At 55.2% G+C, this 111,498-nt stretch carries 109 protein-coding genes, 1 tRNA gene, 3 pseudogenes and 1 riboswitch (2 of these 114 only partly in view); of the genes and pseudogenes, 62 read left to right on the top strand and 51 right to left on the bottom strand.

What is annotated here, in order from left to right:
- The 3 genes from ACZ5FM_RS02705 to ACZ5FM_RS02715 all read right to left on the bottom strand — a co-directional run.
- Positions 1-554: the 5' portion of a hypothetical protein gene (locus ACZ5FM_RS02705; RefSeq protein ID WP_464039626.1), read on the bottom strand. 241 nt of this gene lie to the left of the window's left edge; the window shows 554 of its 795 coding nt (coding positions 1-554); the start codon lies at positions 552-554; its stop codon lies beyond the left edge, outside the window.
- A gap of 374 nt (positions 555-928) precedes the next feature.
- Entirely contained in the window at positions 929-1,276 is a 348-nt protein-coding gene (locus ACZ5FM_RS02710; RefSeq protein WP_464039628.1) for a hypothetical protein, read from the bottom strand.
- Between the two features lie 70 nt (positions 1,277-1,346).
- Positions 1,347-1,589 (bottom strand): hypothetical protein, encoded by a 243-nt coding sequence (locus ACZ5FM_RS02715; RefSeq protein WP_464039629.1) that lies wholly within the window; start codon positions 1,587-1,589, stop codon positions 1,347-1,349.
- Positions 1,590-1,796: 207 nt separating this feature from the next.
- Here ACZ5FM_RS02715 and ACZ5FM_RS02720 point away from each other — a divergent pair, with 207 nt between their 5' ends.
- On the top strand, positions 1,797-2,138 hold the full coding sequence (locus ACZ5FM_RS02720) for a hypothetical protein (RefSeq protein WP_464039630.1): 342 nt from the start codon (positions 1,797-1,799) through the stop codon (positions 2,136-2,138).
- 651 nt (positions 2,139-2,789) lie between these two features.
- On the opposite strand, the gene ACZ5FM_RS02725 is transcribed toward ACZ5FM_RS02720, so the two are convergent.
- The 16 genes from ACZ5FM_RS02725 to ACZ5FM_RS02800 all read right to left on the bottom strand — a co-directional run bounded on the left by ACZ5FM_RS02725 (position 2,790) and on the right by ACZ5FM_RS02800 (position 17,076).
- A complete protein-coding gene (locus ACZ5FM_RS02725; protein ID WP_464039631.1) occupies positions 2,790-3,467 on the bottom strand; it encodes a hypothetical protein in 678 nt (225 codons plus the stop codon).
- Between the two features lie 82 nt (positions 3,468-3,549).
- The gene (locus ACZ5FM_RS02730) at positions 3,550-6,264 is read right to left on the bottom strand and encodes a M15 family metallopeptidase (protein WP_464039632.1); all 2,715 of its coding nucleotides are present in this window, start codon (positions 6,262-6,264) and stop codon (positions 3,550-3,552) included.
- Between the two features lie 11 nt (positions 6,265-6,275).
- Entirely contained in the window at positions 6,276-7,895 is a 1,620-nt protein-coding gene (locus ACZ5FM_RS02735) for a terminase large subunit (protein ID WP_464039633.1), read from the bottom strand.
- The gene (locus ACZ5FM_RS02740; RefSeq protein ID WP_464039634.1) at positions 7,895-8,287 is read right to left on the bottom strand and encodes a P27 family phage terminase small subunit; all 393 of its coding nucleotides are present in this window, start codon (positions 8,285-8,287) and stop codon (positions 7,895-7,897) included. Before ACZ5FM_RS02740 ends, ACZ5FM_RS02735 begins: the two co-directional genes overlap by 1 nt.
- Complete coding sequence (locus ACZ5FM_RS02745) at positions 8,284-8,601, bottom strand: phage head closure protein (RefSeq protein ID WP_464039635.1); 318 nt, start codon at positions 8,599-8,601, stop codon at positions 8,284-8,286. The genes ACZ5FM_RS02740 and ACZ5FM_RS02745 overlap by 4 nt, the downstream gene beginning before the upstream one ends.
- Positions 8,598-9,029, bottom strand: coding sequence for a DUF3168 domain-containing protein (locus ACZ5FM_RS02750; protein WP_464039636.1), 432 nt, complete (start codon positions 9,027-9,029; stop codon positions 8,598-8,600). The genes ACZ5FM_RS02745 and ACZ5FM_RS02750 overlap by 4 nt, the downstream gene beginning before the upstream one ends.
- On the bottom strand, positions 9,026-9,451 hold the full coding sequence (locus ACZ5FM_RS02755) for an HK97-gp10 family putative phage morphogenesis protein (RefSeq protein WP_464039637.1): 426 nt from the start codon (positions 9,449-9,451) through the stop codon (positions 9,026-9,028). The genes ACZ5FM_RS02750 and ACZ5FM_RS02755 overlap by 4 nt, the downstream gene beginning before the upstream one ends.
- Positions 9,441-9,743 (bottom strand): head-tail connector protein, encoded by a 303-nt coding sequence (locus ACZ5FM_RS02760; RefSeq protein ID WP_464039639.1) that lies wholly within the window; start codon positions 9,741-9,743, stop codon positions 9,441-9,443. The genes ACZ5FM_RS02755 and ACZ5FM_RS02760 overlap by 11 nt, the downstream gene beginning before the upstream one ends.
- On the bottom strand, positions 9,743-10,366 hold the full coding sequence (locus ACZ5FM_RS02765) for a hypothetical protein (protein ID WP_464039641.1): 624 nt from the start codon (positions 10,364-10,366) through the stop codon (positions 9,743-9,745). Before ACZ5FM_RS02765 ends, ACZ5FM_RS02760 begins: the two co-directional genes overlap by 1 nt.
- Positions 10,363-10,746, bottom strand: a complete 384-nt coding sequence (locus ACZ5FM_RS02770) for an HNH endonuclease (protein WP_464039642.1) — start codon at positions 10,744-10,746, stop codon at positions 10,363-10,365. The genes ACZ5FM_RS02765 and ACZ5FM_RS02770 overlap by 4 nt, the downstream gene beginning before the upstream one ends.
- Positions 10,743-11,360 (bottom strand): hypothetical protein, encoded by a 618-nt coding sequence (locus tag ACZ5FM_RS02775; protein ID WP_464039643.1) that lies wholly within the window; start codon positions 11,358-11,360, stop codon positions 10,743-10,745. The genes ACZ5FM_RS02770 and ACZ5FM_RS02775 overlap by 4 nt, the downstream gene beginning before the upstream one ends.
- Positions 11,361-11,363: 3 nt before the next feature.
- Complete coding sequence (locus tag ACZ5FM_RS02780) at positions 11,364-12,920, bottom strand: phage major capsid protein (protein WP_464039644.1); 1,557 nt, start codon at positions 12,918-12,920, stop codon at positions 11,364-11,366.
- Positions 12,917-13,309 (bottom strand): gene transfer agent family protein, encoded by a 393-nt coding sequence (locus tag ACZ5FM_RS02785; protein ID WP_464039645.1) that lies wholly within the window; start codon positions 13,307-13,309, stop codon positions 12,917-12,919. The genes ACZ5FM_RS02780 and ACZ5FM_RS02785 overlap by 4 nt, the downstream gene beginning before the upstream one ends.
- Complete coding sequence (locus tag ACZ5FM_RS02790; protein ID WP_464039647.1) at positions 13,306-14,442, bottom strand: phage portal protein; 1,137 nt, start codon at positions 14,440-14,442, stop codon at positions 13,306-13,308. The genes ACZ5FM_RS02785 and ACZ5FM_RS02790 overlap by 4 nt, the downstream gene beginning before the upstream one ends.
- 184 nt (positions 14,443-14,626) lie before the next feature.
- Positions 14,627-16,426 carry a DUF6538 domain-containing protein gene (locus ACZ5FM_RS02795; RefSeq protein ID WP_464039648.1) on the bottom strand — a complete coding sequence of 600 codons (1,800 nt, stop codon included), beginning with the start codon at positions 16,424-16,426 and terminating at the stop codon, positions 14,627-14,629.
- A gap of 245 nt (positions 16,427-16,671) precedes the next feature.
- A complete protein-coding gene (locus ACZ5FM_RS02800) occupies positions 16,672-17,076 on the bottom strand; it encodes a hypothetical protein (protein ID WP_192487209.1) in 405 nt (134 codons plus the stop codon).
- A gap of 265 nt (positions 17,077-17,341) precedes the next feature.
- Here ACZ5FM_RS02800 and ACZ5FM_RS02805 point away from each other — a divergent pair.
- From ACZ5FM_RS02805 to ACZ5FM_RS02815, 3 genes and pseudogenes are all read left to right on the top strand, one after another.
- Positions 17,342-17,418, top strand: a tRNA-Pro gene (locus tag ACZ5FM_RS02805).
- 314 nt (positions 17,419-17,732) lie between these two features.
- Positions 17,733-18,128, top strand: a pseudogene (locus tag ACZ5FM_RS02810) (flagellin N-terminal helical domain-containing protein); the annotation flags it as partial.
- A gap of 1,032 nt (positions 18,129-19,160) precedes the next feature.
- Positions 19,161-19,463 (top strand): annotated as a pseudogene (locus tag ACZ5FM_RS02815) (flagellin); the annotation flags it as partial.
- A 35-nt stretch (positions 19,464-19,498) separates the two neighbouring features.
- On the opposite strand, the gene ACZ5FM_RS02820 reads toward ACZ5FM_RS02815, so the two are convergent.
- A complete protein-coding gene (locus ACZ5FM_RS02820) occupies positions 19,499-20,317 on the bottom strand; it encodes an alpha/beta fold hydrolase (protein ID WP_464039650.1) in 819 nt (272 codons plus the stop codon).
- A gap of 287 nt (positions 20,318-20,604) precedes the next feature.
- Here ACZ5FM_RS02820 and ACZ5FM_RS02825 point away from each other — a divergent pair, with 287 nt between their 5' ends.
- Complete coding sequence (locus tag ACZ5FM_RS02825; protein ID WP_259145663.1) at positions 20,605-21,654, top strand: LacI family DNA-binding transcriptional regulator; 1,050 nt, start codon at positions 20,605-20,607, stop codon at positions 21,652-21,654.
- A 266-nt stretch (positions 21,655-21,920) separates the two neighbouring features.
- On the opposite strand, the gene cysN is transcribed toward ACZ5FM_RS02825, so the two are convergent.
- The 3 genes from cysN to ACZ5FM_RS02840 are packed head-to-tail and all read right to left on the bottom strand — an operon-like array spanning position 21,921 to position 25,155.
- Complete coding sequence (cysN, locus tag ACZ5FM_RS02830; RefSeq protein WP_464039652.1) at positions 21,921-23,396, bottom strand: sulfate adenylyltransferase subunit CysN; 1,476 nt, start codon at positions 23,394-23,396, stop codon at positions 21,921-21,923.
- A 1-nt stretch (position 23,397) separates the two neighbouring features.
- On the bottom strand, positions 23,398-24,348 hold the full coding sequence (gene cysD, locus ACZ5FM_RS02835) for a sulfate adenylyltransferase subunit CysD (RefSeq protein ID WP_250983140.1): 951 nt from the start codon (positions 24,346-24,348) through the stop codon (positions 23,398-23,400).
- 36 nt (positions 24,349-24,384) lie between these two features.
- Positions 24,385-25,155, bottom strand: a complete 771-nt coding sequence (locus ACZ5FM_RS02840; protein WP_409515553.1) for a phosphoadenylyl-sulfate reductase — start codon at positions 25,153-25,155, stop codon at positions 24,385-24,387.
- Positions 25,156-25,382: 227 nt separating this feature from the next.
- On the opposite strand from ACZ5FM_RS02840, the gene ACZ5FM_RS02845 reads away from it, so the two are divergent.
- From ACZ5FM_RS02845 to ACZ5FM_RS02865, 5 genes are all read left to right on the top strand, one after another.
- A complete protein-coding gene (locus ACZ5FM_RS02845) occupies positions 25,383-25,823 on the top strand; it encodes an RrF2 family transcriptional regulator (protein ID WP_250983139.1) in 441 nt (146 codons plus the stop codon).
- A 263-nt stretch (positions 25,824-26,086) separates the two neighbouring features.
- Positions 26,087-27,112: a sulfate ABC transporter substrate-binding protein gene (locus tag ACZ5FM_RS02850; RefSeq protein WP_250983138.1), complete on the top strand. Its 1,026-nt coding sequence runs from the start codon at positions 26,087-26,089 to the stop codon at positions 27,110-27,112.
- Positions 27,113-27,340: 228 nt separating this feature from the next.
- Positions 27,341-28,198 (top strand): sulfate ABC transporter permease subunit CysT, encoded by an 858-nt coding sequence (gene cysT / locus ACZ5FM_RS02855; protein ID WP_250983137.1) that lies wholly within the window; start codon positions 27,341-27,343, stop codon positions 28,196-28,198.
- Positions 28,191-29,063 (top strand): sulfate ABC transporter permease subunit CysW, encoded by an 873-nt coding sequence (gene cysW / locus ACZ5FM_RS02860; protein ID WP_250983136.1) that lies wholly within the window; start codon positions 28,191-28,193, stop codon positions 29,061-29,063. Before cysT ends, cysW begins: the two co-directional genes overlap by 8 nt.
- 11 nt (positions 29,064-29,074) lie before the next feature.
- Entirely contained in the window at positions 29,075-30,112 is a 1,038-nt protein-coding gene (locus ACZ5FM_RS02865) for a sulfate/molybdate ABC transporter ATP-binding protein (protein ID WP_312943419.1), read from the top strand.
- Between the two features lie 2 nt (positions 30,113-30,114).
- Here ACZ5FM_RS02865 and ACZ5FM_RS02870 read toward each other — a convergent pair whose 3' ends face one another.
- From ACZ5FM_RS02870 to betI, 4 genes are all read right to left on the bottom strand, one after another.
- Positions 30,115-31,479 (bottom strand): chloride channel protein, encoded by a 1,365-nt coding sequence (locus ACZ5FM_RS02870; protein WP_464039655.1) that lies wholly within the window; start codon positions 31,477-31,479, stop codon positions 30,115-30,117.
- Between the two features lie 122 nt (positions 31,480-31,601).
- Entirely contained in the window at positions 31,602-33,254 is a 1,653-nt protein-coding gene (gene betA, locus ACZ5FM_RS02875) for a choline dehydrogenase (RefSeq protein WP_464039656.1), read from the bottom strand.
- Positions 33,255-33,398: 144 nt separating this feature from the next.
- On the bottom strand, positions 33,399-34,862 hold the full coding sequence (gene betB / locus ACZ5FM_RS02880) for a betaine-aldehyde dehydrogenase (protein WP_464039657.1): 1,464 nt from the start codon (positions 34,860-34,862) through the stop codon (positions 33,399-33,401).
- 27 nt (positions 34,863-34,889) lie between these two features.
- Positions 34,890-35,495 (bottom strand): transcriptional regulator BetI, encoded by a 606-nt coding sequence (gene betI, locus ACZ5FM_RS02885; protein WP_464039658.1) that lies wholly within the window; start codon positions 35,493-35,495, stop codon positions 34,890-34,892.
- 162 nt (positions 35,496-35,657) lie between these two features.
- Here betI and ACZ5FM_RS02890 point away from each other — a divergent pair, with 162 nt between their 5' ends.
- From ACZ5FM_RS02890 to ACZ5FM_RS02905, 4 genes are all read left to right on the top strand, one after another.
- Positions 35,658-36,203 carry an HdeD family acid-resistance protein gene (locus tag ACZ5FM_RS02890; protein ID WP_464039659.1) on the top strand — a complete coding sequence of 182 codons (546 nt, stop codon included), beginning with the start codon at positions 35,658-35,660 and terminating at the stop codon, positions 36,201-36,203.
- A gap of 274 nt (positions 36,204-36,477) precedes the next feature.
- A complete protein-coding gene (locus tag ACZ5FM_RS02895) occupies positions 36,478-36,717 on the top strand; it encodes a ribbon-helix-helix domain-containing protein (RefSeq protein ID WP_250983130.1) in 240 nt (79 codons plus the stop codon).
- A 189-nt stretch (positions 36,718-36,906) separates the two neighbouring features.
- Positions 36,907-38,712, top strand: coding sequence for a bifunctional diguanylate cyclase/phosphodiesterase (locus ACZ5FM_RS02900; RefSeq protein WP_192487225.1), 1,806 nt, complete (start codon positions 36,907-36,909; stop codon positions 38,710-38,712).
- A gap of 83 nt (positions 38,713-38,795) precedes the next feature.
- Positions 38,796-39,800, top strand: coding sequence for an NAD(P)H-quinone oxidoreductase (locus ACZ5FM_RS02905; protein WP_250983128.1), 1,005 nt, complete (start codon positions 38,796-38,798; stop codon positions 39,798-39,800).
- Positions 39,801-40,055: 255 nt separating this feature from the next.
- Here the strand turns inward: ACZ5FM_RS02905 and ACZ5FM_RS02910 are convergent, their stop codons facing one another.
- Positions 40,056-40,817, bottom strand: a complete 762-nt coding sequence (locus ACZ5FM_RS02910; protein ID WP_250983127.1) for a DUF3750 domain-containing protein — start codon at positions 40,815-40,817, stop codon at positions 40,056-40,058.
- A 161-nt stretch (positions 40,818-40,978) separates the two neighbouring features.
- On the opposite strand from ACZ5FM_RS02910, the gene ACZ5FM_RS02915 reads away from it, so the two are divergent.
- Together ACZ5FM_RS02915 and ACZ5FM_RS02920 are read left to right on the top strand one after the other, a co-directional pair.
- The gene (locus tag ACZ5FM_RS02915; RefSeq protein WP_464039660.1) at positions 40,979-41,986 is read left to right on the top strand and encodes an asparaginase; all 1,008 of its coding nucleotides are present in this window, start codon (positions 40,979-40,981) and stop codon (positions 41,984-41,986) included.
- 44 nt (positions 41,987-42,030) lie between these two features.
- Positions 42,031-42,654 carry a glutathione S-transferase family protein gene (locus tag ACZ5FM_RS02920; protein ID WP_464039661.1) on the top strand — a complete coding sequence of 208 codons (624 nt, stop codon included), beginning with the start codon at positions 42,031-42,033 and terminating at the stop codon, positions 42,652-42,654.
- Between the two features lie 54 nt (positions 42,655-42,708).
- Here ACZ5FM_RS02920 and ACZ5FM_RS02925 read toward each other — a convergent pair whose 3' ends face one another.
- The gene (locus ACZ5FM_RS02925) at positions 42,709-43,368 is read right to left on the bottom strand and encodes a glutathione S-transferase family protein (RefSeq protein WP_250983124.1); all 660 of its coding nucleotides are present in this window, start codon (positions 43,366-43,368) and stop codon (positions 42,709-42,711) included.
- 429 nt (positions 43,369-43,797) lie between these two features.
- Between ACZ5FM_RS02925 and ACZ5FM_RS02930 the strand changes: the two genes are divergently transcribed.
- From ACZ5FM_RS02930 to ACZ5FM_RS02945, 4 genes are all read left to right on the top strand, one after another.
- Positions 43,798-45,237, top strand: coding sequence for a diguanylate cyclase domain-containing protein (locus tag ACZ5FM_RS02930; RefSeq protein WP_312943430.1), 1,440 nt, complete (start codon positions 43,798-43,800; stop codon positions 45,235-45,237).
- A gap of 227 nt (positions 45,238-45,464) precedes the next feature.
- A complete protein-coding gene (locus ACZ5FM_RS02935; protein ID WP_259145641.1) occupies positions 45,465-45,677 on the top strand; it encodes a hypothetical protein in 213 nt (70 codons plus the stop codon).
- A gap of 98 nt (positions 45,678-45,775) precedes the next feature.
- A complete protein-coding gene (locus tag ACZ5FM_RS02940) occupies positions 45,776-46,630 on the top strand; it encodes a L,D-transpeptidase (protein ID WP_250983121.1) in 855 nt (284 codons plus the stop codon).
- A 160-nt stretch (positions 46,631-46,790) separates the two neighbouring features.
- Positions 46,791-47,516 carry a L,D-transpeptidase gene (locus tag ACZ5FM_RS02945; RefSeq protein ID WP_405049383.1) on the top strand — a complete coding sequence of 242 codons (726 nt, stop codon included), beginning with the start codon at positions 46,791-46,793 and terminating at the stop codon, positions 47,514-47,516.
- A gap of 57 nt (positions 47,517-47,573) precedes the next feature.
- Here the strand turns inward: ACZ5FM_RS02945 and ACZ5FM_RS02950 are convergent, their stop codons facing one another.
- Positions 47,574-48,026, bottom strand: a complete 453-nt coding sequence (locus ACZ5FM_RS02950; RefSeq protein ID WP_464039662.1) for a MarR family winged helix-turn-helix transcriptional regulator — start codon at positions 48,024-48,026, stop codon at positions 47,574-47,576.
- Between the two features lie 200 nt (positions 48,027-48,226).
- Between ACZ5FM_RS02950 and ACZ5FM_RS02955 the strand changes: the two genes are divergently transcribed.
- Positions 48,227-48,649, top strand: a complete 423-nt coding sequence (locus ACZ5FM_RS02955; RefSeq protein WP_250983119.1) for an organic hydroperoxide resistance protein — start codon at positions 48,227-48,229, stop codon at positions 48,647-48,649.
- A 68-nt stretch (positions 48,650-48,717) separates the two neighbouring features.
- Here ACZ5FM_RS02955 and ACZ5FM_RS02960 read toward each other — a convergent pair whose 3' ends face one another.
- The gene (locus ACZ5FM_RS02960; protein WP_250983118.1) at positions 48,718-49,167 is read right to left on the bottom strand and encodes a MarR family winged helix-turn-helix transcriptional regulator; all 450 of its coding nucleotides are present in this window, start codon (positions 49,165-49,167) and stop codon (positions 48,718-48,720) included.
- A 63-nt stretch (positions 49,168-49,230) separates the two neighbouring features.
- Between ACZ5FM_RS02960 and ACZ5FM_RS02965 the strand changes: the two genes are divergently transcribed.
- The 3 genes from ACZ5FM_RS02965 to ACZ5FM_RS02975 all read left to right on the top strand — a co-directional run bounded on the left by ACZ5FM_RS02965 (position 49,231) and on the right by ACZ5FM_RS02975 (position 51,371).
- On the top strand, positions 49,231-49,959 hold the full coding sequence (locus ACZ5FM_RS02965) for a DUF899 domain-containing protein (protein ID WP_250983117.1): 729 nt from the start codon (positions 49,231-49,233) through the stop codon (positions 49,957-49,959).
- A 101-nt stretch (positions 49,960-50,060) separates the two neighbouring features.
- Positions 50,061-50,546 carry a DUF1579 domain-containing protein gene (locus tag ACZ5FM_RS02970; RefSeq protein ID WP_259145640.1) on the top strand — a complete coding sequence of 162 codons (486 nt, stop codon included), beginning with the start codon at positions 50,061-50,063 and terminating at the stop codon, positions 50,544-50,546.
- 48 nt (positions 50,547-50,594) lie between these two features.
- On the top strand, positions 50,595-51,371 hold the full coding sequence (locus ACZ5FM_RS02975; RefSeq protein ID WP_464039663.1) for a VOC family protein: 777 nt from the start codon (positions 50,595-50,597) through the stop codon (positions 51,369-51,371).
- A gap of 62 nt (positions 51,372-51,433) precedes the next feature.
- On the opposite strand, the gene ACZ5FM_RS02980 is transcribed toward ACZ5FM_RS02975, so the two are convergent.
- Together ACZ5FM_RS02980 and ACZ5FM_RS02985 are read right to left on the bottom strand one after the other, a co-directional pair.
- Positions 51,434-52,948, bottom strand: a complete 1,515-nt coding sequence (locus tag ACZ5FM_RS02980) for an ABC-F family ATP-binding cassette domain-containing protein (RefSeq protein ID WP_464039664.1) — start codon at positions 52,946-52,948, stop codon at positions 51,434-51,436.
- Between the two features lie 342 nt (positions 52,949-53,290).
- Positions 53,291-54,187: a LysR family transcriptional regulator gene (locus ACZ5FM_RS02985; protein ID WP_464039665.1), complete on the bottom strand. Its 897-nt coding sequence runs from the start codon at positions 54,185-54,187 to the stop codon at positions 53,291-53,293.
- Between the two features lie 123 nt (positions 54,188-54,310).
- On the opposite strand from ACZ5FM_RS02985, the gene ACZ5FM_RS02990 reads away from it, so the two are divergent.
- Together ACZ5FM_RS02990 and ACZ5FM_RS02995 are read left to right on the top strand one after the other, a co-directional pair.
- Positions 54,311-55,033: an SDR family oxidoreductase gene (locus ACZ5FM_RS02990; RefSeq protein WP_250983112.1), complete on the top strand. Its 723-nt coding sequence runs from the start codon at positions 54,311-54,313 to the stop codon at positions 55,031-55,033.
- Between the two features lie 18 nt (positions 55,034-55,051).
- Positions 55,052-55,405, top strand: coding sequence for an Atu4866 domain-containing protein (locus ACZ5FM_RS02995; protein ID WP_464039666.1), 354 nt, complete (start codon positions 55,052-55,054; stop codon positions 55,403-55,405).
- A 64-nt stretch (positions 55,406-55,469) separates the two neighbouring features.
- Here the strand turns inward: ACZ5FM_RS02995 and ACZ5FM_RS03000 are convergent, their stop codons facing one another.
- The gene (locus ACZ5FM_RS03000; RefSeq protein WP_464039667.1) at positions 55,470-57,041 is read right to left on the bottom strand and encodes a helicase HerA-like C-terminal domain-containing protein; all 1,572 of its coding nucleotides are present in this window, start codon (positions 57,039-57,041) and stop codon (positions 55,470-55,472) included.
- A 234-nt stretch (positions 57,042-57,275) separates the two neighbouring features.
- Here ACZ5FM_RS03000 and ACZ5FM_RS03005 point away from each other — a divergent pair, with 234 nt between their 5' ends.
- A complete protein-coding gene (locus ACZ5FM_RS03005) occupies positions 57,276-57,671 on the top strand; it encodes a hypothetical protein (protein ID WP_250983109.1) in 396 nt (131 codons plus the stop codon).
- A gap of 96 nt (positions 57,672-57,767) precedes the next feature.
- Here ACZ5FM_RS03005 and ACZ5FM_RS03010 read toward each other — a convergent pair whose 3' ends face one another.
- On the bottom strand, positions 57,768-58,184 hold the full coding sequence (locus tag ACZ5FM_RS03010) for a winged helix-turn-helix transcriptional regulator (protein WP_464039668.1): 417 nt from the start codon (positions 58,182-58,184) through the stop codon (positions 57,768-57,770).
- A gap of 104 nt (positions 58,185-58,288) precedes the next feature.
- Between ACZ5FM_RS03010 and ACZ5FM_RS03015 the strand changes: the two genes are divergently transcribed.
- Complete coding sequence (locus tag ACZ5FM_RS03015; protein WP_464039670.1) at positions 58,289-59,047, top strand: SDR family oxidoreductase; 759 nt, start codon at positions 58,289-58,291, stop codon at positions 59,045-59,047.
- Between the two features lie 36 nt (positions 59,048-59,083).
- Here the strand turns inward: ACZ5FM_RS03015 and ACZ5FM_RS03020 are convergent, their stop codons facing one another.
- Entirely contained in the window at positions 59,084-59,977 is an 894-nt protein-coding gene (locus tag ACZ5FM_RS03020; RefSeq protein WP_464039671.1) for a LysR family transcriptional regulator, read from the bottom strand.
- Positions 59,978-60,080: 103 nt separating this feature from the next.
- Here ACZ5FM_RS03020 and ACZ5FM_RS03025 point away from each other — a divergent pair, with 103 nt between their 5' ends.
- Both ACZ5FM_RS03025 and ACZ5FM_RS03030 read left to right on the top strand, forming a co-directional pair.
- Positions 60,081-61,283 carry an MFS transporter gene (locus ACZ5FM_RS03025; RefSeq protein WP_464039672.1) on the top strand — a complete coding sequence of 401 codons (1,203 nt, stop codon included), beginning with the start codon at positions 60,081-60,083 and terminating at the stop codon, positions 61,281-61,283.
- A 380-nt stretch (positions 61,284-61,663) separates the two neighbouring features.
- Entirely contained in the window at positions 61,664-64,141 is a 2,478-nt protein-coding gene (locus ACZ5FM_RS03030) for a membrane-bound PQQ-dependent dehydrogenase, glucose/quinate/shikimate family (protein WP_464039673.1), read from the top strand.
- 81 nt (positions 64,142-64,222) lie between these two features.
- Here the strand turns inward: ACZ5FM_RS03030 and tam are convergent, their stop codons facing one another.
- Complete coding sequence (gene tam / locus ACZ5FM_RS03035; RefSeq protein ID WP_464039674.1) at positions 64,223-64,993, bottom strand: trans-aconitate 2-methyltransferase; 771 nt, start codon at positions 64,991-64,993, stop codon at positions 64,223-64,225.
- A gap of 246 nt (positions 64,994-65,239) precedes the next feature.
- Here tam and ACZ5FM_RS03040 point away from each other — a divergent pair, with 246 nt between their 5' ends.
- Together ACZ5FM_RS03040 and ACZ5FM_RS03045 are read left to right on the top strand one after the other, a co-directional pair.
- Positions 65,240-66,121 carry a branched-chain amino acid aminotransferase gene (locus ACZ5FM_RS03040; RefSeq protein WP_250983102.1) on the top strand — a complete coding sequence of 294 codons (882 nt, stop codon included), beginning with the start codon at positions 65,240-65,242 and terminating at the stop codon, positions 66,119-66,121.
- A gap of 74 nt (positions 66,122-66,195) precedes the next feature.
- Positions 66,196-66,744, top strand: a complete 549-nt coding sequence (locus tag ACZ5FM_RS03045) for a GNAT family N-acetyltransferase (protein ID WP_275640694.1) — start codon at positions 66,196-66,198, stop codon at positions 66,742-66,744.
- A gap of 21 nt (positions 66,745-66,765) precedes the next feature.
- Here ACZ5FM_RS03045 and ACZ5FM_RS03050 read toward each other — a convergent pair whose 3' ends face one another.
- Positions 66,766-67,098: a hypothetical protein gene (locus ACZ5FM_RS03050; RefSeq protein WP_464039675.1), complete on the bottom strand. Its 333-nt coding sequence runs from the start codon at positions 67,096-67,098 to the stop codon at positions 66,766-66,768.
- A gap of 214 nt (positions 67,099-67,312) precedes the next feature.
- Here ACZ5FM_RS03050 and ACZ5FM_RS03055 point away from each other — a divergent pair, with 214 nt between their 5' ends.
- Together ACZ5FM_RS03055 and ACZ5FM_RS03060 are read left to right on the top strand one after the other, a co-directional pair.
- Positions 67,313-67,915 (top strand): superoxide dismutase, encoded by a 603-nt coding sequence (locus tag ACZ5FM_RS03055; RefSeq protein WP_192487255.1) that lies wholly within the window; start codon positions 67,313-67,315, stop codon positions 67,913-67,915.
- Positions 67,916-68,022: 107 nt separating this feature from the next.
- On the top strand, positions 68,023-68,868 hold the full coding sequence (locus ACZ5FM_RS03060; RefSeq protein ID WP_464039676.1) for a metallophosphoesterase: 846 nt from the start codon (positions 68,023-68,025) through the stop codon (positions 68,866-68,868).
- Between the two features lie 4 nt (positions 68,869-68,872).
- On the opposite strand, the gene ACZ5FM_RS03065 is transcribed toward ACZ5FM_RS03060, so the two are convergent.
- Positions 68,873-69,577, bottom strand: coding sequence for a helix-turn-helix transcriptional regulator (locus tag ACZ5FM_RS03065; RefSeq protein WP_464039677.1), 705 nt, complete (start codon positions 69,575-69,577; stop codon positions 68,873-68,875).
- A 127-nt stretch (positions 69,578-69,704) separates the two neighbouring features.
- On the opposite strand from ACZ5FM_RS03065, the pseudogene ACZ5FM_RS03070 reads away from it, so the two are divergent.
- The 3 genes and pseudogenes from ACZ5FM_RS03070 (at position 69,705) to ACZ5FM_RS03080 (ending at position 71,977) form a co-directional block, all read left to right on the top strand.
- Positions 69,705-70,343: pseudogene (locus ACZ5FM_RS03070) on the top strand (LysE family translocator).
- 131 nt (positions 70,344-70,474) lie between these two features.
- Entirely contained in the window at positions 70,475-70,909 is a 435-nt protein-coding gene (locus ACZ5FM_RS03075) for a c-type cytochrome (protein ID WP_192487259.1), read from the top strand.
- Positions 70,910-71,059: 150 nt separating this feature from the next.
- A complete protein-coding gene (locus ACZ5FM_RS03080) occupies positions 71,060-71,977 on the top strand; it encodes a c-type cytochrome (RefSeq protein WP_464039678.1) in 918 nt (305 codons plus the stop codon).
- Between the two features lie 101 nt (positions 71,978-72,078).
- Here the strand turns inward: ACZ5FM_RS03080 and ACZ5FM_RS03085 are convergent, their stop codons facing one another.
- On the bottom strand, positions 72,079-72,360 hold the full coding sequence (locus tag ACZ5FM_RS03085; protein WP_464039679.1) for a hypothetical protein: 282 nt from the start codon (positions 72,358-72,360) through the stop codon (positions 72,079-72,081).
- Between the two features lie 226 nt (positions 72,361-72,586).
- On the opposite strand from ACZ5FM_RS03085, the gene ACZ5FM_RS03090 reads away from it, so the two are divergent.
- Positions 72,587-75,379, top strand: coding sequence for a bifunctional diguanylate cyclase/phosphodiesterase (locus ACZ5FM_RS03090; RefSeq protein ID WP_464039680.1), 2,793 nt, complete (start codon positions 72,587-72,589; stop codon positions 75,377-75,379).
- Between the two features lie 114 nt (positions 75,380-75,493).
- Here ACZ5FM_RS03090 and ACZ5FM_RS03095 read toward each other — a convergent pair whose 3' ends face one another.
- The gene (locus ACZ5FM_RS03095; protein ID WP_464039681.1) at positions 75,494-77,260 is read right to left on the bottom strand and encodes a methyl-accepting chemotaxis protein; all 1,767 of its coding nucleotides are present in this window, start codon (positions 77,258-77,260) and stop codon (positions 75,494-75,496) included.
- Between the two features lie 171 nt (positions 77,261-77,431).
- Positions 77,432-77,688, top strand: a riboswitch (cobalamin riboswitch).
- Positions 77,689-77,860: 172 nt separating this feature from the next.
- Between ACZ5FM_RS03095 and ACZ5FM_RS03100 the strand changes: the two genes are divergently transcribed.
- From ACZ5FM_RS03100 to ACZ5FM_RS03110, 3 genes are read left to right on the top strand one after another with little or no spacing between them, the layout of a single operon-like run.
- A complete protein-coding gene (locus ACZ5FM_RS03100; protein ID WP_464039682.1) occupies positions 77,861-78,043 on the top strand; it encodes a CbtB domain-containing protein in 183 nt (60 codons plus the stop codon).
- 11 nt (positions 78,044-78,054) lie between these two features.
- Complete coding sequence (locus ACZ5FM_RS03105; RefSeq protein ID WP_464039683.1) at positions 78,055-78,780, top strand: CbtA family protein; 726 nt, start codon at positions 78,055-78,057, stop codon at positions 78,778-78,780.
- On the top strand, positions 78,777-79,103 hold the full coding sequence (locus tag ACZ5FM_RS03110; RefSeq protein WP_464039684.1) for a hypothetical protein: 327 nt from the start codon (positions 78,777-78,779) through the stop codon (positions 79,101-79,103). The genes ACZ5FM_RS03105 and ACZ5FM_RS03110 overlap by 4 nt, the downstream gene beginning before the upstream one ends.
- A 6-nt stretch (positions 79,104-79,109) precedes the next feature.
- Here ACZ5FM_RS03110 and ACZ5FM_RS03115 read toward each other — a convergent pair whose 3' ends face one another.
- The 4 genes from ACZ5FM_RS03115 to ACZ5FM_RS03130 form a co-directional block, all read right to left on the bottom strand.
- Positions 79,110-79,676 carry a type 1 glutamine amidotransferase family protein gene (locus ACZ5FM_RS03115; RefSeq protein WP_464039685.1) on the bottom strand — a complete coding sequence of 189 codons (567 nt, stop codon included), beginning with the start codon at positions 79,674-79,676 and terminating at the stop codon, positions 79,110-79,112.
- Positions 79,677-79,707: 31 nt separating this feature from the next.
- On the bottom strand, positions 79,708-80,196 hold the full coding sequence (locus ACZ5FM_RS03120; RefSeq protein ID WP_192487268.1) for a GNAT family N-acetyltransferase: 489 nt from the start codon (positions 80,194-80,196) through the stop codon (positions 79,708-79,710).
- A gap of 236 nt (positions 80,197-80,432) precedes the next feature.
- Complete coding sequence (locus ACZ5FM_RS03125; protein ID WP_250983089.1) at positions 80,433-80,846, bottom strand: MerR family transcriptional regulator; 414 nt, start codon at positions 80,844-80,846, stop codon at positions 80,433-80,435.
- A 61-nt stretch (positions 80,847-80,907) separates the two neighbouring features.
- The gene (locus tag ACZ5FM_RS03130; RefSeq protein ID WP_464039686.1) at positions 80,908-81,405 is read right to left on the bottom strand and encodes a hypothetical protein; all 498 of its coding nucleotides are present in this window, start codon (positions 81,403-81,405) and stop codon (positions 80,908-80,910) included.
- Between the two features lie 152 nt (positions 81,406-81,557).
- Between ACZ5FM_RS03130 and dmeR the strand changes: the two genes are divergently transcribed.
- The gene (dmeR, locus tag ACZ5FM_RS03135) at positions 81,558-81,830 is read left to right on the top strand and encodes a Ni(II)/Co(II)-sensing transcriptional repressor DmeR (protein WP_464039687.1); all 273 of its coding nucleotides are present in this window, start codon (positions 81,558-81,560) and stop codon (positions 81,828-81,830) included.
- Positions 81,831-81,846: 16 nt separating this feature from the next.
- Positions 81,847-82,845, top strand: a complete 999-nt coding sequence (gene dmeF, locus ACZ5FM_RS03140; RefSeq protein ID WP_464039689.1) for a CDF family Co(II)/Ni(II) efflux transporter DmeF — start codon at positions 81,847-81,849, stop codon at positions 82,843-82,845.
- Between the two features lie 14 nt (positions 82,846-82,859).
- Here the strand turns inward: dmeF and ACZ5FM_RS03145 are convergent, their stop codons facing one another.
- On the bottom strand, positions 82,860-83,150 hold the full coding sequence (locus ACZ5FM_RS03145) for a hypothetical protein (RefSeq protein ID WP_464039690.1): 291 nt from the start codon (positions 83,148-83,150) through the stop codon (positions 82,860-82,862).
- 373 nt (positions 83,151-83,523) lie between these two features.
- Positions 83,524-85,416 carry a DEAD/DEAH box helicase gene (locus tag ACZ5FM_RS03150; RefSeq protein WP_464039692.1) on the bottom strand — a complete coding sequence of 631 codons (1,893 nt, stop codon included), beginning with the start codon at positions 85,414-85,416 and terminating at the stop codon, positions 83,524-83,526.
- Positions 85,417-85,955: 539 nt separating this feature from the next.
- On the opposite strand from ACZ5FM_RS03150, the gene ACZ5FM_RS03155 reads away from it, so the two are divergent.
- The 10 genes from ACZ5FM_RS03155 to ACZ5FM_RS03200 all read left to right on the top strand — a co-directional run bounded on the left by ACZ5FM_RS03155 (position 85,956) and on the right by ACZ5FM_RS03200 (position 99,611).
- On the top strand, positions 85,956-87,230 hold the full coding sequence (locus ACZ5FM_RS03155; protein WP_250983083.1) for an aspartate kinase: 1,275 nt from the start codon (positions 85,956-85,958) through the stop codon (positions 87,228-87,230).
- Between the two features lie 185 nt (positions 87,231-87,415).
- On the top strand, positions 87,416-89,683 hold the full coding sequence (gene ptsP, locus ACZ5FM_RS03160) for a phosphoenolpyruvate--protein phosphotransferase (RefSeq protein WP_250983082.1): 2,268 nt from the start codon (positions 87,416-87,418) through the stop codon (positions 89,681-89,683).
- 74 nt (positions 89,684-89,757) lie between these two features.
- Positions 89,758-90,840 carry a peptide chain release factor 1 gene (prfA, locus tag ACZ5FM_RS03165; protein WP_464039693.1) on the top strand — a complete coding sequence of 361 codons (1,083 nt, stop codon included), beginning with the start codon at positions 89,758-89,760 and terminating at the stop codon, positions 90,838-90,840.
- Complete coding sequence (gene prmC / locus ACZ5FM_RS03170; RefSeq protein WP_464039694.1) at positions 90,837-91,703, top strand: peptide chain release factor N(5)-glutamine methyltransferase; 867 nt, start codon at positions 90,837-90,839, stop codon at positions 91,701-91,703. Before prfA ends, prmC begins: the two co-directional genes overlap by 4 nt.
- Before the next feature lie 331 nt (positions 91,704-92,034).
- Positions 92,035-92,727, top strand: coding sequence for a DUF4167 domain-containing protein (locus ACZ5FM_RS03175; RefSeq protein ID WP_250983080.1), 693 nt, complete (start codon positions 92,035-92,037; stop codon positions 92,725-92,727).
- 365 nt (positions 92,728-93,092) lie between these two features.
- A complete protein-coding gene (gene clpB / locus ACZ5FM_RS03180; protein ID WP_275640710.1) occupies positions 93,093-95,720 on the top strand; it encodes an ATP-dependent chaperone ClpB in 2,628 nt (875 codons plus the stop codon).
- Positions 95,721-96,047: 327 nt separating this feature from the next.
- Positions 96,048-96,959: a metal ABC transporter substrate-binding protein gene (locus tag ACZ5FM_RS03185; protein WP_464039695.1), complete on the top strand. Its 912-nt coding sequence runs from the start codon at positions 96,048-96,050 to the stop codon at positions 96,957-96,959.
- Between the two features lie 75 nt (positions 96,960-97,034).
- Positions 97,035-97,943, top strand: coding sequence for a manganese/iron ABC transporter ATP-binding protein (locus tag ACZ5FM_RS03190; RefSeq protein ID WP_464039696.1), 909 nt, complete (start codon positions 97,035-97,037; stop codon positions 97,941-97,943).
- A complete protein-coding gene (locus tag ACZ5FM_RS03195; protein WP_441296656.1) occupies positions 97,927-98,784 on the top strand; it encodes a metal ABC transporter permease in 858 nt (285 codons plus the stop codon). The genes ACZ5FM_RS03190 and ACZ5FM_RS03195 overlap by 17 nt, the downstream gene beginning before the upstream one ends.
- Positions 98,781-99,611: a metal ABC transporter permease gene (locus tag ACZ5FM_RS03200; RefSeq protein WP_464039697.1), complete on the top strand. Its 831-nt coding sequence runs from the start codon at positions 98,781-98,783 to the stop codon at positions 99,609-99,611. Before ACZ5FM_RS03195 ends, ACZ5FM_RS03200 begins: the two co-directional genes overlap by 4 nt.
- 53 nt (positions 99,612-99,664) lie before the next feature.
- Here the strand turns inward: ACZ5FM_RS03200 and ACZ5FM_RS03205 are convergent, their stop codons facing one another.
- Positions 99,665-101,758: a S9 family peptidase gene (locus tag ACZ5FM_RS03205; protein WP_464039698.1), complete on the bottom strand. Its 2,094-nt coding sequence runs from the start codon at positions 101,756-101,758 to the stop codon at positions 99,665-99,667.
- On the opposite strand from ACZ5FM_RS03205, the gene ACZ5FM_RS03210 reads away from it, so the two are divergent.
- The 3 genes from ACZ5FM_RS03210 to ACZ5FM_RS03220 all read left to right on the top strand — a co-directional run bounded on the left by ACZ5FM_RS03210 (position 101,745) and on the right by ACZ5FM_RS03220 (position 103,219).
- Positions 101,745-101,897: a hypothetical protein gene (locus ACZ5FM_RS03210; protein ID WP_192487285.1), complete on the top strand. Its 153-nt coding sequence runs from the start codon at positions 101,745-101,747 to the stop codon at positions 101,895-101,897. The two genes, ACZ5FM_RS03205 and ACZ5FM_RS03210, sit on opposite strands and share 14 nt — an antisense overlap.
- Before the next feature lie 108 nt (positions 101,898-102,005).
- Positions 102,006-102,395, top strand: coding sequence for a DUF930 domain-containing protein (locus tag ACZ5FM_RS03215; RefSeq protein WP_192487286.1), 390 nt, complete (start codon positions 102,006-102,008; stop codon positions 102,393-102,395).
- A gap of 86 nt (positions 102,396-102,481) precedes the next feature.
- Positions 102,482-103,219: a polysaccharide deacetylase family protein gene (locus tag ACZ5FM_RS03220; protein WP_464039699.1), complete on the top strand. Its 738-nt coding sequence runs from the start codon at positions 102,482-102,484 to the stop codon at positions 103,217-103,219.
- Between the two features lie 2 nt (positions 103,220-103,221).
- Here the strand turns inward: ACZ5FM_RS03220 and ACZ5FM_RS03225 are convergent, their stop codons facing one another.
- Together ACZ5FM_RS03225 and ACZ5FM_RS03230 are read right to left on the bottom strand one after the other, a co-directional pair.
- Positions 103,222-104,382 (bottom strand): AI-2E family transporter, encoded by a 1,161-nt coding sequence (locus ACZ5FM_RS03225; RefSeq protein WP_250983074.1) that lies wholly within the window; start codon positions 104,380-104,382, stop codon positions 103,222-103,224.
- Positions 104,383-104,461: 79 nt separating this feature from the next.
- Positions 104,462-105,322: a VOC family protein gene (locus ACZ5FM_RS03230; protein ID WP_464039700.1), complete on the bottom strand. Its 861-nt coding sequence runs from the start codon at positions 105,320-105,322 to the stop codon at positions 104,462-104,464.
- A gap of 341 nt (positions 105,323-105,663) precedes the next feature.
- Here ACZ5FM_RS03230 and ACZ5FM_RS03235 point away from each other — a divergent pair, with 341 nt between their 5' ends.
- The 5 genes from ACZ5FM_RS03235 (at position 105,664) to ACZ5FM_RS03255 (ending at position 108,450) form a co-directional block, all read left to right on the top strand.
- Positions 105,664-106,074: a universal stress protein gene (locus ACZ5FM_RS03235; RefSeq protein ID WP_464039701.1), complete on the top strand. Its 411-nt coding sequence runs from the start codon at positions 105,664-105,666 to the stop codon at positions 106,072-106,074.
- A gap of 90 nt (positions 106,075-106,164) precedes the next feature.
- Positions 106,165-106,500: a TraR/DksA family transcriptional regulator gene (locus ACZ5FM_RS03240; protein WP_275640718.1), complete on the top strand. Its 336-nt coding sequence runs from the start codon at positions 106,165-106,167 to the stop codon at positions 106,498-106,500.
- A gap of 148 nt (positions 106,501-106,648) precedes the next feature.
- Entirely contained in the window at positions 106,649-107,320 is a 672-nt protein-coding gene (gene trhA, locus ACZ5FM_RS03245) for a PAQR family membrane homeostasis protein TrhA (RefSeq protein WP_250983070.1), read from the top strand.
- 45 nt (positions 107,321-107,365) lie between these two features.
- Complete coding sequence (locus tag ACZ5FM_RS03250) at positions 107,366-107,878, top strand: N-acetyltransferase family protein (protein WP_464039703.1); 513 nt, start codon at positions 107,366-107,368, stop codon at positions 107,876-107,878.
- Positions 107,875-108,450, top strand: a complete 576-nt coding sequence (locus ACZ5FM_RS03255) for a histidine phosphatase family protein (RefSeq protein WP_464039704.1) — start codon at positions 107,875-107,877, stop codon at positions 108,448-108,450. Before ACZ5FM_RS03250 ends, ACZ5FM_RS03255 begins: the two co-directional genes overlap by 4 nt.
- Positions 108,451-108,561: 111 nt before the next feature.
- Here the strand turns inward: ACZ5FM_RS03255 and msrB are convergent, their stop codons facing one another.
- A complete protein-coding gene (gene msrB / locus ACZ5FM_RS03260) occupies positions 108,562-108,969 on the bottom strand; it encodes a peptide-methionine (R)-S-oxide reductase MsrB (protein WP_192487295.1) in 408 nt (135 codons plus the stop codon).
- A gap of 202 nt (positions 108,970-109,171) precedes the next feature.
- Between msrB and ACZ5FM_RS03265 the strand changes: the two genes are divergently transcribed.
- Positions 109,172-111,498, top strand: partial view of a putative monovalent cation/H+ antiporter subunit A gene (locus ACZ5FM_RS03265; protein ID WP_464039705.1) — the 5' portion only. It continues 43 nt past the right edge of the window; only the first 2,327 of its 2,370 coding nucleotides appear in the window; its start codon is at positions 109,172-109,174; its stop codon lies off the right edge, out of view.

A 111,498-nucleotide genomic window follows, 5' to 3' on the forward strand; every position in this document is an offset into this window, starting at 1 on the left:
GTAAGTTGATGCTCACTCGGTGCTATAAGGTGGGCGCCGACTTCTGTTTCCCTGACCTGCTGAACCTGAAAGTGCCTTAGTATGTTGGCGAGCCGATCCTGTGAAATGGAATCAGCATACTGAATACACTGCTTTAGCTCGGGAATAATCGACTCCGGCATCCGATGGAACGCTGTGGGTCGTGGGATTCGAAAACCGGCAGGCTCATGTCCCGGCGCAAACCTAAACATGAGATTATTTCGGGCTACGGTGGCCATTTCCGATAAAAGAGAGGGAAGGACTGCACGCGCTGCGATGAGAGAGTTTTCTCGCCGTTCGTCCTCGAGATCGTTGTTTTGAGTTATCTGGACTCGGTTTCCTCTAAGCGCCACCCATGCAGCGGCTATTGTGAAGGCGGCAACGACGAAGCTACCAAAGACGCTAATCCACGTTTCATCTTTGATCTTAAAATCAATCACCATAAATAGCAGCAGAAAGATGATTGTCGCGAAGAACGCGCCATCAACAAAACTTCTGAGTGAGGATATTTCCTTCTCTCTTTTCCTACGCATCATCTTATCCTCAAAAGCCACCGGACGAAGATGAAAGCCATCGCCGCGATATATCCGTAACGTGAAACCACTACTGTGCCTCTTCTCTCTTCAAGCAAGATGAGAAAATTGCACCAGCCATCAACGCCCTGGCATCGCTTGTTTCCCCCTTCAATCCGCATTCGGTAAAGGCAATACAATACTTCTCGTCCAGTCTACGGCGCTGGATTTGCGCTTCGGGACTCATAGGCGGCTCGGCTGTGCCTGACAGCTTAATCTTTGCTTCAAGGTGCGCGTCAAATGCAGAACGAACGCAAGCGGTTTGTGCATCATCCGCATGGACCACGCTTGAGCCGGAAAGAACCAAAAGGGTGCATATCAACACTAGATTCATATCGTCAGTCGTGCCGGGCACTGGCTTTACTTTGGCGAAGCAATGACGCTTTTTCCCTTCCAACTCCGACACGATTGCCAACAAGGCCGAGAAATACGGTCAAGATGAAGACTGCCAGCCACCAACCCGCGAAAGCGGTGCCAAAGACTGCAATTCCGAAAGGCGGCATGAGTAATGACGCAAGCGCCAGCCCGCCACCGACAAACGATGTCGTCCATTTTTGCTGTGTTGTCGTCCACGTCATGCGGATGATTTGGCGTCGCATAAAGCGCGCCGTGGCACGATAGTTGAGTTGCATTGAAAGATTCCCCTGCCTACGCACGATTGTGACTCGCTGGAAGCGCTTAAACAAGAAAAACCCGCCGGTGAAGGCGGGTTTCCATCAACTTATTGGGTTTGTTTCGTGGGTCGCTAAGTCATGATCAGGCCACTGCGAATGCAGGCACAATCCGTTTCGCCTGTCGGGCGGCATCGCTGTTTTGATCGATGATAATCTGTTGAACCATATCCACCGGCATGATTGCGCAATCTGCAAGGGCTTCTGCGATCTGGTATGGCTCGAATTTGCCGCTAACCATGCACTGCGTCAGTCCCTCGTTGAGGCGCTTGGCGAGGCCGTTTGTCAGGTTTTCGAATACGTCTATAGGAATGTAGATATTGCGCATGTGACTTCCGGGAGGTTGCTGTTGATGCACGAATCTTAGGGTGCGTCGAATCCCGTGTCTAGTAGTTATGTGAAATAATTATCAGTAATAACAATGGCTTAGCTAAGTAAACGCTTACTTATTTACGGCTTATCTCTAACTTGCAGTCAGTTTCACGGTGAGGTAGTAAATTCACTACTCTTAATAGTTGTGGGGCGGGGGTGTGATTTGAAATTTATAGGGTTATTGGTGGTTTTGTTGCTGACAATTCCGGTTTCTGCTTTTGCAGACGAAACCCGCGAAAGTGAACTTAAGGAGGTTCAAAACGCGCTGTTTAAATGCCACGATTTCACCGTGCGAAAACTGGTTCGTTCATACGGTAAAACAGCCGATCCTGCAGCCCTTGCTGACATGGCGTTTCAAGAGTGCCACGAGTTTGAAGAAATGTTGCGGCAAACAACGTTTAGAGAGAACGCAGATAAGGATCAGGCGAAAATCGCGTTTGCAGACTTTAAGATGGAGATTCATTCAATTTTGACCGAAATGATCAAAGTTCTTCAAAAGGACTAAATTGAAAAACACCATCTATCACTCTTTAAATCTAATCTCTTCTAGGAAGGTGACATAGCTTCGCCCAGCACAATGAAAAGACATGAACCTATCGGTAATCGTCTTTTCAATGCTGAGCGAAGCTATCCGATAAACCTCTTCTGAGGCCACCACATCGCACACCATATGACGGGGCGAAGGGGGAGGACAAACCAAACTAGAGAACCTTTTACAGGTAAGGCGGGGTCAGTTGTCGCCTTTTATCTCTGGCTTCTTCAATCCCTCTGAAAACGGCCACCCTTACGGCGTGGGCGGTTTCTTCAAGATCAAAAATGGCGCAAACGCATCATACCAGTTTGGCGATATTGATGCGCTTTGTGGGTTACAAGCTACCAGTAGAGCCCACTCCCGCAAAATCTGACATTATGGCGTGAAATCATCGGCGGCTATGCCAACCTATTCATGAAGCAGGATAAAGTCAGATGCTGCTTTTACCACACCATTATAGCAGTTCTGTTTTGGCGTAAGTGAAGTTTATTTGCAATTATAGGAAATATTTCTCATGAATCCCGCATGAGAATTGCTATAATAGCCAGAAGTTGCACAGCAGCGGCAACTGTCTTCATAACACCCGGCGAGGTCAGATGCGCCGGGTGTTTTCTTTTGTGCTTTTTACAAAGTAATACTTAGGGAAATTGGCGGCTCGTTACGAATATTGCGTCGCCTGCGTAGTTCCTCGAACAAGAAATCTCTGACAGGCAGTGAGCGGTCATAAGACCATCCCCTTGAACCGGATGGGTGAGGAATATGCGCTGCAACAGCGCCGTAAGTTCCGGACCAATTCACCTCATGCGCTTCGAAGCCGCGACCGGCGGCATGATATGCGTCTGGAATTGCGACGTCGAATACCTTTTTCCTCCACAAGGTCGTGCCACACACCAGAATAATTTCCGCTTCTGTCGCCTTAACTACCTTACGAAATGCTCTTGGTGCATCTTGCTCCCACATCCAGTCTTGTGGCCGCTCATTTGGTTTTTGGGCTGCAATCACCGGGATGTAATTATAGAAAATGACGGAGTTCCAGAAATCGTTCCGTTCACCAGATGACAGACCGCGTTGCAGTCTGCGACTTAGAAGTCGTTCGACGCGATTGAAGAAGGTTTCCCGACGGCGCTCTTGGAAGCCGCCTGAGAGATACCATTCTATAACATTTCGGGTGAAGCCTTCCGGGACCGGCTCACCAATCGGAATGTCATCCGAATAATGAGCTTCACCGAGAACCATCACCCGTGCACCACCTAAAAAGTTGTCTTCGTAACCGTAGTTTGAGCCTCGCCAGTGGTTATCCATTTTTTCTCCTCGAATGCGTTGCAGGCCATTAGTCAGACAGAATCCTTCGACGGCCCTAATCGACGCATACATTTGAAAATAATTATCGGCTCCTGCTGTTGGCCCAATTTCCGGGGCGGGTCTGTCGGCGCATCTCGTCAGCAATCAGTCCACGCATGGTCGCGTCCATGGCCTTAGCCATCTGGCGCGCCATATCTGCGTTTTGCTCTGGCGTGCCACCGCCCTGCGTGTTGACCGTCACAGGCGCGTTGATTGTAACTGCCTGCGATTGGTTGCTGGTGAAACCGCCGGAGAGTCCGGTGGAGAGCGATGGCGGCTCTGCCACATATCCACCAGCCTCATATCCTTTGAGCGCGCCACGGTGCATCTTGTCGAGGTTATCCACGCCAAGCCGCTCAACAGCCCGTTTGCTCATGACGTATTCGCCACGATGCACAATCCCAGCCGGTGCCTGTCGGTTGCCGTCGCCGGTATAGCCGCCACTTTCGAAACCAAAGAGCGCACCGAACAATCCGCCAAGGATGCCACCAAACCCGCCACCGGATGCACTGCCACCACCGAACAAACCGGCAAGCGGACCTTGCCCCATAAGCACGGCCTGAAGACCGACTTTAATCAAGGTCTGCAACATGGACTGCAAAGCCTGTTCTGCCGTCATGGTGCCAGACAAAAGACCGGCAAGGGCATCCGTGATCTGCGTGCCAAAGAACTGGCCTGCTTCTGCAAGCCCTTCCTGTCTCTCACGAAGACGTCCGGTCGCAAGTTCGGCCTGTGCCATCCCTTGTGCAAGCTGGGCAATTTCCGCACGCTGCTGGGGTGAAAGCTGGATGCCTGCGCGCTGTGCTTCGTTGAGCATCTGCTGTTCATAGCGAAGTGCTTGCGCCTGCATTTCGGTCATGCCAAGCGCCTGCTGTTCTGTGCGCTGTGCGGCTGTGTATTCCTTCGCGCCTGCCGTGATCTGCCCGTATGCGTCGGACTGCCGTTGCGCTGCTTGCGTCAACCGTTCGATTTCGGTGGCGGCGTCCTTTGAGCGGGCGCTGGCGTCTTCAATGTGCCAATTCTCGTTAGAGAGCGGAAAAGACAGGCCGTAGTTGCTGGCGTTTGCATGCACCCATTGGCGGGCGGCGTCAGAACCATAACCGAGGTCAGCGGCAAGCCCTTTGTTGTGGTTGGAACGTCCGGGCGGTGCCACCCATTTTCTGGTAGCTTCGGGCGTGCCGTATTTCTTCAGATTTTCCAGCCAGATTTCATTCTGGCGCTGCACCGAACGGAAACCGGAGTTGATCGTTACACTGCCCTGCAATTCCTTCGGCATGCTGGCAATCATGGTTGCAAGCCGCTTCTGGAAATCGACCTGCATGCCAGTGATGTGCGATTGCGATTTGCCGGAACCAAGGATTGCGGAAAGGTAGCTTGCCGGATCATCGGTCGCGGATTTGATGTTGAGCGATGCCAGCGCCTTGCCGCGCATTTCGTTAGCCAGGGCGATTTCACGCTGGCCTTGCGCCATGGAAATCGACTTCTGATAAACGGCTTCAATCTGGGCTTTCTTGTCGAGGTCAGCCAGCGACTTAGCCAGTTCCGGCACTTCATTCTTGAGCGCGCGGATAGCATCGGCAAAGCTTTTGATGTTGGCCGTTGCCTTTGCCGCCGCGCTGTCGGTGCCGCTCATGGCTGCATTCAGGTCAACAATAGGTGGCTTGGCGTTGCGGGATTCTTCGCCGGTCTTGTAAATGAAGTTTTCAGAATAACCGTTGCGACGGTCCAGAACGTCACGAAGGCGCATTGCTTCCTGTGTGAGTTCTTCGATCTTCTCTTTCTGGCGATCGATATTTAGATCGACCGTGGCGTCGTCTGGGAAGGCAAGCTTTTCCGTCTGGAGGTCGGCAAGCCGTTCCTTTGCTTCCTGAAGATCGTCATAGATCGCGATCAGGCCACGCTGAACGTTCTTTGTCGATTGTTCCTCAATCTTGTTCCAGCGATCAAGAAAATCGTCCATCGCAATCACAAGTCCAACAACGGCTTTCTTCGTGAATGTCGAAACGGTAGTCGCGATCTGTTCAAACCGGCGGTCCAGTTCGTCGGCACGGGCGATCACTTCATCGTCAAGAACAAGGCCGAGTTTGTGGGCTTCGTTGATAGTGGCGCGGATGCCATCGGCACCTTGCGCCATGAGCTGCACAAATTGCTCGCCACCAGTGCCGCCAAAGAGGTCTTCGAAAAGACGTTTCTGCTCGAACTGCTCAAGGCCACGCATCCGTTCAAGAATTTCGGCAAGCAACGCAGAAGGGTCGGCTAGCTTGCGCTTTAACTCTTGTGCAGAATAACCAAGGCGGCGAAATGCCTCTGCACCTGCGCCAGTTCCATCGGTGAGATACTCGTCTGACCGAATGTGAAGCTCTTTCATGCCATCTACAAGGGCGTCAATCGGGACACGGGCCTGATTCGCAACGTGCGAAAGCTCTTGAAAAGCACGATTGGACAAACCGGCGCGTCGAGCTTCATTGCCGATATTGGCAATGCCTTTTGTCAGGTCGGCAACGCGCCCAATAATGGCATCCAGCCCGCCAACAGCAAGCCCGCCAATCACGCCACCAGCAAGCCCCTTGCCGAAAGCGCCCATCGTCTTCATGGCGTTACCCATTGCCCGCTCAATCCCGGAACCAGCCTTTTCGGCGTCGGTCTGGATTTGTTTAAAGCCGCTACGGGAGCGCTGTTTCTGGCGCTCCATATCCCGTTCATATTTATCGAATCGGGCGGCGAGGGTGACAAGCAACTGTTGGCCTTCGTCTGCCATACTCAAAACTCCTATGCTGCTCCCTTGAGGAAGGCGTCAAATTCATCTTCGGGGAGGTCATAGATTGACCGGGTGTTATTGCTCTGGATAGCGCGGGAAACGGCCATGGCGGCGGCAACAGCGCCGTCAATGCGATCTGTGCGTTTGTCTTTGTGCATGCGCACAAGGCCGGTATCGCCACGGCTGGCGACCACGGAATCAAAGTGGTGGCGAAGAACCGGATGGGCGTTGTGGCGGATCGTGCGCCCGTTGACGGTGCGTTCAAGGTCGCCGATTGCCGGTCCCATGGTGAGCGGTGCTTGTCGCATTTCAACAGCCGGCAAGCCGTCATCGTGAAGGCGCTGCATGGTCTTGCGCGCAAGGTAGGGATCGAATGCTATTTCGCGCACGTCATAGGTGGCGCAAAGATCACGGATATGTTGCTCAACCGCTTCCGGTTCGATGATCGGGCCATCAACGGCAATCACATGGCCGTCTGCCTTCCACTGCTCATACGGCACGGCATCTTTAACGGCTCTGGCCTTGAGATCATCACCGGGAACGAAGAACCACGGGTGCATGAAAATGCGTCCGTCGCTGTGCTTCCAAGCGGCCACGATGGCGGTCAAGTCGCCGTTGACGGACATATCAACGCCGAGATAGGCCGGGAGGGTTTCGAGGTCAGCTAAATCAAAATTGGTGTCGTGGCCTTGGTCATAGATGCCCATATCGAACAGGGGTTCGCGGGACGCACCCTGCCAAATATTCAGGTTGTATTGCAGGAAGGCGAAGCGCTCTTGCGGCCTGTCTCTGGCATCGGTGACAAGGTTCTCAAATTCCTCAATCGACACGAAGCCGTCAGCAAGGCCGGGGTTTGCCTTGTGCCATGTCGCCGGGTCATCCCATGCGTCATCCGGCTCTGCCATAAGCAGGACAGGAAGATATGAGGGATTGAATTTCTCACCTGTCGCGATCTTGCAGGCGTTCACATACTCATCATAAAGCAGGTTTTCATTACCAGCGCCCGCCGTGCTAGCTATGATGGTGAGGGGGCGCTTTTTCACGCGGGAGCTTTTAAGCGCTTCCCAAAGTTCCCGGTTTTTCCAGACGTGCAATTCGTCGGCAAGAATGAATGTAGGGGAAAGGCCATGCGCCTTACCGCCGTCTGAAGACAGGACTTCAAGCCCGCTCTTTTTCAGGTCGCAATTGATCAGACGCTTGCCGGTTTTGCTGCCGTAAATCTTCGTTGCTGAGACAAGGCGCTTATCTTCACGGATGATGCCTGCGGCTTCATTGAAAGCGATCTTGGCTTGATCGCTGTCTTTGGCTGCGAAGATGGCTTGTCCACCGGGAACGGCTTCAGGGCCGATGGTGTGAAGCAGGGCAAGGGCGGCGGCAAGTGTGGTCTTGCGGTTGCCGCGCGGCATCAAGAGCAGGACGGTTTTCACGATCATGTGGCCGTCGGGCGTGCGTGGGCCGTAGATGCGCCGGATAATGCGCTCTTGCCAGCGTGTCAGCGTGAAGGCACGTTTGGGCGCGCTGCTGGATGGATGGCGAAGCATGCGAAGGAAGCGCACTGCGCGCTCCCCGTAACCGAACGGGTCTTCAATAGGGCTGTTATCGAAAACCCATGTCGGGTAGGTGCTTGCCATCAAACAACAGCCAAGGGGTTGTCGTTGTCATCGTCGGCGGGACCGGCGTCACCAATGCGGGAACGGCTGGCGGGCATGAGGCCATATTCGGCGGCAAGCTGGCGGGCTGTCTGCATGTATCGGATTTGCAAACCGGCGAGTTTGATATCTGGGATGGGCATGCCTGCAAGTTGCTCTGTGATTTGCGTGACAAAACCAACAGCGGTGCAATAGCTTTCGATGCCTGCGAGATCGCCGGTTGTGATAACGCCGCGCTTTACAAGAACGGGAACAACGCGCCGCCATTCGGCCTTAGCGTGAGTGGAGAGGCGCTTAGGAGCGGATGGCAGTTTCGTAAGCGCGGTGCTGTCTTTCTGGATGGCGGGTTTCACGCCGCGATTATGGGCGCTCATTTCAGAACCTCCCCACGCAACTCAAGGGCTTCGAACCTGCCGAGTTCCTTGATTTCCTTGAGGCCGTAGGCGCTGCCGTTGTAGGTCACACGGTCGGCGGTTGTGATGCCAGGGCGATATCTGACACGGAAAATGATGCTGCCGGTTTCAGCTTCGCCGTAGCCGGTGAAAAACTCGGTGGCTGTCTGCTGGATGATTTCAGCCCAAACAACGGCAACAGTTGTCCACGCCTTCACCACGTCGCCGGAGGGTTTCACGGTTTCGGTCTGGCGTTCGATGGTAATCCGGCGGTCCATGTTCCCGATGTTGATCATGAAAGCCACCGGATAAGCGCCTCAACACTCACAATCGAATGACCATATTTCGGGTCAGGGTCGCGAACGTGGCGAATGTTCGTCACTTTGAAGTGGTCGCAATATGCGCCCGAAAGTTCCATTTCGGCGGACAGGTTGTATTTTGAAAGGGCGGCTGACACGGTGCCCGCAATCTCCTTTGCGGCATCCTGTCCAGCATCCAGCGTCCACGCATGCAGGTCGAGATAAACCCATGCAGCACTTTGGGCGCGGTAGTCGTTGCCGTGCAATTCGGTGTTGCCGTCAGACAGGATGATGCATGGCGTCTTATCTGGGCGGGTGCTGCCTGCGCGAATATTGGTTTCCGGCACAAGGTCCGTCACTTCCCGTTTGCTGATCAAGCGGGACCGGATGGCGGTTTGAAGTGTCAGAACGGGTTCGATGCTCATTTGCTGGTGCTGCCTTTCCACGCATCACGGATTGCCTTTCGGCCAGCCCGGTCGATGCGTTGCTGCGCGCGCTTGCGCTGAAGTCTGAAACCCGGCCAGAAAAACGGCTGCGCGTCGGTGTCGCTGGTGCCGTATTCGACAAGGTGGGGGTAACGGGTGTCGGTGTCGCCAACCGTCACGATCACCTCGTTCTCACCAGCAACACGGCTGCCGCCGGGTTGGCTGTAGGGTGGAGTGGACTGACCGGGCAGGGTGACGGTGATCGATTCCTTGAGCGCGCCGGTATCTTCCGGGGCAAGGGCTCGCTGCGTGGAGGCAATGTCATTTGCGGACGTTGCCAGCGCCTTCAAAACGGCATTTCGCGGGGCTTTCTTTACCCTGTCGAATGCCTTCATGAGATCATCCAAGCCGTCATTCGCCATCGTGAAACCACTTCTCACGGTAGCTATCGAGCGTCTGTGTGACCGTCTGGGGCGCGATCTGGGATGACATGCCGAACGTGGCGACGTTGCGCACCTCGTAATAGAAGGCGACAAGCCGGAGGATTGCCAGTTTCAACTCTGCCGGGAACGGGTCGATTTCAGTAAGCGGCTTGCCGATGTAGTTGGCGGCATATTGTTCTGCCGCTTCGATGTAGAGCATGATCAACGCGTCTTCTTCGCCGTGATCAATGCGCATGTGCTGCTTGGCAAGCTCTGGTGTGATGCCAGTCATTAGGCTACTTCCTGTGAAAAAGTTATATTCGGGATTTCTCGCGCGGTGCTCCCCGCGCCGGTCCCCTCGAAAGGCGCAAAGTCTCTGGATACCCCCCCTTCAATGTCCCTTGCAGGCAAAGCGGCATCCCGATTAGATTGTCCGCAGAGAAAAACGACAACCGGGGATTCGGCACGATGGATCTGGCGCATGTCAATGAAGTATTGGGGCTTGCTTCTAGCGCAGTCGGCCTTACCGGTAAGGCGGCGGGAACAATTCAGACGATTAAAGCGCTGTTCGACTCCGGCAAGCCTGACCAAAGTGGCGAAGCAGGGAAGCTGATAAACGCATTGGCGGCGGAGCTGACTGCGGCCAACATCATGAACGTTCAACTGAGCGAAGGTCTTCGAGCGCTTAGCCAAGAACTTCGGCGGCTTGATGAGTTCGAAACGGAAAAGGCCCGTTACGAGATATTCCATACTCGACAGAATGATATCGTTTTCAGGCTTAAAGCTGAGGTCGCCAATGGAGAACGAGAGCATTTTATCTGCCCGGTCTGCCTTAACAGGGACAGGCTTATTAGTTTCCTGCAAGGAAACGGTGACTACAGGCGATGCCAAACGGATAGCAACCACGTATTTCAATTTGCCGATACCCCGCTGCCCAGCAGGAGTGGAGGCGGTTGGATGGCGTGATGCTCCTGCCGTTGTTTGATTGAGTTGTGGCAGAGTTGGCAAAGCGGTTGCCAATTGGCGCGCGTCCAGAACAGTCGGTTGTCGCCACGGTGCGGAATGACGTGATCGACAACGCAAGCGGCATTGCCGCACAGGCGGCATGATGGGTGCGCTTGCAGGTATTCGGCACGGGCTTTGCGCCATTCGTGATTATATCCGCGCTTGGCGGCGGTCGGGCGCTGGCGGTCGTGGCGTGCATTGCGTTCGCGTTTAAGCTTGCGCTGGCACTCACATGGAACGCCGTGGGGAACGATACTGCCGCAAACGCAAATCCGGGGCGGGCGGTTCATTGCTGCCTCCCTGCGCCTCTGAGAGCGTGAAGGCCGGAGCGGTCAAATTCAGGGTCGAGGCCATCAGACGCGATGCGTTCGGACAGGTCTTCAAAGTTGGTTTCTGATTGGTCGTCTTTGTCGGAGCCACCGTGAATAGCTTTGAGCTTTTCGAGGTGGGCACGGTATGCCCTGTCGATTTCTGTCGGGGTGGAGTTCCACGCCTGTTCCGGGGTGTATTCAAGCCAGCCGGTTGCACGATCAAACAATGCAGCGAAAACTTCTGCCCATGTAACGGGCTTGCCGGTTGTAGGCTTATTCTTTGCGTGTGGTTCGGGTGCCGGGGTCAGAGCTGATACTAATTCGGCCAGCGGTGCGCGCACGGCCAGATAGAAGGGGAGAAGCGGCTTTCCAACGAGTGAAGACAGGAAAGCCGCCGCATCCTGACGGCTCGTCGCAGACATCAGGATGATTTCAGAAATGATTGTAAGATTGAGGTCTTCAACCGCCTGATAGACGGCAGGAAGGCCAAACCGGTATTCAAGGGAGGTAGCGGCGCGCAAGGTCGGACGAAGGGTCACGGTGTTGCCACCATGGCGAACTTCGACCTGCTCGTATGCGCGCCGTTTGATCATGGATTATGCCGCGATCTTCAACTTGATCAGGGCTTCGCCCATAACCACCTTGCCACCGACACGGCGACGGCCACCGAAGACAACAATATCCTCGCCGAAGCGGGTGTTGTAGTCAGCAAACGGCTCAAAGGTGATGCGATCTGTGATCAGATAGCCGCGATTGAAATCACCGAAGATAATCGGCGTTTCGTCCGCGCTTGCGTCCGGCATGAAGTCACATTCATAGACCGGTTTGCCAAGCAGCAGACCGGGCTGGCCAGCCTGAAGACCAGACTGCCAAAGCAGATTGCCGTCGCTGTCTCGAAGGCCACGCACGGCGCGCATGGTCCTGCGGTTCATGAGCCAGGAACCATTCAACGCATACGCCGATTTCACCCCATACAGAACATCAAGCAAGCTATCTGCCGAGATAAGTGACCCGGCGGGGATACTCTCAACGTCGGTCGAGGTAAGAATACCTTCTGCCTGAGTTGTGCCATCGCCGGTGACAAACCATTCGTTTTCAAGAGTGCTGAATTCAGAGCTGATATGGTTCTGAAGGTAAGAGCCGAGATTAACTGCGTTATCTTCGAGAGCGGTTCGCGAAACAGGCGTCATAACGCCCATGGCGAAATTCTTGATATCGATCTGTTCGAACGACGGTTCGGAGGACGGCTTAGCCTGCACTTCAGTGACGCTGCCGGGTTGAACGCGGTTGACCAGTCGAGGAATCTGAAACAAGGCGCTTCCGACTGTAACGACTGTGGCAAGTTGGCGAACCGGGGAGACAGGGCGAAGCTTTTCAAGAATCGTAGTCGAGAATTCATCCCAAACTAGATTATCAGCGGTGCCGGGTGCTGCGACCGTGAGAGCTTTCTTTTCTAGAAGCGCCTGCCGGACTTCCGTTTCGAATGCCTTCACTTCGTTGCCGTTGTCGTTAACGGCCTTCGGATGGTTGTTATTCGCGCTAGATGGGCGGCGATTAAGCTTTGCCTGCATGGTGGCGATTTCGTGTTTGAGCGCCTTGATTTCTTCTGCACTCACAACCGGGTCGGCAACTGCCTCCGGCTTTTTCTGCTCTGCATTTTCCATTTCGGTGTTTTCCTGTTCAACGTTGATCGGGTGAGATTTCGTTTCAGTGATGCGCGCGTCTGGATGCACCGGGCGCTTGCAAAGGCTGATTTCATTGATGGTGAGGGCTGTGAGGACGCGCCCGCCTTCTGGGCGTGCCTTGGCTTCATGAAGGCGATATCCGATGGACAGGCCGCGCATTGTGCCGCGTTGCAGGGCAAGGCGTGCTTGCCGTGCTGGTTCGATGCCTTCCACAAACAGACGGCCTTTAACCTCAAGCCCTTTGTCCGTGACGGCATAGGTTTCCCAGACGCCAACAACGCTCTTTTGCTCATGCTCCACGATCATCGGGACACGGCCAGCAAAGCTGAATGCGGTGGGTTCAATAAGATCGCCGTAGCTGTCGGGCTGACCGAACGGCCATGCGATGCCGGTTACAGTGCCGGTGTCGTCAATCGAGACTTCAGCCTTGATTTCGAGATTGCCGGTTTCAATTGCGGTGGCTGTCATGCAGCCACCTGCTTCAAGCTTTCATTGATGGCGGCGCTCATATCGCCGGTTACTGCGGCGTGTCGGATTTCGGTCTGGGGTTCTTCATCCTTGCCGAAAAACAGGGTGGTGATAACGCCATCGGCAACGCTGAAAACTTCAGCCAATGGCCTGCCGACTACATAGACGGACACAAGGCGGTCGGCTTCCTGCGGGGCAGTGCCGCCGCCAATCAAGCCAAGCCGGAGGATTTCGGAAACGTCTGTGAAGCTGTAATTGATATCGCGGAACCGGCGAAACAGTGCGCCGATGCCGTGACCGGTTTTTGCCTCCAGTTCCATAATCAAGTCACGGGTCGGGAAGGCGAAAGCTTTCTCGCCGTCGCCAAAAAAGGCGCGGTGTTCGCTCATTCGGTGGGTTCCTTTTCAGGTGCCGGGATTGGTGTTGCGCCGGACGTGGTGTGAGGGTTGACCAACTCATTCCCACCGGGCAGGGGAGACATGTTGAGGATTGCGCGTGCTTCGTTTGGCGACATGACGCGATTGGTGACAAGTGCCGTGATATTGGCGGTGCGGCTTGCAGCGTCGGCGCGCATAAGGTCATCAGTCGTAAATTCAAACCAATGATCGTCTTGTTCGGATTCTGTCAGAAGGGCAGTTGCAAGCGCTTCCTGCCAACGGTCCAACCACGGGCGAAGGCAGAGCTGAAGGAAGCTTGCGCCCATCTTTTCGGCGTTGCTCCACGTTGCGCGGTCAAGCTGAAACAGCAGGTGCGGGGGGACGCCAAAAACACGGGCAATTTCGTTGATTTGCTCAAGCCGGTTTTCGACATACTGGCTATCTGTCGATGTGAGAGCGGGGGCGTTATACTTCCAACCACCCTCCATAATAAGTGGATCGCCGGTTGTGCCTTGCATCCACCTTCGGAAGCTCTTACGCATGTTTAAGATCGCGGCTGCGCCTGCTTCGTTACCCAGACCTTTTTCATTCGAGATCACGGCATTTGGACGCGCGCCCGAAGTGAAGAATTTCGAGCCGTGGCTTTCCAGAACGGAGGCAAGGCCAATAGCTTTGCTACCAAAATGTGTCGGTGAGCGATTGAGGAATGAAGCAATATGAAGAATTTCAGTGTGCGAATGTTCGTAAGAGCCGCCATTCTCTGAAACGCGATAGATTGGTGGGGAGGCGCCTAAACTGTCCTCAATCACCGACACAGTGTCGGGGCGGAGGCGGATAAGTTCAAACGGGCGTCCGTCTGCATATCGGACAACACGCGCAAATCCGTTGCCATAGATCAGGGCGTCAGAGGTAAGCTGCGTGCGAATTGTGCCTGCGCCGGTCCATTCGTTCGCCCGTTTGTGGACGATTTTATGAGCGGTGTGTGCCTTGGCAACTTCCTTGACGTTCGCATGCTCCCGGTAGAGCTTTACTGGAAGGGAACCAATCGTTTCTGAAATGAGGCGGATAGCTTGTAGAACTGCTGGGATTTCTAAGGCGGAGGTGCCGGTTACTTGCGTGACGTTGTGAGGATTACCCCCAAACATCTCCCGAATGTCAGGATCGGATAACGGAATAGATTTCTGTTCCGTTTCCTCTGTCCTGCTTTTAACACCACGCCACAATCGCATAAGGATAATAGTCCTAGAAAAATCTAGGAATATTATCCCACTTTAAGATTCCCATGTGAATCCCAAAAATCAGCAAAAATGATGATTTTTGAGAAAAATATCAAAATAAATGATCAATATTCAATCCGGGGTATGAGATTGCGTTGATCAGTTCGGCACGCTGTTCAAGCATACCCTGCGGCAATATCCCGTAACCCCGCGTCACCTTATTGCCGGACTGGTGGCCGAAAATGTAACCGAATTGTTCATCCAGATAACCGGCACGTCGCATGGCATCGAATGCGCCATGACGGAAACTGTAAAGGGATATACCGCGTCCAATCTTGAGGCCAATCCTTGTCAGGTAACGGCCAAACTCCCGGCTGTAGTCTGCTATCATTTGGCCGCGCTCATTGCGTTGCGCCTGCGGAAACAGGCGGGTCTGCCCCGCATTCTTCATACTGTCATGATACTTCTTGAAACCAAGGCGGATAAGTTCGCTGTGGATTGGCACAACGCGGCGGGAACCGACATTCTTCACGCTTTTGCCGGTTTCTTCGCCATCATCGGTTTCTGTGATTTCCATGATCCAATGGCCGTGTTCCTGTCGCACGTCCGAAACCAGAAGCTGCGCAATTTCCGATGGTCGTGCGCCAGAGTAGAGCATGATCAACGGCACCCAAAAACGGTGATCGCGTATCAGGACGTGACCCGGCTTGTTCCAGAAACGGGGAGCTTCGTCACTCTCGCAACCTGTGAACAGTGGCGATTGAAACAAGGTATTCATCTGTTCGATGGTGAAGGGCAATGCCTTCTTTTTCTTATCCTTTGCCAGCGACATGCCGTCTGTGGGATTTGCATCAATGTAGCCATGCGCCACTAGCCAGCTACAGAATGCGCCAAGGCTGGAAAGATATCGGTTTACGGTGCGGGAGTTGAGGACAGGTTTTCCGACTGTCTCATTGTGCTTCACGATCTGGGCAATCTTCATCCCGGCAAAGGCTTTGGTTTCTGTGGCCTTGACCGGGTATTTGATCAAAAGCGATTTCCACTCGCGGACGGCCTTCTTGTCGATACGATGCACGGGGTAGGTGCTGCCGACATAATCAACCAAGGTTCCGATATCGCGGCGTGCCTGTGCTAAGGTGTCCTGTGTGACGCTGTTGGGGTTTTCGCGCTCATATATCGCGAAGACTTCCATGATGGATTCACCGGGGGCGGCTCTCTCGCGTGTGTTGCTGGTGGCAGGCTTTAAAATAGGGTCGGATGGTGTGCCGCTATAATCGCCTTTGTCGCGCTCAAGGCTGCGTTTCAATCCTTCAATCTCTGCCCGAATCATCTGGTGAGCGGTGTCCTTCCAATCCGGACTAGGGGCGTCCATGAGAAGTTTGCTAGCGTCGGCATAAGCGTCAACCTCATGGGCGATCAGTGCTGTTTCGCCGGTCATTAGCTGCTTCTGTAGGGCATCCAGTTTTGTGCGCCGTGTATGTTCGTCAAACTGGCGGGCGTTCTTCATGACCTCAAGGTCAAGGGTGGCGTCAAAGATTGTGAGCGGGTCGGTGTTCGGGATTTCACCGGCATTGGCGCGATCAATGATCTTTGTCTTTTCTGCCTCAATGTCGGCGGGTGTCGGCATGTCGCGGCGGGCTTGGTCGTCGCGTTGCAAAACCGTTGTATAGTGCTGCCAGACAGCGACGGCTTTGTCATCCGGGGTGATGTTGCGGCGTGATCGAATATCGTCAAACTGACGATTCCATTCTTCAACTAGCGGCCACATTTTACGCTTGGCTTCCGCCTCGTCTTTTGTGCCAAGTGCCTTCACTAACTCCTTCTTGCCGACGATTTCGACAAGATCAACAGGAACGCGCACCCGTGCATAATAGCTCGCGCCACGCCGGAGAAGAAAACTCACTCTTGCCATAACTGCCCCACTTGGATGGTCCGTGTGTTACAGTCGTGTGTTACAATTTTCGCGGAAATAGATCAATAAAAACAGATAAATAAAAGAAATCAGAAGGCTGAATAATTTTGGATTAAAATCCTGGCGCCCCAGCCACATTTTTCAAGATGATTTTGCGTTTGAAGTCTGCTGATCAATCGGTCTGGCAGCGTCAATAACATCACGGCCCCGATGTTACTGCGGGGCCGTATTGGTCGTTGTATGTATTACTCAGCAGTCAGGAATTCTGCGCAGTAGCTCGGGCCGTTCACGCCTGGGCGGTCGGCAACCGGGCGGATCGAGCGGATGGTGTAATCTTCTGAAGCTGTGATCTGCACTGTACAAGACAGGTAGAGTGTGCGGGCTGGTGCAGTCTGCTTGCCGCGCTTGCCGTCCTTGGTCTGCTCAAATTGCGCAGGAACGCGTGTGTTCTTGTATCCGCCGCGCCATGTGTAAAGCGTTTCGCTGCCAGATGCCGTGTCGCTGATCGGCGGGCCGTATTTTGCAAAAAATACGCCTGCGGACTGTCCCTTCCAGCGGCTTTCGATTGGGTTCGTTGCTGGCAGTGACGTTGTTGTGCAGGCGGTGAGGGCAACAGCCAGCCCTGCCAGCATTACGCTGCGAAATCGCATGGTCGAGATCCTTTTGAATTTTGTCCGGCTGATTGCCGTGTATGTGCGTCGCCTAGCAGATTTGTTGCGTCGAATGGAGTGTTTTGCGAGTGCTAATGTGCGATTTATTGACGGAATTGCTTTTTTGTAACGTTTGCAGCCGGCTGAAAATTGCGGATGCGCAGGCCCAAACGAAATGAGCAAAGAACCATCATAAAATTTACACAAAAGCTGCGTTGTCCGCTTGTGGAACGTTTTAGGCTGGTCTATAGAGTGCCGCAGGTAACGGAGTGTAGCGCAGTCTGGTAGCGCATCTGGTTTGGGACCAGAGGGTCGGGAGTTCGAATCTCTCCACTCCGACCATTTTATCCCATAAAATCAAATATTTTGACCTGCCATGTTTGGGTTGGCGTGTTATTTTTTTCGCCTCTGCGCACAGTTTGCAAACACGCTTTTTGCTCTTCCCAGATCAATAACTCATGGCTTGATGCCAGAGTGGTGTCGGTCGGTTGCGCTCTTATTCAACCATAGTGTTTGATGCCGCCAATAGCGTAAAAATTATCACCGTTTTAACCTCTTGGCGCCTTGGTTAACGAGTTGTTAACCATGTTCGGTTGTATTGCATGCAACCTCTCATAGCTCATGACGAGCATCTCACAATTTTCCCATGAGCTATTATGACCAGCATTCTTACGAACGTTGGAGCGATGTCTGCACTCCAGACGTTGCGCGCCATCGATTCCAGTCTTCGGCAAGCACAGAACGAGACCTCTTCTGGTCTGCGTATTTCGTCTGCGTCTGACAATGCTGCCTACTGGTCGATTGCGACCACCATGCGATCGGACAACATGGCGCTGTCTGCCGTCAGCGATGCTCTGGGTCTTGGCGCTGCAAAGGTTGATACGGCCTATGCTGGAACCAGTTCGGTTGTTGATGTGCTCAAACAGTTCAAGGCCCGTCTGGTGGCTGCGAAGGAAGAGGGCTTGGACCGCTCCAAGATCCAGGAAGAGTTGACGCAGTTGAATGCGCAGGCCGAGAGCATCGTGGCGTCTTCAAGCTTCAGCGGTGCCAACTGGCTGAACACCGACGCGACAACCCATCTGATGGAAACGGACAGCCTGACATCATCAGTGGTTTCCGCTTTCGTCAGATCAAGCGACGGTTCGGTTGCGGTGAAGACGACAGAGGTCGATCTGAAAAGCATCAGCATGCTTAATGCCGGCGGCGGCGGCATTCTGCAGAAAGATCTCGGCGGCGTGAGCGACATGGGCGGTTTTGCCAATGCCAACATGAATGCCTCTGCCCATAACGGCCATGAAACCCACGAATTTACAGGGCCTGCCACGTTTGATGTCGCCGACTTCATCGAGTTTTCGGTGTTGATCGACGCCTTCGACACCGACGCCGGTGTAACGGTCAACAATTTGAGAATAGACAAGAGCGTAATTGATAACGCCCTTGGTACGACCACCGGCACCATCAACAATGCCTACGACATGACACGTGTGTTGCAGCAGGTGTTTGATGATAACAGCGTTCCCTTGTGGGCCGTAAGACCTCCGGCTTATACATCCTTCGGTAACTCTGCCACCCGCTTCGAAATCGGTTCGCTTGAAACATCAGGGCATAATGGTTCCAGCGTGGACATTGTCGGGGTAACCTCCAGTTTCGCGGTGGGACATCCAGCGGGTTTTGCGCTGGGGCTCGAGGATGCGCCGTCCAACAATCACGACAACATGTTCCCCAAGGGCACTCTTAGCTTCACCGAAGGCTTCACGGTTTCGGCAACTGCGGAAATCCGCTTTGACGTTGAGGTCAATGGCGGTGGCGTGCAGACAATGCTCATAAACAAGGCAACCGTTGATGCGGCCCTTGGCACAACAGATGGATATATTGGCGACCGCCACGAACTGGCGACTGTGCTTGCCTATGTAACGGCAGGTACCGGCGTCACGGTCATATCCAATGATCTGGAATATCCAGGCGTTGTCGTCTTCATGGCAGACCCGGCGATGTATCCCGAGGCCGGAAACCGGGCAGCAAGGTTCAACGTTTCAAACGTGCGCACCAACCTGCCATTCTCGCTGGATTTTGACCTTGCCGAGATCGATGTCACCTCCAGCCGCTTCAAGATCGACAAATACATTGAGGGTGTTGAGCACATGTTGCGCGAGGCGATTGACAGCGCCGCGACACTTGGAGCGCTTTCCATGCGTATCGACATGCAGAGCGGATTCGCCAATCGGCTTTCCCAGTCTATCAGTCAGGGCATCGGCCGGCTTGTCGATGCCGACATGAATGAGGTCTCGACGCGGTTGAAAGCGCTCCAGACACAGCAGCAATTGGCAATCCAGGCGCTGTCGATTGCCAACTCCAACTCCGAAAATATCGCGCAGCTGTTCCGCTGATCAACCGGCAAACTGAGATCGTGGATGCCAAACCGTCATGCCATTGGATGACGCTTGAGGAAGTCAGTGACAGCTTGCCGAAACAGCGGGTGGGATGTGGCGTTGCCGTGAGTGGCGCCGTCAATTTCCACATGCTCGATTTGCGGGATGCGGCTCTTGAGTTCCCGCATGGCTTCCGCCTGCCAGTCCAGTGAACCGATAATGCCGAGAACCGGTAGCGACGTCCTTTCGATACTCGCCTTCATCTCCTCAACGGTCACAATATGGTCCGGCATTGAGCGTTTGATGGCGGAAAGAGACAATGCATCCTTGCCCGCGAGCCTCTGGCGCGAAATCTCGATAACCTCCTCTGGGCCGGGTTTGGGCGAACCAGTCCACATGCGCAATATGTGCTTGGTCATTGCACCATTGGCCAGTTCATCCGCCTCGTCAGAAATCGCCTGAAGTTCTGCGGCCGTAAAATTCCAGCGTCCGACCCCGCCACCAAGTGTCAGGCTTGCCATACGCTCGGGCGCGATAGTCAGTGTTTGAGCGGCGATATGCGCACCAAGCGAATAGGCTAGAATATGCGCGCGTTCTAGCTTCAGATGATCCATCAGACGCAACACATCCAGCGCCATTTCCCGGCCGTAGTCTTCGCGGCGATGCAGGCTTTGGCTGTTGCCATGGCCGCGATTATCGAGTGCGATGACGCGAAACTGGCTCGGCAAGGAGTCTAATACGCCATCTTTGCCCCACTGGGTGGCGGTGCTGGAGGTATAGCCATGGGTCAGAATAACCGGTTCGCCTTCGCCAGCTTCACCAAAAGCAAGGCGGGCATTGCCGGAGTGGAAAAAATGATCTGTGGTAATCATATGCGTGTTCATTTCCGTAAAATTGTTTGCGAATACTCTACGATATTTTGAAGGGACGAAAACTAGTTTCCATCACTTGCGTGCAATACAGTGTTTGGTTTGGTTTATGATGATTTAATACTGTACCCCCATTTATGGGGGTGTGGCACGTAATGCGTTTTCTTTTAAATATTATGAACAGAAGCGATTCAATTTCCGGCCGATAATATTCAATCTACAACGTTGCAGTTTGAAAATGCGGTTAAAATAGGGTAATTAAACTGGGATCGTTCTCCAGAGGTGCATGATTGACATTACGCAACAAACGCACGGCGCGTGAAAAGATTACCTTGCAGCACGTCGCAGAAAAAGCTGGTGTCAGTGCAATAACCGTTTCAAGAGCATTGCGGGAGCCGGACAAGGTTTCCGAGACGTTGCGTGAGATGATTCTGCAAATTGTAGCGGAAATGGGTTACGTTCCGGATCTCGCAGCGCGGGCCCTCGCGCGTGGCAGCAGTGGTTTCATTGGCGTGCTTGTTCCATCCCTGTCACATGCTGCCGTACTGAGTGTGGTGCGTGGCATCGAGGAGCGGGTGAGGGGCAGTGATTACAGCATTCAATATGCCAATACCCATTATGATCTGGCCGAAGAAATTGCCAAGATCCGCCTGTTTGCCGCGCAGCGTCCGGCCGGTATCATTCTGGCCGGGGTAGAAGATCACGGCAGTATGGAAGCGCTCATGCGCGAGGCCGCATGCCCCATCGTGCAAACCGTTGATGTCAGTTTTCCATTATCGGAATTTGCAGTGGCGATTGACCATCGGAGTGCAGCACGAGCCGCAACACGGCATATGCTGGCACAGGGCTATCGTCGTTTCGCACTGATCGGTGGCGGCAATGATTTCCGCGTCCGACAGCGCCAGATGGGCTATTGCGAGGCGATGCGCGATGCTGGCCTATACGACGAAAAACTGGTGATCTGGGAGGATACGCCGCCAAGCCCAAGGCTGGGCTCTCGCCTTGCGCGCGCTTTCATTGAGGCCGTGCCGGATGCCGATGGCGTTTTATGTCATAGCGATGATGTGGCGTTGGGTGTTATTTTTGAGGCTCAACGTCTCGGCATCCGTATCCCCGAAGATTTCGGAATCTGTGGTTTTAACGATTTGGACTTTGCGAGCGTTACTGAACCGCCGCTGACGACGGTGCGTATTCCGCGTTTCGAGATGGGCTACCGCGCTGCCGACATGCTGCTGACGCTGGCGGCAGGAAAAAAGGTTGAGGAGAAAATCGTCAGCCTCGACTATCAGTTTGTCGAGCGGCAAACCACGCGGCGACTACGCAGCCCTGTATCAATTTGAAATAAGTCTCTGAACTGCTCTGGAACCTTTTCCATCGCCCTGTCGTTATTTATTCGAACAAGCAAGGAGGTAGAAACATGTTAAGAGCAATGCTTCTGTGGGCCATGGGCGTACCGTTTGTTGTTGTGCTTTTGATCTGGATGTTCTTCCTGCACTAGCAGGAATACTTGAAGATCTCCAAACCAAGCGCGGTATGCCGTAACAGGCAAAAATCAAAAAGCCACCTTCCGAGGAAGGTGGCTTTTGCATTGGTTGAACGCGGAACCTCAGCTCAGATCATTGATGATCCGGTTGGCTGCAGTTGCATTTGTCCGGCGAACGTCAATGTCATCACGGCGGTTCTCAAACAGCTCGCTCGACAGCAACTTTTCAGCCAGATCTGCTGGCAGTGATAGGATCACCCGTTCATTGCTGCCCAATGCGCTAACATCGCTGCGCTTGGACACGATCATGCCACCCGCAACCGTGTTGTTGGTGTCCGGGTCGATCAGGATGAACGAGCCAGTCGCACGGTTCAGTTCATAGGGATCAAAGATCGCAGTCTCATCAAAGGCCAGATGCACCTTGCCGATGGCGTTCATCGCCAGTGCGGTCGAATGTTCCTGCCATTTGCCGTTCTTGAGGTCGAGTTGTGAGACCGGCTCAACTGTTACACGCTGGCGGCGACTGCCGCTTTTCAGCCAGTAACGTTTATTGGGTTCAATGCCACCGGGTTGCAAGGCAACCAGTTGCGCATCAAAGGCAAGCCCGGCATGCGGCTGGCCGTCAATTGAGCTGATGACGTCACCACGGGAAATGTCGACCTGCCGGTCAAGCACCAGCGTAACGGCATCACCCGCCACAGCAGCGTTGCGCACCAGATCAAACGTCACGATCTGCTTGACGTTGGCAACCGTACCGGAGGGCAGAATGACGACGGAATCGCCCGGCTTGACTGAGCCACCGGCAATGGTGCCCTGATAACCGCGGAAGCTTTCGCCCGGACGCGAAACGCGCTGCACCGGCATGCGGAAACCAACGGTTTGCGAGGAGCGGACAGTTGCCAGTTCCAGTGTTTCGACCAAAGTCGGGCCATCATACCATGGCATGGCGGCATGACCGCTCAGCACTACGTTTTCGCCCTTCAGCGCAGACATAGGAATGGCGGTAATCTGCTTTACACCCAGCGACAGCGCAAATTCGCGGAAGTCATGGGCGATAAGCTCAAAGCCGGCCTTATCGTAATTGGTCAAGTCGATCTTGTTGATCGCCAACACGAACTGCTTGATACCCATCAGGGCAGCAATCGTCGCATGACGACGGGTCTGCTCAAGGATGCCGACGCGGGCGTCGATCAGCAGAATGGCAAGGTCGGCGGTCGAAGCGCCGGTTGCCATGTTGCGCGTATACTGCTCGTGGCCGGGCGTGTCTGCGACGATGAAGGCGCGTTTTTCGGTCGAGAAATAACGATAGGCGACATCGATAGTGATGCCTTGTTCGCGCTCGGCTTGAAGGCCATCCAGCAACAATGCAAAGTCCGGCAGACCAAGGTCGTTCTGCTTGCCGCTGTCACGACGTAGCGTTGCAGCCTGATCTTCCTTCACAGCCTTGGTGTCCCAAAGCAGGCGGCCGATCAGGGTCGATTTTCCGTCATCCACGCTGCCGCAGGTAATCAGGCGCAAAGGGCGCGTGTCACGCACTGCCTTGACCGGTTCTGCAAACGGCAGAATTGTTGCGGAGGTGGTTTCGTTATGGGAGGCCATATCAGAAATATCCTTCGCGTTTCTTCTTTTCCATGGAGCCGGACTGGTCACGGTCAATGGCGCGGCCTTGCCGTTCGGAAACGGTCGCAATTTCCAGCTCGTCGATAACTTCTGTCAGCGTCGTCGCTGTGGAGCGGATGGCGCCGGTCAGTGGGAAGCAGCCGAGTGTGCGGAAGCGGATCATACCTTCCTGCTTCACTTCGCCCGGCAGGAGTTCCAGACGTTCATCTTCCGCCAGGATCATCATGCCATCGCGCTCAACATAGGGGCGCTTCTTGGCGTAATAGAGTGGCACCAGCGGAATGTTTTCCGCCTGAATGTAACGCCAGATATCGACTTCCGTCCAGTTGGACAGCGGGAAGGCGCGTACGCTTTCGCCACGCTTGATCATGCCGTTATAGATGTTCCACAGTTCCGGGCGCTGGTTGCGCGGGTCCCAGCGATGATCCGGCGTGCGGAACGAGTAGATACGTTCCTTTGCGCGGCTTGCTTCTTCGTCGCGGCGTGCGCCACCGAATGCAGCATCGAATTTGCCGGCATCCAGCGCCTGCTTCAGCGCTTCGGTTTTCATGATGTCGGTGTAAAGCGAACCATGGGTAAACGGCGAAATCTTCTCTGCATCACCACGCGGGTTGGTGTGGGAAATCAGGTCCAGATCATATTCCTTGACCATGCGGTCACGGAACTCGATCATTTCCTTGAACTTCCAACCGGTGTTGACGTGCAACAACGGAAACGGCACGCGGCCAGGGAAAAAAGCCTTGCGCGCCAGATGCAGCAGGACCGACGAGTCCTTGCCGATGGAATACAGCATCACAGGATTTTCGAACTCGGCTGCAACTTCACGGAAAATGTGAATGGCTTCGTTTTCAAGGGCTTTCAGATGGGGATCAAGAGGCGGCTTGGGTGCAAGCGGGCTTTTGCTTTCCGTTTCCGGAAGGGCACTGGACATGTAAAAACTCCGGGATTTCTGAATTCTGAGAAAAGGTTACTGCTGGGATGATGAGGGGAGGAGAGAGGCTTGAGGTGCTTCCGCAACATGGAGGCCGCACTCGCGCTTTTCGTCGTTTTCCCACCACCAGCGTCCGGCGCGCTCAGGCTCACCGGGCTTGATGGCGCGTGTACACGGTTCGCAGCCGATCGAGGGATAACCACGTCCGTGCAACGGGTTCACCGGAATGCTCTCCTTCGTCACATGGGCGTGGATCGCATCAATATCCCAGTCTGCAAGGGCGTTGATTTTGATGAGGTTTCTGTCCGCGTCATATTCGGCAAAGGGCGTGGACGCCCGGTTGCCGGACTGACCACGGCGCAGGCCGGTAATCCAGAAAGAAGCACCTTCCAGCGCTCTGGCCAGCGGCTTCAGCTTTCTGACATGACAGCAGGCATGGCGGGCTTCAACGCTCTCGTAAAAGCCGTTCAGGCCGTACTTGGCGGCATAGGCGTCGATGTCGTCCTGTTCGGGATAAAAGCGACGGATGGCGATATCGTAGCGTTCTTCGGTTTCCGAAATCAGCGTAACGGTTTCGGCAAACAGACGGCCGGTTTCAAGCGTTGCCACTTCGATTGGCAGCCGGTGGGTGCCGATGGCAGCGGTGATAACCTGGTCTTCAATGCCAAGGCTGGTGGTAAACACCGCACGACCGCCAAGCCCTGCCACAAGCGATAGCCTCCCGGCTAAATCCAGTGAGGCAAGGGCTTCATCCAGCGACACAATGTCGAGAGGTTTATCGGTCTGCAAAGGCTTAGGCATCGTCATCATCGGCATCCATCTGCGATTTTGGCGATTATCGGTCTTCAGGCCGCTCTTTGTAAGAAATGTGAGTCTTTGGCCTTTGCTTTAGGGAGCAAATATCTCTCACACATGCCAATTCTTAAGCAAAACGTGCCCACGCGTAAGAAGGGCGGTCATCGGTTTGAATTCTTTCGGAAATTGCGCTAATGCGGGGGGAACATTTGTTTGCGTGGCGTGTTTTTGGTTTTGTTATGATTTCCCAGAAGGCGAAATATGCGTTGAGGGCGCTGGCCGCATTGGCACAAAGCGATGACGCATGTCCTGTGCAGATTTCCGATATAGCCAAGAAACGAGCCATTCCGAAAAAGTTTCTGGAGCAGATCCTTCTGGAGCTGAAACGCGAAGGTTACGTCGAAAGCCGACGTGGCAAGCAAGGCGGTTATCTTCTGCTGCGCCCAGCCAATGATATTACTTTTGGCGAAATCCTACGTCTGATCGATGGTCCCGTTGCGCCGCTGCCCTGTCTGTCGCAGACGGCGTACCGCCAATGTGAGGACTGTGATGGCGAAAGTCAGTGCGAAATTCGCCACGTATTTGCCCGCGTTGCCGACAGCACCCGCAACATCCTGTTCAACACCACCATCGAGGATTCGGTCAGCGGTGTGATGGTTCCGGAGTTGCTCAAGGCCTGACGCTTGACGCGATTTGGCGGGGAACAATATTCCGCCTGAATGAATTATCCTGCCTGTAGTGTCCCGTTTTTGCATAAAAACGTGAATTCGTTTTGCCTGTGTGTTTGAGTTCAAAGGGCCATATTGCGCAATTTTGCCGTTGTGCACTGTGTTTATTGCCCGCCGGAAAGCCGGGGGGAAACACTTTTGCAATCACAATTCCTGCGATTGACCAAGACGACTGAACCAGTAGAGTTAAGAGGCATCCAATAGGAGGAAAACCTATGTCAAAGCTTCTCTCCGGCTTGAGCGTTCTGGCTCTGAGCCTTTCACTGACGGTTGGCTCGTTTAGCGCCGCCTCGGCCGATACTAAACTGTTGAACGTTTCCTACGACCCGACCCGTGAGCTTTACAAGGATTTCAACGACGCCTTCGCCAAGAAGTGGAAGGCCGATACGGGTGAAGACATTACCATTCAGCAGTCGCATGGCGGCTCCGGCAAACAGGCCCGTTCGGTTATCGACGGTCTTGAAGCCGATGTAGTCACGCTGGCACTGCAAAGCGACATCGATGCCATCGTGAAGAATGGTGGCAAGATCAATGCCGACTGGCGCACACGCCTGCCGCACAATTCATCTCCTTATACATCGACAATCGTCTTCCTGGTGCGCAAGGGCAACCCGAAGGGCATCCATAACTGGGGTGACCTCGTAAAGGGCGATATCCAGATCGTAACGCCAAACCCGAAGACCTCAGGTGGCGCACGCTGGAACTATCTTGCTGCCTGGGCATGGGCCAATGAAGAGTACAAGGGCGATCAGGACAAGATCAAAGCCTATGTGGCTGAACTCTACAAACGCGCTCCGGTGCTGGACACAGGCGCCCGTGGTTCAACGGTAACCTTCGCACAGCGTCAGATTGGTGACGTGCTGCTGGCCTGGGAAAACGAAGCCTATCTGGCCGGTGAGGAATTCGGCAAGGACGCTTTCGATATCGTTGTGCCGCCGATCTCCATCCTCGCGGAGCCACCAGTCGCTGTGGTTGACAAGAACGTCGATGCCAAGGGTACCCGCAAGGTTGCAGAAGCTTACCTGCAGTATCTTTATTCTGACGAAGGTCAGAACATTGCTGCCAAGCACTTCTACCGTCCATCCAACCCGTCTGTCGTCGCACCTGACCTGTTGAAGCAGCTGCCAGATATCAAGCTGGTCACCATCGACGACCCGTTGTTTGGCGGATGGGCCAAGGCGCAGCCGGAACATTTTGGTGACGGCGGCATCTTCGACCAGATTTACAAGCCCGGCAAGTAAGCGGATGATGTGAACATTCTGGATTGGCAGCAAACCAGTCCAGACCGGATAAAATATCGACCGGCCACAAGCCGGTCGATGGCGCGTAAAGTGCCGGTGTGGATTTTGCCTGACAGCGTGTCCTGACGCCTGGTGCCTGAACAACAGCTGAGAGTGGCGGGATTAGTCCAGTTTTCCCGGCGTTCTGAAAAGGGTGGCTTTCGCCACCAGAGTTTACCCGGAGCATTGATGAGCAATACCCCATCGCCAAGCAGGTGGAAGTGGCGTCAGTCGAGTGTCCTGCCAGGATTTGGCCTGACGCTCGGCTACACGATAACTTACCTTTTTCTTATAATTCTCATTCCACTTGGCGGCTTGGTATGGTCCACCGCAAAACTCGGTCTGGCAGACTTTATTGCCATCGCCACAGATAGCAGAACACTGAACGCCCTGCGCGTTAGCTTTGGCACGGCCTTCGTAGCCGCCCTGGTCAACGCCGTGTTCGGCGTCATAATCGCATGGGTGCTGGTGCGTTATCGCTTCCCCGGCCGCCGGTTTGTTGACGCCATCGTCGACCTGCCGTTTGCTTTGCCCACCGCCGTTGCCGGTATTGCGCTCACCGCACTTTACTCTAACCGTGGTTGGGTTGGGTCGTGGTTTGAGCCCTTCGGCATCAAGATCGCCTTCACACCAACCGGTATTGTCATCGCGCTGATCTTCATCGGTCTGCCATTTGTAGTGCGCACCGTGCAGCCGGTCATGGAGGAAATTGACCGTCAGGTGGAAGAGGTTGCCGCGACTTTGGGCGCCAATCGTTTTCAGACCATCACTCGTATTCTGCTGCCGGGTCTGGTTCCGGCAATCCTCACGGGCTTTGCACTGGCCTTCGCGCGTGGCGTGGGTGAATATGGGTCGGTCATCTTTATTGCTGGCAATATTCCTTATGTCTCGGAAATCGCGCCGCTTTTGATTGTCATCCGTCTGGAGGAATTCAATTACGCAGGCGCGACAGGCATAGCGACGATCATGCTGATTATTTCTTTTGCTATGCTTTTTGTCATCAATCTCATTCAGGCTTGGAGCCGCAAGAGGTACGGATATGCCTGATAATGCGCGCACCATCCAATCCAGACCATTCCGTGATCCGGCAACTGAAGGTCCGCTTGCAAAGCTGGCGCTTTTTGCTCTGGCTTTCCTCTTTCTGGCCCTGTTTCTGGTCCTGCCGCTGGTCTCGGTGTTTTTTGAAGCTTTCCGCAAGGGCGGAGAAGCCTTCTGGGAAGCGATTGTCGAGCCAGATGCTCTGTCGGCCATTCGCCTGACATTGCTTGTCGCGGCAATCTCTGTCCCGCTAAACCTGATCTTCGGTGTCGCAGCGGCCTGGGCCATTGCGAAGTTCGAATTCAAGGGCAAGGCTTTTCTGATTACGCTGATTGACCTACCGTTCTCGATTTCACCTGTGATTTCGGGCCTTGTTTATGTCATCCTGTTTTCGTCCCACAGCGTGCTCGGTCCATGGCTGAAAAGCTACGGTATCGAAATCCTGTTTGCCGTGCCCGGCATCGTATTGGCCACGGTATTTGTGACCTTTCCGTTCGTGGCACGCGAACTGATCCCGCTGATGCAGGAGCAGGGAACGGGTGACGAAGAAGCGGCCATTTCGCTCGGGGCGTCCGGCTGGCAGACCTTCTGGTACGTCACGCTACCCAATATCAAATGGGGCCTGCTTTACGGTGTGTTGCTGTGTAATGCGCGTGCCATGGGTGAATTCGGCGCTGTGTCGGTGGTATCAGGTCACATTCGCGGTGAAACCAACACCATGCCGTTGCATGTCGAGATTCTCTATAATGAGTATAATATCGGCGCTTCATTTGCTGTCGCAACGCTGCTGGCAGGTCTGGCACTGGTTACGCTCGTTCTGAAAACTATTCTTGAAATTCGCTTTGGCGCGGGCAACGCTGCCGGCAAGCATTGAAGGGCATTTTTATGGAAGTCAAAGTTTCCGGCATTACCAAGCAGTTTGATCGTTTTCCGGCTTTGAACGATGTGTCGCTGGACATTCGTTCTGGAGAACTGATCGCGCTTCTTGGACCTTCCGGTTCGGGCAAAACCACGCTGTTGCGTTTGATCGCCGGTTTGGAGCAACCCACGCAAGGGCAGATCTTTTTCGGTGATGAGGATGCCTCGCACCGCAGTGTTCAGGAACGTAACGTTGGTTTCGTGTTTCAGCACTATGCGCTTTTCCGCCACATGACGGTGGCCGAAAATATTGCCTTTGGCTTGAAGGTACGCCCGTCGGACACACGTCCGGCCAAAAGCGAGATCAAGCGCCGCGTGTCGGAACTGCTTGATATGGTGCATCTGAGCGGCCTTGAAAAACGGTATCCGAACCAGCTGTCAGGCGGTCAGCGCCAGCGTGTTGCTTTGGCACGTGCCGTGGCAATCGAACCAAAGGTCCTGCTGCTCGACGAACCATTCGGCGCGCTTGACGCCAAGGTGCGCAAGGAACTGCGCCGCTGGCTGCGTGAATTCCATGACCGTACTGGGCACACCACCGTCTTCGTAACACATGATCAGGAAGAGGCGCTGGAACTGGCCGACCGTGTGGTGGTGATGAGCCAGGGTAAGATCGAGCAGGTTGGAACGGCCGATGACGTGTACGATCGTCCCAACTCACCTTTCGTGTTTTCCTTTATCGGTGAATCTTCCAGCCTGCCGGTGTCGATCAAGGACGGCCACGTTCTTTTCCAGGGTGAGCAGATCGGCGTTTCCGATGAAGGCAAGGGAGAGGGTGAACTGTTCTTCCGTCCGGAAGATGTCGAACTGACTATCGATCAGGGGGCGCTTTACGGCAAGGTTACCACCTGTCGTCGTCTGGCCGGAACACGCATTGCGGAAATCGACATCGCCAATAACGGCCATGATCCCTACCATCTGGAAATCGAAGTGCCGCTGCACGCGTCGATCGTGGTTGGGCAGGAACTGCGTTTCCGCCCAACACGCTGGAAGATTTTTCAGAAGTAATCTTAGGGGCTCGGTGTGCTGGCCGGGGCATCGTGACGTTGCGTCGCGCGTTTGTCACGAATGCTCTGTGCCAGGAAAACTCGCGAGAGGCCATGATAAAGTGGTTCATGCGAAATGAACCGCGACGTCAGATAGCCCAGCATGGCGGCTGCCATGATGGGTAGAACGCCTTCGTGATTGCCGGTCATTTCCAGAATGATGACGAAGGCTGTCATGGGCGCTTGAACGACACCGGCAAAATACCCCGCCATGCCGACAATCGCACCAAGGCCGATGCTGGCGCCGAGCATCGAGGCAACCGTGCTGCCAAAACCTGCTCCAACCGACAGCGATGGAGCAAAAATTCCACCGGGAATACCGGACAGCATGGCAAGCAATGTTGCGGCAAGTTTTTCGACGAAGAACAACTGACCGGTTCCATGTCCTTCAATGGCCGCACGCGCCTGTTCATAGCCGGTGCCGAATGTTGCGCCACCGGTCATGACGCCGAGCAGTGCGGAACCCAAACCGCATATCAGCGCAATGAAGAGCACTTTTCGCAGCGGTGTATAGCGGTTCCATCGACGTATACGCTGCAAAATCTTCAAGGCGAGTGCGCTGAACAAGGCACCGAAAACGCCACCGCCAACACCGCAAACCAGAACCAGTGCCCAGTCTTTTGCCGTGGTGGCCAAGACAGTGCTTGCACCGAAATAAGTGTAGCTGCCGACCAGCGCAAGCGAGGCAAGACCGGAAAGAATGACGGCCATGAGCACCAGGCCGTTGGCACGGGATTCGTACGCTCTGCTCATTTCCTCAATGGCAAAAACGATGCCGGCAAGCGGCGTGTTGAAGGCCGCCGCGATGCCCGCAGCAGAGCCAGCGAGAATGAGGCCGCGGGCTTGCGCTATACCGCCCCAGCGGGCGGCTTGCAGCATGATGGATGCACCCACTTGGACGGTCGGGCCTTCACGTCCGATTGACGCGCCGCACAGCAGACCGGTGATCGTGAGAATGATTTTTCCCGTGGCGACTTTCAGATTTAAGAGCCGTGAGCGATCTTCGACATCACGCAAATGGCGCGCAGCAATAGCCTGCGGAATGCCACTGCCCTGAGAGTTGGGAAAAATGGTTGCTGCAATCCATGCACAAAGCATGAAGCCGGCAGGTGTAATGATCAATGGCAGCAGGAAGGTGTATTCGCCTGCAGATGTCATGGCAAAAAACAGGTGCTGCGCGGCATCCGCCATTTTTGCAAAGGCAACGCTGATGACGCCGACTGCTATTGCACCCAGCCAGAAAATTCCTCTGGGTTTCCACACACGCCAAGATCCCCACATCACGCGTGAGCGACGCAGCATTTTCAGCTTCTTGTAATTCATGGGCATCGGAAACGATCTTTAGTCAGTCAACGATCAGGCTGCCCTCTTATCTGCCTCGTGTAATACCATTGCAAATAAAAATCCCCGCATATCTGGCGGGGATTTTCGATTTTGACGGTAGCACTCGTTTATCTGTCAGTGACGGCAGCGCGTGGATTGGTCCATGGCTGCTGGTTGGAGCGCGGCAACGGCTGGCGTCCAAGAATATGGTCAGAGGCCTTTTCGCCAGTCATGATCGATGGGCCGTTCAGGTTACCATAGGTGACATGCGGGAAGATCGAGCTGTCGGCGACACGCAATCCTTCCACACCAATCACCCGGCATTCCGGATCGACGACCGCCAGTGGGTCATCACGGTCGCCCATCTTGCAGGTGCCGCAAGGGTGATAGGCGCTTTCGAGATGTTCGCGAAGGAAGGCATCGATATCATCATCGGATTGTACGGCATTTCCTGGCTGAATTTCAGGGCCGCGATAATCGTCAAATGCCTTCTGGCCAAAAATCTCGCGCGTCAGGCGAACGCAGTGGCGGAACTTCTCCCAGTCTTCCTCATGGCTCATATAATTGAATTGGATAACCGGATCGGCCTTCGGGTCGGCAGAGCGCAAGGTCACGTTGCCACGCGACTTTGACAGATTGTAGCCAACGTGAACCTGGAAACCGTGGCTCTTGGCGGCAGCGCGGCCGTCATAAGAAATGGCCACCGGCAGGAAGTGGTACTGGATATCCGGTTGTTTGAGGCCCGGCTCTGAGCGCAGGAATGCACAGGCCTCGAATTGGTTGGAAGCCCCAAGGCCCCCCTTCGATAACAGCCACTGTGCGCCCGCCACACCCTGCCAGAACCATGGCAGCCAGGAATAAAGCGATACTGGCTTGGTGGATATCTGCTGGAAATAGAATTCCATATGGTCCTGCAGGTTGGCGCCGACACCCGGTCGATCTACCTTCACCTCAATGCCCATATCCTGCAAATGCTGAGCCGGGCCAATGCCAGACAACATCAGCAATTTTGGCGAGTTGAACGAGGAGGCCGACACGATCACTTCGCGGCCTGCCTTGATGACCTCGACACGGCCTTTTCGCTCGATCTCCACGCCGGTCGCACGACCGTTTTCAATGACGATCTTGCGGGCAAAACCATGCACCAGCGATACGTTGGGGCGCTTGAGCGCAGGGCGGAGATAAGCATTGGCGGCGGACCAGCGCCGACCATCATGGATGGTCTGCTCCATCAGGCCAAAACCTTCCTGCTTGGAGCCGTTATAGTCCTCGGTCATTTCAAAACCGGCCTGCTGGCCGGCCTGAATAAAGGCGTGGAACAGCGGGTTTTTGACCGGACCGCGCTGCACATGCAGCGGACCATCGGTGCCGCGCCAGCCTTCTTCCCCGCCATGGCTGTGCTCCATGCGCTTGAAGTAGGGCAGTACGTCGGCATAGGCCCAGCCTCGTGCACCAAGATCTTCCCAGCGGTTGAAGTCTTCCGCATGGCCGCGCACGTAGACAAGGCCATTGATCGAGGATGAACCGCCAATCACCTTGCCGCGGGGTGCGGTGATCCGGCGATTGTTAAGGTTGGGTTCCGGCTCGGACAGGTAACCCCAGTTGTAGCGTTTCATGCTCATCGGCCAAGCAAGGGCTGCCGGCATCTGGATGAAGGGGCCAAAATCACTGCCGCCAGCCTCGATCACGATGACGGAATATTTGCCGTCTTCCGACAAACGATAGGCCATGGCTGAACCGGCCGAACCCGAGCCGACGATAACGAAATCTGCTTGCTGCATTGGTATCAATCCCAAATATCAATCGCTCAAGGGTAAATTACGGTCCAGAGTCTTTTCCACGCAGCAGACGCTGCGTGGCTGGATTCCTGTGACAAGCACAGGAATGAGGGGGAGAAGACGTTCCTACAACGAGTAGGGATCGCTTCAGTACGGCGCGTCCACCTTGCCCATGCCGACATAGACCGTCTTCAATTCGCTGTAGTGGTCCAGTGCCGCAACCGAATTTTCACGGCCAAAACCGGACTGTTTGGAACCACCGAACGGAATTTCGACCGGGCAAAGATTGTAGGTGTTGATCCACAATGTACCGGCCTGGATCTGGTCGACAACGCGGTGGGCGCGCGACAGATCGCTGGTGAAGACGCCACCGGCAAGACCAAGCTCGGTCGCATTGGCACGTGCGATCACATCTTCTTCGCTGTCGAAATCCAGCACGCACATCACAGGCCCGAAGATTTCCTCGCGGGCAATCGTCATATCGTCTGTGACATCGGCAAATACGGTTGGCTGAACATAATATCCGGTGCCGGAGACCGTGTTGGGAATGCCACCGCCGGTCACCAGCGTTGCGCCTTCGGCCTTGCCTTTTTCAATGTAAGCCAGAACCTTTTCACGTTGAGCGAGCGAAACGAGCGGGCCAAGCTGAGTTTCTTCATTCATCGGATCGCCAACCGACATGGCCTCGGTACGCACCTTCAGCTTGGCAAGGAACGTATCCTTGATCTTGCGATGGACGAACACACGCGTACCATTGGAGCAGACCTGACCACTCGAATAGAAATTGCCAAGCATCGCGCCGCCAATGGCGCTGTCGATATCGGCATCATCGAATACGATCAGCGGCGACTTGCCGCCAAGTTCCATGGTGACGTGTTTGAGGTGGCTGGCAGCCGCAGCGGCTACCTTGCGTCCAGTCGGAACGGAGCCGGTCAGCGAGACCTTGGCAACGTCGGGGTGGTTGACAAGAAGCGGGCCGGTATCGCGGTCGCCCTGAATGACGTTGAAAACGCCCTTGGGCACACCGGCTTCTGCCAGAATTTCTGCAATCTTGAGGGCGCCAAGCGGTGTGTTTTCCGAAGGTTTAAACACCATGGTGTTACCGGCTGCAAGAGCAGGTGCACCTTTCCAGCAGGCAATCTGCTGTGGATAGTTCCAGGCGCCGATACCCACGCAGACGCCAAGCGGCACGCGCTTGGTATAGGCAAAATCGGAGCCTAGCGGAATGTAGTCGCCATTGAGCGCAGCCGGTGCAATGCCGCCGAAAAACTCGAAGGCATCGGCGCCCGATGTCGGGTCGGCAACAATGGTTTCCTGAATGGGCTTGCCGGTATCGTATGTTTCCAGTTCCGACAGTTCGCGGTTGCGCTCGCGGATAAGGTCTGCAGCGCGCTTGAGAATACGGCCACGCGCTGCCGGGCTCATCGCCGCCCATTCCGGTTGCGCACGCTTGGCCGCAGCAATCGCCTTTTCGACGATAGCAGGGGTTGCGGCGTGCAGCTTCGCAATCACGTCACCGGTCGCAGGATAAATGCTTTCGAAAGCAGTACCCTGCTGGTCTTCCACATATTCGCCGTCAATGAAATGCGAGGCAGTTGGTTGGGTTTTCATATCGAGAACTCCGGAAAAGAAATTCGTTTAGTGTTTAGGGGCAAGGGCACCGGTGAAGGGGACGAGTTTTGCGTCCAGATAATCCTCAACCAGGGCGATTGCCGATTTGATGTCAAAGCGCGCGGCGCGCAGGCTGTGACGGATGTAGAGACCATCGATCATCGCAGCGGCACCTTCGGCGATGCGCGCCGCATCATCCAGCGGGCAGAGCCGCTTGAGATCGGCCAACAAGTTTGAGCGCAGCCGGTGTGTATAGAGAGACAATAGCCGTCTGGTTTCCTCCGAACGCTGTGCCTCAACGTAAAATGCAAGCCACGCGGCAATCGTTTCGCTGGTGAACTGGTCTTGCTGAAACGAAACACGGATAATGGCAGAAAGCCGCTCGCGTGGACCACAGGCACTGTTGAGTGCCGCAATCGCATCTACGCGCAAATCCCGCAGCATGCTGCGGATGCTTTCCAGCAGAAGCTGTTGTTTGCTGCCAAAATAATGGTGTGCCAATGCCGCAGACACACCGGCTTCCCTGGCAATCTCATTCATTGTGACATTGAGCGAACCGTGATGGCCGATTGCCCGCAACGTGGCATCCACCAAAGCCTTTCGGCGCAACGGCTCCATTCCAACTTTCGGCATAATTGTCTCCTGATATCAGTCAGAATTACATTTGATTGATTGATCAATCAATAAAAATAAGTGCCGTCTTGTCGTGGGGTGGTTTCATGTTGCGCTAAATCAATTGCAGTCACCTATTAGGCGTATATGATAAACGTATACCGTGTGGATGGAGTGTCAAAAATGTCCGATTTCCAGCCTTTGAAAATGTCCGGTATTCACGCCAAATGGGGGTGGTTCGTCGCTCTCGGCACCGCTCTTCTTGTTTTTGGTATCATTGCCTTTGCGAACCTGATGGTCGCGACTGCCGCCTCAGTCTTTTATGTCGGTCTGCTGATGCTGATGGGTGGTGTCATCCACCTCATCCATGCCTTCCAAGTCAAAGGATGGGAAAACATCCTGTTCTGGACGTTAAGCGGTGTCCTTTATCTGCTCGCAGGCATCATTGCGTTTCAGAACCCGAACCTGACCGCAGCGGTGCTGACTTTGATGATGGCCGTCGCTCTTGTCATTGCCGGGGTGTCGCGCATATGGCTTGGCCTGAAACTGCGTCCATTGAAAAGCTGGGGCTGGGTAGTTGTCGCGGGCGTCGTCACGGCACTGGCGGGCTTCATTATAGCGATTGGCTGGCCAGTCAACAGCATCTGGGTGCTCGGCCTTTTCCTGTCGATTGATTTGATGATGCAAGGCTGGGCGCTGGTTGCGCTTGGCCTCGCGCTAAAATCCTGAACATCAAAATGCAGGTAAAATAACAAGGGCGGCGGAACCTGCCGCGTATCGTCTGCATTACTGCTCGGCTGAACGGGGTGCGGCTTACGTCGAACATTCATCCCGAATGAGTTTTGTAAGTTGCGGTAGTTTGTGCTAATATAATGTCTTCGGAATACCAATTTCCGGTGCCACGGTCAGGCTTAAAATAATAAGACCGCAATCAATCCAATGTTTGCCCCTTTTATCGGCGACTCAGCCAAGGGGCAGGATTTGAGGAAAAGGGAGAAACAATATGCCTATGGTCACTGTGTCAGTTTCCCCGGAGCAGGCGGCGAGAATGCGCCATGCTGTTGAATGTGGTGCATATGCATCGGGAAGCGAGGTTGTGCGTGCCGCATTACGGTTGTGGGTCGCATCGTCGCAGGCGAACGACTTGGACGTTGCTGCTAAAGGTCAGCAAAATCATGAAGATGAGCGAGTGAATGTCGCAGAGCTTTTTGCAGCTCACGCAGACAAGAAGCGGTGCGGCTGATGCTGCGTCTTGTCTGACAATATTGGCAGGCTGATATGTGACAGTTATGTCATAAAACTTTCATCCAACATTCACATACGGTCAATCTTTTATTGACCAGTTTTCAGGATGCTTCTCCGTAAAAAGCGGTGTTGTCGCCGTGCCCAAAAGGCCGCGTACACCCGTATAATTATGGTGCGGAGAATAATCATGACAACGGCTCTGGCGTTGGATCACCCTTCGATACGTCGTTTTGCCAGCGGACAGATGATGTCCATGTCTAAATTGGTTCTGGAAACGGCATTTCAGCCGATTGTGGAAACCACGACAGGAACGGTTTTCGGTTACGAAACCCTGATGCGCGGTCACGAAAAGCTAGGCTTTTCATCTCCCTTGGCGTTGCTTGATCAGGCGGAAAGTGACGGCCAACTTGTCGCGCTGGAAAACCTGCTGGCCAGCAGGGCACTGGCCAAGTTTTCGACCTTACCTGATTTCACCTCTGCCACGCTGTTTCTCAATCTTGATGTTCGATTGATACGCCATGGGGATGCCATTCTCGACAAGCTTGTCTCGCATCTCTCGGGCGCCGGTATCGCGCCGTCTTCAATCTGTTTTGAATTGTCGGAACGCTTCGACAATACCAGCGTGCCGGAATTTTCTTCGCTGATCGCCAGAATGCGCAAGGAAGGTTTCAAGATTGCCATCGACGATTTCGGTGTCGGTCATGGCGAAATGAAACTTCTTAGCGACTACCAGGTGGATTATCTCAAGATTGACCGCCACTTCATCGATGGTGTCGACAGCAATGCACGCAAACGCCATCTGGTGCGCCACATCGTCAACATTGCGCATGTTCTGGGTGTGCGGGTTATCGCTGAAGGCATTGAAACCGAAGCGGAATTCCTTGTATGCCGCGAATATGGCGTTGATCTGGTACAGGGCTGGTTCATTGCCCGGCCGACAACCTTTACCACTGAATTGCAGCCGGCCTTCCCACATCTCCAACATTTGGGCGAGAACCGTCGCAGCAGCCAGTCACTCGATGAAATCCTCATTCGCAAACAGATTGAACGTCTGCCGACCGTCTATGAGAACGACAGCATCGACAGCGTGTTTGAACTGTTTCGCAGAAACCCTGCCCAAGGCTTTTTCCCGGTACTCAATGCAAATGGCGAGCCGCGCGGTGTTATTAACGAGCACCACCTGAAAGAATATATCTATCAGCCCTTTGGTCGCGACCTGCTGAAGAACAAGGTCTATGAGCGCACCATATCGCACTTTGTCGACGCCGCGCCGATCGTCGGTCTCGACGCTGATGCAGACCAGTTGATGTCGATGTTTGCCAGCATGGACGGCAGCGCCTGCGTGATCTTGACGGAAAATCTGCGTTACGTTGGTGTTGTCTCTGCGGCCTCGCTCATCAAGGTCGTCAATGAGAAAAAGCTGAAAATGGCGCAGGACCAGAACCCGTTGACGGCACTGCCTGGCAACCGCGCCATCAGCAGCTTCATTGAAGAAGGCTGCCGCGACGACGACGATACCCGTTTCCTGTGTTACTGCGACTTTGACAACTTCAAGCCCTTTAACGACAAATACGGTTTTCACATTGGCGACCACGCCATTTCGTTATTCGCCGCACTGATGCGGCGTTACTTTTTTGCTGGCGGCTGTTTCCTCGGCCATATTGGCGGCGATGATTTCTTCATTGGCGTTCGTGGCTGGTCGCGTGAGGAAATCCTGGAGATTCTTGAAAGACTGCTCAGCGATTTTCACGGCGACGTCATCGAACTCTACTCTGAAGATGACCGGGAAGCAGGCCGTATCGTTGGTCACGACCGCTTCGGAACAGAGCGTTTCTTTGCGCTGCTGCGTTGTTCTATTGCCGTTCTGGAGCTGCCGAAAGGTCTGATGATTGGCGACAGCGAGCGTATCGGAAGTGAAATCGCTGCTATCAAGAAAGCAGCCAAGGACAGCAAGGACGGCCTGACGGTCCGGGTATTTAACGGGACAAAATGACGCCAGTGGCAAAGCGTCTTCTTTTCTTCGCCATACCATTCCTCTAAGCCTTTCCCCCTGCATTGTTTCAGGAGGATTGTTCTATGGCATTGCCGCATGAAATGAACTTTGTCGATCTGCCCTCTTTTGGCGGCGCCGAGGTTATGGTCTTGGCCAAGGGGCCTGTACCTCAACCGAAGACGGGCGAAATTCTGGTCCGGGTTGAAGCGGCAGGAATCAACAGGCCAGATGTGGCGCAGCGCCAGGGAACCTATCCGCCTCCCAAGGACGCCAATCCGATTCTGGGCCTGGAAATCGCCGGCGAAATTGTTGCGCTGGGCGAAGGCGTAAACGGTTTTTCCATCGGACAGAAGGTCTGCGCGCTCGCCAATGGTGGCGGTTATGCCGAATTTTGCGCCGTTCCGGCTAGCCAGACATTGCCGTTTCCCAAGGGATATGATGCAGAACGTGCAGCTGCATTGCCGGAAACCTTCTTCACCGTCTGGGCAAACCTGTTCCAGATGGCAGGTCTTGGCGAAGGCGAGAGCGTTCTTATTCATGGCGGAACAAGCGGCATTGGTACCACGGCCATCCAGCTTGCCAAGGCGTTTGGTGCCAAGGTCTATGTCACGGCGGGATCCGCGGAGAAATGCGAAGCCTGCCTCAAGATCGGGGCCGATGTCGCCATCAATTACAAGACAGATGATTTTGTTGCCATCATCAAGGAAACCACGGGCGGAAAGGGCGTCAACGTTGTTCTGGATATGATCGGCGCTGATTACTTCGAGCGCAATCTGGCAAGTCTTGCCAAGGATGGTTGCCTGTCTATCATCGCGTTTCTCGGAGGCGCGGTTGCCGAAAAGATCAACCTGACACCAATCATGGTCAAGCGGCTGACGGTAACCGGCTCTACCATGCGGCCGCGCACCGCGGCTGAAAAGCAGGTTATCCGGGACGAATTGTTACAACAGGTCTGGCCGCTCATCGAAAACGGAACCATTGCGCCTTGCATTCACAAGGTCATTCCGTTCAGCGATGTGGTTGAAGGACACAGGCTGATGGAAAGCAGTCAGCACATCGGCAAAATCGTACTTAAGTTGAATACGTAAGAAAGCCCTTGAAATCGCCCATGGATGGATTACCTTTCTCTCATGTTCAACGTAGCGAAAGGAAGGTGATCCAATGTCTAATGAGATTTCGATCTTTGTACTGGGCTTGGGAAAGGAGAAGGTTTTGACGGGGCAGCCCTCGGCCTGACCAACCTTCCTTCGGACTGCCATCTTGAATGACAGTTCGGGTCCTCTATCAGGATCAAACTCATGGAAGGGTCGCGTGAGCGGCCCTTTTCCTGTTTTTACGGCCTATTAAATCGCGATATTGCCAGTGCGTTGCATACCAAACCAGCCAAGGCCGGGGATCTTTATGCCGGGATTGACCACATCGATACCGGCGACAAGCCCAAGCAGATGGACTTCAAATCCGCTGCGCACGCCAGCGGCAACCCCGATCAGACCTCTCCAGGACACATGCACATCTTTCCAGTCGTCATCGACATGGAACAAGGCGGCATTCGGCACATAATCCCGCCCGACCGCATCTGGCGGCAAGGCTACACCCAGTTCCGGTACCGAGCGCAGCACATGCGCAACAAATGTATTGGAGTTGGGGCCGGGGTAGATCTGATAACCACCCTGTTTGGCGTACGGGTACGCGGCAATCGCCTTTTCGATTTTCGGGATCAGGCGCTCAGCTTCATCACCCTTGATTGCAATGACCTGGCGTGGTGGATTGGAATACCAGAAAGCGTCAGGCGGATAGTTGTTCACCCTGATAGGATTGCCCCAGCCAACCTTGTCATAGCGGTTGTAGCGCGCCGCGTTTCTTTCCTTGGTAACGATCCATGCATGGCTGGCCAGCGCGCCCTTAAAACCGCCAGTCATCGCGGAAAACACATAAACCGCAGCGTCCTTCTGGTCATCGGCTTTCGGCAATAGCCCAGATGATGACCACTTTGCCTCACGCCAGTTGGAGGGCTTGTCGCGAATGGCCCATAACCCGGCAGATGCGATGGCCGGTAAAAGGAAGATGACAAAAACCAGAACGAAGAAACGTTTGACGTATCTCATATTGCCCCGTGCGTTGTATCCACTGCCTTTCAAAGCGCAACGCCTTCTGTACACTGCGCAAGGGAAGCTGGAATGGCTGCATGATCCATGCCTTGAATCAGGTGCGATTTAAGGCGTCATGCAGTAGAAGCGTATATTATCTGGAGTTTTTTGAGGCCGTTATGAACAATCCTGTTACTGTTGAAGTTACCCGCGGAAATTTGGTCGAAAGCCGTCATCATGGAATGGCAGTGGTGGTCGATGGTGACGGCAAGATCCTGTTTTCCGCCGGCGATATTGAAAGCGGTGTTTTCCCGCGTTCGGCCTGCAAAGCCATGCAGGCTCTGCCACTGGTGGAAAGTGGTGCCGCAGACGCCTATGGCTTCGGTAACCGGGAACTAGCGCTGGCCTGCTCGTCGCACAATGGCGAAGATGCCCATGTCGAGCTGGCGGCCTCGATGCTGGCAAAAGCAGGTCGAGACGTGAATGTGCTGGAGTGCGGCGCCCATTGGTCGTCCGATCAGGCAACACTCATTCATCAGGCCCGTACCTTGGAAAAACCGACAGCCCTGCACAACAACTGCTCCGGTAAACATTCCGGTTTTGTCTGCGCCTGCTGCCACATGGACGTCGATCCGCAAGGTTACGTCGGTTACGACCACCCTTTGCAGCAGGAAATCCGTACAACCATGCAGGCGCTGACTGGCGCCGTGCTGTCCCATGAAACTTGCGGCACCGATGGCTGTTCCATTCCCACCTATGCGGTTCCGTTGAAGGGGCTTGCACATGGCTTTGCGAAAATGGCAACCGGCACCGGGCTTGAGCCTTTGCGGGCGAAATCGGCGAAACGCCTGATCGACGCCTGCATGGCTGAACCATTTTATGTCGCCGGGACAGGCAGGACCTGCACGCGCCTGATGCAGGTTTCACCCGGTCGCATCTTTGCCAAGACCGGAGCGGAAGGTGTTTTTGTCGCGGCTCTTCCGGAGAGCGGAATTGCCATGGCGGTAAAATGCGAAGATGGGACGACGCGTGCAGCAGAAGCCATGATAACCGCACTGCTGGCGCGTTACTCTGAACAGGGAAGTCAGCAACAGGCCGACCTGCTGGCCATGTCGAACCGTGGCATGAAAAATTGGAACAAGATCCACGTCGGCGACGTCAGGGTCGCTGCCAGTTTTGCGCAGTAGGGTCGCAAAACTTCGTCCTTGAGTGAAATTAAAGGAAATCGAAAATGTTTACGCTGTTTTCCATGCCGGGCACCTGCTCGCGGGCCAGCCATATCGCGCTTGAGGAATCCGGTTTACCCTACAAGGTCAAGCGGGTGGATTTCAGCAAGCAGGAGCAACTTTCGCAGGCGTTTTTGGCCGTTAATCCGAAGGGCAGGGTGCCAGCGCTGGTGACATCCAGCGGTGTTTTGACGGAAACGCCTGCCATTCTGTCGTTCATTGCGCAAATGGCACCGGCCGCCAAACTGGCGCCGCTGGATGACGCCTTTGAATTTGCGCGCATGCAATCCTTCAACGCTTATATTTCATCCACCGTGCACGTTGCGCATGCCCATGGCCGTCGTGGCAGTCGGTGGGCGGATGAGGCGTCATCGCTGGAAGACATGAAACGCAAGGTGCCGCAGGTCATGAGCGACTGTTTCGAGATTATCGAGCAAGGTTTTCACGGCGGCCCATGGGTGCTGGGCAGCCAGTATTCAGTGTCCGATCCCTATCTGTTCGTGATGTCGGGATGGCTGGAAAGCGACGGTGTCGACATCGCCCGTTTTCCAAAAGTGCATGACCATTACCAGCGCATGTTGGCGCGCGCTGCCGTCATCAGGGTGCTTGAGGCTGAAAAGCAGGCTTGAAACATCAAGCCACCCCGGTCAACATTCGGGGTGGCTTGTTTTATCATTGGCGTGTCATGCGGCTTCAGCGCCACGTGCATCCCACATCGCCTTGAAAGCCGGGCGGGACTGGCAGCGTTCCAGCCAGGCTTTAAGTGCAGGATATGTGTCGATCAGTGCCGTATGGGCCTGCGCATAACGGACCACCTCAGCAACATTGATGTCGGCAACGGTAAAACGATCACCGATCAGGTAGTCGTGTGACGAAAGATGCTGCTCGAGAACACGCAACGGCCGTTGCAGCAGGCGGGCTGCGACATCAATCACCGCCTTGCCAGCAGCCGTTTCGGCCAGATCCTCAGCAAAGGTGGTGGATATTTTCAGCGACTGCGTTTCAATTTCGGTCGCAGCGAAGAATGACCACTGCATCACTGCGCCATCTTCGGACAGGTCTTTAGGCGCAAGCGCGCCACCATATTTGCGCGCAAGGTAAAGATTGATCGCCATCGATTCGTATAGAACTATGCCGTCATCTTCGATGCAGGGTATCGTCCCCATAGGATTGATTGTCAGAAAAGACGGGGAAAGCGTGTTCAGAGGTGCTGTGTCGGCAAGAGGGTTGTCGAGACGTCGGGCTTGAATGACCGGCACATGTTTGTAGGCGATACCAAGTTCTCCAGCCAACCAGAGAGTGCGCGTGGCGCGGGAGCGGTAAACACCGTAAATAGTCAGCATGAGGGTCCCCTGTGTGCAGTCGCGTCTCGCAACTGCGAAAGAAAGCAAATTATCTCAAAACCTTAAGGCCATGTAGGCGGCACTTTTGTGCTTTACAGCGGCCAGTTTTCGCGGTGAGCCTATTGGCGCTTTTGTCTAAACGAAAGGAAATTTAGACCGTTTATCATGAATTTTTCTGAACCTGCTATCCGGATCAGATTGCTACCTTTTCCGTTAATTTGTAATATTTTCTAACAAATCGGTTGCATGTTTGGTTTTTCCGGGAATCTTTAATCAAGCATAAGCAAATATTCGCTATGTCCTATAGAATAACGACGCAGATCGAATGAATTACCTGTTTTAAACGTGCGTTTGAGAATGCGCAGAAAAATTTAAGGCAAGTTTGGATGGGTATTTCTTGAAACAGGCCGTGAAGAGATGGCGAAGTCCATGACAAAAGTTCTCGATGTGTCTTTTCTCAGGAGTAACGGCGGCTTTACCGAAGCAGATCAACTTCTTGGCTTGGTCAATCTTTTGCCTGACATGGTGTTTGTCAAGGATGCCGCAGGTCGATTTATCTTTGCCAATGCAGCACTTCGCAAGTATCTCGGGCTGAGGTCTGACGAACCGCTGAACGATTTTCACGAAAGTCATTTCCTGCCCGAAAAGTCAGTCAGCAATATTCTTAGCGCCGAAGCTCGAATTCTGGAGACAGGCGAGTCGACTACCGACGTGGAAGAGTGCTTTTCTTTTAGCGGCAGGCCTGTTTGTTGGCTTTCGACGACGAAAATTCCACTGCGAGACGAGCAGGGTCGCATCAACGGTCTGGTTGCCATTTGGCGCGACATTACCGAAAATAAAAGACAGGATACTATACGACGCGGCAGTGCAGCATTGTTCGAATTGATAGCGCGCAATCAGCCGCTGGACATGATCCTGCATGCACTGACTTTGCTGGTCGAGAGCATGGTTGAGGGCATTTGCGCGTCGGTTTTGCTATTTGATCAGGAAACCGGAAAGCTGCGTCACGGTGCTGCCCCCAGTTTGCCGGAAGCCTATTGCCGCGTGATCGATGGAATTACATTCGGCCCGAAGGTTGGTTCTTGCGGTACGGCTGCTTGGCGTAGTGAGCCGGTTATCGTCGAAGACATAGAAAATAGTCCGCTATGGGAGGACTATGTCGATATCGCAAGGCCGTTTAAGCTTCGCTCATGCTGGTCTACGCCGATCATGAACGCCAACAGGCAGGTGCTCGGCACCTTTGCGCTTTATTCCGGTGAGGTGCGCAAACCTTCCGCTCACGAAAAAGAGCTGATCGATATGGCGACCAGCATTGCCAGTATCGCGATTGATCGTTGGCATAATGAAGAGCGGGTGCGTTTCATGGCGCATCATGACCCGTTGACAGGCCTGTCCAACCGCACGCTTTTCTGGACGCAGTTCAATCGTGCGCTGCACGAGGCAAAGCGGGAAAACCGCATGGTGGCAATCACCTATCTCGATCTCGATGACTTCAAGCAGGTGAACGACCTGTTCGGCCACGCCGCCGGTGATGAGGTGCTGTGCAGGGTGGCGGACCGGCTCGTCTCCTGCATCCGTGCTGCCGATATTGCCGTACGTCTTGGCGGAGATGAGTTTGCGCTGGTGTTCAGCAATCCCAAGCATGATGAAGAGGGCGTGCGTCGACGTCTCGCGCAGATCAGGGAAAAGGTCGGCATGCCGATTGATGTTGAGAGCGCTCGACTCAAAGTCGATTGTTCGATCGGCGTTGCGTTTTACCCCGGCGATGGCCAAACGGCCGAAGACCTGCTCGCCGCAGCCGATGCCGATATGTACCGTGCCAAGAAGGCAGGTCGTAACCGATTGACGGTGGTGCAGGTCGAAGAATGATCTGCAAAAACGGACTTCAACGGTAAATCGCAGCCTGCGGCATTATGTGTCAGTCGCATGTGCAGTTTTCTCGCCATTGATTTTGTTGATGTATTTTTGATTTTGAGTCCGGGCGGAATGCTTGGACTGCGCGCGCATTTGATCTCGCTCAAATTCAGACAAAGCCGCCAGGCCTATAGTTTTCGTAAAGCATATCATTCGCTTTAGAGCTTTACGGAGATAATAAAATGTCACGCACAGATGCCGTAATCGATGCTTTCGCAGGTCCGGTTCTGGCCGGTTTCGCGATTGTTCTTCTTCTGTCTGCCCGTCATGCAGAGGCCTGGAAGCCGAGAAAAGGCTACCGCCAGATCCCGCACCACGCGCCACCGGCCGCCATTGCACAGCAGGGACCTGTCAGGCCGACAAGTCATGTGCGTTTCGCCCGTTTTGAGGGCTGACTCCCTTTGGCAAACCTGACGTAAACGCTGATCACACCAGCTTCGCGCCAGCCGAAAGGTTCATCATGAGGGCAACGATATCTGTGTGAAGCGGTTCAATGACAGACAAATTCAAGAAAACCTGCCGTCGCTCGCTGTCCGTAGCGGCCTTGATGGTTCTGCCTTTTTTGGGGGGCTGCCTGTTCGTGACGGACACCAGCCGCATGAATGCGGATGTTTTCGTGCGCGAAACGGCACCGGTGTTTCAATATAATGATGTGAACTCCAACCGACAGCCGCCACGGGAGCGTCTGCCCGGCCAATTGTCGCCACAGCCGCCAGATCTATTCCGCACACGCTTCCATCAGCAATATGGCTTACCTGTTCCGGGGCAGCCGTTGTCTTATGGCTTGCCAGTATCCAATCCGCTACACCGCGCCATGTATGGCGTGGTCAATGATGATGGCCACACGCTTCCAGCCATTCCCTACAGCCGCATCGATCAGCGTTTCCTACGGCAGGAAGTCAGTTATCAGACGAACGAACCGCCGGGCACGATCGTTGTCGATACCAACCAACATTTCCTTTATCTGGTGCAGGATGGCGGCAAGGCCGTCCGTTATGGCGTTGGGCTTGGAAAAGACGGATACGCCTGGTCTGGCCGTGGCAAAATTCAGTGGAAGGCCAAATGGCCACGTTGGACACCTCCGGATGAGATGGTGCAGCGCCAGCCTGAACTCGCTTCCGTATCTGCCCGCAACGGCGGCATGGTGCCCGGTTTGAACAACCCGCTTGGTGCGCGTGCGCTTTACATTTTCAAGGACGGCAAGGACACACTGTACCGCGTTCATGGAACGCCTGACTGGCAGTCCGTTGGCAAGGCAACGTCATCCGGATGCGTGCGGCTGCTCAATCAGGACGTGATCGATCTCTATGAACGCGTGCCGCAGGGTGCGCCAATTGTGGTTATTTGAGCACGGTAGCCATTTGATCGTATCGCCGTGACTGCGGTTTAAAGCACCGGTTGCTGGAATTTAGGGATGCCTTAACTAATGTGGGAATAAATCCTTGACTGCGAAATGAGTACCGCACGTCAGTATGTGATGTCCCGCTTATGAAAGAATTCCGGCCTTCATGATGAACCCCGACCAACCAGATTTTTCCAAAAGATCCTTCCTGTCTTTGCTTGGCCTGTCTTCCGCGGCCCTGCTCACGGGCTGTGCATCTTCCGGCAACTACAATCCTTCCGCAGTCGCCAACAATATATCCGGTGGCGTTCGCCAGTTTTTTGGCGGTCGTTTGAGTGACGAAGAACTGAATGTCATGTATGGCTCGATTGAGGATGGCGGTTATGTCATCCCAGCCGTGCCTTTCAGGCAGATCGACTCGCGTTTTTACCGCCAGCGGGTTGTCGACCCGACCGGCGAACGGCCCGGCACCGTGGTTGTGGATACGCGGTCGCGCTTCCTCTACCTTGTTGAGCAGGGTGGTTCGGCAATGCGCTACGGCGTTGGCATCGGCCGCCAGGGTTTTGCATGGCAGGGTGAGGGCGTTATCCAGTGGCGTCAGAAATGGCCAAAGTGGACCCCGCCAGATGAAATGGTTGCCCGCCAGCCAGAGCTCGCCAAATATTCTTCTAAGAATGGCGGCATGCAGCCTGGTTTGAAGAACCCACTTGGCGCGCGTGCGCTCTACATCTTCCAGAATGGGCAGGATACGCTTTACCGCCTGCACGGTTCGCCCGAGTGGAATTCCATCGGCAAGGCCGTTTCCTCAGGCTGTGTACGCCTGATGAACCAGGACATCATTGACCTCTATGAGCGCGTTCCCAACAAGGCACGTATCGTAGTCTGGCAGTAATTGTCCTGACATTAATATATGATTTCAAAACGCCGTATGCAGTTCGCATGCGGCGTTTTAGTTTTGGGTATCGTTGAGCCGTGCGCTGAGGTTCTTGAGCGTGTCGCGTATGGCTGCCAGTTCGTCAAAGCCGCAGCCGGTTGCCTGGCCAATCGCCTGCATCACGCCAACCGCATCTTTCTTCAAGTCCCGTCCACGATCGGTCAGGGTAATCAGCACCTGACGTTCATCTTCAAGGCTGCGCTTGCGACTGATCAGTCCTGCTTGCTCAAGGCGCTTGAGAAGAGGGGAGAGGGTGCCTGAATCCAGGCCCAGCATTTCGCCCAGCGCCTTGACGGTGGCGGTCTCTCTTTCCCAAAGGGCCATCATGGCAATATATTGCGGATAGGTCAGGCCAAGCGGATCCAGCAGAGGTTTATAGGCCCGCGTAAAGGCGTGGGCTGCACCGTAAAGGGCAAAGCAAATCTGATGTTCCAGTTGTAGATGCTTCTCAAGCTCATCCCTGTCCATGGCGTCTCCTGCAAATCCCTCGCCTAATGGAACAATCGGCGGGGCTGTAAGTTCCTTGGTCATGCCGCCAAAGATTATTTCTGACGTTGTTCTGCTTTTCACAGATAATATTTTTGATGGCAATGTGCAAAATTATATTGCGCACAATTAAATTGAGTGATAGGTAGTGCTTATCAAATCAACCGAAGGGAGTTAATGCCATGCCAATTCTGTACAAGACAAAAGCAAGTGCAACCGGTGGCCGCGCTGGCCGCGCCGTTTCGGAAAATGGTGTTCTGGATGTAACACTGACAGTTCCTAAAGAACTCGGCGGCGACGGTGCAACCGGGACGAACCCAGAGCAGCTTTTTGCAGCCGGTTATTCGGCCTGCTTCCTCGGCGCGCTTAAGGTTGTTGCTGGCAAGGAAAAGGTAAAGATTTCTGAAGACACCACTGTGACAGCAACCGTGGGTATTGGTCCGCGCGAAGATGGCGGTGGTTTCGGAATTGATGTTGCTCTCAGCGTCCATATTCCAGGCGTCGAGCGCGAAGTGGCTGAAAAACTGGCTGCTGCAGCACACATCGTGTGCCCATACAGCCACGCCTTGCGCACCTCGACGGAAGTGCCTGTCACTGTTGAGTAATTGCAGTAATACGAACATAAAGCCGGCGGTCATCCCGCCGGTTTTTTCATGGGTTTGTATGAAGGATGTTATCTGGAGATGTCGAGCAGGTCCTGCCGCAGACGGCTTGGGTCACCGCTGACGATACCCCGTTCAACATCCGCATGGACACTTTCCCAGATCGGAAAGGCGCTGACCAGCAGTTGCATGCCCGCTTCGGTCAAGCGCAGTCTTTTTCCCCGCTTGTCTCTGGGGTCGGGCTCAATGCTGACGAGGCCTTTTTTCTGAAGAGGTTTGAGGGCGGCCGTCAGTGTGGTCCTGTCCATGGCGAGCAGTTGCGCCACTGGTCCCATCGGCGGCGGTTCCGGTCTGTTGAGCGACATCAGCAGTGAGAACTGGCCATTGGTCATGCCCAAGGGCTTCAATGCATTGTCGAAACGCCGCGCCAGCGCACGCGCTGCCCTTTGTGCGTGAAGGCAAAGGCAACTATCGCGCACTAGAAGCGTTGTTGAAAAAGGAATCGCTGTAACATTTGACATGGCTAATATATGTTGATATCAACGTAAATAGTCAAGCAAAAGCTGATCGAAGGAGGATTGATCATGTCTCATGCTGTCGTTTCCCAAAAGGAATGGCTGGAAGCCCGTAAAAACCTTCTCGTGCTGGAGAAGGAAGCCACACGTGCGCGAGACCGGCTGAATGAAGCGCGACGAGAACTGCCATGGGAGAAGGTCAGCAAGGACTACATTTTCGACGCACCGTCTGGTCCCAAAAATCTTTCCGAATTGTTTGATGGCCGCAGCCAGCTCATCATCTATCATTTCATGCTGGCACCGGACTGGGAGGAGGGCTGTGTCGGCTGTTCTTTCTTCGCCGATCACGTCGATGGCTCTGTCATACACATGCAGCATGCCGATGCCACATTCGTTGCCGTGTCTCGTGCGCCACTGGCAAAGATTGAGGCCTACAAGACACGTATGGGCTGGAAGTTTCCTTGGGTCTCGGCCGGGGACAGCGATTTCAATTACGACTATCAGGCGTCTTTCCGGGATGAAGAACTTTCAGACGGAGGGATCACTTATAACTACCGCGAGATACCGCCCATGGGCGACCTCAAGGATTTGCATGGTATCAGCGTGTTTGCAAAAGACGAAAATGGCGAGGTTTTCCATACCTATTCCACCTATGCCCGCGGCTGCGAGCAGACCATCGGTACTTTGATGCTGCTGGATCTGGTGCCCAAGGGACGAAACGAAGACGGCGTGATGAACTGGGTGCGACGCCACGATCAGTACGAAGATGTACCGAAGGCCGCAAGCTGCTGCCATTGAAACATCATCTGGAAAGGCTGCAACACCGCCAACCGGATCATGCGTCAACAAAAGGATTCGGAGTGCTTAACACCCTTACGTAATCTCTGGAGGAAAAGATTATGGAAAGTGCCAAGCCGCAAAAACAGCATGAGTTCCTGCAACGGATCGTGGGTGACTGGGTTATGGTGTCCACGTCAGGCCATGAAAGCTATAATCCCGATGATCCCGAGCAGGTGTTTACCGAAACTGTTAAATCCATCGGCGGTCTTTGGATCGTTGGCGAAGGCAAGGGAAAGATGCCGGATGGCAGCCCGATGACTGCGCTTATTACGGTTGGCTATGACCCTGATAAGGGAGATTTTGTCGGCACCTGGGTCGGGTCTATGATGACCAACCTCTGGGTCTACAAGGGCTGGCTGGAAGCAGACGGCAAAACACTGACGCTGGAAGCCGAAGGTCCCGCCATGGATGGCACTGGCGGCACCGCCGTTTACCACGATGTCCTGACATTGCATGACGACAATAACAGAACATTTTCCGGCAGCGTCAGGCAGCCGGATGGCAGTTTCAAACAATTCATGTCTTCTGAATTTCGCCGGAAATGACAGCGGTTACGTTTGTGCCGCTTAACATGTGACCAATGGGAGAGTGCAATGTCTGATACGCATGGCAAGTTCATCTGGTATGAACTGATGACGCCCGATACCGAAGCTGCAGCACGGTTTTACGGTTTTGTTGTTGGATGGACGGCGGCGCCATTCGAAAATGCCGCCATGCCCTACACCATTTTCGAGACCAATGGCCGGGGTGTCGGCGGAATGATGGAGCTGACCGACGAGTTAGCGAGAAGTGGCATACCACCGAACTGGACCGGTTATGTCGCCGTCGACAATGTAGATGAGACTGTGCGCAAGATCGACGCCGAAGGCGGAAGCATCATGCGCCCTGCGGAAGACATTCCGGAAGTCGGCAGGTTCGCCGTGGTGAAAGATCCTGACGGGGCGGTTCTGTGCATCATGACACCTCTGCCTATGGATAACCAGCCACCGGAAGCAGCTCCGGATGCACCCGGCCACGTCGGCTGGAGCGAGCTTTTCACTGACGACGTCGAACGGGCGAGTACCTTTTATGGCAGTGTCTTTGGTTGGACGAAGGACCATGATATGGACATGGGTGAAATGGGGCCATACCGCATTTTTGCCTATAAGGGCAAAGCCATTGGCGGCATGATGAAACGCTTGCCACAGGTTCCCGTTTGTCACTGGGGTTACTACTTCAATGTCGACGCCATCGATGAGGCCGTTACACGTGTCAGCACCGGCGGCGGCCAGGTAATAAACGGTCCAATGGAAGTGCCCGGCGGCAGCTGGATCGTCAATTGCCTTGACCCACATGGGGCCTATTTCTCGCTGGTCGCACCACGCAAATAAACGTAGTGCTCGCGCGTGTCAGATATGTCCCCTTTGCCCTGACCAGGCAAAGGGGACATTTTTTATCCGAAGGACGCAAAGAAATCTTCGGGGTCATCGACCTCAATCAGTTTGCGTTTTTCGATCAGCCAGAAGCGGTTGGCAACATCCCTGATAAAGCTGCGGTCATGGGATACCAGAACGCAACTCGTGGTCTTGCCGGTCAGCTCTTCGCCAAGCGTTTCTTGGCCCTCGATGTCGAGATGGTTGGTTGGTTCATCCAGCAGGTAGAAATTGGGTGCCATCAACCGCAGCACCAGCATGCTGAGCCGTGCCTTTTGCCCGCCTGACAACAGGCTGGTGGCGCGCTGTTGCATGACGATGCTGATGCCGGCCCCTGCCAGCAGGGTATGAGCCTGCTGGTCGGAGATATCAAAACGTCTGGTTATTGCGGCAAGCGGCGTTTCCTCTGGTGACAACACATTCAGTGTCTGATCGGCGTATCCAAGCACCAGCGACGGTGTTGCGCGGATACTGCCGGTAGCCGACGGCTTTTCAATCGCGGCCTTTAACATCCGTATCAGGCAGGATTTTCCAACACCATTGCGACCCAGCAGGACAATGCGGTCGCCCTGGCGAATGTATTGTTTGCCGGTCCTGAACAACAGCGTTCCGTCCGGTGTCGTCACGTCGGCGTCCTCAACGCTAAGCAACACCTTGGCGTGTGTACTGCGGCTGGCCAATGCAATGTTGCCGCTCGACTGTTCGCGGTGCGCAGGACGCGAAGCGTCCTCCAATTTTTCTGCGCGCTCCTTCAGTTGTTTTGTTTTGACGACAAGCAGGTCGCTGCCGGAATTGATGCCGATGTTCTTCAGCTTGGCGGCCTGCTGGCGCAGTTGCTGCGCCATCTTGATGTTGCGCTGATAGAGGCGTTCTTCCGAGGCATCCACTTCATCAAGTGCAATACGTGCCTTGCTGTAGGGCAGGGCAAAGGATTGTGAACGTTCCGGCCGAAGGAACAGGGTGCTGCGTGTTGTTGCGTCCAGAAACGCCCGGTCGTGGCTGGCAATGACGATTGCCGTTTCTCGGGGCAGCCCGGCCAGCCAGTTCTCAAGGACAGCTATTCGTTCCAGATCTAGGTGATTGGTCGGTTCGTCCAGCAGCAACACGTCGGGCTCGCCTATCCAGACCCTGGCCAGAAGGGCCTGCCGTTGCCAGCCGCCACTCAATTCAGAAAGTGGCCGGTCCTTCATCTCAGCTGGTACCTCGAGCATATCCAGCAGCATGTCGACACGCCAGCTTTCCATGGTCGCCTGCTCGTCAGGCAGGCCACCGGAGATCATGTCGTGAAAAGAGAGCTTCGCCAGCGTCGGTGTTATATGCTGGGTAACATGGCCGATGGTGACGCCGCGCGCCGAGGTAAGCTGGCCTTCGGTTGTGTCGATTTCTCCTGCCAATGCCCGCAACAGGGTCGACTTACCCCGCCCATTGGCGGCAACAAGGCCAATGCGGTCACCGGCCGAAATGCTCAGGTTGAGGTGTGTAAAAAGGGGCGTGGTGAGTGTGACGCCAAGGTCACGAATATTGATCAAAGTCATTGAAATTCTCGGGTCTGCCAAGCCGGAACCCACGGGGAATTACCCATGAGAATATACTGACGGTGCCTTCGGCAACACGACAGCAAAATCCGGCGATCAACAACATGCAGACACAACGCAAAACGTCGTGCTGCGTCTAACCGCTACGGTAGGCAAACCAGAGTGATATGTGTCCGGTCAGCCCCGCAAACGCATTTGCAGGGCAGAAAGGTGCGTGATCTGGCAAAAACGCCAGAAGCATGAAATGTCCATGCGAAGCCTCCTTTCAAAACCGGTTTCAGATGCCAATTCATAACACAGGCTTTTTTCTGAAACAATCAGCCGACATCGGTCACTTGGCGGTCAACTGCGCCGTGGCAGCCGGACGTGATCAATGAAGGCCCGAAGTTTGGGCGCCAGGTTACGGCGGTTTGGATAATAGAGATAAAACCCCGCAAAGCTCGGGCAATAACCATCCAGTAACGACACCAATTGCCCACGTTCGATGTATGGGCGAAATGTCTCTTCCATACCGAAGGTAATGCCAGCACCGGCACAGGCCAGCTTGATCATCAGTTGCATATCATTGGTGGTAAATTCCGGTTCCACCGCCACGGCAAATTCACGGTCGTTTTCCGCAAACTCCCATCGATAGGGGGCAACGCCGGGACGGGCACGCCAACCGATGCATCTGTGGTCGATCAGCTCTGCAGGGTGTGAGGGTAGGCCATGGCGATCTCTGTAAGCTGGTGCGCAGACCGCAAGCTGACGCTGCTCGACCGAAACAGGCACCGCGATCATGTCTTGGGCAATCAACTCACCCAGTCGTACGCCCGCATCATATTGTTCGGCAACAATGTCGAACTCCTCATCGGTGACGACAATATCCAGCTGAACTTCTGGATAGGTTTCGGCAAAACTGGCCAGCAGCGGCCCGGACAGAAAGCGTTCGGCGATCGACGACACCGCCAGCCGCAATTGCCCGCGCACCGCACCGCTGAACGACGATGTGGTAAGGGTGGCCTGTATGAGATTGGCGATTGATGGTGACACGTCGGCATAAAGCTGTTGCCCTGCTTCGGTCAGGCTGACGCTGCGTGTCGTGCGCTGGACGAGCGCAATGCCCATCGTTTCCTCCAGCTTGCGAATGGTCTGGCTGACCGCCGAGCGCGTGACACCAAGACGGTCGGCTGCGGCGCGAAAATTACGCTCCTCGGCGACCAGGCAAAAAGCTGACAATGCATTGAGATCGATATTCATTGGTTAGAAAATCTACCTACTGAGTTCACGATTGAGGCGGTTATCACGACAATGCCTGTGAATTATCTTCCTTGCAACAGCAGCGGCCGGAAAGGTCGGGCTGGCAAACCAAGGAGATGAAACATGGCAATGAACAAAGTCGTTCTCATTACAGGCGCATCCAGTGGTATCGGTGCAGGCATTGCACGGGAACTTGCTGCCGCTGGCGCAAAGCTGGTTCTGGGTGCCCGTCGCATGGATCGCTTGGAGGCATTGGCAGACGAGTTACGTCTGGCTGGTGCCGATGTGGTCGCCCATCCGTTGAATGTGACACACCGGGAAAGCGTCGCAGACTTCGTCGAGGCTGGTCGTAAGGCTTTCGGACAGGTCGACGTTATCGTCAATAATGCGGGTATCATGCCCTTGTCGCTGATGTCGTCGCTGAAGGTTGCCGAGTGGGACCGCATGATCGACGTCAACATCAAGGGTGTGCTCTACGGTGTTGCGGCGGTCCTGCCGGAAATGATCAACCGTAAGTCCGGTCAGATTATCAATATCGCCTCGATCGGTGCACTTGCAGTGTCTCCGACGGCAGCGGTCTATTGTGCGACTAAATTTGCGGTACGCGCCATTTCCGATGGTCTGCGCCAGGAGCACAAGGATATCAGGGTGACCTGCATCCATCCCGGCGTGGTGGAAAGCGAACTGGCCGACACCATCACCGATCCTGCAGCCGCCGAACTGATGAAAACCTACCGCGCCATTGCGTTGAAGCCGGATGCCATTGGCCGCGCCGTGCGGTTTGCCATCGAACAACCTGATGGCGTTGACGTTAATGAAATCGTCGTGCGCCCGACGGCTGCGTGACGCGAGGAGGTCCAGCAAATGAAAATGGTTTCAACATCAATTGCGATGGCGCTCGCATCTGTCGCTGCAGATGCCAGCCCGTCCAGAGCGAGCTCCATGATGAAAACAGAAAACACCGAGCAGACATTGCAAGCGGTTACACATCCTTACATTGGCATGTGGGTGACGGGCGACGGTCAGATCCGCCAGGAACTGTTGGCAAACGGCCGCTATGATGAAGCGCGGGGCCAACGCAAAAGCGCCTATCAGGGGCGTTATGAAGTCACCGGCAATCATATCGATTATTGGGATGACACCGGATTTACTGCGGACGGCAAGTTTGTTGACGATGTGCTCTATCATGGCGGCATGATTTTTTACCGCGAGAAATAAGCCGTCGCCAGAACGTCAATAGATGCCACCGCCCGTGCCTTTTTGGCCGGGCGGTGGCATAATTCTATCGCTTCAGGCTTCCGAGAATGCCGCGCACAATCGCCCGACCGACCGATGTCGCGACCGAACGGGCGGCACTTTTCATTGCGGCTTCAATCACCGTCTCGCGCTGGTAACCACCGGTACGGCGTGGCGCAGAACCGCGCGAACCGGTTGTTGAAGCTTCTTTCGGTGCATCGCCAAATCCCGGCAGGGTCCAGCGTCCGGCAGCACTGTCCGGCTGGGCAGCCTGCTCTTCGGCGGCACGCTTGGCGGCTTCGGCCTCAGCCGCTTTTTGAGCGCGGGCAGTCAGAATTTCAAACGCGGATTCACGGTCGAGGTCGGTGTCGTACTGTCCGGCGACCGGGCTGACATTCATCACACTTTTGCGTTCCGCATCGGTCAAGGGACCGGCGCGACCAGAGGGGGGGCGAATGAGCGTGCGTTCCACGATTGAAGGGGCACCCTTCTCCTGCAGGGTGGAGACAAGTGCTTCACCGGTGCCGAGCGTGGTGATGACCTCGGCGGTGTTGAAGGCGGGGTTTTGGCGGAAGGTGTCGGCCGCAGTTTTGACCGCCTTCTGTTCGCGTGGGGTATAGGCGCGCAAGGCATGCTGTACACGGTTACCAAGCTGCGCCAATACTGTCTCTGGCACATCGAGCGGGTTTTGGGTCACGAAGTAGACGCCAACGCCCTTGGAGCGGATCAGGCGCACAACCTGTTCCACGCGCTCGATCAGCACCTTTGGTGCGTCGTTGAACAGCAGGTGCGCTTCGTCAAAGAAGAACACCAGTTTTGGTTTGTCCGGATCACCCACTTCAGGCAGTTCTTCAAACAGTTCCGACAGCAGCCACAACAGGAAGGTGCCGTAGAGGCGAGGGTTCATCATCAGCTTTTCAGCCGACAGAACGGAAACAGCGCCACGTCCATCATTGGTAACACGCATGATGTCGCTAATTTTCAGGGCAGGCTCACCGAAGAAATGTTCGGCACCCTGTTGCTCCAGCACCAGCAGACCACGCTGCAACGAACCGACCGATGACTTGGAAATCAAGCCAAACTGTCCGGAAAGCTCGGAGGCATTTTCCGCCATGTAGGTGAGCAGCGATTGCAGGTCTTTCAGGTCGAGAAGCGGCAGGCCACCCTTGTCTGCAATCTTGAAGGCAATGTTAAGCACGCCTTCCTGTGCCTCCGAGGCGTCCATTAATCGCGCCAGCAAAAGTGGTCCCATTTCGGCAATAGTTGCGCGCACCCGGTGGCCTTTTTCACCATAGAGATCCCAGAAAATGACCGGGAATTCCTGGAAGGCGAAATCAGAAAAACCGATCTGTTCGGCGCGTTTGCTGACCCAGTCTTTTGCCTCGCCAATGGCGGCAATGCCGGAGAGGTCGCCTTTGATATCGGCGCAGAATACCGGCACGCCGACATTAGAAAAGCTTTCTGCCAGAACCTGCAAAGTCACGGTTTTACCGGTGCCGGTCGCCCCGGTTATCAGCCCGTGCCTGTTGCCGAATTTAAGCTCCAGATATTCGCCCTTGTTGAGAGTGTCGTCCGGATTGCGGCTTGTGCCGATGTAGAGTTTTCCATCCTGCAACATGTGGGCATCTCTCCTGTTAGGCGTCTGACTGTAAACTGGTACACTCGCAAAAACACGAGGCACGCTTCGTTGTTTATCAATCTATTGCAATGTTCTTGTAAGGCTGCAAGCAATGTCCAACAACAAGTTGCCGTGTGCCATGCTAATCACTGCATAGTTTGCCACAGTGGCTTGAGTCGGCAAGATATTTGTTTTACCTTGACGTTAACGTCAAAATAATCAGGAGGTGACGATATGAACCAACTCGTAACGCAGGTGGCCGACAAGGTCGGTATCAGCCCGGAGGTGGCTGAAAAGGCCGTTGGCATGATGCTGGGTTTTCTGCAGCGCGAAGCCGATGACGGTGCAATCGCCCGCATGATCGAAGCTATTCCCGGTGCGACCGAGCTGGTTGCGCGCTTTAACGGTGAAGGCGCCGGTGGCGGCGGCGGTCTGCTGGGTGGCTTGATGAGCGCCATCGGTGGTGGCGGCATCATGGGGCTTGGCCAGCAGTTGATGAGCCAGGGCCTTGGCATGGGCGAGATTACCGCTCTTGCAAAGGAAACCATCGCAGTTGCCCGCCAGCACGCTGGTGATGAAGTTGTCGATCAGGTTATCGCCTCGGTTCCAGGACTCAGCCAGTTCACCTGATCAGAAATTGATCGCCTGAAGTTTCAAAGGGTGCATCTGCGGTTCGAACGCAGATGCACCTTTTTTTTGGAGGCTGGTCAAGGGACAGGGCAGGGCTCAGCCGGACGCTGCAGCAAAATTGCGCCGCGCCTTTTCAATTTCGGCATGATGGGTTTCCGCCCAGATCCATACTCCGCAAAATGCACCACCCAGACTGCGGCCAAGATTGGTCAGGCTATAATCGACATGCGGTGGAATAACTGGATGCACGGTGCGTTTCACCAGCCCGTCACTCTCCATCTGCCGAAGTGTCTTGGTCAGCATCTTCTGGCTGATGCTGCCCACCAACTTGCCCAGTTGTGTAAACCGCACGGTGCCGTGTTCTTCCAGAACCTCCAGAATGAGCATCGTCCATTTGTCTGCCACCTTGGCGATGATGTCCTGCACCAGCGCTTCAATCACCGGGTCAACATTATCAGGTATCTCATCATGCAGGCGTTTTTCGATGATCGGATCGACGGAATGCCTTTTCATACAGACACTCTCCTTTTGGTAAGTATAAATCTTTTGGGTGCCTTCTTTCGATTGGAGAGGATGATAGCTAATCTTTGTCCAGACAACAAGGAAAGGTCATCGCCATGAAAACCACAGATAACACCATTCTCATCACTGGCGGCGGTTCCGGCATTGGTCGTGCACTGGCCGAAGCATTTCATGCCCTCGGCAATCAGGTCATCATCAGCGGTAGACGCGCTAACGTTCTGGACGAGGTCACCAAGGCAAATCCCGGCATGGCATCCTTTGTAATGGATGCGACGGACGCAGCCGACATCAGCGCATTCGCCGACAAAGTCGTGGCTGCCTATCCCTCCCTCAACGCCGTCATCAACAATGCCGGTATCATGAAAAACGAAGCCATTCCGTCAGCGCCTGACTACCTTGCGATAGCGGAAGAAACCATCGCCACAAATCTTCTGGCGCCCATTCGCCTGACTGCGGCATTGCTTCCGCATTTCCTGGAACAGAAGAACGCGACCGTGTTGACCGTATCGTCAGGTCTTGCCTTTGTGCCGATGGTTGCAACCCCGACCTACAGCGCCACCAAGTCGGCCATCCATGCCTATTCCGTGACGCTGCGCGAGCAGCTGAAAGCAACGCCGGTCGAGGTTATCGAGATAGTTCCACCTTACGTGCAGACCACCCTGCAGGGTGAACATCAGGCAACAGACGAACGCGCCATGCCGCTGGAAGCCTTCATCACGGAAGTCATGGATATCCTGACAAACCGTCCGGATGAAAAGGAAGTGGTGGTCGAGCGCTGCAAGCCGCTGCGCTTCTCCGTTGAAAACGGTGCTTTCGACAAGGTCTTCCAGATGGTCAATGCCATCCACGCATAAACAGCCGCGATCCAGACAGACAACATCCGGCAACCATCACCCGTTGCCGGATGTGCTTTTATCCAGAACCTCCTGCAGCGCTGATATGAATACGCTGACCTTGGCTGGCAGCAGCTTGCGGGTGGGATAAACTGCCCAGATAGCGATTGTCTGAGGCGCCGCATCCTCAAGCTTGACCTCTACCAGTCGCCCGGATTGCAAGTCCTTCTCGACATTCCAGTTGGCAAGCAGGGCAATGCCGCCACCGGCAATACTGACCGCATGGCATCCCTCGATGCTGGTCGCGGAAAAGCGCGGGTTCAGCCGCATATGTCGTTCATGTCCATCGGCGATGAAGTTCCACTGCTGGATGTTGGCAATCGGCAGGCAGTCATGCTGTTGCAGTTCTTCGAGCGTGCGCGGCGTGCCGTATTTTCTAAGGTAATCGGGTGACGCCACAAGAACACGCGGATTGTCTGCCAATTTGCGCGCAATCAGATTGCTGTCCTTTAACCTGGCAATACGAATGGCCAGATCCATACCGCTGGACACCAGATCGGGCAGGGCATCGTTGAGATCAAGGGAAATGCGCAAGGAGGGGTGGGCCTCTAGCAGTTGTGGCACGAGAGGTGCCACAAATTGGATGCCAAAAGCCACAGGAACCGACACGCGCAGCAAGCCGCTGGCCTTTTGTGTGCCGGAATTAAACTGGGCGAGTGCTTCTTCGGTATTTTCCACCAGCGCCTGCGCGTAAGGTAGAAATGTCTCGCCCTCCGCTGTTAGCGAAAGCGAGCGGGTGGTACGGTGCATCAGGCGCACCCCAACCGTTGCCTCCAGTGCAGCCAGGCGACGTGTGGCCGTCATGGACGGCATACCAAGCCGTCTTGCCGCCTCGGAAAGGCTACCAGCAGCAACAGCCGTGGTGAAAACCAACACGTCTTGGATATTCATTATATCAATTTCCGTTATACGGGTTGAACTACATAGGTCACTAAATCTTATTTTGATTAAATTGTATATCTGCGCCAACTCTTCGGCCAGAAAGGCGTGAAACATGAACACGACGAAAACCAATGCACCGCAGGCTCATGCGGGCTTAAGCAAGTGGAGCTTGCTGGCAATGGCGATTGCCAGCGGCATTGCCGCCGCAAATATCTATTACAGCCAGCCGATGCTCGGCATCATGAAGGCAGGTTTCCCGCATGATGCGATCACCAGCTTTGTACCGACCGCCACACAGCTCGGATTTGCATTCGGCCTTTTGCTGCTTCTGCCGCTCGGGGACATCGTAAACCGCCGATATCTCATCATCGGGCAATTTGTGGCTCTGTCTGTCGCGCTGGCGGCAACGGCCGTCGCACCAACCGCATGGATCTTGGTCATCGCCTCATTTGCCGTCGGGGTCGGGTCCGCGGTTGCTCAGCAGATTGTGCCCTTTGCAGCCTCGCTGGCAGCGCCGGAAAAACGTGGCGCCACCATCGGTACCGTTATGGCCGGTCTCCTGTCAGGCATTCTGTTAAGCCGCACCCTGTCCGGTTTTGTCGGCCAGCATGCCGGCTGGCGGGAAATGTTCTGGATCGGCGTGCCGATGGCACTTTTTGCCGCCGCATTGATGTTCGTTGCCCTTCCAAACCACAAGCCATCGTCGCGCATGCCTTATCGTCAGGCGATGGTGTCCTTGGTGCACATTTGGAAGCGTGAACCGGATTTGCGTATCGCTGCATTGGTGCAGGCGGCGCTGTTCGGCTCCTTCTCGGCATTCTGGACCATCCTTGCGCTTTACCTGCAAGGTCCTGACTTCCATCTGGGTGCAGATGTCGCGGGTCTGTTCGGTGTGGTGGGTGCTGTCGGCATCTTCGCAGCACCGCTGGCAGGCCGTATCGCTGACAGTCGTGGACCACACTTCGTGGTATGGTCAGGCGCGGTTCTGGCTCTTGTCTCCTGGATTGTCTTCGGCGCATGGGCGTCGTTGGCAGCACTGGTTATTGGCGTCATCATCCTCGACTTCGGGGTGCAGAGTGCCCTCGTGTCCAACCAGCACATCATCTATGCGCTGGATCAGGAAGCCCGTAGCCGCATCAACACCATCTTTATGACCAGTATGTTTTTGGGAGGTGCTAGCGGTTCTGCTCTCGCAACCGCCGCCTGGGGCTATGATGGATGGACTGCCGTCAGTGTTCTGGGCGCGTTGCTTGCCATTGCTGCTCTCGGCGTTCGGGTGTTCGACCATCGAACCCGCACCGCAATCGCTCGGTAAGATAGGCCCGATAGGCAGGGAAAGGACGGCTTCGGTCGTCCTTTCCATATGCGGAAGGAACATTTCAGGCTACGCTGCGTTTGGGGCAAAGGTGCAACCTGACATGAGGTGTCCGGAGCATTCTGTTTGCGTGCATCAGAAGCTCGTTAATTAGTATTCCCTTTCAAATTGAAACATGTCAAAAACATTGTCGCAACCGGTGGCTGAAATGTCGTTCAGCAACGACACCGGATTGTGGTCTTTAAAGAATGACGCCCGGCAAGATGGGCTCATCCACTGAAGCCACCCTGAAAAAAGAGCGCGCTTCACCTCTGCTGATGCTGGTGTCGAAAAGCCTTTCCGGCACCGGTGATTTTTTCAGATCTGCGAAAGGAGAACACATGTTTGTTCTCATTATTGGGGTTGTTGCGGCCATACTGGCTTTGGCGATACTGTATCCCGGTGTGCAACTCGCAATGGCTGGCGGAAGCGTCTTCTATGTCGTTATCGGCGTTGGTCTGTTGCTGGCGTCCATCCAGCTCATTCGCCGTCGTCAATCTGGGTATTTTCTCTATGCACTGCTTCTGATCGCCACCTTCGTGTGGACCATCTGGGAAGTGGGTTTCGACAAGTGGCAATGGATACCGCGCGGTGCATTGCTGACCTTCCTCGGATTATTGCTTAGCCTGCCGCTGGTGCCCTATGGCCTTAAAACCAAAGGCAAAAGCGTTGCTTTGTTGCGCATGACCGTGTTTGTCATCGCTGTATTGGGCGTCGTGTCATGGTTTGTTGACCCGAGGCTGATCGATGGTGAACTTCAACCGCAATCCGCCCAGGCCGAGCCCGCTGCGACTGGCACGCCGGCTTACCCGGCAGATGACTGGATTGCCTATGGCGGCAACAATCTCGGCCAACGTTATTCCTCCCTCAGTGATATCAACGTCGATACTGTCAACGGGCTGACCGTTGCCTGGGAACACCATACCGGCGATTTGAAAACTGCCAATGACAGCAAGGAGTTTACCTTCGAGGTGGCACCTTTGAAGGTCAACGGACTGCTGTATCTCTGCACGCCACATAACATTGTTGAGGCATTGGTCCCGGAAACGGGGGAGGTTAAATGGAAGTTTGACCCTGAGCTGAAACCCAGCACATTCTTCCAGCACCAGACATGCCGTGGTGTGTCCTATAATGACAGCAGCGATTTTGTCGCCGCACCTGCAGCACCTGCTGCCACCTCAGTTCCTGCAGCTCCCGCTGCTCCAGCAACCGATGGCACGACACGGACACAGGCTCAAACGCGGGCTCAAACCCAAACACCGCAAGTGGTCGCGCCGGCTCCGGCTACATTGACCTGCCCACGGCGTATCATCTCCACCACGGTTGATGGTCGCCTTTATGCGTTGAATGCCGATACCGGTGCACTTTGCACCGAGTTTGGCGAAAATGGTTATGTCAATCTTCTGGCGCAAATGCCGATGTTGCATGAATCCTCTTACATGCAGACCTCAGCACCTCTGGTGACGAAAAACCTCATCATCATCGGCGGTTCGGTGTCTGACAATTATTACGAGGACAATACCTCGGGCGTGATCCGCGCCTATGATGTGCGCACGGGCAAAATCGTCTGGAAATTCGATGCCGGAAAACCGGATGAAACAGCGCCTCTCGCCGCCGGTGAAACCTATGAGGCCAACTCTCCCACCGCATGGACAACCTTCAGTGCCGATGAAGCGCTGGGTCTTGTCTATGTGCCTTTCGGCAACAAGTCTCCTGATCAGTTCGGTATGAACCGCACTGAAGAGGACACGCAATTTGTCGATGCGCTGGCAGCACTCGATATTGAAACAGGCAAGTTGCGCTGGAAATTCCAGACCTCCTATCACGATCTTTGGGACCGTGATAATCCGTCTCAGCCGACACTTCTCGACCTTCCCAAGGACGGCAAGAATGTACCGGCGGTGATCATGCCGACCAAGGGCGGCAACTTGTGGGTTCTCAACCGTCAGGACGGCACGCCTATCTTGCCGGTCAGTGAACAGAAGGTCAGCACGGAAACCGATGTGCCCAATGAAAAACCGTCACCGGTACAACCTGTCTCGTCGCTGAACTTCACACCGGCACCGCTGCGTGAAGTCGACATGTGGGGTGTCTCACCGATCGACCAGGCGATGTGCCGTCTGGCATTCAAGCAGGCACGATATGATGGAAATCCGTTTACACCTCCCGGCATCGGCAAACCTTCGCTTGTCTGGCCGGGTAATATTGGTGTGTTCAACTGGGGGTCGATCGCGGTTGATCCGGTCAACAAATGGCTGATCGGTACACCGCAATATCTGCCCTATCTCTATCAGGCCTATCCACGCAAACCGGATGATTTGAATGCCCGTCTCTTCACCAAGGAGGGCACCAACCCCGGCAATGAAAATCTTGGTGGGCCATTTGGCATAAGCATCCTTAACTTCCGGTCCGGCATCGGGCTGCCATGCAATACACCGCCATGGGGTGAAATGGTTGGCGTCGACCTGACAACGGGCAAAACCGCGTGGAAACGCCGCAACGGCACGGTGCAGGACCAGAAGATATTGGGATACTCATGGCCAATCCCGCTGCCGATGGGCATCCTCGCCCATGGCGGCACCTTGACCACGGCAGGCGGTGTGTCCTTCACCGCTGCCACGCTCGACAACTATCTGCGAGCTTACAACATGAAGTCAGGTGAAAAACTGTGGCAGGCCCGTCTGCCGGCGGGCGGGCAGGCAACGCCCGTCACCTATCGCGGAGCAGATGGCAAACAATATGTCGTCATTGCCGCCGGTGGTCATGGCTCAATCGGCACGACACTGGGTGACAGTGTTATTGCCTATCGGCTGAACTGATTGAAAAATGAAAGACCCCGCCCATGCATATGGGCGGGGTCTTTGTCTGTTTTGCTCGGGGCTACCGCTCGGCCGGCAGGATCACTTCTTGACAGCAACAACGAAAAGGCGCGGGAAGCGTAGCAGGACACGGCCGTCCGCCATCGGCGCGTAAGCCTTGGCGATGCGCGCCGTATAGTCAGCCAGAAACGCTTCCTGATGTTCAGCACCTGCGGCATTCAGATAGGGGCGCAGTCCAGTACCTTTCACCCATTCGACGATCGCGCTGGCATCCGCCATCGGGTGATTATAGATCGTGTGCCAGACATCGACCCGTGCCGATTTTGGACCAAGCCGGTCGAGATAGGCGGTTGGGGAGGGCAGTGGTTTACGCCGCAAAGATCCGTCGGCAAAGGCCGGGGCCCAAGGCCCGACAGACGCGGTTTCTCCCATCGAGACATGGGTCGGTTCAGACAGATTGTCCGGCATCTGTACCGCCAGCACGCCGCCCGGTTTCAGATGATCCATCAGCTTTTCCAGCACGCTGAGATGGTCCGGTATCCACTGGAAAACTGCATTGGCATATAAAAGGTCGGCAGGGGTATCGGGTTGCCATGTGGAAAGGTCGGCTTTGCGAAACTCGGTATTCGGCAGGCGATCTCTGGCCTTTTCCAGCATGTCGTCGTCGCTGTCCACGCCGGTGATCACATTCAAACCGTAGCGGTTTGTCAGCAGCTCTGTGGAGTTGCCGGGACCGCAGCCGAGGTCATAACCCGCCATTACCGTTTCCAGCGGAACCTGCGCCAGCAGATCGCGGGCAGGGCGTGTTCTTTCATCTTCAAACCGGAGGTATTGTGCGGCGGACCATGCCATATCTGTGAGTCTCCCATGCTGACACCTTCGGTCAGGTGTCCCGTTTCAATTACACAGTTTTTACCCGCTCCATCATTTATCGTTATGCGTCCATTTATCAAGTTGTTGGTTCGATGGAAGATTCTTGCTCAGATACCGCAGGTGGATATTGTTTTGCGTCGTTTTGTGTTTTTGCGGAAAAATTATCTTGACCTGATGCAGGTCGAGGCATTCACTCCGGCCACTTATCTATAGGAGACTTTGAGAATGGCCGTCGATACTTCACCGAAATCAAACACCTGGACCTATGTTGACGGTGAATGGCTGCCCGGCAATCCGCCGTTGATTGGCCCCACCTCACATGCCATGTGGCTGGCTTCGACAGTGTTTGATGGCGCTCGCTGGTTCGATGGTCTGGCACCGGATCTGGATCTGCACTGCCAGCGCGTCAATCGCTCGGCCACCAACATGGGCATGATCCCGACCAAAACCCCTGAGGAAATCGAGGCGCTGGCACTCGAAGGCGTCAAGAAGTTTGATGGCAAGACCGCCATCTACATCAAGCCTATGTATTGGGCTGAACATGGCTCAGTTGGCAGCGTTGTGGCGCCAGACGGAGCCTCCACCCGTTTTGCTCTTTGCCTGTTTGAAGCACCTATGGATGCGGGCAAGTCGCTGACGCTCACCGTTTCTCCGCTGCGTCGCCCTTCGCCGGAAACTGCAATGACCGACGCCAAGGCAGGCAGCCTTTATCCGAATAGCGGCCGTGCGATCATTGAGGCCCGTTCGCGTGGTTTCGACAATGCCCTGATGCGCGATATGAACGGAAATGTTGCTGAAACGGCAGCCTCCAACATCTTCATGGTCAAGGATGGCGTTGTCCTGACCCCGGTTCCAAACCGCACCTTCCTTGCCGGCATCACCCGCTCGCGCGTTATGGGTCTGCTTCGTCAGGCGGGTTTCGAGGTTCGTGAAGCAACGCTTTCGGTGGAAGACTTCAAGAACGCCGACGAGATTTTCTGCTCCGGCAACTATTCCAAGGTTTCTCCGGTCACAAAGCTGGACGAGAAGGAATTGCAGGCTGGCCCGGTCGCCCGCAAGGCGCTGGAGCTTTATCTCGAATGGGCCAAGTCAGGCACTGACGCCTGATCACACATCTACGAAACGGCCGGGTTCCCCGGCCGTTTTTTTTCTCCTGCAACACATATTCCGGATGACGGCAAATGGCCGAAAAATCTTCGCTTAACATCATTATTCGTCAGAGCCATACAGACGATATTCCAGCGATAACCGAAATTTACCGTGATGCTGTCCTGCACGGCAAGGCGAGCTTCGAAATCGATCCGCCCTCCGTTGATGAAATGCTCAAGCGTCGCGACGCTTTGGTCTCCGGCGGGTTTTCTTATCTGGTGGCTGAGGTTGAAGGCCGTATCGCTGGTTACGCCTATGCCGGTGCCTACCGTGCGCGCCCGGCCTATGGCGCAACGGTCGAGGATTCGGTCTATGTCAGCCCCGATGCCAAAGGCATGGGCATTGGCCGAAAATTGCTGGATGCGCTAATTGGCGACGCGACGGCCAAGGGCTTTCGGCAAATGGTGGCGGTGATCGGTGATTCCGCCAATGCCGCCTCGGTCGGGGTGCACCGCGCGGCAGGTTTTGAAATGGTCGGCACATTGAAGTCAATCGGCTGGAAGCATGGCCAGTGGCTTGATACTGTGCTGATGCAACGCCCGCTTGGTGAAGCAGATACGACGCCGCGCTTCCAGCCCTGATATGATTGGGGCTATCTCGCCTTATGGCTTGGCCTGATCGGGAATATCGATCTTGACGGTGTCCGTCGTCATTTCACCGCCGATTTCCACGGTCTTTGCCTGCTTGTCGTAAACGCAGATATGGCTGATCGTCGCGTCGGCCCCCTTGGCTTTACCGCTGACGATCGCAAGGCCGTAGCTTTCGCTACCAAACGGATCGACCACGATCTTGGCGTTCTCGATCATGCCTTCCGTGGCGGCGAGGCATTTCGCCTGGACGTCGGCAGTAAACTCCTGCCATGCTTCATCCGATGAGGCGGCAGCAGGGAGTGAGATCATGCTTGCCAGAATTGCAGTGCAGAGGGTTTTCCTCATCTTGTCGCTTTCCTTGTCAGTAATGCCGAACCGAAGTTCTTGAATCGGTACGCAACCATCGAATGCGATTGTGAATTTCTGATGTTGGTAGTGGAATTTTCTCTTTTGCCGGAACATTTTGATATTTCGCAGGTTGCCTCAATTGAGTTCCGCTCCTATGTTCCGCGCACAAGGTTTCAAGGAGCGGGTCACCGCTGCAACAAGGAGTACCACCATGGCCTTCGAACTTCCCGAACTTCCATACGACTACGACGCTCTCGCACCATACATGTCGCGCGAAACGCTCGAATTCCACCACGACAAGCACCACAAGGCATACGTAGACAACGGCAACAAGCTTGCTGCTGAAGCTGGCCTTGCTGACCTGTCGCTGGAAGAAGTCGTCAAGAAGTCTTTCGGCACCAATGCTGGCCTGTTCAACAACGCTGCCCAGCACTACAACCACGTTCATTTCTGGAAGTGGATGAAGAAGGACGGCGGCGGCAACAAGCTGCCTGGCAAGCTGGAAGCTGCAATCAACTCCGACCTCGGCGGTTTTGACAAGTTCAAGGCAGACTTCATCGCTGCTGGTACCACACAGTTCGGCTCCGGCTGGGCATGGCTCTCGGTCAAGAACGGCAAGCTCGAAATCTCCAAGACCCCGAACGGCGAAAACCCGCTGGTTCACGGTGCAGAGCCGATCCTCGGCGTCGACGTTTGGGAACACTCCTACTACATCGACTACCGCAACCTGCGTCCAAAGTACCTCGAAGCCTTCGTTGATAACCTCATCAACTGGGACTACGTTCTGGAGCGCTTCGAAGCCGCTTCCAAGTAAGGTTTTCAACCTTCGATTTTACGAGACACCCGGCCTTCGTGCCGGGTGTCTTGCTATGTGGCTGCGATGTCATATCGCTGTCATGTGCAGGGCATAAAGCCGCCGCCATGACACATCTTGCTGCACCGCTATTTTCCTTCGGCATCATCGCCGACCCCCAATATGCCGACATCGAACCGAAGCCTGATACGGGGCGCTATTACGCCAATACCCCACGCAAGCTCGATGCGGCGATTGAAACGATGAATGGTGAGGATCTGGCCTTCGTCGTGACGCTGGGTGATCTGGTCGATCGTGACTGGACCAGCTTCGACGCAATCCTTGCCTGTTACGACAAGCTGCGGCACCGTTCCGTTCTGTTGCCGGGCAATCACGACTTTGCCGTCGATGCTGAGAAATTGCCAGACGTCTATCAGCGACTGGGCATGCCATCGCCTTGGCATGACTTTGCCGAGCAGGGTATGCGTTTCATTGTTCTTGATGGATCTGACGTCAGTCTGTTTGCACCGGAAAGACATGACCCGAAGCGTGAAATCGCCGCCACGCGGCTGGAGACATTGCAGGCGGTTGGCGCCATCAATGCGCAGACCTGGAATGGTTCATTGAGTGATGAGCAGTTTGGCTGGCTGGAAAACACGCTGGAAGACGCAGCACGTCTCAATCAGAAGGTGGTGATCTTCTGCCACTATCCTGTGTTCCCTGATAATGCCCATAACCTGTGGGATACGCCACGCATTCTGTCGTTGTTGGCCGACCATGATTGTTTTGTGGCGTGGTTCTGCGGCCATAACCATGTCGGTAATTACGGCGAAATAGACGGCAAGCATTTTCTCAATTTCAAGGGCATGGTGGACACGCCTGACGAAAACACCTTTGCCATTGCCGATGTCTATGCTGACCGTATCGAGGTTCGCGGTTTCGGTCGTGAAGACAGCCGCACGCTAGCGCTTTGATCGCTCAAGGGTTGGTCTTCGGCGTTTGACTATATTGCCAGTTGGCCATCCATAGCTGGCGCAAAGCCTCACCTTGCTGTTTGAAGAAGTCCTGCGTTTCGATGCAGCTTTTGACACGGTCCGCACGGAAGTTGCGGATCGCCTGCCGCAACTCGCACCAGGCGACGATATTGGCGGTTTCGGAATAATAGATCACCGCGATTGGCCGTATCCGCCGTTCGGTCAGCGAACCGGCTTCGTCCTGATAGGTGATATCAAGCTTTTCCTCGTTGCGAACTGCGCGTCGGATCATCGACAGGTCCACGCCATCAGGTGCATTGGCAATAATGCCCCAGGCATGTAGCGCAGTGGTGGACAGAATGCGGGAGAGGGGTTCGGGGACCGATGAGGCAATCTTGTCGCTGACCCGCTTGGCTGCCTGGCGTAACTCCGTGTCGCCGGTTCTGCTGACAAGTGCCAGTGCAAGAACGATGGCTTCCGTTTCCTCGATCGAAAACATCAGCGGTGGCAGGTTGAAGCCGGGCCGCATGATATAACCCACGCCACGTTCGCCTTCGACCGGCACACGCATGGCCTGCAAGGCGGCAATGTCGCGGTAAACCGACCGAGGTGTCACCTCCAGCGTGTCGGCAATCTGCTGTGCGGTCACCGGCTGGCGTGCCACCCGCAATATCTGGATGATTTCGAAAAGCCGTGATGCTTTGCGCATTTCTGTCTCCGTGCGAAGGCTACTGACAGAACGCTGTCAGTAGCACGAGATTATAAACACCAGAAACGGGTTGAAAACCTTGGGATCGCGCGCAGTTTGCAGCAAATAATGCGGGGGAGATACTGACATGGCCTATAGCGAAAACCTCTGGCTGTTTTTCCTGCTTTTGTTTGGCATCATCATTGTGCCGGGCATGGACGTGCTGTTTGTGCTGGCAAGCTCTTTGACCGGCGGAAAACGTACCGGCTTTTTCGCCATTCTCGGTATCGTGGCCGGTGGTGTCGTCCACTCGCTGTATGGTGCGGCCGGTGTCGGGCTGCTGGCTGCCTCGATGCCCAGCCTGTTCACACCGCTGCTTGTGCTGGGCGCTGGTTAAATGATCTGGATCGGCATCAGCCTGATGCGCAGTTCAATTACCGTGCAGGGAGATGAGGCATCGTCCAGCAAATCGGCTTGGCGTGCCTTCCGGCGCGGCATCCTGACCTGCCTTGCCAACCCCAAGGCCTATCTGTTCATGCTGGCGGTTTATCCGCAGTTTCTGAAACCCGCCTATGGCCCGGTGTGGACACAAGGGTTGATCATGGGGGCCATGGTGGCCGCAACCCAGTTCAGCGTCTATGGCGCATTGGCGCTGACGGCGGATAAAAGTCGCAGGTTTCTGGTTTCATCACCTGCAGCAACGGTTTTTGTCGGACGTGCGGCGGGTCTGGTGCTGGTTGTTGTATCGGCGCTAACCCTGTGGGCGGAATTGACAAAAGTCTCTTAGAGGACTGTTTTAGCAGCGAAAATCACCAAACCTCACCTTATTGTGACTTCTCTCGAAACGTCAAACGGGGCATGTTCGGGCGTCCCTAAATGTTGAATCGTCCCTTTGGCCGGTATCAAGGAGAGAAGCATATGAAATTGAAGACCATTGCGGCTGCCATGTTGTTCGGCTGTCTTTGCGCCGGAGCGGTTTCCGCTGCTGGCGAAATTGAAAAGCGCGAAGGCATGATGAAGCAAATCGGCGGCGCAATGGGCGCGCTGAATGCCATCGCCAAGGGCCAGAAGCCTTACGATGCTGAAGCGGTGAAGGCTGCTGTCACGACCATCAGCACCAATGCCAAGGCATTCCCTGATCAGTTCCCGGCCGGTACGGAAACCGGAAGTGCAGCCTCTCCAGCCATCTGGCAGAATTTTGATGACTTCAAGGCCAAGTCCGAAAAGCTCGGCGCAGACGCTGATGCCGTTCTGGCGCAGCTGCCTGCCGATCAGGCTGGCGTTGCAACCGCCATGCAGTCGCTCGGCGCTGATTGTGGTGTCTGCCACCAGACCTACCGCTTGAAGCGTTAAGCTTTAAGCCTGCTGAGAATGTGCGGCTGTTCAGCATGAGCCGCACATTCTGCTGACGATATCCATGGTCTGTCATCCCGATCGCTGGGGGTACGCGCAGACCGGCATTTTTCAGACTGTTTTTCAGACTGTGCATTTCGGGAGAATGATATGGCTTCGAAGCTTGTAAAGCTTGGTGCCGCCGCGGCTCTGGCTGCTGTTGCAGGTGCAGGCATTTTCTTCGTAGTTACGGCGCCGGACAGGCAGGCGCCAAGCCATTGGGCCAATGCCGGAACTCCAGATCTCGTCAATGGCGAAAACCTGTTCTGGGCCGGTGGTTGCGCAAGCTGTCATGCCGCGCCTGATGCTACGGGGGATGCCCTGTTACAACTCTCTGGCGGCGCGCCGCTGCATAGCCCGTTCGGCACATTCTATGCGCCAAATATCTCGCCGGATCCAAAGGCCGGTATTGGTGAGTGGACCCTTGCAGAATTTGGCGATGCCATGACCCGCGGCACCGGCCGCAATGGTGAGCACCTCTATCCGTCCTTCCCGTATGCTTCCTACGCGCGGATGCCCGCCAAGGATATCAGCGATCTATTTGCCTATATGAAGACATTGCCTGCCAGCGATCAAGTCGCACCGAACCATGACTTGCCATTCCCGTTCAACATCCGGCTTGCTCTGGGTGGCTGGAAGTTCCTGTATTTTGACGAAGGTGCGGCACGCGTCGAGCTGGCAAACGCCGATGCCGCACTGGTGCGCGGCCAGTACCTGGTCGAGGGGCCGGGCCATTGTGGTGAATGTCATACACCACGCAACCTGTTGGGTGGATTCCTCAAAGACAAGTGGCTGGCCGGTGGTCCCAATCCGGAAGGCGAGGGCAGCATTCCCAATATCACCCCTGGTTCCAGTGATATGGAAAACTGGGCTGATGCAGATATCGCAAGCTATCTGGAAACCGGCTTCACGCCAGAGTTCGACAGTGTTGGTGGCTCAATGGTGAAGGTGCAGCAAAACATGGCGCGACTGACAGCCGAAGACCGTGATGCGATTGCCGCCTACCTGAAGGCCATCCCGGCACGGTAATATCCAGTCTGAAAACTGATGTGGACGAATGGTGTGGCAAAAGCACCGTCGTCAACAGTCGGTTCTAAGCGGCTGCCAACGTAGGTTGACGGCAGGTAATGTCAGCGCATCCAGACATTTCGAACAGCCATGCCGATGATGAAAAGCGGTATGGACGCGTTACTCACGATATGCAGCATTCGTATTCGCGCGGCCAATCGGTCGCCTTTCTGTGCGCGTTGTTTCAGGATAGTATTGATCTTCGAAACATTCCTCCATCCGCCGAACCATGTTGGCTTCTGGTCATCCAGCCCATCTTCTCTGGCGATCTTGCGGGCGTAGAAATATGTTGTGTAACCACACACCATGCTCACTACGAGTACGGCCACTATCCACTGGTGCATTTGTTTTCCTCAACAACTAAAAATCACAAAAAACGCTCTTAACGTGCAAACCTTTAGTGGTTGATGATGCAGCGTTGAGGATGGATCGACTTCGTTAACCAAGCCTTTGAGAACCCTGCGGAATTAATCATCTCGTAAGCTGTCGCCCTCAGTAATGCCCGGCCTAGACGGGCGCTACCATTGCTTATTTCAGGCATGTGACGTCTCTGCATATTCGGGGTATGAAATGAATTCGATACTGACGTGCTTGGTGTATGAGCACGATATGCGACTGGTAGTGCTTGCGGGAATATTGTGCCTTCTTTCCGCGACGGTAGCGATGTTGCTGCTGCGGCGCGCTGTAAAAAGCAGTGGCTTACCTCGTGTGATCTGGATTGCTGCGACCGGCGGGGCAAGCGGGTTTGGCATCTGGACCACCCATTTCGTGGCAATGCTTGCCTATGATCCCGGTTTTGTGTTCGGTTATGAAATTAATGGAACGCTGATTTCGCTGGCGGTTGCCATCGGAACGACCGTGGCGGCTGCGGCCTGTGCGACCTACGATACCGGTCGGCACGGTACTGTTGCTGCAGGTGTGTTGTTTGGCATCGGCGTCACCAGCATGCACTTCATCGGCATGACAGCAATTGAACTGCCTGGCACCATTGTCTGGGATCGTTCCCTGGTCATTGCGGCTTCCATTTTGGCCGTTGCGCTATCTGTGCCAGCATTCGCGGTACGTCGCGCTGAAAGGACCAGCGGTTCACCTGTCATTCTGCCTGCCGCACTTTTGACGCTGGCAATCGTTGGCATGCACTTCACCGCCATGGGCGCGATCACTGTTGTGCCGGATTACTCCGCGCCAGCCAGCAACGTCATCTCTGCGGGCGTGATGGTTCTCATCATCACCTGCGTGACACTGTCCTTCCTGTTTTCCGGGCTGACGGCAGCAATGTTTGCCATGCGGGCAGAAATGGCAACGGTAGCTGGTGAAACCAATTTCCGACGCCTCGTACAGGGCGTTACCGACTACGCAATCTATATGCTGGATACTGAGGGACGGGTCAGCAACTGGAACGTCGGTGCCGAGCGCGCCAAGGGTTACACGGCAGACGAAATTGTCGGTCAGCATTTTTCAAAATTCTATTCACAGGAAGACAGGGCCGCAGGACTGCCTGAAAAGGCGCTTGAGACAGCCCGGACGAAAGGCAAATTTGAATCCGAGGGCCTGCGCTATCGCAAGGACGGTTCGTCCTTCTGGGCGGCTGTGGCAATTGATGCAATCTATGCTGATGACGGCACCTTGGCCGGGTACGCAAAGATCACGCGGGATTGCACCGAGCAGAAACGTGCTGCCAACCGCATTCAGGAGGCTTCTGACAATCTGGCGCTTGCTCTGGACAACATGGCCAATGGCATCATGTTGTTCGACAAGGACGAACGGCTGGTTCTGCAGAATACACGCCTCAATGAAATCGTTGGTATTCCTGATGACGCGGATCTGGTGGGCAAGACCTTCCGGGAAATCTGCGAACTGCCCTATGGCCATGATGCCGGCAGCAAGATCGACGCCTCTGATTTTTATCACGGCCATATCGACCTGATCCGCGCGCCGGAAGGTGGCGAGACCATTCGCACGATCCAGAACGAACGCACTGTGCGTGTCATTCATCGCCCGGCGGTGCAAGGTGCATGGGTGACAACCGTCGAGGATATTACCGAACGCGTTAAATCTGAAAACCGCATTGCCCATCTTGCTCGCCATGACGTCCTAACCGGTCTGCCAAACCGCCGCCAATTTGTCGAAACGCTGGATGCCGCTATTCGAGACGCCGATACACTGACTTCAAAGGTCGCCGTTATCGCAGTCGATCTCGATAATTTCAAAGAGGTCAATGACACGCTCGGCCACGCCGCAGGTGACAGCGTTCTGGTGACATTGGCAAAGCGCCTGGGCGAACGACTGCTAACTGGCGAAACGGTTGGCCGCCTGGGTGGCGATGAATTTGTTGCCATAAAAAGCTTCAACGATCAGACAGAGCTGGATGAATTCATCCGCCGCATGAACCGCTTGCTGACCACCAAAATCGAACTCTCTCACACCGAGATTATGCCGGGTGCCAGCCTTGGCGTGGCGATTTATCCGCAGGATGCTACTGATCGGGAAAAGTTGCTCAGAAATGCCGATATGGCTATGTACCGTTCCAAGGCCAGCATCGAACAGAAGATCAGCTTCTATGAAGCCGCGATGGACGAAGCGGCCAGGGAACGGCGGGCCATGGGCCGCGATATCTGGACTGCACTTGAGCAGAAGCAGTTCTACTTGACCTATCAGGTGCAGCGTTCGGTAAAGACCGATGAGGTCACCGGCTACGAAGTGCTACTGCGCTGGCTGCATCCGGAAAGAGGTCTCGTTTCACCAGTCGATTTCATTCCGATTGCAGAAGAATGTGGTGCGATCTCGGCGATTGGCGAATGGGTGCTGCAACAAGCCTGCCGTGAGGCCGCAGATTGGGACATCCCGCATAAGATTGCGGTCAATCTGTCCCCATTGCAATTGAACAATGTCATACTGGTCGAGAAGGTCCGGGAAATCCTGCTGGACACTGGCCTGCCTGCTGCGCGTCTTGAGCTTGAAGTCACCGAAAGCGCCATCATTGGCGACAAGGCGCGCGCACTGCATATCCTGCGCCAGATCAAGGCGATGGGCGTAACCATTGCGATTGATGACTTCGGCACCGGTTATTCGTCGCTTGAAACACTGCGTTCCTTCCCGTTCGACAAGATCAAGCTCGACAAGAGCTTCGTACATGAACTGGAAAGCCGACAGTCCAAGGCTTTCGTCCGGGCGATTGTTGCACTCGGCAAAAGCCTCGATGTGGCGGTGCTGGCTGAAGGTGTCGAGACTCGCGAACAGTTGCAGGTGCTTTTGTCGGAAGGATGCGACGAAGTTCAAGGCTTCCTATTCGGTCGCCCCGCAACACGCGAACAGCTGTCTGCTTCCACGCCTCTTCTTTTTGGTATCGGCAAAGCTGTGTGAGTTGATACCAAAAACGACTGCCCGTCTCGTGAGAAACGGGCAGTCCAAAATTCCGCAATATCAATGATGTACGGACGGATGAACAAAGGCAAGGAGCAATCCTTGCCTTTGTTGTTACGACGCCTTGGCCAGTCCCTTGGTGGCGGACTTTGGCTGGTAGATGGTGTTTTTCCCGTAACCGCGATCTTCGGGTCCAAGCTTGGACGCATCCGAGCCCGGCTCACGCTGCCATTTGCGGCGGTTAAGCTTGAAGCGCTTGACGAGATGTTCAAGTTCACCTGCACCTTCGGCCAATGCTTCGGAAATGGCGCTCATGCTGCTGACCATCGCTGCATTCTGCTGGGTCATCTGATCGAGTGAGCCGATTGCCGAATTGATCTCTGACAGCTTCGTGGATTGTTCAGAGGAGCCAATCGCGATGGCCTCGACATTGCTTTCGATGCTTTGCACAAAGCCCTGAATGTTCTTGAGTGCATCACCTGTCTTGCCAACCAGTCTGACGCCTTCATTGACCTCATTGGTCGAGTTCTTGATCAGGCCGGATATTTCCTTGGCGGCGGAGGCTGAACGCTGGGCAAGCTCACGCACCTCCTGCGCGACGACCGCAAAACCTTTGCCTGCTTCACCGGCGCGGGCAGCCTCAACACCGGCGTTGAGGGCAAGCAAATTGGTCTGGAAGGCGATTTCATCGATGACGCCAATGATCTTGGAAATCTCGCGTGATGCGGTTTCAATGCGCGCCATGGCATCAACCGTTGCATCAACTACCTGCACGGAATCGACAGCTGCAATGCGCGCGTCCTGAACCAGCTTGCGGGCCTCGGCTGTGCGGCCCGTGGATTCGCGAACCGTTTCGGTAATCTGCTCAAGGGCTGCGGAAGTTTCCTCGAGAGCAGCCGCCTGCTGCTCGGAGCGGGTGGCAATGCCACTCGCACTGGCGCGCATCTCGCCGCTTTTACTGGACAGCATGGCCGTTTCGGTCAGCACCTGCTCAAGGGTTTCCTGGAACTTTGCCAGCGACTGGTTGAAGTCGTGTCGCAGGTGGTCGAATTCAGGAACGAAGGGGTCGTCGATTGTCAGACGAATATTGCATTCCGCCAGACGTTCGAGACCAGCGCCCACTTCCTGAAGTGCCCGTACGCGACCAGAGACGTCGGTGGCAAACTTCACAACCTTGATGACCTTGCCTTCATCATTGAGGATTGGGTTGTAGGTCGCCTGAATGAAGATGGCACTGCCATCCTTGGTAATGCGCTTGAACTCGTCGGCATAAAATTCACCGGCAGCCAGACGTGGCCAGAACCCGGCATATTCATTGGAGGCAACATAGTCGGCCTCACAGAACATCTTGTGGTGGCGTCCCTTGATCTCTTGGAGGCTGTAACCCAGCGCCGAGCAGAAGTTTTCATTGGCGGTCAGGATCGTGCCATCCGGCTTGAACTCGATGACGGCCTGTGCGCGCGACAGCGCGGAAATCTTGCCCTTGCTTTCCACGCTCTCCTGCTTGGCGGCAGTAATGTCGGTGGCGATCTTCACCACCTTGACTACCTTGCCGCCGCGGATAATCGGGTTATAGCTGGCCTGGATCCAGATTTCTTCACCGCTCTTCGTCAGGCGGCGGAACTGGCGTTGCTCATACTGGCCGGAAGCGAGGCCCTTCCAGAACGTCGTGTAGTCTGCTGCGGCAGCGTCTTCTGCGCGCATGAACATTCTGTGATGACGGCCTTTGATCTCATCGAGTCGGTAACCGAGCGTCGCGCAGAAATTTTCGTTGGCGTCGAGCACCATGCCGTCGGGTGTAAAAGATATGATGGCCTGCGATCGGCTGAATGCAGACAGGATAGCCGCGGCTTCCGTGCTGAAAATGCGATCAAACCCCATAACTCCACCTGTCAAACTTGGTTAATGTCTATAACTATTCACTGGCAAATTTTAGTTAAAACTTTGATTAGATTTCCGCATTTTCAGCTCTAACGGTACAATCACCTTGTCACGCAGCGACACTGATTGCCCGATTGAAACGTCGCCCATTGACTCAAACCGTGCCGCGCCGGATAACAAAGATGTGATGGTTCCTTGCCGGGTTTTCCGGCGGGATGAAAAGGGAACACGATAGGGAATTGTCCTCATTCGTGGCTGCCCCCGCAACTGTGAACGGAGAGCCTGAAAACAAAGAGCCACTGGTCTGGCGCATCGATATGAAATCATAGTGATTTTGCACTATCGATGCGAAAAAACAGACAGACCGGGAAGGTGTTTTCAGGTTACGACCCGTGAGCCAGGAGACCTGCCATCGCGAGAGTGTCCATGCCGGCGGGGTGTCCGGAATTTGCGCGGTTTTGCGGAAATGCTTCGGCGGTTTCCTCTTTCTTCGTGTGCTTCCCCGTGGTGACGGATGTCGATTGCGGATCCGCGTGTCCATTGCATACGCTGCCGGTTCCGTTTTTGAGACTGCGTATGCATTGAGCGAGAGGGTTCACCATGTCTGTCCAAAACAACGCCGCCACGCAGGCGGTATCTGTCAAATCTGCCAGCGCAGTCCAGTCGCTTCTGGCCGTGTTCTGCGGCCTGTTCATCATCGGTTTTGTCGGCTTTTCGCATATCGAGGCCGTGCATAATGCCGCGCATGATACGCGCCATGTCAACGCCTTTCCCTGCCACTGAGGGAGAGCGGCATGTCGTCTTTTCGTAATATCGTTTTTACATCCGTTTTGGTGGGGCTGATCTGCGGACTTGCCGTCAGCCTCATGCAATATGTCGGCACCACACCGTTGATCCTGCATGCCGAGACATTCGAATCGGCTGGCGGTGAGGCCGGGCATAATCATGACGCAGCACCGGCAACCGGTGAAGCGGCTGCGTCTGCTGGCCACGCTCATGACGAAGAAGCCTGGGGACCGGCGGATGGTTTTGAGCGGAATGCCTACACGGCTGCTGCCAATATTCTGACGGCAATCGGTTATGCACTGGTTCTGACCGGCCTCATCTCACTGCGGGGCAGCAATATTGGCTGGCGTGAAGGTCTGTTCTGGGGGCTTGGCGGCTTTGCGGCCGTGGCTCTGGCACCGATGGTCGGTCTGCCGCCTGAATTGCCGGGAAGCCCGGCTGGTGAACTGGCCGCGCGTCAGGCCTGGTGGATTGGCACTGCGGTAGCAACAGCAGGTGGTTTAGCGCTTTTGGCTTTCCGTCGTGAGCCATGGGCTGCGGTTCTCGCCATCGTGCTGATCGCTGCGCCGCATGTCATTGGTGCGCCGTTGCCGCCGGAAGGCGAACATGCTTTGGCACCACTGCCACTGGAGCGTCGTTTCATCATCCTTGCCACACTCACCAGCTTTGTTTTCTGGGTGTTGCTAGGTGCCTTGAGCGGCACGCTCCTCAAGCGCTTTGAAGCGGCCAAGTGAACACCGGTTCTGCCGAATGGAGCGTGGCGCTTGATGCGCTGCGCTTTTCTGTTACCGGGCATGGCGGGCCTTGCGCCGTGCACCGCCTTGCTTTCAAGGCATTGCTTGGTGCATCACCGGATAGCGAGGCCTGCCTTGCCTGTTTTGCCGAGCATCAGGCTGCGTTTGAAGCCGCCGCCCTCGACAAGATCAAGCGACAAAATCTGGCGGCGGATAAAAGCCTTCATCTGAACAGTCGGGATATTCGTCGCGCATTGGGTAACGATATCGCGTCGGGTCCACAGCGTGTTTGCCGGGTTCTCGACCGCGATGTTGCCAGCTGAGTTATCTCAGCGGTGCTCGGCAGCAAACGCCTTGATTTCTGATTCTGCTTCCGGTCCCCACAGGTCAAGCGCCTTGAGGATCTCGGTGGTAAAACTGACCGGCGCGGTTCCCGCTGCCGTGATAACGCCTTGGTCGCGCACCGCCTGGGGCTGGTCGCGATAATAATCGGCACCCGAATAGGCTGGATAGGCGCGGTGTGAGGCAAGTGAGTTGCCAGTATGGGCAACGTCATTCAAAATGCCGGTGCCGGCCAGCATGCTGGCGGCCGCGCAAATGCCGGCGACCACACGTCCCTCCCGCCGGAACCGCTGCACCATTTCCGTGAAGTCCGGCGCGCTGCCACGCTCCCAACTCAGGCCACCGGGAACAATCAGTGCATCGATCAAGGCCGGATCAAGTGCACCATAGGCCACATCGGGCATGACTTTCAGGCCACCCATTGACGTTACGGGCGAACCATCCGGTGACGCAATGATGATCTCGGCACCCAGATAGCTGCGCGCCACCGCACTGAACAGGGCGCTTTCCCAATCGGCGAACTCGGGCGTCAATGCAATTGCAATACGGGTCATTGTCTTTGTCCTTGCTGACAGCAATCCAACGTTACGCAATAGCCTGCATGTAGCGCATGCCGGTGACCGGACGCGGTGTGAAGTCCATGTTTTCGTAGAAACGATGTGCAGCAACATTACCGGTGGCGGCGCTGACGGAAAGGTAGTCGCAGCCGCAACGCTTGGCGACATCGCGTGCACGCGATACCAGATGCTGGCCAGTACCGTGACCGCGATGACCGTCACGGACGTAGAGGTGGTGCAGTTCCATGCCGCGCCGCGCTTCCTGCGCTCTGTAGAGCGGAACGAGAATGGCGTAGCCGATCAACTCGTCGCCAGCTTCGGCAACAAGTGCGGTAATCCACGGAATAGGGCTGAACAGGTCGAGTTCCAGCTTTTCCGGCGTCATCACCGATGCGTCGCCGTGATGTTTGGCAAGCAAAGCGATCATTTCGTTGAGCTGTGGCAGGTCAGCCTTGCGTGCGCCACGAATGGTTACAACGGCGGGGCGTGGAAGGGTAATGGCACTGTCTTCGGTCATTTTTCGGTCCTTCGGGTTTTTTGAGGTGCCATCAGGACGTTTGAAAAACAACAAAGCCGCCTGACGGCGGCTTGTTGACATTATGATCTGTCGAGCCGCCCTTTACAGGTAGGCCCAAAAATACGTGCAGGAGATTGGTGCGCGATTGTTGATCATGGGCGACTAGATGCTCCTGAATCACAAGATTGTCAATCGGGATTTTTGCAGATGTTTCGTTTCAGTAAGGCCGACTGAAATTAATGCTCACTTTCGCACAGCTTATGGTCCGAAAGCGCCCGAATGACATAGCAATCTTCTATGGAATGTCCGTCGCAATGCGAGACGATCCGCTCCAGTTCCTGCTCCAGTTTTTTCAGCTTGGCAATTTTCTCGCGCACGGCGACGAGATGATCAGCTGCGATCCTGTCAGCACCCTCACAGGGCTGTTGCCGATGGTGGCTGAGGCGGATCAACTCACGGATGGCATCAATGTTGAGACCGAGATCGCGTGCATGACGAATAAAGGCCAGCCGTTCCAGATCGGCCTTTTCATACCGGCGCTGATTGCCTTCGGATCGCTCTGCCGCCTCAATCAGCCCCATCTGTTCATAATAACGGATGGTCGGAACCTTGACTCCCGTTCGCTTGGAAAGATCACCGATGGAAAGCATGTCCCGCTCCTCAAACCTATAGCTCTAGAAGACCTAAGGTTTTTCGCGGGATATTTCAATGTCAAACAGCGTCCACCTCGAGCGACTGTTCAGCATCGCTGTTGCCGGATTGGGTATTATCGACATCAAGCGATTGCTTGATTGCCGCTTTGATCTTTTCCTCAATGGCCAGACGTTCGTCTGCTGGCAGAGCGGCAAATTCTTCTTCGGAAAGACCCAGTTGTTCCAGTAGTTTGGCGCGGATCATTTCGCCCGGCGTCAATTGTGACCATTCCTGCAATTCGGCCAAAAGACGATCACTGGATGATGTATCAACTGCATCGCCTGACATGGTGGTGGCTTCAGACTGGAGTTGTTCGATGTCCCAAAGGGAAGATGCGAGAGACGCGTAGCTATTGACGCTGCTTGCGGCATCCTCGCGGCCACGCGAACCGGATTTTTCCTCGTCTGGTGTGAATGTTGCTCCCGATGTAACCGGCGAGAAGCTGTCTTCGCTTTTCGCGTCCCGTATTCTCGAACGCATCGGATAATAACTTTCCATATTTGAAATGGTCGTCATTGTGATTCTTCCTTCGGGAACCGTGATGACCAACATCTACGAGCCGAAACATTCGCGAGGGCTGCGTCGGCATGGTTCTGCACTTCGAAGTGCGCCTTTTTAGTTTCACAGAGTTATAGTATACCCCCCTATATTATATCTAGGAGCACCTCATGTCTCACACCGTTCGTGACAAGGAAAAGCTGCTGGCTCGTGTTCGTCGTCTCAAGGGGCAGATGGAGGCGGTCGAGCGTGGGTTGGAGGCAGAGAAGCCCTGCGGCGAAATCTTGCAACTGTTGGCCTCAGTGCGCGGCGCACTGTCCGGACTGACGGGCGAGATCATGCACGACCATCTGCATGAACATGTTGTGCATGCGGAAAGCCATGCTGAGCGTGAAAAGGCCGCCGATGAACTGGCGCAGGTCCTCAAAACCTATATTCGATGAGCGAAAGGTAACGGCCATGGCTGTTGATGGAAACTTTGCGGACAATGCACGACATGAGCACGTGTTTCTGGGCCGCGACCACGAGCGGAACGAGCGCCGTGTGTGGATGGTAATCGCGCTGACAAGTGTAATGATGGTAGCGGAAATTGCCGCCGGTACGATTTACGGATCGATGGCGCTCACAGCCGATGGCTGGCACATGTCCACTCATGCCGGCGCAATGCTGATTTCGGCACTGGCTTACATGTTTGCCCGCAAATATGCCCGCGACCCCCGGTACTCCTTCGGCACCGGCAAGTTCGGTGATCTCGCAGGATTTGCCAGTGCGGTCATCCTGGCGCTGGTGGCGCTGCTGATTGCCTGGGAAAGTGTGGTCCGCCTGGTGGCGCCGGTCGAGATTGATTTCAACCAGGCCATTCTCGTTGCTGTGCTGGGACTTGGCGTCAATCTGGTCAGTGCCTGGTTGCTGAAGGACGATCATTCGCACCATGGTCATGACCACGGACATGATGATCATCATGATCACGCCGGTCACGACCATCACGCTCACGCGTCGCACGCGTCTCGTGGTTCTCATGGCAGTCATGGAGGGCACGACAACAATCTGCGCGCCGCCTATCTGCATGTGCTGGCGGATGCCTTGACCTCGGTTCTGGCCATCGTTGCGCTCATACTTGGTAAATGGCAGGGCTGGGTCGTGCTGGACCCATTGATGGGTGTTGTTGGTGGTCTTGTTATTGCGCGTTGGTCCTGGGGGCTAATTCGCGCCACGTCGGGTGTGTTGCTTGATGCGACACCTGCCGATAAGGGGCTGCCCAAAACAATCCGCGATATCGTCGAGAAAGACGGTGATGTGGTGACCGATCTTCATGTCTGGCAGGTTGGGCCGGGGCATTACGCAACCATTGTTGCTTTGGTGTCTCCGGCTGGAAAAAGTCCTGAGCTTTATAAAAAGGAATTAAGTAAAGTTCCGAAACTGGCGCATGTTACCGTGGAAGTCTCCGCTGCCGCGTAATGCGGCACGGTATGTCAGAACTCTTCATATTCCTGATAGGCGCCCTGAACCCATTCCATCTTGGCGGCAACTTTTTCTTCTGCCGAGATGGGCTTGGAGCCATCCTGGTCAACAGGTGCGCGCGCCCCACCGACAGCCCAAAGAACATTGGCCAACGAACTGGATAGCACCGTGCTACTAACGGTCGGCGTGCCACTTCGTCTGCTCTGCTCCTGTTCCTGCTGCACAGGCTCGGCGTTCTTCTTGTCCAAGTCATGTATGCGACCCTGATAGGGGTTGCCACTAACGCTGCTTTCAATCTGCATGGCACTTATCCTGCGTTGAAAAATATGACGATTATCTATCGTCCAGAACTTGCGTCAGGCTGTTTTTTGCCGGTTTTCCGGGCTTGACAGGGGTAAAGGTGCTGCTTCGCGGCACTAAAACCACACATTCCGAGAAGAAATAACCGGTCATTACTTGGGGTGCGCAACCAATTTGCGCGCCAATGACTGTTTCAGCCAAGAATCGCCGGGGTCTTTATTTGGTTGTTGAGTCGGGGAGAGAATCGGTTGCTACACGGCCACTGAAATGCCGGTAGCAGGTTGTCCATCAAGACAGAGATCTTCAGAAATGCGAGATCGTCAAAAGCAACTGCCCCGGCATTGCGTTTGCAGTGCCGGGGCAGGGAATGTTGTATCAGGCCTTTGGCTTACGCTTGGCGAAGGGCTTGTCCTTCTTGGCTTGCGGCTTGCCAGCATTGTCGCCGGTCTTTTCAAACTTCGGCTTGCTGTCTTTTTTCTTCCAAGGCTTGTCGCTGGTCTTGGCTGCGAAGTCAGGCTTGCCGCCAAACTTCTTCGGCCCGGAGGAGGAGGGGCGGTCATCACGACGCTCACCACGCTTCTCGTCGCGACGCTCAAAGCTGCGGTCGTCACGGCGCTCAGTCGACATATCCGGCTTGCCCTCAAGGGCCTTGACGCGGATACCCTTTTCAAGGGCCATGTCTTTGCCGATCGAAGATACGAAACGGTCAACGGCATCAGCCGCCAGTTCCACATAGGTTTCGTTCTGCTGCATGCGGATCGCGCCAATATCCTGGCGGGTAAGCTTGCCGAAGCGGCACAGCATAGGAATGAGCCAACGTGGCTCGGCACTCTGCTTGCGGCCAACCGAAAGCGAGAACCATGCGCTGTCGGAAAACTCGTTGCGATCGCGGCGTGGCGCCGTATTGTTGTCGCCCTCAGCGTTTTCACGACGTGGCTTACGGGTGTTATCAACCGAAACCTCGGTTAACTCCTCCGGAGCGGAACGGCCGGAGTGGTAGAGGCGGATAAAGGCCGCTGCCACCTGTTCTGCGCCGTGCGTTTCAAGCAGCGTCTTTACAAAGCCGCTTTCGTCGTCGCTGATTGCCTGCGAAAGCGAGGCATCGGCCAAAAGGCGCTCGGCGTCACGCTCGATGATCTCGTCGGCAGATGGGGGACGTACCCACTGTGGCTGTACGCGTGCACCCTCGAGCAGACGCTCGGCCTTGCGACGCTGGTTGACGGGCACGATTAGAGCGCTGACGCCCTTGTTGCCAGCGCGACCGGTACGGCCACTGCGGTGCAGCAATGTTTCCGAATTGGTCGGCAGGTCGGCATGGATAACCAGTTCCAGACCGGGAAGGTCGATACCGCGTGCGGCAACGTCGGTTGCGATGCAGACGCGGGCACGTCCGTCACGCATGGCCTGCAGCGCGTGTGTGCGCTCGTTCTGTGTCAGTTCGCCGGACAGGGCAACAACAGAAAAACCACGGTTGTTGAAGCGCGCTGTCAGGTGATTAACGGCTGCACGGGTCGAGCAGAACACGATGGCATTGCGTGCTTCGTAGAAACGCAGCGCATTGATAATGGCGTTCTCGCGGTCGGCAGGTGCCGTCAGCATCGCGCGGTATTCAATGTCACCGTGCTGCTTCTGTTCGGAAGCGGCTGCGATACGAATGGCATTTTTCTGGTAGCTTTCAGCCAGCTTGGCGATGCTGCGCGGCACTGTTGCCGAGAACATCAGTGTGCGGCGATCCTTAGGAGAAGATTCCAGAATGAATTCGAGGTCTTCACGGAAGCCAAGGTCGAGCATTTCGTCGGCTTCATCCAGCACGACGGCGCGCAACGACGAAAGGTCGAGCCCACCGCGATTGATGTGGTCGCAAAGGCGGCCAGGTGTGCCGACAACAATGTGCGCGCCGCGTTCAAGCACGCGACGTTCGGTGCGAACATCCATGCCGCCGACGCAGGACGCAATCGATGCGCCAGACATTTCGTAGAGCCACTCGAGCTCGCGTTTTACCTGAAGGGCAAGTTCGCGGGTTGGCGCAATTACCAGCGCCAGAGGTGCGGCCGCAGGGCCGAAGGTTTTGCGGTCTTCCAGCAGGGTGGAAGCAAGTGCAAGACCGAAGGCTACGGTCTTGCCGGAGCCGGTTTGGGCGGAAACAAGCGCATCGGCGCCTTCCAGCTCAGGTGCAAGCATGGCCTGCTGCACAGGGGTCAAATCAGTATAGCCACGTTTTTGCAACGCCTGAGCGAGCGCCGGGGCAAGGCCCTGGATTTCTGTCATCTATCGTCTTTCGGAATTGGAGAGCGTCCGCCTGCACAGGTCTTGGAAACAGTGCTGGTGGACCATTCAGCCCCGGAAATACCGGTTCATTGGCCGCGCTTCTACTTGGAATACGCGGCTTTGTACAGTCCAGCAGTCGAAAATGCCTGAATTCAACGCTTCAAGCGCACTAACATGGTGAATATTGCCGGGAAAAAGTCACAGGCCTTACCCCAATGCAGGATGGATTTACCCAAGAAATTGAGATTGCTTGATCGGCAGCTGCTGTATCTCTGCTTCGCACCTATCAAACAAAGGAGCGCTCGCGATCAAGAATGCGATTGAGTGCCGCGACCTTTTGCTATTTGCAACTGCATTTACTCCGCCGTGTGACCAATCAGGTTTTTGGCCGGGCGAACCGATCTGCGAAAAACCGGCATTGCGCGTGCTTGACCTTTTCGGTAATAGACGCGCAACTTGAGGCTCAAGGTCATATTGAGCTGGTATGAGGTGCCGTATCCGCCGTGCGGACGGCGTAACGGGTGGTACTGGTCAAGACTATGGCTCGCATTGTCATGAAATTCGGCGGAACGTCCGTCGCCAATCTCGAACGCATCCATAACGTGGCGCGCCATGTGAAACGTGAAGTAGATGCCGGTCACGAAGTGGCCGTTGTTGTGTCTGCCATGTCGGGCAAGACCAATGAACTGGTTGACTGGGTGCAGAACATGCCCAAGGTCGCCGGTGCGGATTCACCGTTTTATGACGCGCGCGAGTATGATGCCATTGTTGCATCCGGTGAGCAGGTAACGTCTGGTCTTCTTGCCATTGCCTTGCAGTCTTTGGGTGTCAATGCCCGTTCATGGCAGGGCTGGCAGATCGCCATCCGCACGGATAACGCTCACGGTGCTGCCCGTATTCAGGAAATTGATGGTTCGGACATCATCCGTCGAATGGGCGAGGGGCAGGTTGCCGTTGTCGCCGGTTTCCAGGGCATTGGTCCTGACAACCGCATTGCAACGCTTGGCCGTGGCGGCTCCGACACCTCTGCTGTTGCTATTGCCGCTGCCGTCAAGGCAGATCGCTGCGATATCTACACCGACGTCGATGGCGTTTACACCACTGACCCGCGCATCGAGCCAAAAGCGCGTCGCATGAAGAAGATCGCGTTCGAGGAAATGCTTGAAATGGCATCGCTCGGCGCCAAGGTCTTGCAGGTCCGTTCCGTTGAGCTGGCCATGGTGCACAAGGTTCGTACCTTCGTGCGTTCAAGTTTCGAGGATCCCGATGCACCGGGCATGGGTGACCTTATCAATCCGCCCGGTACGTTGATTTGTGACGAGGATGAGATCGTGGAACAGGAAGTAGTCACCGGCATCGCTTATGCCAAGGATGAGGCTCAAATCTCCCTGCGCCGTCTGGCAGACCGCCCGGGCGTATCGGCAGCCATCTTTGGCCCGCTGGCAGAAGCACATATCAACGTCGACATGATCGTGCAGAACATCTCTGAAGATGGTTCGCGCACCGACATGACCTTCACCGTGCCGGCTGGCGACATGGACAAGGCGCTCAAAATCCTGGAAGAAAACAAGGCCCATATCGGCTTTGACGTTGTCCAGAGCGAGCCTGGCCTTGCCAAGGTTTCCGTCATCGGTATCGGCATGCGCAGCCATGCAGGTGTTGCTGCCAGCGCGTTCAAGGCGCTCGCCGCCAAGAACATCAACATCAGCGCCATCACCACGTCGGAAATCAAGATTTCTATCCTGATTGACGGTGCATATGCGGAACTTGCAGTTCGCACTTTGCATTCCGCTTACGGTCTGGATAAAAGTTGATTCGATAGCGGTGGTTCGCACTGCTTCGGTTTGCCGAAGCACTGTCCTCCGTTTGGAGCGTGCTTTGTATGATGCCTTGAGGAGTGGGCGTCGTACGAAGCACGCTCCAACTTGTTTGATGTGTGCATCACTCAAAACGTGAACCGTTTTCGTGCGGATGCTGTAGCGAATGAAGGAGCATCGCGATGAGAGACCTTGCAGCCGGTCCGCGCGTCCTCCTCAAGAAGCTTCGCGAAATGATGGCGGAGCAACTTGAGCCTCAGGAGCGCTTGGACCAGATTGTGCGGCAGATTGCCGGGAACATGGTCGCGGAGGTGTGTTCCGTTTACGTGCTGCGTTCTGATGGCGTTCTCGAACTTTACGCCACAGAGGGTCTGAACAAGGGTGCTGTACACCTAGCCCAGCTTAAAATGGGGCAGGGCCTTGTCGGTACCATTGCCGCATCGGCGCAACCGCTCAACCTTTCCGATGCCCAATCGCATCCCGCTTTCCGCTACCTGCCGGAAACCGGCGAAGAAATTTATCACTCTTTCCTCGGTGTGCCGATTTTGAGATCTGGCCGCACTTTGGGCGTTCTCGTTGTGCAGAACAAGGTCAGCCGCAATTACCGCGAAGATGAGGTAGAGGCGCTGGAAACGACTGCCATGTTGATTGCCGAAATCGTTGCGAGTGGTGAACTAAAGAAAATAACCAAGCCCGGCGTGGAGCTTGACCTGACGCGCGCAGTCAGCGTCGATGGCGATGGCTATAGTGAAGGCATCGGCCTTGGCCACGTCGTGCTGCATGATCCGCGTGTCGTGGTCACCAATCTTCTAAACGAGGATGCCGATACCGAAATCCGTCGTCTGGCTGAGGCGATCGGTTCCCTGCGCCTGTCGATCGACGACATGCTGCAGCGCCGTGACGTACCGACCGAAGGTGAACACCGTGAGGTTCTGGAAACCTACCGCATGTTTGCTCATGATCAGGGCTGGGTGCGGCGCATGGAGGAAGCCATCCGCAACGGCCTGACGGCTGAGGCGGCGGTCGAAAAAGTGCAGAGCGATACCAAGGCGCGCATGATGCGCCTGACCGATCCCTATCTGCGCGAGCGCATGCATGATTTCGACGATCTTGCCAACCGCTTGCTGCGCCAGCTTACCGGCTTTAGCGGGCGTGGCCCGGGCGAGGATTTCCCGAGCGACGCCATCATTCTGGCACGTGCCATGGGCGCTGCCGAACTGCTAGACTATCCGCGGGAAAAACTGCGCGGTCTTGTGCTGGAGGACGGCGCGGTTACCAGCCACGTTGTAATCGTGGCGCGTGCCATGGGTATTCCTGTTATCGGGCAAGCCGCAGGCATCGTCGCGCTGGCCGAAAACAATGACGCCATCATCATTGATGGTGATGATGGGCAGGTGCATTTGCGTCCAATCATGGACCTGCAGCGCGCTTACGAAGAAAAAGTACGGCTGCGCGCGCGTCGTCAGGAACAGTTCCGCGCTTTGCGCTCTGTCGATCCAATCACCAAGGATGGCCAGTTCATTAATCTCAAGATGAATGCTGGCCTGCTCGTAGACCTGCCGCAACTGGCCGAATCCGGCGCTGATGGCATCGGTCTGTTCCGCACCGAACTGCAGTTCATGATTGCCTCGACGATGCCGAAAGGCGAGGAGCAGGAAGCCTTCTATCGCAGCGTTCTGCGCAATGCGAAAGGCAAGCCTGTTACCTTCCGTACGCTAGACATTGGCGGTGACAAGGTTGTGTCCTATATGCGCGGACAGGAAGAGGAAAACCCGGCGCTTGGCTGGCGTGCAATCCGCCTGTCGCTGGACCGTCCCGGTCTGTTGCGTACTCAGATGCGTGCTCTGTTGCGCGCCGCCTCCGGTGCCGAATTGAAGATGATGCTGCCGATGATTACGGAAGTGTCTGAAATTCACGCGGTGCGCGAACTGATGCAGAAGGAAATTCAGCATCTGTCCAAGTTCGGCCATGCGCTGCCGCGCAAGCTGCAATTTGGTGCGATGCTGGAAGTACCAGCCTTGTTGTGGCAGTTGGACGAACTGATGCAGGAAGTCGACTTCGTGTCTGTTGGCTCGAACGATCTTTTCCAGTTCTCCATGGCAGTAGACCGTGGCAATGCCCGCGTTTCGGACCGTTTCGACATTCTGGGCAAACCGTTTCTGCGGATCCTGCGTGATATCGTGCGGGCCGGTGAGCGTAACAACAAGCCGGTGACGTTGTGCGGTGAAATGGCCGGCAGGCCGCTTTCAGCCATGGCACTCATCGGCCTTGGCTTCCGCTCAGTCTCCATGTCGCCCACATCGATTGGTCCGGTAAAGGCCATGCTACTGGGGCTGGATGTTGGTGCGCTGTCGGTCGAGTTGAATGCGGCGCTCGATGACCATAAATCTCTGGAAAGTCCGCGCGTCCTGTTGCAAAGGTTCGCCGCGGAACATTCCATTCCAGTCTGAAGCACAAGGGATTTCCCGCGTTTTTAAGCGCAATGTGTTTCAGGTCTTTTTGAATTCAAATACCGGAGCGAAGGTTGGCAAAGCTACCCGTCGAAAAAATGCGCGAGCTTTCAAGGCGTTTCGAGGAAATCGAAGCGCGGATGTCGGCTGGCCCTGCTGCTGATGTCTATGTGAAGCTGGCGTCTGAATATTCCGAGCTTCAGCCTGTGGTGAAGAAGATCCAGGAATATGAAAAGGCATTGGCCGAACAGGCCGACCTGCAGGCGCTGCTGGCTGACAAGACGACGGACCGCGACATGCGTGATCTGGCCGAAGCTGAATTACCTGATCTTTCCGAGCGCATCGAGCAGCTCGAAAAAGAGATGCAAATTCTGCTGCTACCCAAGGATGCCGCCGACGAAAAGAGCGCTATTCTGGAAATTCGTGCTGGTACTGGTGGCTCGGAAGCCGCTCTTTTTGCAGGCGACCTTTTCCGAATGTATGAACGATTTGCCAGCACCAAGGGCTGGAAGGTCGAGGTGCTGTCATCAAGCGAAGGTGACGCAGGCGGTTTCAAGGAAATCATCGCCACCATTACCGGGCGCGGCGTGTTTTCCAAGCTGAAATTCGAATCCGGTGTCCACCGCGTTCAGCGCGTGCCGGATACCGAAGCGAGCGGCCGTATTCACACGTCGGCCGCAACCGTTGCGGTGCTTCCCGAGGCCGAAGAAATCGATATTGAAATTCGCCCGGAAGACATTCGCATCGATACGATGCGGGCCTCCGGTGCCGGTGGTCAGCACGTTAACACCACGGACTCTGCGGTGCGCATCACTCACTTGCCGACCGGTCTCATTGTGACCAGTTCAGAGAAGTCGCAGCACCAGAACCGCGCCAAGGCCATGCAGGTGTTGCGTTCGCGCCTCTACGATATCGAACGACAGAAGGTCGACAGCGAACGGTCCGCCGATCGTAAAAGCCAGGTTGGTTCGGGCGATCGTTCTGAGCGTATCCGCACCTACAATTTCCCGCAGGGTCGTGTAACCGACCACCGTATCGGCCTCACGCTCTACAAGCTCGACCGGATGATCGAGGGCGAAATTGACGAGATGGTGGATGCGCTGATTGCCGATTATCAGGCCGGACAACTCGCACAGTTGGGTGAACAGCGCGGATGACGGTCGCACCGCGCACCATTGCCGACCTGTTGGCTGAGGCCCGCAAACGTTTCGACGCAGCCGGTGTCGCTGATCCGGTCTTTGACGCGCGCCTTCTGGTGAGCGGCATTCTCGGGCTGTCTCTGACCGATATTTTGCTCAAGGGCAGCGATAGTGTTGCCGATGATGTGGCGCAAGGGGTACTGGGTGCCATCGCACGGCGAGAAACCGGCGAACCTGTTCACCGCATTCTCGGCAAGCGTGAGTTTTACGGGTTGGAATTTTTTCTCTCGTCCGGCACGCTGGAGCCACGCCCGGATACCGAAACACTTGTTGATACCATTCTACCATATCTGCGCTCCGCAGTTGCCGCCAAGGGATCTGCGCAGCTGCTGGATATGGGGACCGGGACGGGCGCAATCTGTCTTTCGTTGATTCACGAATGTCCGGGCGCAGAAGGTATCGGCAGCGATATTTCCGAGGATGCCTTGGCAACCGCTTGGCGTAATGCGGTGGCAAATGATGTTTCTGACCGCTTTAAAACAGTGAAAAGTCACTGGTTTGACAAAATCGAGGGCAGTTTCGACATAATCGTGTCAAACCCGCCTTATATACGAAGCGCTGTCATTGAAACGCTGGACCGCGATGTGCGGGAGTTCGATCCCATGGCTGCGCTGGATGGCGGGCCGGATGGTCTGGAACCCTACAGGGCAATTGCCCGTGGTGCAGGCGGATTTTTAACAGAAAATGGCATCATCGGGGTCGAGATCGGGTTTGATCAGAGACAAGATGTTGAAACGATCTTCAAGTCAGCCGGTTTTCCTTGCATCGCAGGGGTGAAAGATTACGGTGGAAACGATCGCGTTCTAGTATTTCGAAAGTAAGGGAGCCGCTGCGCTTCCCTCCTGTTTTAAGGATATTTTGCAAAGCAAAAGAAAAGACTTGGTTTTCCGCATGAAGCGGGATAGTTTGCAGCCACATGCAGGGTGACTGAGGGCGAACTAGATTCGCCCGGGTTTGGTCAGTCCCTAGGGGAGTTCCTTGAAGAGCTCTGAAAGGCTGGGCGTTTCCGGCATGTGAATCATAAACTTCATTTCGCAAGCAACCCGGTAAAGCCATGGGGGCAACCGGACGCGAAGGCGAGGTCTTGATCCGGCCTGTCCGGCAAGCCGCGTGGTTAATTCGTGAGCACAACAGAATTCAGGTGAGCAATTGATGAGGCCAGGACAGCAAAATAAGCGCGGCCGTGGGCGTGGAAATAACAACAACAATAACAACAATAATGGCGGTGGTGGTAATAACAACTTCAACCGCAAGGGCGGGAATCCGCTCACTCGGACCTATGACAGCTCCGGTCCGGATGTAAAAATCCGCGGTACTGCCCAGCATATTGCTGAAAAATATTCCGCTCTGGCCCGTGATGCGCAAAGCTCCGGCGACCGGGTTATGGCTGAAAACTACCTGCAGCACGCAGAACACTACAACCGCATCATTGCTGCCGCACAGGCGCATATGCAGGAACGTGTCCAGCGTGACGAACGTAATGCTGACTACAACAATGAACGCGATGGCGACGACGTTGACGGCAACGACAACGACAGTGATAGCGACGACACAATCGGTTCCGCTGCTCCGCAGGTGCAGCAGTCTGGTGATGACGATGAACAGCCTTCCTACGATGATGGTAGCGGTCCGCAGCCAGTAATCGAAGGCACGCCACTCGAGGTCGCCGTGGAAGAAGAAGCTCAGGCCGCTGAGGCTCCTCGTGAGCGCCAGCCGCGCCGCCGCAGCACTGGCCCGCGTCCGCGTCGTCCACGTCGCACCGCTGAAAATGCGGAAGGTGGTGAAGAGGCCGCCGGTGGTGAGGCTGCTGCTGAGCCAGCCGCACTTGAAGGCGCCGCTGAATAAGCGACATACTTCCTATAAAGATCTTTCAAAAACCCCGGCTTGCCGGGGTTTTCTGTTTTGTGCAGATGCGGTCGCAACGACGAATCGTGCCGCAGCAAATTTGAGGATTGTCATGCCCTCATGTTTTTCTGCGTTGCGTTGTCTGCAACCTCTTTAAACCGCGAAAATCGCTTACCATATCAAGCACAACGGAAGGGCCGGTTGGCTGCTTCCAAAGCATGTTTCTATCCAGGACATGCAAAATGAAGAGGCGATGGTGCGGATATGTCCGTTGGCGTCGTAGCGGGGCTTGCCGTTATCGGGAGCCTTTACCCTAACATCCGGGTCTGTGCCGCTTGAGGGCAGGCCGGTTCAAGGAGGCATATATGAATATCGAAAAATACTCCGAGCGGGTGCGCGGCTTTTTGCAATCTGCCCAAACCCATGCGCTTGCTGAGGACCATCAGCAGTTTGCGCCGGAACACGTCCTGAAAGTATTGCTGGATGACGACCAGGGCATGGCGTCTTCGCTGATTGAACGTGCTGGCGGTAATGCCAAGGAAGCACGGCTCGCCAATGATATTGCGCTTTCCAAGCTGCCTAAGGTCTCCGGTGGCAACGGCGGACTGTCGCTGACGGCACCGCTTGCCAAGGTATTTGCCACGGCCGAAGACGCCGCCAAGAAATCCGGCGACAGCTTTGTCACGGTCGAACGCCTTTTACTGGCTCTGGCCATTGAAGGTAGCGCGTCGACGTCAGCGACACTGAAAAAGGCTGGTGTTACTGCGCAAGGCCTGAACCAGGTTATCAACGACCTTCGCAAGGGTCGCACGGCAGATACTGCCAATGCAGAGCAGGGCTTTGATGCGTTGAAGAAATTTGCGCGCGACCTGACTGCAGAAGCTCGCGAAGGCAGGCTCGATCCTGTGATTGGCCGCGACGATGAAATTCGCCGCACCATGCAGGTTCTGTCGCGCCGCACGAAAAACAATCCGGTTCTGATCGGTGAACCCGGCGTGGGTAAAACAGCGATTGCCGAAGGTCTGGCATTGCGCATCATCAATGGTGACGTGCCGGAAAGCCTCAAGGACAAAAAGCTGATGGCGCTCGATATGGGCGCGTTGATTGCCGGTGCAAAATATCGCGGTGAATTTGAAGAGCGCCTGAAGGCTGTTCTGAACGAGGTCCAGTCAGAAGACGGCGGCATCATCCTGTTCATCGACGAAATGCACACGCTGGTCGGTGCGGGCAAGGCAGATGGCGCAATGGATGCGTCCAACCTGCTGAAGCCGGCTCTGGCGCGTGGTGAGTTGCACTGCGTTGGCGCGACCACGTTGGATGAGTACCGCAAGCACGTTGAAAAAGATCCGGCTCTCGCCCGTCGTTTTCAGCCAGTTTTGGTTGATGAACCGACCGTGGAAGACACGATTTCCATTCTGCGCGGCTTGAAGGAAAAATACGAGCAGCACCACAAAGTCCGTATTTCGGATTCGGCGCTGGTGGCATCGGCGACCCTGTCTAACCGCTATATCACCGACCGCTTCCTGCCGGATAAGGCGATTGACCTGATGGATGAAGCCGCATCGCGTCTTCGTATGCAGGTGGATTCCAAGCCGGAAGAACTGGACGAACTGGACCGTCGTATCATTCAGCTGAAGATTGAGCGTGAAGCCTTGAAGCAGGAGACCGATGTGTCCTCTGCCGACCGGTTGAAAAAGCTGGAAGACGAACTGGTTGATACAGAAGAGAAGGCCGATGCGCTGACGGCGCGCTGGCAGGCGGAGAAGCAGAAACTCGGCCATGCTGCGGACCTGAAAAAGCAGATCGATGATGCACGCAACGAATTGGCGATTGCCCAGCGCAGTGGCCAGTTCCAGCGGGCAGGTGAGTTGACCTACGGCATTATTCCGGGCCTTGAAAAAGCACTGGCTGCGGCGGAAGAACGCGACGCAAGTGGTGCTGGTTCAATGGTGCAGGAAGTGGTGACGGCGGACAACATCGCCCAGGTTATCTCGCGCTGGACAGGTATTCCGGTAGACCGGATGTTGGAAGGCCAGCGTGAAAAGCTGCTGCGTATGGAAGACGAACTGGCCAAATCAGTGGTCGGTCAGGGTGAAGCCGTTCAGGCGGTTTCCAAGGCGGTGCGCCGTTCGCGTGCCGGTTTGCAGGACCCCAACCGTCCAATCGGTTCGTTCATCTTCCTCGGCCCGACCGGTGTTGGTAAAACCGAGCTGACAAAGGCGCTGGCGCGCTTCCTGTTCGACGACGAAACCGCGATGGTTCGCTTGGACATGTCGGAATACATGGAGAAGCATTCCGTGGCTCGCTTGATCGGTGCGCCTCCCGGTTATGTCGGTTACGAGGAAGGTGGTGCACTGACGGAAGCCGTGCGTCGCCGCCCATATCAGGTCGTGCTGTTCGACGAGATCGAAAAGGCGCATCCGGATGTGTTCAACGTGCTGTTGCAGGTTCTTGATGATGGCCGCCTGACCGACGGTCAGGGTCGTACCGTCGATTTCAAGAACACCATCATCATCATGACCTCGAACCTCGGTTCTGAATTCATGACGCAGATGGGCGACAATGACGATGTGGAATCGGTGCGGGAACTGGTCATGGAAAGGGTGCGTAGCCACTTCCGTCCAGAGTTCCTCAACCGTATTGACGACATCATCCTGTTCCACCGCCTGCGGCGTGAAGAAATGGGCGCGATTGTCGATATCCAGTTGAAGAGACTGGTGGCCCTGTTGTCCGAGCGCAAGATCACGCTTGATCTGGATGAAGACGCCCGTGTCTGGCTTGCCAATAAGGGTTACGATCCGGCCTATGGTGCACGTCCGCTGAAACGCGTTATTCAGAAGACGGTACAGGACAAGCTGGCTGAAATGATCCTTGGTGGCGAAGTGCCTGATGGCTCTCGCGTCAAGGTGACATCCGGCACCGACCGGCTGCACTTCAAGGCAAAAGCCGGCAAGGGCAGTACGGAAACCGAAGCAGCTGCCGACGCTGCTTAAGGACTAAATCAGGGCACCCGATCGGGTGCCCGTTTTGTTTGTGCGTTCGCTCTGAGTGCCTGACGGCTTCATGCACCGCCATCCTGTCCGCTTGGCGCGACAATCTTTCCCGCTCAGTCCGTCTTTGGATGCGGCTTTCCATTCGCCAACAAGCGCGCAATCACAGCAATTCAGATGCTCAGCCCGAGGTCTGGGAACAATCTTGCCTCAAATAACGTTGACGTAGTCTGTTGCAAGTAATTCGCAATTGCATTTCAAAAATAAACATGCCACCTTGTTGCAAATGGTTCTTAATAGCGTAGTGTTGGTGTGAGCAAGGAGTGACTTATGTTTGATATTGTCAGGCGCGGGCTTTTGGGCGGAATGGCTGCCGTGGTGGCGTTGGGTGTTACCGGTGGTGTGGCGTTTGCGCAGGAAAAGTTCAAAGCCGTTACGACTTTCACGGTCATTGCTGACATCGCCAGAAATGTCGCCGGCGACGCTGCCATCGTCGAGAGCATCACCAAGCCTGGCGCTGAAATTCACAACTACCAGCCGACGCCGGGCGATATTCGCAAGGCGCAGGGCGCGCAGCTCGTGTTGTGGAACGGCCTTAACCTCGAATTGTGGTTTGAGAAGTTTTTCGTAAAACTCAGAGATGTGCCAAGCGCTGTTGTATCCGATGGTATTGAGCCGATGGGCATTTCCGAAGGTCCCTATGAAGGCAAACCCAATCCGCATGCCTGGATGTCGCCCAATGCAGCACTGATCTATGTCGACAATATCCGTGATGCTTTCGTGAAATATGATCCGGCCAATGCCGAGACCTACAAGGCCAATGCGGAAAGCTACAAACAGCAGATCAAGGACGCCATCGAACCAATTCGTCAGGAGCTGGCATCCCTACCTGAAAACAAGCGCTGGCTTGTGTCGAGCGAAGGCGCATTTTCTTATCTGGCACGCGATTTCGACCTGAAAGAACTGTACTTGTGGCCCATCAATGCCGACCAGCAGGGCACACCACAGCAGGTGCGTAAGGTTATTGATGCCGTTCGTGAAAACAAAATCGGCGTCGTCTTCTCGGAGAGCACCATTTCCGCGGCACCGGCAGAGCAGGTGGCCCGCGAGACCGGTGCAAAATACGGTGGCGTTCTTTATGTCGATTCGCTGACTGAAGCTGACGGTCCGGTGCCAACCTATATCGACCTGCTGAAGGTCACATCCGATACCATTGCCAAGGGACTTGCATCGTCCTCCTGACATGATCCGAATTTTTACGGCCTGCAGTTTTTGCAGGCCGTTTGTTTTTGTAACCGCTGAAAAGGAATGCTTTTCATGAATGCGCACACCGGCTGGCAAACGGGAACGGAGGGTTCCGGTATTTCCGTTAACAACGCCACCGTGACCTATCGCAACGGCCATACGGCCTTGAAGAATGCAAGTTTCCAGATACCAACAGGCACGATCGCGGCGCTGGTGGGGGTAAATGGCGCGGGCAAGTCGACGCTGTTCAAGGCCGTGATGGGCTTTGTGCGTATTGCCCAAGGCTCGATTTCCATATTGGGCAAAACGGTCCCGGAAGCCCTTCGGCAAAATCTGGTGGCCTATGTGCCGCAAAGCGAGGAAGTGGACTGGAACTTCCCGGTGCTGGTGGAAGATGTGGTCATGATGGGCCGCTACGGCCATATGGGTTTCATGCGCATCCCCAAGGCTGCCGACCGTGATGCCGTGACCGCAGCTCTCGCCCGCGTCAACATGAGCGAGTTTCGCGGCCGCCAGATTGGCGAGCTTTCCGGTGGTCAGAAAAAGCGCGTGTTTCTGGCGCGTGCGCTGGCGCAGGATGCCAAGGTCATTCTGCTGGACGAACCCTTTACCGGTGTTGATGTAAAAACCGAGGAGCAGATCGTCCACCTTCTCCGCGCGCTCAGGGATGAAGGCAAGGTCATGCTGGTGTCGACCCACAATCTCGGCAGCGTGCCGGAATTCTGTGACCGTACCATTCTGATCAAGGGCACGGTGCTGGCCTACGGGCCGACCGAAGAAACCTTCACCAAGGACAATCTGGAAAAGACCTTTGGTGGCGTGTTGCGCCATTTTGTTCTGAATGGTTCGGATGGCGGAAAGCCATGGCCGGTCGGTGTCATGACCGATGATGAAAGGCCACTGGTTTTGCGCGACGGACGTCCAGTCTCGGGCCAAAGCGTGACATCGGAAGGGGCAGGCAATGATGAACGCCCTCGTTGAACCATTCACCTATGACTACATGCTCAACGCCATGTGGGTGTCTGCACTGGTTGGCGGTGTCTGTGCATTCCTATCCTGCTACCTGATGCTGAAAGGCTGGTCATTGATTGGCGATGCGCTTTCGCATTCCATCGTGCCCGGTGTGGCCGGCGCCTATATGCTGGGCCTGCCATTTTCCATCGGGGCGTTTTTCTCAGGCGGCTTGGCGGCGGTGACCATGCTGTTTCTCAACCAGCGCACCAAGCTCAAGGAAGATGCAATCATCGGGCTGATCTTTTCGTCCTTCTTCGGACTTGGCCTGTTCATGATGTCGATCAACCCGACGGCTGTGAACATCCAGACCATTGTTCTTGGCAATATTCTTGCCATCACGCCTGCCGATACATTGCAGCTTGCCATTATCGGTTTTGTGTCGCTGGCCATTCTGCTGCTGAAGTGGAAGGACCTGATGGTGACGTTTTTTGACGAAAGCCATGCCCGCTCCATCGGTCTGCGACCAACGTTTCTGAAGGCCGTGTTCTTCACACTGCTGGCAGCATCGACAGTTGCAGCCATGCAGACCGTCGGCGCGTTTCTTGTCATCTGCATGGTGGTCACACCGGGCGCAACGGCCTATCTGCTGACAGACCGTTTTCCGCGTCTGTTGGGCATCGCTGTTGCCATTGGTTCTATCACCAGTTTCACCGGTGCCTATGCCAGCTATTTCCTGGATGGTGCGACCGGTGGCATCATCGTCGTGTTGCAGACGCTGATCTTCCTCATCGCCTTCTTTTTCGCCCCTAAACATGGGCTGGTGGCATCTCGCCGCCGTGCAGCGCAGGCGCAGGAGGTGGCGCTATGAACTTCCTCGAGCCCTTTGAATTTGACTTCATGGTCAACGCGCTGGTCATAGCAGCTCTGGTTGCCGTGCCAACCGCCGTTCTGTCCTGTTTCATGGTGCTGAAAGGTTGGTCGCTGATGGGCGATGCCATCAGCCATGCGGTGTTCCCAGGCGTCGTCATCGCCTACATCGTTGGCCTGCCATTTGCGGTTGGCGCATTCGTGGCCGGCATGGTCTGTGCGCTTGCCACCGGTTATCTCAAGGATAACAGCCGTATCAAACAGGATACGGTGATGGGTGTGGTGTTTTCCGGCATGTTCGGGCTGGGACTGGTGCTCTACGTCAAAATCCAGTCGGATGTGCATCTCGATCACATCCTGTTTGGCGACATGCTGGGCGTGAGCTGGCAGGACATTACCGAGACGGCGATTATTGCGGTCATCACCACTGGCATTATCAGTCTGAAATGGAAAGACTTCCTGCTGCATGCCTTTGACCCTGCTCAGGCAAAGGCGGTCGGCCTCAGGGTAAACCTGCTGCATTATGGTCTGTTGTGCCTGATTTCGCTGACCATCGTCGGCGCACTGAAAGCCGTAGGCATCATTCTCGCCATTGCCATGCTGATTGCGCCGGGCGCGATTGCATTTCTGCTGACACGCAAGTTTTCCACCATGCTGATGCTTGCAGTGGTCATTGCGCTTACTGCGTCTTTGCTCGGCGTCTACCTGTCGTTCTTTATCGACAGCGCTCCGGCACCGACCATCGTGTTGTTGCTGTCGGCGATGTTTGTTGCCGCCTTCGTGAGGGCGAGTATCGTCACAGCGAACACCGAGGCCAATAACGGCTAAACAAAACGGCCCCGCCTGGTGCGGAAAGCAGGCGGGGCCGTTCAATTCAAATTTTACATCTTGCCCGCAACCTTGATGGCAAAGGAATATTCAAAGGCGATTTCCTCCAGTCGCTGGAAGCGCCCGGATTTTCCGCCATGGCCGGCGGCCATGTTGGTCTTCAACAAGATTGGCGCGTCGCCTGTGCTGTACTCGCGCAATTTTGCCACCCACTTCGTTGGTTCCCAATAGGTCACGCGCGGATCGGTAAGTCCGGAAATCGCCAGCAATGGCGGATAAGCCTTTGCACCGACATTGTCGTAAGGGCTGTAAGCCGCAATCCAGCTATATTCCTCTTCTGAATCGATCGGGTTGCCCCATTCCGGCCATTCCGGCGGTGTCAGCGGCAGGGTGTCGTCCAGCATCGTCGTCAGCACATCGACGAACGGTACGGCTGCAATGATGCCAGCGAATTTCTCTGGTGCCATATTGGCCACAGCACCCATCAGCATGCCACCGGCCGATCCGCCTTCAGCGATGATCTTGTCGTAGGAGGTGAAACCCTCCATAACCAGATGGTCGGCCGCAGCGATGAAGTCCTTGAAGGTGTTCTGCTTATGCTGCATCTTGCCGGTTTCATACCACTCGAAACCCTTGTCCTTGCCGCCGCGAATATGGGCGATGGCATAAACAAAACCACGATCTGCCAGTGACAGATTGTTGGTGCTGAATGAGGCCGGAATGCTGATGCCGTAAGCGCCGTAGCCATAGAGAAGGCAAGGGGCCGAACCGTCCAGCTTGGTGTCCTTGTGGTAGAGCAGTGATACCGGCACCAATGCGCCATCATGCGATGTCGCCATGACGCGGCGGGTCACGTAGTCATCGATAGTGTGGCCGGATGGAACTTCCTGGGTCTTCAACAATACGCGTTCACGCGTCACCATGTTGTAATCGAACAACTGGCTTGGGGTGGTCATCGACGAATAGGAGAAACGTATGGTGTCGGTGTCATATTCGGCTGCACCCTGCAGGCCGAGAGAGTAGGCTTCCTCGGCAAAGGCAATGGCGTGTTCTTCACCGGTCGCGCGGTCACGAATGACGATGCGCGGCAGGCCATCCCGGCGCTCCAGCCACAGCAGGTGGCGGGCATGCGCAAGGTGCGACAGGATAAGGCGGCCCGGTTCATGCGGCACCACTTCCTTCCAGTTTTCCTTGCCAGGTGCCGTCACCGGCGCTTCCATGATCTTGAAGTCCTTGGCATCACCGTCATTGGTCAGGATGTAAAAAACATCACCGCCCTCGGTCATGGAATATTCCACACCTTCCTCACGCTGCGCCACGATGACGGGCTCGGCAGTCAGGTCGGTGGTGGACAGCAGGCGATATTCGCTGGTCTCATGGTCATGAATGTCGATGAAAATCCAGTCTTCAAGCAGTGAGCCGCCAACGCCCATAAAGAAGCCAGGGTCTTTTTCCTCATAAACCAGGCGGTCTGTCGATTGCGGCTGGCCGATGATGTGGTGAAAGACCTTGGACGGCCGATGGTTTTCGTCCTGCAAGGTGTAGAAAAAGCTCTTACCGTCAGGCGCCCATGCGCCGCCGCCACCAGTGTTTTCGATCACGTCATCAAGGTCTTCACTGGTCGCGAGATTACGAACCCGCAGTGTGAAATATTCAGAGCCCTTGTCGTCATAGCCCCAAATGCCATGAGTGTGGTCGGACGAGTTGTCGATGCCAGCGAGGCGGAAATAGTCCTTGCCTTCAGCTTCCTTGTCGCCATCAAGCAGAACCTGCTTGTCACCACCGTCGCGTGGGGTGCGAAAATAGTGTGGTTGCTCACCACCGGTTACAAACAACGTGCCGTAGGCGTAGGGACCATCTTTCATAGGCACGGACGAATCGTCCTGCTTGATGCGGCCCTTCATCTCTTCAAACAGCTTTTCCTGCAGTGGCTTGGTGTCGCTGAGGGCTGCTTCCATATAGGTGTTTTCCGCTTCCAGATGGCTACGGATTGCCGGATCGAGCAGGGTCGGGTCCTTGAACATTGCCTGCCAGTTGTCTGCCCGAAACCACGCATAGTCATCGGTGCGGCTGATGCCGTGACGCGTATCCGTTACCGGCTTTTTTTCTGCGACAGGAGCGGCGGGGAGGTTCTTGAATATCGACAAAACAAACTCGCTTTCATCGGAAATGAATGGCAGCGCCAGTGGCCGTTTTCAGGCCGTGGCACCAGTGGAAGAAGATGTAGAGAGGGGCGGGGGAAGGATCAAGGTTGAATATCCACAGGCATCTCTGCTGGCCCCTTGAGATTTACCCTGTTTCGGGCACAATTCGACGATACAGCCTTAGGTACGTGGAAAAGAGCGGTTGCTGTTTTTATTTTCGAGGGAATCGAAATCACCAGGTCAGGATAATATGCGTCACCTTCTCCCGGCAGTTGTTCTCGTTGTCGTGTCAGCTGTTCCATCCCTTGCACTGGATAGTTCCGTCAAAAGACAGTTGAACGCGCTCGCACCGGAAGAACGTCTTGAGCAGCGTTGTGATATCGAGGCTATGGAGCGCATCGCCGCCGAACAGAAGGGCATGAGGCCGGACAAGGTCATCGCCTACACGTTCGGTGAGCCGCAGGTCACGGAAAACTCCATCAAGGCGGCAGGCGCCGTGTTTCGCAGCAGTGGCGAATGGTACAAGCTGAAATATAAGTGCCGGACCAGCGAACAGAACCTTGCCATCCAATCCTTTGATTACCGTGTGGGCGAAAAAGTCCCGGAATCGCAATGGGGCCAGTATTACCTTTACAACTGAAGCAGCTTTGCTGTTGACCCGGCCATAATTCAGGCGTTTATCCGGCGCATCCGCTTTTGATATTCTCCCGTTGAGCTGTGTCTGCCATGCGCCGTTATCTTCTTTCCAGCCTCGCCAGCGTTTGTTTTGTTGCGCTGTTTTCAGTGCCCGCCTTTGCGTCATCAGGGTTGGTTGAGCCGACGCTTAAAATGCGCCCGCAGGCAAGTGGCGTAACGCGGGTTGCCATCACGCTGGATGCCTGCATGGGCAAGACCGACTTTCGAATTCTCGATACGCTGGTCAAAGAGCGCATTCCCGCGACCGTGTTCGTGACCGCACGCTGGATCAGGCACAATCGAGATGCGCTTGCCATCATGCTGGCCAATCCTGATCTGTTTGAGATTGAGAACCACGGACAAGACCATATCCCGGCCATAGACCGTCAGGTCTCTGTCTATGGTATTGCCGCTGCCGGCAGCATGGAAAGTGTCATGCGGGAGGTCAATGGTGGGCGTGAGGCGATCATTGCGGCCACTGGCAAGGAGCCGAACTGGTTCCGTGGGGCAACCGCCAAATACACCCATTCCTCCATGACTGAGATCAATGGCATCGGCGAACGTATCGCCGGTTATTCCATCAACGGCGACGGTGGTTCGCTGCTCGGTGCCGGCGTTGCGCAAAAACGCATTGCTGCCGCCAAGGATGGTGATGTGGTGATTGCCCATATCAACCAGCCAACCCATCAGGCAGGTGAGGGCGTCGCCAAGGGGTTGCTCGCCTTGAAAAAACGCGGTGTCACCTTCGTCCGTCTGGATGATCCGGGATTTGATCCCGAAACCAACTAAAGCTAGTCGGGAAGGTTCGGCACCACTTTGCGCGACGGGAAAAGCTCCTGCGCGATTGTCATGCCAATCAACGACAAAGGCAGCGCCAGCATGGCACCTGCGGCACCCCACATCCACGTCCAGAAGATAATCGCGACAAACACGATAAACGGATTGATTTCGAGGTTGCGGCCAATCACGGCCGGAAACACTAGATTTTCCATCAACAGGTGGATGGTGAAGAACACGAAGGCGGGCAGCAGGCCAAGCAGCAAGGTGTCATGGGTTAACATGCCAGCAATCGTCAGGGATATGGTCATCACGGCAATGCCGATAAACGGTATGAAGCTGGAGAGGAAGGCAAACAGCCCCCATAGCAATGGCATGGCCAGACCGCCGAGATAGGCAATAAGAACCATGGTAACACCAAGCCCGGCATAAATAAGACTGGCGGTAGCGAAATAGGTGCCAAGCACATGTTCCACCGATCCGATGGTACGGATGGTCCGTAGTCTTTGGTGGCGGGCTGGAAAGGCCATGATGATGCCCTTGCGCAACCGCAAGCGGCTGTAGAGGAACATCAAAAGTCCGGCAAAGAAGATCAAGCCTTGCACAATCGCGGGTGTCAGGCTGGACGTGACGACGGACAGGATACCGGTGCTGCGGTCCAGCAGCGATTCCATCGACATTGTGCCGAAGCTGAAGGTCGCAGCAGAAATATTGAGCCATCTCACACGCTCAAGATAGGGCAGGAAACGTTCTGCGGTCTGATTCAGAAGTTGCGGCCCCTGAGAAGCGAGCATGGAAAGTGGATCGATCAGCGAATTGATGACGAAAATGAACACCAGTGCCACAAGGCCTGACAGAATGAGCGCCACGCCAAAGCCCGGAATACCGTAACCAGCCAGCTTTTCCGCTGCCATCCCAAGGATCATCCCGACAACGATTGCCATGACGATGGGGATCAGCACTACGGACAGCAGGTGTACGCAGGCAAGAAAGGCAATGGTGAACAGACCGACGATCGACCACTTGGCCGCAACTTCCAGCGCTTCGCGACCCAATGGCTGCTGGCTGCGCGCATCGTCATCCGGTGAATTTTTTCTTGATACGTGTCTGTGCTGCGGCGCCTCTACGATCGGTGTCACCGGAACTTTTTCATCGATTTTTATGGTGCCGTTCATGATTTCATATCCCCGTCCGGGACAGTAACGTTCAACAACAGTTACGGTTCCCGAATGGGGAGGGTGACCAGCAGAGATTTTAGGCTGCGAGCCTTAGACCAATGCCCCATGGATCTTTCAGAACGATGCCGTCGCTTTGACGCTCAGTTGATATACCCAACCGGTCCAGTGCGGCGACCGCGCTGTCCAACGCACCCTTTTCGTTGAAGCGCAGCGAATAACCGGCAAGACCCGTCATGTTGTCGCGTCGTGCCTGGGCACCACGGCTGTTCCAGATATTGGCGGCAACATGGTGGTGGTAGGAGCCCGTGGCAAAAAAGCTGGCGCCGGGATAGCGCGCCATGATCTTCAGGCCGAGCACGTCCTGATAAAACTCGTCTGCCTGCGGAATGTTGCCGACCTGCAAATGAATATGGCCGATGGCGGTACCATCAGGCGCACCTTCCCAAGGTGTCTTGGGGGCAGAGTTGTAGAGCTCCTGCAGGTTGAGGCGCAGCGTGTTCATCTCCACCGTGCCGTCCTGCTGGTAGGTCCATTCCAGCGGCGAGCGATCGCGGTAAACCTCGATGCCGTTTCCTTCCGGGTCAGACAGATAGATTGCCTCGCTGACCAGATGGTCGGATGCGCCATCAAGCTGAATATTGTTGTGCGCAATATGGGCCAGCCAATGTGCTAGATCCTTGCGGCTTGGCAGCAGGAAGGCGGTATGGAACAGGCCTGCCGCGTTGCGTGGTGCACGTTCGGCATTGCTGGATGTGGACAGGGTCAGCAAGGGTTGGCCGTTGACGCCAAGTATCTCTCCGCTTGGCTGTTTTTCAATAACCGACAGGCCAATGACCTTCTGGTAGTAGTCAGAAACGCGCGCCAGGTCGTTCACGACAAGATGTGCCTGCCCAACATAGGCCGGCCGTGTCAGTGCGAATTGCGATGTTTCAGTCATGATGTCACGAACTCCATCTGCGCTGGCGTGCTTGATCAGCAGGCGGCCGTGCGCCGCGGCGCCGTTCCGGCGACGCTTTATTTGACGTGAATATGGTCTCTCGGGAACGTTCAGGAAAGAGGGGCGTTTGGTGATTGAGCGTGCACTATTTGTTGACAATGAAGTTGTCTGCGCTTGACCTTAATCAAGGCAGAGCACCGCAAATTTGGGAAACTGCATGTATCGGTGAGGAACCGTTTTATAATTCTCGCGGCGACTGGCTTTGCGCTGCGTCGGGGTTTGGGAACTGGGGCTGTCATCGCGCTCAAATAGCCGCAGCCTTAACGTGGAAGGAGAAGCATATGTACAAGAAGATCGTTGTACCTGTTGACATGAGTGCCATTGAAAAGGGTGAAAAGATCATCCGCAAGGCATCGGGTTTGCTGGATGCTGGTGGCGAGATCGTTTTGCTGAATGTGGTCGAGCAGCTACCGGGCTATATCGCCATAGACCTTCCAGTCGACCTGATTGAAAATGCGATCAAGGATGGCAAGGCAAAACTTGTGGAACTGAAAGAGCGGACAGGCATTCAGGCAACAGTTGAAATCCGCAATGGCCCTCCGGCACGTGAAATTCTTGCCTGCGCGGAGGAACATCATGCCGATCTCATCATTGTCGCTTCGCATACGCCTGATTTCACCAACTATTTCATCGGTGCGACAGCGGACCGCGTTGTACGCCATGCAAAATGCTCGGTGCTGATCGACCGTTAAAAGCAAGGCTGCACGACATCTTTGAATTGGCGCGACGGTCTCTCGATGGGTGGCCGCCGCGCTGAAATCGACCATTAGAGGACATGGGTTATGGATACGTCTGGCTATGAAAAAATCCTGCGCGACAGGCAACGTGAACTGAACAAGCGGCTGCGCAAGATCGAGGATGACTTTGAGCAGCCGGTAAACCCTGACAATGAAGACCGTGCCGTTGAACGCAGCAATGACGAAGTTTTGGATGAGCTTGGCCAAGTCGGACAGGATGAGTTGAAGGCAATTGATGCTGCTCTGGTGCGCATTTCCGATGGCACATTCGGCACCTGCGTCAGATGTGGCAAGACCATTTCCGCTGAGCGCCTCGCAGCCGTGCCCTACACGCCGTTTTGCCAGGAATGTGCGGCAGAACAGCAAGCTGAACAGGTGTGAGACGAGGATGTGGCCTGGCGCTTCGCCGGCCACATCGTCATGACAGGCTGCAACATATCCGAACGCAACGTGATCGTCAGTTTCGAGACACCACTTGCTGTTGGCGCGTGTTGTCGGCATTCTACACGCCTGACAGCAGGAACGGGCCATGAGTGAACTTTGGCGTTTAGGCCGCAAATATGATTTTCACGAAATCGTCGCCGACGGCATCGTGCATGGCGTCGGCATCGTGCTGGCCTTGATCGGCGCAACCGCGCTGATCTTCTACGCTACAGTATGGAGCACATTCAGCGGCATGGCCGCCGCCTGGGTCTATGGGCTGGGGCTGGTTTTGTGCCTGTCCATTTCCTTTACCTATAATATCTGGCCACATTCGCGCACCAAATGGTATCTGCGGCGGCTCGATCATTCTGCGATCTTTTTGCTGATTGCCGCCACTTACACCCCATTCCTGCAACGCGGTGCAGACGAACCGCTAATCGTGTTTATGTTGGCTTTCATCTGGCTGGCAGCCATCGGTGGCATTGCTCTGAAATGCCTGTTTCCCGGTCGTTATGACCGTCTGGCCATCCTGCTTTATCTTGGCATGGGCTGGAGCGGTGTTCTGATCGCCGCGCCGCTTTCACAATATCTCTCGACAGTAACCATCTGGCTGATCGTGGCGGGCGGCATGATCTATTCGCTGGGCGTGATCTTTCACGTTTGGGAAAAACTGCGATTTCAGAACGCCATCTGGCATGGCTTCGTGGTGGCTGCTGCTGCCGTGCATTATTCTGCGGTTATCACCTGTTTCAGCCTTTCGCCTGTCACCGGTCTATGAGACATAACAGCCATATTCCGGCTTTACATGTGATGGACATACTCGATGACACTTATTGTGCGTGACGCGACGGAAGCAGATCTGTCTGCGATCATGGATATTTATAACGACGCCGTTCTCAACACCACGGCGATCTGGAATGACACGGTGGTTGATCTGGAAAACCGCTTGAACTGGTTCAAGGCACGCAAGGACAAGGGATATCCTGTTCTTGCAGCTGAACTGGACGGCAAATGTGTCGGTTATGCTTCTTACGGCGACTGGCGGGCGTTTGATGGTTTTCGCCGTAGCATGGAGCATTCGGTTTACGTGCACAAAGAAGCGCGCGGCACCGGTGCCGGCAAAACGCTGATGCAGGAGTTGATCCTGCGCGGCAGAAACAATGGTGTGCATGTGTTGATCGGAGCAATCGAGGCGGAAAATGCCGCGTCCATTCGCCTGCATGAAAAAATGGGCTTTCGCCATGTCGGCCGGTTTGAGCAGGTTGGCATCAAGTTTGGTCGCTGGCTCGACCTGACCTGCATGGAACTACGCCTCGGCGAAGCGGATCCGACGTGAGCAACATCCATTTCATCACCCACCCTGAAGTCGTGGTCGATCCGGCAAAACCGGTGCCGCGCTGGTGCCTGTCCGATAAGGGCATTGCCCGTATGCGGGTGTTTGCGGCCTCTGCGGCCATGGCCGAGGTCACGAACGTCTGGGCAAGTGATGAAACAAAGGCCATTGAAGCAGCAGGCATTCTGGCCGGGTTCCATGGTCTTCCGGTTCAGGTGCAGCACGCGCTGCAGGAAAACGATCGCAGTGCGACCGGCTTTTTGCCGCCCTCTGAATTCGAAGCCATGGCGGATCGGTTTTTTGCCGAACCCGATAAAAGCGTGCGCGGTTGGGAAAGAGCAGTTGATGCGCAGGCCCGTGTTCTGCAGGCTTTCCAGTTGATTACAGCAGAGGCAGACGGGGCGGGTGATGTGGCAATTGTCGCCCATGGCGGCGTTGGCACGCTGCTGCTCTGCGCCCTGCAAGGCGTAAAAATTGACCGCGCCCATGATCAGCCCTTCCAGGGGCATTACTGGACATGGTCACGTGAGGAGCAGCGCGTTCTTGGCAGATGGCAATCCATTACACCGGATTAAGCGATTGTCGGGGTGAAAGCCGCAGCCCTTCCACGCAACGGGACATCCCATAAGACAAAGGGCAGGTCGATGTGATCCTGCCCTTTTTCAATTTCATGAATACGCGGTTTGTTATTGCGGCTCAAACACCATGGAATGGCCGTTAATGCAGTAACGCAATCCCGTCGGTTTGGGTCCGTCAGGGAACACGTGGCCGAGATGGCCACCACAATTGGCGCAACGGATCTCAGTGCGGACCATGCCGTATTTTGTATCGCTGTGCTCGGTCACCGCGTCAGCCTTAACCGGCTCGAAGTAACTTGGCCAGCCGCATCCCGCATCGAATTTGGTGTCTGAATAAAACAGGGGCTCATCGCAGGCAGCACAACGGTAAAGACCCTTTTCATTGCTGTCCCAATACGGGCCGGTAAACGCGCGTTCGGTACCGTGTTCCCGCAGGATATGGTACTGTTCCGGGGTCAGTTGTTCTCTCCACTCCGCATCGGTTTTGACGAGTTTAGATGTCTTGATGTCGTTCATGGCGCTGATCCTTTCTGTTGTCCCTTTAGATAAGGTGCGTTACGTCAAGAAAAAAGCCCGCAAGTGCCAGTTCCCCGGATTTGGTGGAGAACTTTGTGTATGGCCCGATTCTCGCTGAAAATGGTTGAGGCACGACCCATGTTACCCTATTGAAAAGAGGGTGTTGTCGAGGGGGATTCTTGACAGTTCCACAGGGGGTGAGATGTCTGAAAATGTCACGTTGATGACATTCATTGTGCTGTTTCTGCCATTTGCAGGCGCGCTGGTTGCACCGTTTCTGGTTCGCAGATTCAGTCACAACGCCGCCTGGATACTTGCCCTCATTCCGGCCGTTGCTTTTGCCCAGTTCGCCTCTTTTCTGCCGCTTGTCGCAGCAGGGGAAGCCGTCACAGGCGGTTATATCTGGGTGCCGAGCTTCAATCTTAGTTTCTCGTGGTTTCTTGATGGCCTTTCGCTGACCTTCGCGTTGTTGATTACCGGTATTGGAGCTCTCATCGTTCTCTATGCGGGCGGCTACCTCAAGGGCCATCCGCAGCAGGGTCGCTTCCTGTCCTTTCTGCTGCTGTTCATGGGGGCGATGCTTGGCGTTGTGGTCTCCGACAGTTTCTTGATGCTGTTCGTCTATTGGGAACTGACCTCGATCACATCATTCCTGCTCATTGGTTTTGACCATGAGCGCGCGGCATCACGCCGCGCGGCGTTACAGGCGCTGCTGGTCACCGGTGGTGGTGGCTTGGCTCTGTTGGCAGGCCTGATCCTTATCTGGAACATCAGTGGCGTCACCCAACTTTCCCAATTGATGCAGGGCGGCGATATCTTGCGTGCTAGCCCGCTCTATCTGGTCACGCTGGTGCTGGTTCTTGGCGGTGCTTTTACCAAATCCGCGCAGTTCCCATTCCATTTCTGGCTGCCCAACGCCATGGAAGCACCAACACCTGTTTCGGCCTACCTGCACTCAGCGACCATGGTCAAAGCTGGCGTCTACCTGCTGATGCGCCTTAATCCGGTATTGGGCGATACGCCCGCCTGGGAAATCCTGCTGCCGCTCTTTGGCGGCATTACCATGCTTGTCGGCGCGTTTCTCGCGGTACGGCAGACCGACCTCAAACTGATGCTGGCCTATACAACGGTGTCTTCTCTTGGTCTTCTGGTCATGCTGACCGGCTTTGGGTCGCCACATGCCATCGAGGCGGCCGTGCTCTATCTCATCGCGCATTCGCTGTTCAAAGGCGCACTTTTCATGGTCGCCGGAGTTATCGATCATGAGGCAGGCACCCGTGATGTGACGAAGCTTGGCGGACTGCGCAAGGCCATGCCGATAACCTTTACCGCGGCGCTGGTCTCTGCGATTTCCATGGGCGGCCTGCCGCCGATGTTTGGATTTTTGGCCAAGGAAGAAATCTACTATGCGCTGGCGCATAATGACCCGCGCGCCGTGTTGTTTCTCGGTGTCGCGATCATCGGCAATGCACTGATGTTTGCCATTGCCTTTGCCGTGGCGCTGAAACCGTTCCTTGGTGGGCCGGTCAAAACACCGAAACATGCGCATGAAGGGCCGGTATTGTTGTGGCTTGGCCCGACCGTCCTGGCCGCATGCGGATTGCTGCTGGCACTGTTGTCCGGTGTTGCCCACCGTTTCCTGTCGACGCCAATGGCCAGTGCCGTTGCCGGAGAGGTGAGGGCGGTGGAAATCTCCCTGCTGCCACATATCGGCATTCCGCTGGCGCTATCGCTGCTGACAGTCGTGCTTGGAATTGTCGCATACAAAAGCATTGCGAAGCTGCGCATCCTTATTGCGTCGACGCTGCAGGCAATTGGCGGCGGACCCGACAAGGGCTTTGACGGTTTCGTGGCCCTGATGGTCAAGATGGCATTTCATGTTACCCGCTTCATTCAGCCGGGCCGCATGGAGTTTTATGTCACAGCGACCTTTGCGGTGCTGGCCTTTGCACTGCTCGTACCCTTGTTCGTTTACGATGAATTGCCTGACATGCCGGTCTGGCCGCGGGACATTCTGCTGCATGAATTGACCTTCATCGTCATTGCATTGATCGGCCTCGTGGCGATCCTGATGTCGAAGACCCGCCTCAATGCCATTGTTGCTCTTGGTATACAGGGCTTCTCGGTTGCCGTTTTGTTTCTGCTGTTCGGCGCACCAGACCTGTCCTTCACCCAGTTCATGGTAGAGACCCTGTCGGTGGTCATTCTAACCCTTGTCATGACCCGGTTGCGCCTGTCTGCGGTCGATCACCGCTCCTGGGGGCAGATCATACTTGACAGCACCATTGCTATTGCATGCGGTGCCGGTTTTGCACTGATGCTGCTCAAATCCACGCAAGTGCCATTCAACAACAATCTGACGGACTTCTTCAATCAGTGGTCCAAGGTGATTGCCCACGGCGCCAACGTGGTGAACGTCATTATTGTCGATTTCCGTGGCACGGATACGCTGGGCGAAATCTCTGTCGTGATGATCACCGGCCTTGCCATTCTGGCGCTGATCCGGCTGCGGGCAGGTGTGCGTATTCA

It is taken from the genome of Agrobacterium sp. 5Ca50, assembly GCF_055381905.1.

Excerpts from the sequence above, each read along its gene's own strand:
- ACZ5FM_RS03185 (WP_464039695.1), top strand. The coding sequence starts at position 96,048 with ATGTTTGATATTGTCAGGCGCGGGCTTTTGGGCGGAATGGCTGCCGTG.
- ACZ5FM_RS03000 (WP_464039667.1), bottom strand. The coding sequence starts at position 57,041 with ATGTTGCAGGATGGAAAACTCTACATCGGCACAAGCCGCAATCCGGAC.
- ACZ5FM_RS03175 (WP_250983080.1), top strand. The coding sequence starts at position 92,035 with ATGAGGCCAGGACAGCAAAATAAGCGCGGCCGTGGGCGTGGAAATAAC.
- ACZ5FM_RS02980 (WP_464039664.1), bottom strand. The coding sequence starts at position 52,948 with ATGACTTTGATCAATATTCGTGACCTTGGCGTCACACTCACCACGCCC.
- msrB (WP_192487295.1), bottom strand. The coding sequence starts at position 108,969 with ATGAACGACATCAAGACATCTAAACTCGTCAAAACCGATGCGGAGTGG.
- ACZ5FM_RS02965 (WP_250983117.1), top strand. The coding sequence starts at position 49,231 with ATGTCTCATGCTGTCGTTTCCCAAAAGGAATGGCTGGAAGCCCGTAAA.
- ACZ5FM_RS02895 (WP_250983130.1), top strand. The coding sequence starts at position 36,478 with ATGCCTATGGTCACTGTGTCAGTTTCCCCGGAGCAGGCGGCGAGAATG.
- ACZ5FM_RS02945 (WP_405049383.1), top strand. The coding sequence starts at position 46,791 with ATGATGAACCCCGACCAACCAGATTTTTCCAAAAGATCCTTCCTGTCT.
- ACZ5FM_RS02760 (WP_464039639.1), bottom strand. The coding sequence starts at position 9,743 with ATGACTGGCATCACACCAGAGCTTGCCAAGCAGCACATGCGCATTGAT.
- ptsP (WP_250983082.1), top strand. The coding sequence starts at position 87,416 with ATGAGAGACCTTGCAGCCGGTCCGCGCGTCCTCCTCAAGAAGCTTCGC.
- ACZ5FM_RS03215 (WP_192487286.1), top strand. The coding sequence starts at position 102,006 with ATGCGTCACCTTCTCCCGGCAGTTGTTCTCGTTGTCGTGTCAGCTGTT.
- cysD (WP_250983140.1), bottom strand. The coding sequence starts at position 24,348 with ATGTCCAGTGCCCTTCCGGAAACGGAAAGCAAAAGCCCGCTTGCACCC.
- ACZ5FM_RS03040 (WP_250983102.1), top strand. The coding sequence starts at position 65,240 with ATGGCCGTCGATACTTCACCGAAATCAAACACCTGGACCTATGTTGAC.
- ACZ5FM_RS02790 (WP_464039647.1), bottom strand. The coding sequence starts at position 14,442 with ATGTTTGGGGGTAATCCTCACAACGTCACGCAAGTAACCGGCACCTCC.
- dmeF (WP_464039689.1), top strand. The coding sequence starts at position 81,847 with ATGGCTGTTGATGGAAACTTTGCGGACAATGCACGACATGAGCACGTG.
- ACZ5FM_RS03220 (WP_464039699.1), top strand. The coding sequence starts at position 102,482 with ATGCGCCGTTATCTTCTTTCCAGCCTCGCCAGCGTTTGTTTTGTTGCG.
- ACZ5FM_RS02930 (WP_312943430.1), top strand. The coding sequence starts at position 43,798 with ATGACAAAAGTTCTCGATGTGTCTTTTCTCAGGAGTAACGGCGGCTTT.
- ACZ5FM_RS02730 (WP_464039632.1), bottom strand. The coding sequence starts at position 6,264 with ATGGCAGACGAAGGCCAACAGTTGCTTGTCACCCTCGCCGCCCGATTC.
- ACZ5FM_RS03235 (WP_464039701.1), top strand. The coding sequence starts at position 105,664 with ATGTACAAGAAGATCGTTGTACCTGTTGACATGAGTGCCATTGAAAAG.
- ACZ5FM_RS03065 (WP_464039677.1), bottom strand. The coding sequence starts at position 69,577 with ATGCGCAAAGCATCACGGCTTTTCGAAATCATCCAGATATTGCGGGTG.
- ACZ5FM_RS02870 (WP_464039655.1), bottom strand. The coding sequence starts at position 31,479 with ATGCCCATGAATTACAAGAAGCTGAAAATGCTGCGTCGCTCACGCGTG.
- ACZ5FM_RS02840 (WP_409515553.1), bottom strand. The coding sequence starts at position 25,155 with ATGACGATGCCTAAGCCTTTGCAGACCGATAAACCTCTCGACATTGTG.
- ACZ5FM_RS02795 (WP_464039648.1), bottom strand. The coding sequence starts at position 16,426 with ATGGCAAGAGTGAGTTTTCTTCTCCGGCGTGGCGCGAGCTATTATGCA.
- ACZ5FM_RS03090 (WP_464039680.1), top strand. The coding sequence starts at position 72,587 with ATGAATTCGATACTGACGTGCTTGGTGTATGAGCACGATATGCGACTG.
- ACZ5FM_RS03230 (WP_464039700.1), bottom strand. The coding sequence starts at position 105,322 with ATGACTGAAACATCGCAATTCGCACTGACACGGCCGGCCTATGTTGGG.
- clpB (WP_275640710.1), top strand. The coding sequence starts at position 93,093 with ATGAATATCGAAAAATACTCCGAGCGGGTGCGCGGCTTTTTGCAATCT.
- ACZ5FM_RS02910 (WP_250983127.1), bottom strand. The coding sequence starts at position 40,817 with ATGAGATACGTCAAACGTTTCTTCGTTCTGGTTTTTGTCATCTTCCTT.
- ACZ5FM_RS03030 (WP_464039673.1), top strand. The coding sequence starts at position 61,664 with ATGTTTGTTCTCATTATTGGGGTTGTTGCGGCCATACTGGCTTTGGCG.
- ACZ5FM_RS02800 (WP_192487209.1), bottom strand. The coding sequence starts at position 17,076 with ATGCGATTTCGCAGCGTAATGCTGGCAGGGCTGGCTGTTGCCCTCACC.
- ACZ5FM_RS03155 (WP_250983083.1), top strand. The coding sequence starts at position 85,956 with ATGGCTCGCATTGTCATGAAATTCGGCGGAACGTCCGTCGCCAATCTC.
- ACZ5FM_RS02905 (WP_250983128.1), top strand. The coding sequence starts at position 38,796 with ATGGCATTGCCGCATGAAATGAACTTTGTCGATCTGCCCTCTTTTGGC.
- ACZ5FM_RS03060 (WP_464039676.1), top strand. The coding sequence starts at position 68,023 with ATGACACATCTTGCTGCACCGCTATTTTCCTTCGGCATCATCGCCGAC.
- tam (WP_464039674.1), bottom strand. The coding sequence starts at position 64,993 with ATGGCATGGTCCGCCGCACAATACCTCCGGTTTGAAGATGAAAGAACA.
- ACZ5FM_RS02865 (WP_312943419.1), top strand. The coding sequence starts at position 29,075 with ATGGAAGTCAAAGTTTCCGGCATTACCAAGCAGTTTGATCGTTTTCCG.
- ACZ5FM_RS03125 (WP_250983089.1), bottom strand. The coding sequence starts at position 80,846 with ATGCTTTCCATCGGTGATCTTTCCAAGCGAACGGGAGTCAAGGTTCCG.
- cysT (WP_250983137.1), top strand. The coding sequence starts at position 27,341 with ATGAGCAATACCCCATCGCCAAGCAGGTGGAAGTGGCGTCAGTCGAGT.
- ACZ5FM_RS02770 (WP_464039642.1), bottom strand. The coding sequence starts at position 10,746 with ATGAACCGCCCGCCCCGGATTTGCGTTTGCGGCAGTATCGTTCCCCAC.
- ACZ5FM_RS02915 (WP_464039660.1), top strand. The coding sequence starts at position 40,979 with ATGAACAATCCTGTTACTGTTGAAGTTACCCGCGGAAATTTGGTCGAA.
- ACZ5FM_RS03250 (WP_464039703.1), top strand. The coding sequence starts at position 107,366 with ATGACACTTATTGTGCGTGACGCGACGGAAGCAGATCTGTCTGCGATC.
- ACZ5FM_RS03100 (WP_464039682.1), top strand. The coding sequence starts at position 77,861 with ATGTCTGTCCAAAACAACGCCGCCACGCAGGCGGTATCTGTCAAATCT.
- ACZ5FM_RS03055 (WP_192487255.1), top strand. The coding sequence starts at position 67,313 with ATGGCCTTCGAACTTCCCGAACTTCCATACGACTACGACGCTCTCGCA.
- ACZ5FM_RS02725 (WP_464039631.1), bottom strand. The coding sequence starts at position 3,467 with ATGGATAACCACTGGCGAGGCTCAAACTACGGTTACGAAGACAACTTT.
- ACZ5FM_RS03080 (WP_464039678.1), top strand. The coding sequence starts at position 71,060 with ATGGCTTCGAAGCTTGTAAAGCTTGGTGCCGCCGCGGCTCTGGCTGCT.
- ACZ5FM_RS03115 (WP_464039685.1), bottom strand. The coding sequence starts at position 79,676 with ATGACCCGTATTGCAATTGCATTGACGCCCGAGTTCGCCGATTGGGAA.
- ACZ5FM_RS03225 (WP_250983074.1), bottom strand. The coding sequence starts at position 104,382 with ATGAACGGCACCATAAAAATCGATGAAAAAGTTCCGGTGACACCGATC.
- ACZ5FM_RS02900 (WP_192487225.1), top strand. The coding sequence starts at position 36,907 with ATGACAACGGCTCTGGCGTTGGATCACCCTTCGATACGTCGTTTTGCC.
- ACZ5FM_RS02735 (WP_464039633.1), bottom strand. The coding sequence starts at position 7,895 with ATGGCAAGCACCTACCCGACATGGGTTTTCGATAACAGCCCTATTGAA.
- ACZ5FM_RS03085 (WP_464039679.1), bottom strand. The coding sequence starts at position 72,360 with ATGCACCAGTGGATAGTGGCCGTACTCGTAGTGAGCATGGTGTGTGGT.
- ACZ5FM_RS03195 (WP_441296656.1), top strand. The coding sequence starts at position 97,927 with ATGAACGCCCTCGTTGAACCATTCACCTATGACTACATGCTCAACGCC.
- ACZ5FM_RS02715 (WP_464039629.1), bottom strand. The coding sequence starts at position 1,589 with ATGCGCAATATCTACATTCCTATAGACGTATTCGAAAACCTGACAAAC.
- ACZ5FM_RS02745 (WP_464039635.1), bottom strand. The coding sequence starts at position 8,601 with ATGATCAACATCGGGAACATGGACCGCCGGATTACCATCGAACGCCAG.
- ACZ5FM_RS02780 (WP_464039644.1), bottom strand. The coding sequence starts at position 12,920 with ATGACAGCCACCGCAATTGAAACCGGCAATCTCGAAATCAAGGCTGAA.
- ACZ5FM_RS02845 (WP_250983139.1), top strand. The coding sequence starts at position 25,383 with ATGATTTCCCAGAAGGCGAAATATGCGTTGAGGGCGCTGGCCGCATTG.
- ACZ5FM_RS02740 (WP_464039634.1), bottom strand. The coding sequence starts at position 8,287 with ATGAGCGCCCATAATCGCGGCGTGAAACCCGCCATCCAGAAAGACAGC.
- ACZ5FM_RS02850 (WP_250983138.1), top strand. The coding sequence starts at position 26,087 with ATGTCAAAGCTTCTCTCCGGCTTGAGCGTTCTGGCTCTGAGCCTTTCA.
- ACZ5FM_RS02785 (WP_464039645.1), bottom strand. The coding sequence starts at position 13,309 with ATGAGCGAACACCGCGCCTTTTTTGGCGACGGCGAGAAAGCTTTCGCC.
- ACZ5FM_RS02750 (WP_464039636.1), bottom strand. The coding sequence starts at position 9,029 with ATGAGCATCGAACCCGTTCTGACACTTCAAACCGCCATCCGGTCCCGC.
- betB (WP_464039657.1), bottom strand. The coding sequence starts at position 34,862 with ATGAAAACCCAACCAACTGCCTCGCATTTCATTGACGGCGAATATGTG.
- ACZ5FM_RS02820 (WP_464039650.1), bottom strand. The coding sequence starts at position 20,317 with ATGATTACCACAGATCATTTTTTCCACTCCGGCAATGCCCGCCTTGCT.
- ACZ5FM_RS03200 (WP_464039697.1), top strand. The coding sequence starts at position 98,781 with ATGAACTTCCTCGAGCCCTTTGAATTTGACTTCATGGTCAACGCGCTG.
- cysW (WP_250983136.1), top strand. The coding sequence starts at position 28,191 with ATGCCTGATAATGCGCGCACCATCCAATCCAGACCATTCCGTGATCCG.
- trhA (WP_250983070.1), top strand. The coding sequence starts at position 106,649 with ATGAGTGAACTTTGGCGTTTAGGCCGCAAATATGATTTTCACGAAATC.
- ACZ5FM_RS03005 (WP_250983109.1), top strand. The coding sequence starts at position 57,276 with ATGAACCAACTCGTAACGCAGGTGGCCGACAAGGTCGGTATCAGCCCG.
- ACZ5FM_RS03020 (WP_464039671.1), bottom strand. The coding sequence starts at position 59,977 with ATGAATATCCAAGACGTGTTGGTTTTCACCACGGCTGTTGCTGCTGGT.
- prmC (WP_464039694.1), top strand. The coding sequence starts at position 90,837 with ATGACGGTCGCACCGCGCACCATTGCCGACCTGTTGGCTGAGGCCCGC.
- ACZ5FM_RS03095 (WP_464039681.1), bottom strand. The coding sequence starts at position 77,260 with ATGGGGTTTGATCGCATTTTCAGCACGGAAGCCGCGGCTATCCTGTCT.
- ACZ5FM_RS03120 (WP_192487268.1), bottom strand. The coding sequence starts at position 80,196 with ATGACCGAAGACAGTGCCATTACCCTTCCACGCCCCGCCGTTGTAACC.
- betI (WP_464039658.1), bottom strand. The coding sequence starts at position 35,495 with ATGCCGAAAGTTGGAATGGAGCCGTTGCGCCGAAAGGCTTTGGTGGAT.
- ACZ5FM_RS02940 (WP_250983121.1), top strand. The coding sequence starts at position 45,776 with ATGACAGACAAATTCAAGAAAACCTGCCGTCGCTCGCTGTCCGTAGCG.
- ACZ5FM_RS02920 (WP_464039661.1), top strand. The coding sequence starts at position 42,031 with ATGTTTACGCTGTTTTCCATGCCGGGCACCTGCTCGCGGGCCAGCCAT.
- ACZ5FM_RS03190 (WP_464039696.1), top strand. The coding sequence starts at position 97,035 with ATGAATGCGCACACCGGCTGGCAAACGGGAACGGAGGGTTCCGGTATT.
- ACZ5FM_RS02950 (WP_464039662.1), bottom strand. The coding sequence starts at position 48,026 with ATGGACAGGGATGAGCTTGAGAAGCATCTACAACTGGAACATCAGATT.
- ACZ5FM_RS03105 (WP_464039683.1), top strand. The coding sequence starts at position 78,055 with ATGTCGTCTTTTCGTAATATCGTTTTTACATCCGTTTTGGTGGGGCTG.
- ACZ5FM_RS02955 (WP_250983119.1), top strand. The coding sequence starts at position 48,227 with ATGCCAATTCTGTACAAGACAAAAGCAAGTGCAACCGGTGGCCGCGCT.
- ACZ5FM_RS03025 (WP_464039672.1), top strand. The coding sequence starts at position 60,081 with ATGAACACGACGAAAACCAATGCACCGCAGGCTCATGCGGGCTTAAGC.
- ACZ5FM_RS02925 (WP_250983124.1), bottom strand. The coding sequence starts at position 43,368 with ATGCTGACTATTTACGGTGTTTACCGCTCCCGCGCCACGCGCACTCTC.
- ACZ5FM_RS02985 (WP_464039665.1), bottom strand. The coding sequence starts at position 54,187 with ATGAATATCGATCTCAATGCATTGTCAGCTTTTTGCCTGGTCGCCGAG.
- ACZ5FM_RS02775 (WP_464039643.1), bottom strand. The coding sequence starts at position 11,360 with ATGATCAAACGGCGCGCATACGAGCAGGTCGAAGTTCGCCATGGTGGC.
- ACZ5FM_RS02755 (WP_464039637.1), bottom strand. The coding sequence starts at position 9,451 with ATGGCGAATGACGGCTTGGATGATCTCATGAAGGCATTCGACAGGGTA.
- dmeR (WP_464039687.1), top strand. The coding sequence starts at position 81,558 with ATGTCTCACACCGTTCGTGACAAGGAAAAGCTGCTGGCTCGTGTTCGT.
- ACZ5FM_RS03240 (WP_275640718.1), top strand. The coding sequence starts at position 106,165 with ATGGATACGTCTGGCTATGAAAAAATCCTGCGCGACAGGCAACGTGAA.
- ACZ5FM_RS03075 (WP_192487259.1), top strand. The coding sequence starts at position 70,475 with ATGAAATTGAAGACCATTGCGGCTGCCATGTTGTTCGGCTGTCTTTGC.
- cysN (WP_464039652.1), bottom strand. The coding sequence starts at position 23,396 with ATGGCCTCCCATAACGAAACCACCTCCGCAACAATTCTGCCGTTTGCA.
- ACZ5FM_RS03010 (WP_464039668.1), bottom strand. The coding sequence starts at position 58,184 with ATGAAAAGGCATTCCGTCGATCCGATCATCGAAAAACGCCTGCATGAT.
- betA (WP_464039656.1), bottom strand. The coding sequence starts at position 33,254 with ATGCAGCAAGCAGATTTCGTTATCGTCGGCTCGGGTTCGGCCGGTTCA.
- ACZ5FM_RS03015 (WP_464039670.1), top strand. The coding sequence starts at position 58,289 with ATGAAAACCACAGATAACACCATTCTCATCACTGGCGGCGGTTCCGGC.
- ACZ5FM_RS02970 (WP_259145640.1), top strand. The coding sequence starts at position 50,061 with ATGGAAAGTGCCAAGCCGCAAAAACAGCATGAGTTCCTGCAACGGATC.
- ACZ5FM_RS03130 (WP_464039686.1), bottom strand. The coding sequence starts at position 81,405 with ATGACGACCATTTCAAATATGGAAAGTTATTATCCGATGCGTTCGAGA.
- ACZ5FM_RS03050 (WP_464039675.1), bottom strand. The coding sequence starts at position 67,098 with ATGAGGAAAACCCTCTGCACTGCAATTCTGGCAAGCATGATCTCACTC.
- ACZ5FM_RS02960 (WP_250983118.1), bottom strand. The coding sequence starts at position 49,167 with ATGTCAAATGTTACAGCGATTCCTTTTTCAACAACGCTTCTAGTGCGC.
- ACZ5FM_RS03150 (WP_464039692.1), bottom strand. The coding sequence starts at position 85,416 with ATGACAGAAATCCAGGGCCTTGCCCCGGCGCTCGCTCAGGCGTTGCAA.
- ACZ5FM_RS02890 (WP_464039659.1), top strand. The coding sequence starts at position 35,658 with ATGTCCGATTTCCAGCCTTTGAAAATGTCCGGTATTCACGCCAAATGG.
- ACZ5FM_RS02935 (WP_259145641.1), top strand. The coding sequence starts at position 45,465 with ATGTCACGCACAGATGCCGTAATCGATGCTTTCGCAGGTCCGGTTCTG.
- ACZ5FM_RS02995 (WP_464039666.1), top strand. The coding sequence starts at position 55,052 with ATGAAAATGGTTTCAACATCAATTGCGATGGCGCTCGCATCTGTCGCT.
- ACZ5FM_RS02975 (WP_464039663.1), top strand. The coding sequence starts at position 50,595 with ATGTCTGATACGCATGGCAAGTTCATCTGGTATGAACTGATGACGCCC.
- ACZ5FM_RS03045 (WP_275640694.1), top strand. The coding sequence starts at position 66,196 with ATGGCCGAAAAATCTTCGCTTAACATCATTATTCGTCAGAGCCATACA.
- ACZ5FM_RS03145 (WP_464039690.1), bottom strand. The coding sequence starts at position 83,150 with ATGCAGATTGAAAGCAGCGTTAGTGGCAACCCCTATCAGGGTCGCATA.
- ACZ5FM_RS02990 (WP_250983112.1), top strand. The coding sequence starts at position 54,311 with ATGGCAATGAACAAAGTCGTTCTCATTACAGGCGCATCCAGTGGTATC.